This is a genomic window from Synechococcus sp. A15-60 (assembly GCF_014280095.1).
In the GTDB taxonomy this organism is placed as follows: domain Bacteria; phylum Cyanobacteriota; class Cyanobacteriia; order PCC-6307; family Cyanobiaceae; genus Synechococcus_C.
On record NZ_CP047933.1, the window covers coordinates 1,206,253 to 1,313,947 of the forward strand.

Below are 107,695 nucleotides of genomic sequence, written 5' to 3' on the forward strand. Positions count from 1 at the left end.
TTCGACCATCGTCTTGCGCAGGCCGATGGCCTGAAGGATCGAATAACAGACGGGGATCTCCTTCTCTGGTGCCTCTGTCAGCGACACGCGGATGGTGTCGCCCAACCCTTCGGCGAGCAGGGTGGCGATGCCTGCGGTGCTTTTGATGCGGCCATAGTCACCGTCGCCAGCTTCCGTCACGCCGAGGTGCAGCGGATAGTTGAATCCCTCCTTGTCGAGAGTGTCGGCCATGAGGCGATAGGCCGCCAGCATCACGGGTGCTCTGGAGGCTTTCATCGAGATCACGATGTTGTGGAAGTCGAGTTCATCGCAGATGCGCACGAACTCCATGGCCGATTCGACCATCCCCTCGGGCGTGTCGCCATAAGTGAACAGCATCCGCTCGGCCAGCGACCCGTGATTCACGCCGATGCGCAGGGCCTTGTTTTCCCGCTTGAGGGCTTCCACCAGCGGGGCGAACGTTTCCTTGATGCGTTCGCCGATGGCGTCGAACTCCTCCTTGCTGAAATCCTGGCGGTTGGGATCAGCGGTTTCGAAGACGAACAGGCCGGGATTGATCCGCACCTTGTCGACATGCTTGACCACCTCCAGCGCGATCTTGATGCCGTTGTGGTGCACGTCGGCCACGAGCGGCACGGTGCACCCCTGCTCGCGCAAGCTGGATCGGATCTTGCCCATGGCCTTGGCGTGGGCCATCGAAGGCGTCGTCACCCGCACGATCTCGCAGCCGGCGTCCACCAGCCTGCGAATCCCCGCAACCGACCCTTCGATGTCGAGGGTGTCCTCATTGATCATCGACTGCACCACCACCGGATGCTCGCTGCCGATCGGCACATCACCCACCATCACCGTGCGCGTCTGACGACGGTGAATCACCGTGTCGTAACGGGAGTTGCTGGCAACGTCACTGCCGGTCTCGGTCGTGCTGGCCAGGGTGCCGGTCATGGATCGCTTGGAATCTCAGCCAAACCCTCGCATAGCCGTCACCGCAGTGACGGACGTTCGCGGCATAGACGACGCCTGGCTTCCTTGAGGTCCTGCAGGGTGAGGTCCTGGGGACTGCCGGGCTCGCGGGAGCGGAAACGCAGTAAATAGGAGGGATGGAACACCGGCATGAAGGACCGTTGGTCCTGGTCATGCCATTGCCCACGACGTTGACTGATGCCGCTGCGGATCCCCAGCAACGCCCGAAGAGCCGTGGCACCGGCCAGCAGCACCAGCGGCGGTTTGATCAATGTCATTTGCTGCTCAAGCCAAGGCCGGCACTGGTCGATTTCCTGCGCCGTCGGTTTGCGATTTCCCGGCGGCCGGCACTTGATCACATTGCAGATGTAGAGGTCCTGTTCTTCATCCAGTCCGGCTTCAGCGATGAGGCCGCTGAGCAGTTGCCCTGACCGTCCCACGAAGGGCAGGCCGCGGGCGTCCTCCTCAGCCCCCGGGGCTTCACCGATCAGCATCAGGCGTGCCTCGGGATTACCGCGACCCACCACCACCTGTTGGCGTTTCTCCGCCAGCCCGCAGTGGCGGCACTCGGCGCAGCAAAGCTCCAAGGCCTGGAGTTCAGCGGAGATCGGCGATGTCATGGCTTGTCGTGTGTGCCGGGTCGACTGGGAAGCACCAGCAGCAGAAACCGCTGCCCCTCGGGATCCTCCATCCAGCACTCGGCGCCAAACGGCTCCCGCCGCGGAGATTCCGTGCTTCGTCCTCCCAGCGCCATCACCTGCTCCTGCCAGCGGGTCAAGGCCGCCAGCGGATCGGCATCCACTTGTCGCTGCAAACATGGCGCCAGCACGGAGCCTGACGTTGGCCAGGGGCGGCTGCGGGAAGGGGTATAGATCTGCAAAGTGCCGCTTGGCTTCAGCGGCACGATCCAGTGATGGTCGGCCAGTCCCGAGCGAACGCTGGTGTTCAGCAGCTCGGCATAAAACCCGGCCAGTTGGCGTGGCTGTCGGGACGCCAGGATCCAGCTCAGCGACGTCACCTCAGCAGCCATCACACTTCGTTCGTCGGGTTGCATTGTCTCGAAGCCCAAGGTCTCGCTGCGCTCTTGGTGGTCTGGGACACCACATCAGGCAGGATGTTGAAGCTCGTATTTGCGCACCCACCGGAGGGTTGCCGCGCCGATGTCCCGCCCGCCATCCCTGTCCAGCCGAGCAGAAGCCCTGCAGCCTTCGCTCACGCTGGCCATCAGTGCCCGGGCCAAGGCTCTGAAACTGGACGGTCGGGACATCTGCAGTCTGAGTGCCGGTGAGCCTGATTTCGGGACCCCTCACTTCATTGTTGAGGCTTCCATTCAGGCCTTGCGCGACGGCCTCACCCGTTACGGACCCGCTGCCGGAGACCCTGAACTGCGGGAGGCCATTGCCCGCAAGCTCAGCGCTGAGAACGGCATTCCCACCACGGCCGCCGAGGTGATGGTGACCAACGGTGGCAAGCAGGCCATCTACAACCTTTTCCAGATTCTCCTCAACCCCGGCGATGAGGTGATCATTCCTTCGCCCTACTGGCTGAGTTACCCCGAGATGGCACGGCTGGCGCAAGCCCGACCCGTGCCGGTGCCCTCTTCGGCTGAAAGCGGCTTCGCCTTGGATCTTGAAGCCCTTGAAGCGGCGATCACCCCGGCCAGCCGTCTTTTGGTGATCAATTCACCGGGCAACCCCACCGGCAGGGTGCTCACCCTCGAGGAACTGAAAGCCCTCGCCGAGCTGGTGCGTCGTCATCCGCGCCTGCTGGTGATGGCCGATGAGATCTACGAATACCTCTTGGATGATCGTGTGACCCACCACAGTTTTGCTGCGGTGGCACCTGATCTGAAGGATCGCTGTTTTCTGGTCAATGGTTTTGCCAAGGGCTGGGCCATGACGGGCTGGCGGCTTGGTTACCTCAGCGGCCATGCATCGGTGATCCAGGCGGCGTCGGCTCTGCAGAGTCAGAGCACCAGCAACGTTTGCAGCTTCGCCCAGCGCGGCGCCCTCGCGGCGATCGAGGGTTCACGGACCTGTGTGCAGGAGATGGCGGCGAGTTACAACGCCCGCCGGCGTCTGCTCACTGAGGGCCTGCAGGCCATGCCCGGGATCACGCTGACTCCGCCCAGTGGGGCGTTTTATGCCTTCCCCCAGCTGCCCGAAGGCTGCCCGGGTTCGATGACGTTCTGCCAAACCGCTTTGGAGCAGGAGGGTCTGGCCATTGTTCCGGGTGGAGCTTTCGGCGATGACCGCTGCGTTCGGCTGTCCTGTGCTGTCTCGCGTGAGACGATCACAGATGGATTGGCTCGACTCGCACGCCTATTACCTGCAGGCTGAGCGGGCGATCCGTGTTCATTCCTCTTGATTTGCTAATCGATGCCGACACGAGAACGTCGGGCCGTTGCCCTGCTGGCTGTTTTGCTTTGCCAAGGGGTAACGGTCCTTCCCGTGGTTGCTCAACCCACTCTCAAGGTGGGAGCCATCCCTGATCAAAACCCCGAGCGTCTGAATCGTCTGTATGGCCAGCTGGCCGATGAGCTGAGCGAACGCCTCGACGTCAAGGTGCGTTACGTGCCCGTCAGCAACTACCCGGCGGCCGTGAGTGCCTTCCGCAGCGGTGGTTTGGACCTGGCCTGGTTCGGAGGCCTTACCGGCGTGCAGGCGCGTCTGCAGACACCCGGCGCTCAGGTGCTGGCCCAGCGCGACATCGACGCCCGTTTCCGAAGTGTTTTCATCGCCAACACCAATTCTGGTCTGCAGCCCATCACCTCCATCAATGGCCTGACCAGCCTGCGCGGCAAGCGTTTCTCTTTTGGTTCGGAGAGTTCCACCTCAGGCCGGCTGATGCCGCAACATTTTTTGGCCAAAGTGGGGGTGACCCCTAGTCAGTTCAGTGGTGGCCGGGCTGGATTCAGCGGCAGTCACGACGCCACCATCGCCGTGGTGCAGAGCGGTGCTTATGAAGCTGGCGCCCTCAATGAGCAGGTGTGGACCTCGGCGGTGAACGACGGCCGGGTCAACACCGAGAAGGTGGAGGTGATCTGGCGCACCCCGGAATACGTCGATTACCACTGGGTGGTGCGTCCCAATCTGGACCAAAGTTTTGGGGCTGGCTTCACCGGTCGCCTGCGTCAGGCGATCCTGGCGATTCAACCCACCACGCCCCGCCAAACCACGATCTTGGAGCTCTTCGCCGCCAAGCGTTTCATCCCTGCGGAGGCCAGCCAGTACGAACCGATCGAACGGGTGGGCCGCGAACTGGGCAAGATCCGGTGACATCGCTTTTGGAGCTGGAGCAGGTTCAGCTCGCCGGACCCCACGGGGATCGGCTGAGGTCCCTGTCTCTCCAGCTCCAGGCTGGAGACCGGGTCGCCCTGCTCGGTCGCAGTGGTGCGGGCAAGAGTTCCCTGCTAGCCGTGATCAACGGCAGCCTGAGGCCTCAGACCGGTCAGGTGCGCTTCAGGGGAGTGCCGTTGCCAAGTCTGACCCGTCGCCAACGGGCTGAGATCGGCACGCTCTGGCAGGACCTGCGTCTGATCGATGAACTCAGCATTGGTCAGAACGTCAATGCCGGTGCCTTGGCACGTCATCGCCTGGGCTGGGCTCTGGCCAATCTGCTGTTTCGAATTGGCACCGATGCCAGCCGTCACTGCCTGCGGCAGGCCGGACTGGAGGAGGCTCTGCTGGGGGATCAGGCCCTGGATCGTCCTGTGCGGCAGCTCTCGGGTGGTCAACGTCAAAGGGTGGCGTTGGCACGTCTGTTCCGCCAACAGCCGGCGTTGATGCTCGCGGATGAACCATTGGCCAGCCTGGATCCGGCCATTGCCGCTGAAGTGCTTGAACGGTTGCTGGCGTGCGACCTGGATGGAGGGCTGTGCAGCGGCGCTGAGGCCGTCGTGGTGTCGTTGCATCGCCCTGAGCTGATCGACCGGTTTGATCGTGTGCTCGGACTCCGCGATGGAGCCCTTGTGATCGATGCATCGGCCGCGATGGTGTCGACCGAAGACCTCAAAGCCCTGTACGCCTCATGATCCGGGCGCTTCGGCCGACGGCCCCGGCCCTGGCCCTGTTGCCGGCTCTGGCGCTGGTTCCGGTGCTGATCGTTGTGCTTCAGGCCGTTCATGGCGGCGGTGGCGAGATCTGGGCAGCCTTCTTGATCGGTGCCGTCCGGCCCTCCCTGGATCCAGTCCTGATTGGGTCTTTGCTTAGGGCACTGCAGGTGACCTTGGCCACGGCGCTCACAGGCTGGGGCTGCAGTCTGCTGATCGGCGTGGTTCTGGGGTGCTTGAGTTCAGAGCGTCTCTGGCTCACGTTCCGCTGGCCGGGCTTGCCAGCAGTGCTGTTAAGGCGGCTCCTGGCATTGCCGCGTTCGGTGCATGAACTGATCTGGGGGTTGCTGCTGCTGCAGGTGTTTGGACTGCATCCCTGGGTGGCCGTCGCAGCGATCACCATTCCCTATGCCGCCCTCGTGGCGCGCGTCTGGCGCGATCAGTTGCAGAGCCTGGATTCTTCCAAACTGGAGGCTCTGCTTCAGGCTGGTGCGTCGCCACTCTCGGCCTGTTTCACCGCCTTTGCTCCGGCCATGGGTGGCGTGTTGATGAGCTACGGCGGCTACCGGTTGGAGTGTGCCCTGCGCAGCGCCACGCTGCTGGGGGTGTTTGGTCTTGGTGGACTCGGAACCGATCTTGAGCTCAGTCTCAAATCACTGCGTTTTCACGAGCTCTGGACGGGGCTCTGGCTGCTGGCCCTGGTGAGCATTGCCCTCGAGCAGGGATTGCGCCTGTGGCGACTGCACAGCGGTCAGGCGCGATTGGCGCAGCGGCAGGTGCTGGGTTTTGTTGCGCTGGTGTTGATGGCTGTGATGGTCGGTGGCCTCTGGTTGGCGCACCTGTTCCCTGAGGCCGGCCCTCTCCTCTGGATGCCGGTGATCTGGCCGGATGGCCGCGCTCTGCTGGAGGCCGCGCAGGAGCTGCCTTGGATGCCGATGATCTGGGAAACGCTGTTGCTCACCGTGCTGGCGGCCGGTATCGCCATCGGTTTGCCGCCGCTGGTGCTGCTGCTGTCGACCAGTCGGCTGTGGCGGTCTTGCCTGGGGGCGCTCTGGAGTCTTCTGCGCTTGATCCCACCGCCGCTCACTGTGCTGCTTCTGCTGCTGAGCAACCGCCCGACGCTGGCCATCGGTGCCCTGGCCCTGGGCCTGCACAACGCCGGGGTGATGGGGCGATTGCTGCAGGAGGGATTGGATCAGCAGGACGATGCCGCTCGCATCGCCATGCGCAGCAGCGGTGCATCAACACGGGTTAGTTGGCTGTATGGCGTGCTCAGTCCACGCAGTCCGTCCCACCTCGCCTACGGGGCCTATCGCAGTGATGTGATCCTGCGCGAAACCGTCGTGGTTGGTCTCATCGGTGGCAGTGGACTGGGATGGCAGCTGCTCGAGTCGCTCAGCTCCTTCCATTGGGCTGCCGTCTTACTGCTGCTGGTCAGTTACGCCCTGATCACCCTCTTCGGTGAAGTGCTCAGTGATGGTTCCCGGCAGCACTGGCTGCAAAGCTGAGCCCATCCCTTTAAAGCAGCGACACATCGATGCGGGCTCCCCGGCAACTTGTAGTGATCGGCGACAGCGGGGTTGTCGGCTGGGGGGATCGCGAAGGCGGCGGTTGGTGCGAACGGCTGCGTCGGCACTGGATGGAGCTTCCTGATGCTCCGCTGATCTATGGCCTCGGCGTGCGCGGTGATGGCCTCGAGGCGGTGTCAGCACGCTGGGAGCGGGAATGGACGTGTCGTGGTGAACTGCGGCGTCAACAACCGGAAGCGATCCTGCTGGCGGTGGGTCTCAACGACACCGCGCGAGTCGGTCGTCCCGATGGCCGTCAACCTTTGGATGCTGAGGCGTTTCGCTTCGGGTTTGAACAGCTCCTACGGGCGATTCAGCCGCGGGCTTCGGTGTTTGTGCTGGGACTGACGCCAGTGGATGAACAGGCCATGCCCTTTGCGGGTTGCCTCTGGTACGGCAACCAGGACGTGGCGGTGCACGAAGCCCAGATTGAGGACGCCTGCCTGGAGGTGGACGTGCCTTTCCTGGCTCTGCATGGTGCGATGCGGGCGGATCCCGACTGTCTGCAGTGGATAGAACCCGATGGCATTCATCTCAATGGTTTCGGCCACGCCTGGATTGAACAGCGTGTGCGTGCCTGGGATGCATTGCAACGCTGGGCTGGATTGGAAACACGCACGCAACCCACACCCTGGTGATGGTCGCCAGACTCTGGAGAACTGCTGCTGAACCATGCACCATCCGCTTCGGCTTGTGTTGGTTGCCCTTTTGCTGGCCTGGCTGCTGCCTGCTCGGGCTGAGCAGGGTCTGGTGAATTGCGAAGCCTTCTCCAGTGGATTCACCACGCCGGATGGTTGCATCGATGGATCGCAGCCCAGTTCTGGTCCGATTCCCACGGATCAGCCTGTGGTGGAGGGCATCGCCGATGACTGGCCTGATGGCGAGATCGGTCCTGAGGCCGGCATTGAATTCTGAGCGAAAGGCTTTGTCCTGCCTGCGATCAGCTGGGATTCGCTTAGTTGGCTGATCCTTCCGGGTTGCTGCGTGAGTTGTTGAGGGTGCTGGTCAACGTTCCTAAGGGCCAGCCCAGGTTGCGCAGGTGCCTCACCAGGCTGCGAGAGGCCTGATAGAAGCCCTCTCCGTAGTGATGGCCAAAGCCGATTTCTTTGAGGGTGAGCAGGAGCAGTCGATGCTCTCGCTTGGTGCCCTCGCGGGCTTCCATGAGCTGGAAACCACGCTCCCGAAGTTCCTTGCGGGCTTGGAGGGTGAGGTCGTCGTGGAAGCCCAGTTGCAGAACGTGGTCGACTTCCCTGTAAGCGGTGAAAACCCTGGCGCCGCGGTGGTTTTCCAGAAATTGATAACGCTCGGTGACGGCGATCACGGCATCCATGCAGGGCGCCAGTAAAGCTTGTTCGATGTTGGCGGGATCAAGCTGATCCAGCTGCGCGCTGTTGAGGGTCATGGTGCAACGTTGGCGGCGGCCAGGCGTTCTTCGCAGGCCCGTTCGTAACTGGTCACAGCGCTGGCAGGGATGGAACCGTTGCTCTTCAGCTGCCGGACGGACAGCTCCACGCATTGGAGAACAACGCTGGTGAGTTCGCGCCCCTCACATTGAGCCCAGCTGCGCAGCAGCACGTGCAGGCTCGGGGGGACCGAAACCGTCAGCTTCACCTGGTTTTCCCGCGCAGGGGCCATTCGGAGCGTTTGCTGTCGGATCGAATCTAGCTTGAAGTGTCTTTAAAGTCACTGTGCAGTATCTGTTGAGTTACTGCACGGTTGCTTCACGGTGATTGGGTTGGATTTGTGCTGCACTGTTCGCGGTGTCCGTCATCAGCGCCTCCAGGTGATCATGCGGTTGTTGGCGGGGAGCAGGGCGATCTCGCACAGCGTCAGACCCACGGTCGTTGCGTGCTCGATCACGGTCGTTTGGTCCCGTACGCCCCAACGGGAGTCGCGTTGCTGCAACGACGAGTCGAAACTGCGGTTGCTCTCGCTGACGTGGGCGCCATCCACGCAGAAGGGTCCGTACACGCTGAGGGTGTTGCCTGGTTGCAGCAGCTCTGCGGCGTTCTTCAGCAGCGCAAGGGTGCACTCCCAGGGAGCGATGTGCAGCAGGTTGATGCACACGATGGCCTGGGGTGCAGCGCTCAGGTGCTGCCGCCAGTGGTCGTCACGCACGTCGAGGGCCAGTGCAGCGGGCATCGTGTCGTTGAGCCCCTCATGGCGGATCCAGCTGTTAATGCTGCGGCAGTGCTCTGGATCGGGGTCACTGCATTGCCAGGTCAGCGCGGGAAAGCGCTGCTGAAAGGTCACGCCATGCTCCCCCGAGCCGCTGGCCAGTTCCAGCACTAACCCCTGGCTGGGCAAGTGGCGTTCCAGTGCGTCACCGATGGGAATGCGGTTGCGCTGCGTGGCGGGAAACAGCAAGCGTTGGTCGGCGGCTCCGCCTTTCATCGTTCAGTCGTCACAGCAGCTGCTGCGTCTTTGGCAGCTGTCGGTGAGTCCTTGCAGCCACTGCTGCAGCGCTTGCAGGGCTTCCGGACGGAGCCGGTAATAGACCCAGCGACCGCTTTGGCGATCACTGATCAGGCCAGCTTCTCTGAGCACCTTGAGGTGAAAGGAGAGTCGCGACTGGGACAGCTGCAGGTTGGTGGTGAGATCGCAGACGCAGCGCTCGCCGGCACCCAGCTGCTCAATCACGTTCAGCCGGATCGGGTCCGACAGCCCCTTGAGCATGCCTTGGGCCTGGTGGGCATCCAGTTGCGAAGCTGTTTCCACCGTCGTTGACATGGTCTGTGCTCTGTCAGGTTTCAGCCTAGAGGTGCTGGGCTGGGGCGATGCTCAATGCTCAGGAGGCTTGGTTTGCCCCAGAATCGCTCTCCAGGTAAACGGTCTGGCTTGGGAAGGCGAATTCGATTCCTTGCTGCGCGAACACTTCCATGATGGCCAGGTTGATCGCCTGCTGATTGTTCAAGGCGACGGTGTAATCACGCGTGTCGATGTAATAGGCCAGCTCGAAATTCAGGCTTGAGTCGGCGAATTCCGTGAAGTGACAACGGCCGAAGCTGCTGTGCTCCTGCCGGTCGATGATCTCCTGGATCATTGAGGGAATCGCTTTCATCTGCTCCACGGTGGTGTCGTAGGTGACGCCGATGGAATAGAGCATCCGCCGTTGGGTCATTTCGGCGAAGTTTTGAATTGTGTTTCCCGTGAGTGTGGTGTTGTTGACCACCACCAGCTCGCCGCGGGTGCTGCGCAGATGGGTGGAACGCACGCCGATTTTCTCCACCGTGGCCGACGTTGACCCCGTGCTGATGAACTGCCCGACGGTGAAGGGTTTGTCGAGCAGGATCATCAGGTAGGCGAACAGCTCCTGCGCCGGTTCTTTGAGAGCCAAGCCAATGCCGATGCCGCCGGCGCTAAGCAGGCCCCAGACCACCGTCATTTTCACCCCCAGGCTCTGAAGAAGCACCAGGATGCCCACACTCCACACCAGGGCTCTCAGCAGCGGCAGCAGGCTTTTCAGCAGTTGCTGAAGGTCTTCCCCGCCGGTGCGTCGCGCGGCGCTGGTCAGAAAGCGTGCACCCACCCGATTGGTGAAGCGCACCAGCACAATCGTGATCAGGGCGCGCAGGGCGATGGCATAGGCCGTCTTGATGTTGCCGGGAAGGTTGAGATCAATTTCTGTGAGCACCAGCACAGTGATCAGCCCGATCGGAATCACGGCATCCCCCAGGGCATTGATCAGGAAGTCATCAAAATCGCTGCTGGTTTTCTGCGTCAGCTTGGGAAGCACGCGCCGCAGTAGGTACGACAGCACCAGGGTGATTGCTGCGCCACCAAAGACCGTCCAGAGGAGATGACCCAGGTTCATTGGCGATGCTGCCTATCTGAAAAAAGTCTGCAGCGCTGTGCCGACGCTTGCAAGAGAACTTGCATCAAGTCTGGTTGATCAATCAAGATTGGTTGATCTATGGGGCCGTCGGCCCGACTGATCACCATGCGTATCGGCATCAATGGCTTTGGCCGCATCGGCCGCCTGGTGCTTCGGGCCCTCTGGGGGCGGCCTGGAATCGAGCTGGTGCACGTCAATGATCCCGCTGGCGATGCAGTGACAGCGGCCCACCTGCTCGAGTTCGATTCCGTGCATGGGCGCTGGAATCGAGCCATCACCAGCAGCGCTGATGGCTTCAACGTGGAGGGATCAGCGCTCACCTGGTCGAGCGAAAGCGATCCCACCGCTGTGCCCTGGATCGATCGTGGGGTGGAGATGGTGCTCGAGGCCAGCGGCGTGATCAAAACGCCGCAGACCCTAAACCTCTATTTCGAGCAGGTGGGTTTGAAGCGTGTGGTGGTGGCCTGTCCCGTGAAGGGTGTGGTCGCCGGTGAGGACGCGCTCAACATTGTCTACGGCATCAACCAAAACCTTTATGAACCAGCGCGGCACAAGTTGGTGACCGCTGCCTCCTGCACCACCAACTGCCTGGCGCCGGTGGTGAAGGTGGTGCATGAGAGCTTCGGCATCGACCACGGCCTGATCACAACCATTCACGACATCACCAACACCCAGGTGCCGATCGATGCCTTCAAAAGCGATCTGCGTCGGGCCCGTTCTGGCCTCAGCTCGTTGATCCCCACCACCACCGGCTCGGCCAAGGCGATCGCGATGATCTTCCCTGAGCTGAAGGGCAAGCTCAACGGTCATGCCGTGCGCGTTCCTCTGCTGAATGGATCGCTCACCGATGCGGTGTTCGAGCTCAAGCAGAGCGTCACGGCAGAGCAGGTGAACGCAGCGTTCAAGGCCGCGGCAGACGGTCCGCTCAAGGGAATCCTGGGCTATGAGGAGCGCCCGTTGGTGTCGTGTGACTACACCAACGACAACCGCAGCGCGGTCGTCGACGCCCTCTCGACAATGGTGGTGGACGGCACCCAGCTGAAGGTCTACGCCTGGTATGACAACGAGTGGGGCTACAGCAGCCGCATGGCCGATCTGGTGGCCCATGTGGTGGGGCTGGAGTCATGAAGCTCTCTCCCCTTCAGCAGTACGGCATCGTCACCGCCAACTACTGGGCCTTCACGCTGACCGATGGAGCGCTGCGAATGCTGGTGGTGTTCCATTTCCATCAACTCGGCTACTCCACCCTCGAGATTGCGTTTCTGTTCCTCTTCTACGAATTGTTCGGGGTGATCACCAACCTCTACGGGGGATGGATTGGGGCCCGCTACGGGCTTCGGCTCACCCTCTGGGTGGGCACGCTGCTGCAGGTCCTGGCATTGCTGATGCTGATCCCTGTCGCCGCCAGTTGGCCGAAACTGATCAGCGTGCTCTATGTGATGACCGCTCAGGCCATCAGCGGAATCGCCAAAGACCTCAACAAGATGAGTGCGAAGAGCGCCATCAAGACGGTGGTGCCGGAGACCCCGGACGATCAGCAGCAGGGGCAGAAGCAATTATTCAAGTGGGTGGCAATCCTCACGGGATCCAAGAACGCTCTCAAGGGAGTGGGTTTCTTCCTCGGAGGGGTGCTGCTGACAGCCTTTGGCTTCAATGCTGCCGTGGGCTGGATGGCAGCAGGTCTCGCTCTCGCCTTCCTGCTGACGCTGGTGCTCACGGGAGAGATCGGAAAGATGAAGTCCAAGCCGGCCTTCTCCTCGCTGTTCTCGAAATCCCGGGGCATCAACGTGCTGTCTCTGGCGCGCTTCTTTCTGTTTGGTGCCCGGGATGTGTGGTTTGTGGTGGCCTTGCCGGTGTTTCTCGAGGCTTCCTTGGGCTGGAGCTTCGGGGAGATCGGTGGCTTTCTCGGCCTCTGGGTGATCGGCTACGGCATTGTTCAAGGATCAGCGCCTGGTCTCAGACGTCTGTGGGGGCAGACCACCTCTCCGGGAGTGTCTGCCTTGCAGTTCTGGAGCGCACTGCTCACCGCGATTCCCGCTTTGATCGCTGTGGCGCTGTGGCGTCAGGTGGATGTGTCGCTGGCCATCACGGCTGGCCTTGCCGCCTTCGGAGTGGTGTTCGCCATGAATTCGTCGATTCACTCCTACATGGTGTTGGCCTACACCGATACGGAGAACGTCAGCCTCAATGTGGGCTTCTATTACATGGCCAATGCTGCCGGGCGCCTGGCGGGCACGTTGCTCTCGGGGGCGGTGTTCATGCTTGGTAGAACCGAAGTCGTGGGCATGCAGGCCTGTCTCTGGGCTTCATCCTTGCTGTTGTTGTTGTCGGCACTGACATGTCGGGAGTTGCCGAGGATTCACCCCATCGGCCTCAATTCGGCGTCAGCAACCTGATGCCTGCTTGATTCTTGTTGTGGCACCGTCTCCAACTGGCTTTGGAAGCCTTGTGAGCTGCTCGGCCATGCGCCACTGTGAAATGGCTGGTTGGGTTTGAATCTTGAGTCATGGTGGGCTCCGCAGCTGATGCTCTCAATTGGGTGGTCAGTTTTGACGCGATGCGGGTTCGCCGTGAAGTGGACCAGTTGCGTGCTCGCTTTCCAGCCGCCAGCAGCCATGAACTGGCTGAGCAGGCGTTTAGTGACGCAAGACTTCAAGTGATTGCTGCCGGTGCCGTCATGGGGTTGGCGGCCAACCCCGTACTGAGCCTTGCGGGTGCCGTGGCCGATCTCTCTGTGACCACCCGCACGCAGGTGTTTGCAGCCGCCTGCGCTGCGGAGTTGATCCTTCCCGGCTTCCTGGACCGTGACTCGGCTCGGCTCGAGTTGCTGGTGCCTGTGTTTGGCACCAGTGTGCTCAGTCAGCTTGGTGTGGAAGTCGGATTGCGGATGGCTCAAAGTGCCACCCGTCAGGTGGTTCGACAGTTGATCGACCAGGGAGGTCTTCAGTTGATCAATGCAGTGGTGACCAGGGTGTTTGGTCGGCGGGTCACCCAGAGAGCGCTACTCACCAAAACGGTCCCGCTGGTGGGTTGCGTGATCGGCGGTACCTGGAATGCCATCGAAGTGCGGATGATCCGCAACCGGACGCTTCGCTATCTCTCCGATCAGGCCATGGACAGCATTGAACTGGTGGACGTGCAGGTGGTTCAAGCTTGATGCCACTGCCAAAGCCAAAGCCAAAGCCAAAGCCAAAGCCAAAGCCAAGGCCACGTTCTGTTTGGACGCTTTGACGTCACTCTCGATCCCCAGACTGCTGCTGAGCGGGGCCATCCTCAGCGCAACCCTTAGTGCAACTCTCAGTTCAGCAGCCAGGGCTGAGCCCCATCCGCGTCAAGCCGTCATGGTTCTGGCAATCAACAATGGTCAGGAGGTGCTCGTCGACCTTGGTGATCAGGGGCGTGCGGTGCGTTTGGCGTGTGTTCAAGCGCCACTGGCTCAGCAGCAGCCGTGGTCTCGCTTGGCGATCCAGCAGTTGCAACGTCTGCTTCCTGTAGGCAGCGAGGTCGTCTTGGAATTGCGCGCCAGGGATGTGTACGGCCGTCTGGTGGCCCGTTTGCTCATGCAGGACAACGATGTTGCTCAGCCTTTGCTCCTTCAAGGAGTCGTCTTCGCCTAGGACGGCTATCTCGGCCGTTGTGATGACCTTCCCTATGTCGCTCTGGAAGCTCAGGCCCAGAACGCGTCCCTTGGAATCTGGGGAGTGCAGGGAGGTTTGGAACGTCCTTGGGATCTGATTGAAGCCGCGGGCGGCATGCTGACGCCCTGATGGATCCTCACAATGGTTGTGACGGGCACAACCAAGTGCATTGCGCTGCTTCTTAATTAGGTGAGAACGTTCACTGCGATGAGCTACGAACCCGGAAGCCTTGAATGCCGTCTGCTGATTGATGCCAAGCAGTACGTCGAAATGGCATTGGGGTCTCTCAACACCCTTCCCCAGAGCGACCATATTCAGCGTCAGTTGAAGTCTGTGCATCAACAGCTTGAAGGCATGCACGATCTCAAGCGCACGATGCCGATCACAACGCCTTGATGAGCGCCCGTCATGGTGCGTGACGGTTGTGTCGAAACACCTCTGGGGTGTCACACAATGAGCTTGGTCATCACAAGGCGATGTTCGAAAACAAGAACCGACCTGCTTGGCTCAATTGGGTGTTTCTAGCCATCTTTCTTTGGTCAAGCTGGCAGCTTGCTGTGGGTTGGTACGCCAAGTTGAACGGCTGATTCGCTTGAGCTTCAAACAACCACCGACTCCGACACATCCACTTGCGGTTGGGTCGTCGGTGGCGCAGCTGGAGAGGTGATTTCCGCTGCTGGTCGGGCCGCCGAGCGGTTGAGTTCCCGTTCCAGAGCTTCAATGCGACGTTCGCGCAGGCAGTGACGGCAGCCGCCCGTGGTTTGCAGATGCTTTTCAGGGGTAATGGTGATTTCCTGAACAGGATGCTTGCGGCACCGAATTTTCACAGGGCTTTTGTAGCTGCGCCACTGAATGCCTGAGTAGTCGAATTGGTCTCCGAAGCGCTGCTTGGCACGCTCCAAGAAAACCTGTTGTGTGATCCTTGCTCCCATCTGTTCAATCTATGAGCTGAATTTGAGGGCAATCCAGGTCTGTTATCCGTCTTCACTCACGCTTCTGCCCGCCACGCGCGAGAGTGCCCGGCGCGACGGGAGTGGTCGGCATGCTCAATGACGATGCTGCTGAGTCCATCAACTGGACGCATCAGCGCACCTGGCTGAATCCCGCCACCAGCCGTACGTGGATGGATCGTTGTGTGCAGCAAATCCCATGGGATCAGCCTCAAGTGCGTGTCTACGGGCGTTGGCACCGGGTGCCCCGGCTCACAGCGTTTCTGGCTGATCACAATGTGGCTTACCGTTACAGCGGAGCGCTGCATCGTGGTGAAGGCTGGCCGGCATGGTTCAAGCCCCTGCTTGAGCAAGTGAGTCAGCGCTGTTCAGCTCCCTTCAACGGCTGTCTGTTCAATCTCTACCGCAACGGTGAAGACCGCATGGGCTGGCATGCGGATGATGAGCCTGAAATTGATGATGACTTTCCGATTGCGTCCTTGTCGCTCGGCGCAACCCGTGATCTGCAATTTCGCCACCGCGTGAGTGGCTGTCGCCACGATCTCCCCCTGGCGAATGGCGATCTGCTGCTGATGGATAGCTGCTGTCAGCAGCAGTGGATGCATGGATTACCGATTCGCAAGCGGGTGTGCGAACCGCGTTTGAATCTCACATTCCGGGTGTTCCGCCAAGCGGACGAATCAGCAGGCTCCAGAGCGGCACGCTGATCAACGCCAACACAGTGCTGCGCAGGATCAGTTGCGCCGGTGCTGCCACGTTCACGTGCTCCGACTCCGCCATCAGCAACACCGAAATCGCCGTGGGAGCGGCTGCCTGAAGCACAAGTGCCTGGCGTGCAACGCCAGGAAGTGGAAGCGCCAGGCTGATCAACAGCATGAGCGCTGGAAACAGCAGAAGTTTGCAAATCAGCGGCGTGGTGAGGCTCACGTCGAGGCTCGGGGTGTTCTTTGAGGCAATGCTTCCTAGACGCATGCCTACCACGGCCAAGGCCAGCACGATCACGGCTCGTGAGGGCAGCCACAGTGCATCGCTGATCGCAAGGTGCCAAGGGGTGACCATCACGATCAACGCGCCGATCAGCCCGCGAGTGGCTGGGCTGGCACTGAGGTGTCCGAGCAGGTTTCGCCACCTGCGGTCTGGGCCGCTGGACGCTGGCTTGCGGGTCAGCCAGAGAGGGCCGAGCCCCCAGGCCAGCAGCGTGGCGCCGAAGTCGTAGCCAATGCTGATGGGTAAGGCGTCAGACGGCAGCAGTGCCAGTGCGGCTGGGATGCCGAAGTACGCCGTGTTGCCAATGCAGCTGCCGAGCTGTAACTCGGGATGGGTCAGGGCTACTGAGAAGGGTGTCGCCAACCGCAGCAGGGTGAGCATCACCGCGATCACTGTGACGGCCACCATCGCCATGCCCAGCAGTAAGCCGTTCAGGCCGCCATGCAGCAACAGGCCCATCAGACTGACTGGGACGCCGAAGCGCACCAGTGGTGTGGCTAGAGGTGCAATCCACTGGGGTCGCCAGCGGCCGATGAAGGCGCCGCCGATGAGGCAGGGACCCATCTCCCAGAGGAGGTTCAGCACCGCAGACCTTCCAGGAAATCCATTTTAGAAAAGCCTGGGTGATGTGCCAAAGTTATAATCGTCCTTGTTGGAGGAGATGGTTTGGGTGTCGCCGCTCCTAGCTGTCTGATTCCGCAGCATCAACTTCAACTCAGCAACGCCCTTTCGGAGCGTTGCCAGTTGCTTCAGTTCGAGCTGGCCGATCAGGTGGCCACCCTGCCGCTCGGCAATGAACGCTGGTTGCAAACGGAACGGGAACTGGCGGCCGCTGAGCAGGCGTTGGCCCGTCTACGTGGCAATTAGGTCGATTCGGCACCGTAATAGCTGAGCGGAACACCGAACGTCACAACAGCATGGGGATCGCCGGGCAGCAGCGCAACAATGGCCAGCTCGCGGTCGTCATAAGCCTCCTTGGATTTCACCACGAATGAGGCTGCGTCAGTGGCGCTCCACAAGGGAGCCCCACCGCGGCGTTCGTCGCGATACATCTCAAAAACAGTCGCGAACTCCTCGCCGATGTCCGGATCCTTGCGCATGGTGTCCACGGCAGCGTCATCGCTGCTGGATTCCACCAATTTGAAGAGTTGCCGCATCAAGGGGTGATCAATGGTCGTGGAGACCCGCACCACATTGCCGACGCTGCCGACCCCAGTGACATGAAAGGATCGCCGCTCGGTGCGAGCATCGATTACGGCGACGGGCAGATTCAAGTCCCACTGTGGGCGATTGGCCACGTCGCAAGCGAGTTGCTGGAGCGCTTCAGCGTGGTCTTCGCAAAGCTGCTGGACCTGTTGTCTCTGGTCCATGGCCTGTCACTGATGCGGATGGGCAGCGAGCTCAATCGCTCGGCTTTCAGGGAAGCAGAACTCCAAATAAAGGCCTGCAGCGTCTCGCTTGCGACCTTCCTTAATCAGGAACGACACACGGTCTCTCCACCAGGTCGACACCACAGGATCGATTTCATTCGATAGCGGTCCATTCCATGACTTCTTCATGGGGGCGTTGCGTGTTTCGAACGTTAGGAGCAGTGGAAAGGAGCGTCACGGCATCGTCGCGATGGATTGTTGAGGATTGAAGACGCGAGGCGCTCAATGGGCCATCTGATTGAGGAAGCGCCGGCTGCGTTCTTCCTTGGCTTGCGTGAAAAAGCTGTTGGCATCGCTGAGCTCGACTACACGGCCGGCATCCATGAACAACACCCGGTCGGCCACCTCACGGGCGAACCCCAATTCATGGGTCACGATCACCATCGTCATGCCATCGGATGCCAGCTGGCGCATCGCATCCAGCACTTCTTTGACGCGTTCCGGGTCGAGGGCGCTGGTCGGCTCATCAAACAGCATCAGCTCAGGGTCCATCGCTAGGGCTCTAGCGATCGCCACCCGTTGTTGTTGGCCACCACTGAGTTGCGCAGGGTATTTGTTCGCCTGATCTGCAATTCCCATCTGGGCCAGCAGGCCATGAGCGCGCTCTTCGGCAGCGATTCGGGGCACCTGGTTCACCCGTCTTGGCGCGAGGGTGATGTTGTCGAGGATCGTCAGATGTGGGAAGAGATTGAACTGCTGAAACACCATGCCAACGCGCCGCCGGATGCGCCGGATCTGGCGTTCATCGTGCTCCGCATCCAGGCTCAGCCCTACCACCTCCAACTGTCCACCATCGATCGCCTCCAGACCGTTGAAGGTGCGGATCAAGGTGCTTTTGCCGGAACCCGATGGCCCCATCACCACCAGCACTTCGCCGTGCTCCACCTCAAGGGTCACGGCATCCAGGGCGCGTTGCCCGTGCTGGAAGCTCTTGGTGATGGAATCGGCGCGAACGGCGACAGTCATGAATGCTCGGCTGGGGTGGAGGGTGAGGCGGTCTTGACTTCCAGTTGTCTGGCCAGCAAGGCCATCACGCTGCAGATCAACCAATAGAGGCCGCCCAGCCAGACGTAAGTCTCCAAATACCGGCCGATGTATTCAGGGTTGGCCATCAAGCTGCGGCTGATGCCCAGCAGCTCGACGAGGCCCAGAATCGCCATCAGGCTGGTGTTTTGCAGCAGGCCGATGGCCTGGTTGGTCAGTGCAGGCACAGCGATGCGCAAGGCCTGGGGTAGCACCACCAAGCGCTGGGTTTGCCATGGACTGAGGCCTAAGGCCTGTGCGGCTTCGGTCTGGGTGTGAGGAATGGCCTGGAGACCACCGCGCACGTCTTCTGCCACGTAGGCAGCTGCGAACAGGGCAAAAGCGATCACGGCACGCAGCACCCGGTTGATTTCGATCTCCACGGGTAAGAAGAGCGGCAACAGCAGCTGACCAAAGAACAGAACGGCAATCAATGGCACAGCCCGCAGGCCATCGATGTAAAGGCGGCTGAGTACACGGGGCAGTGCCAGATGACTGCGGCGTCCCAAGGCCAGAAGAATGCCCAGAGGAACTGCAACCAGACCGCTGGCACCGGTCAGCATCAGGGTGAGTGTGAGCCCTCCCCAGTCCCGAGAACTCACAGGCGGTAGGCCGAATCCACCTGAGAGCAGCAGCCAGCCGATCGGCAGCATCGCCAGCCATCCCAATGACAAGGTTTGGCCGCTGAACTTCCAGGGGGAATGAGCAACTGGTTGCAGCAGCGTGGCAACGGTGATCGCCCCAAGCAGCAGAAGCCAGAGCATGGGGCGCCAGCGCTGCTCAGCTGGGTAGCTGCCCACCGCAAAAAGGGGCAGGTTCTCGCTCACCACTGACCAGTCAGCGGCAGTGAACAGCCAGGCTCCTGTGGACCAGACCACCCAGGCAATCAGAACCAGGATCACCAAGCTGAGGGCTGTTTCCAGCGGATGACTCCTGGGTTGCCACAGGCGCCGGCGTCTGGCGTTTCGGCGTTGCGCCATCAGCTGCCGGATTGTTCAGCCGGAGCGCGGAACAAGTTCAGCGCAGATAGAAATAAGGCTGCACCAAAGAGGGTCCCGAGGGCCCACAGGCTGTCGGAAGGCCATTCCACGACCAGCAACACTCCGAAAAGTGCCGTGAGGATTCCATCTACCACGATCAGTCCGGAAGCAGGGCCGGACGCCGTGGCTCCGGAGGCTAGTTCCATCACGCCTTCCACCAGCAGCAGCACCCCTGCGAACAGTGTGAGGCTGATTTCGCTGTCGATCGGGTCGATCAGGATGAAGATCGAACCACCGATGTACAGCAGCGCAGACAGCACGCGGAACAGCTTTTCTTGAGCACCGTTGACGTCGCCGAGCCTCAGCAGCTGGCCCATGCCTGCTGCGAAAGCGATGCCGCCGATTCCGATCGTCAGCAGCGTGGCTGAGGCAAAGGGCAGCAGCAGTGCGGCCACTGCGGCGACGAGCAGCAGCACCGCTGCGATGCGTCGAGAGTTCATGGAGAGCGGGAAGGTGCGCGGATGTTACGTCCGTTGGCCTGGAACCATCACGATTCGGTTGAGGATCTGCATGCCTGCGTTGATCAGCAGGTTCAGCACCAGAAAACTGAGTAGGAGGATCAAAAAACCCTCGATGGCTCTCCCCGTCTGGGTGATGGCGGTGTCGCTGACGGCATACAGATCGGCATATCCCACCGCGATGGCCAGGGTGCTGTTCTTGGCGAGATTCAGATACTGACTGCCCAGGGCCGGAAGGATGGCCGGTAAGGCCTGGGGCAGCACCACCTTGCGCATGCCCACGCTCTCGCTCAGGCCCAGGCAGCGGAAGGCTTCCCATTGACCCGTCGGAACCGCATCCAGACCACCACGCACGATTTCGGCGATGGCCGACCCAGTGAATACGCTCAAACCAACGAGCACGGCGGCGAATTCCACGCTCAGGTTGAGCCCAAGGATGCCAATGCCCTGATTCGACAGACGGATCAGGGCTCCAAGGGGGGCCAGAGGTTCTGAGGGAAGGCCCAGGAAGGCCACGAAATACCAGAAGAGAAGCTGCAGCAACAGTGGGATCTGGCGGATCACACCCACATAGACCGCCGCGAGCCTGCGCAACAGTGGATGAAGGCTGCGCCGTGCTGCACCAGCGCTGACCCCTAGGACGGTGGCCAGCACCATGCTGCAGGCGATGACACGCAGGCTGTTCAGCCAGCCCATCACCAGAGCCCAGGCGGTGCTGTCGCCGGGTTGATAGGGCAGTGGGTGTTCGCCCAAAGCGAACCCTGCCGGGCGCCAAAGCCAGCGAAAACTGAGGCCGAGCCCTGTCCTAATCAGATTCACCGACAGGTTGTTCACCAGGATTCCCACCACGGTGAGCACCGCGATTGTCAGCAGAATCTGAAACCAGGTGGAGCGACGCAGCTTCATTGGAAGGGAGGGGCTGTCAACACACCGCCCTGGCTGGACAAATTGTTGAGACCGCGCGGAATCGGCACCACACTGTCGGGGCCGAGATGTCGGTTGTAGATCTCCCCGTAATTCCCTGTGCTGCGGATCACTTCCACCATGAAGTCGTCGGGGAGGCCGAGCTTGCTGCCCAGATTCCCTTCCACCCCGAGGAAACGCCTGACTCGGGTGAGATCAGGATTGTTGGTGGCCTCCTCCCGCTTCGCGTCCACATTGGCCTGAGTAATTTCCATCTCCTCCGCCGTGATCAGGCCAAACACCACCCAGCGCATGGCATCGGCAAGGCGTTGATCGCCTCCGGATGAGCAAGGAGCCAGGGGCTCCTTGCTCAGCACTTCGGGAAGAATCACATGATCGTCGGGACGTTCGAAGCCGGAGCGGGCCGAAGCCAGCTGGGATCGATCCGAGGTGAACGCGCGGCATCGACCCTGCAGGTAGCCCGCCACGACCTGATTCAGGTCTTGATATTTGATCGGGGTGTAAGGCAGTCCCCGCGCTTGAAAGGCATCGTTGAGGTTCTGCTCAGTGGTGGTGCCGGAGCCCACACAAATGGTCTGTCCACCCAGATCCTCAAGGCTGCGGATGCCGCTGTCGCGACGAACCAGGAGCCCCTGGCCGTCATGGAACACCACCGGAGCGAAGCTGACGCCATTGCCACCGGCCTCATCACGGCTGAGGTTGAAGGTGGTGTTGCGCGACAACAGATCGATTTCTCCGGTGCGCAGGGCGGTGAAGCGTTCCGGTGCCGTCAGCGGCCGGTACTGAACCTTGTCACCATCGCCGACGAACGCGGCAGCGAAGGCCTTGCACAGATCCACATCGAGCCCGGCGTAGCGTCCATCGCGTTGCAAAAAGCTGAATCCTGGGATCTTGCCGCTGACGCCGCAGCGCAGTTCTCCACGGTTGCGGATCTGGTCGAGACGTGAGGCGCCGCCTTCCCCGAGCGTCGCGCAACCACCGAGGGCGAGCACCGCGCTCAGCAGAGAGATCACCGGTCGTCGCGCTGTCATGACAGTGAACATCGAGCCGCAATCCTGTCAGAGCTTCGGACGGGTTGATGTCACTTTCTGCCGACGTTCTCGAAACTCTCTAAGTTCAGCTCATTGTTAATCAGTCGCACCGTAATGTTCCATCGCCTGCTGGGATCCATCCCCGCATTGGTGATGGCGATGGTGAGCATCTCAGCGCCTGTGTCTGCTTGGCAGGTGAGTGATCGCGAGGCTTACAACAACAAGATGGCGCTGCTCAGCGTGATCCTCGAAGGAGCCAAGCAACGAGCCGTTGAAACGGATGATCTGCAAACCCTGTGCCTGGTGATGAGCATCGGCAACGATGTCACCGAGCTGTATCTGCAGGAGCAGACGAGTGATCAGCAGATCCGCCAGCGCCTCAGTGGGATGCGTAACGATTTTTCCGCTTGTATCGGTTTGCTCGACAACAGCCGTTGAAGCCTCTGGAGAGACTTAGCCGTGAGCCCCCTCGGGCTGGCTGCCGATTCTTTCGAACAGATCTAGGCTCTCTTTGTTGAGACCAACTACCTCCACCTGCGATCCGCCCTGCTGAAGTTTGCGGATCAGTTGATTGAGGGCGCCGACGCCGCTTTGGTCCCAGATATGAGCACCGGACATGTCAATCGTGATCTGACCGGGGTGGTCATGCACGTCGAATCCCTGCATGAAATAGATCTTGCTGACGAAGAACAGCTGACCGGTCACCACGTAACGGCGCAGGTTGGGTGTGACATCCACCGCTTCCACGCGGATCACCTTGGCCACCTTGCGGCTGAACAGGATCCCTGCCAGGGCCACACCGGCGATCACGCCAAGGGCCAGGTTGTGGGGGGTGGTCAGCATGGTGACCGCGAAGGTCATCAGCATCACAGCCGTGTCGCTCTTGGGGATCGATCGAATCCGCTTCAGACCAGCGACATCGGCCGTGCTGACAGCGATGCTGATCATCACAGCCACCAGGGCCGCCATGGGAATTTGCTTCAGCAAGGGTTCAAACAGCAGGATCATCGCCAGCAGGCTGATGCCTGAAAACAGGGTCGAGAGGCGTGTGCGTCCACCGTTGTCGATGTTCATCACCGACTGACCCACCAAGGCACAGCCGGCCATGCCACCGAACAGTGACGACACGATGTTGGCGATGCCTTGACCCCGTGCCTCCACGTTTTTATTGGAATTGCTGTCGGTGCGGTCATCCAAGATGTCTTGGGTGAGGAAAGTTTCCATCAGTCCCACCAGTGAAATGGCCAAGGCTGTGGGCAACACGATGCCGAGGGTTTCCAGATTGAAGGGCACCTTCAGGTCTTCAGGTGAACCGAAGGGCCAGCTCGGTATCGGCAGTCCCCTGGGCAGATCACCGAGGCCACTGACGGTTGGGATTCCGTAGTTTTCCGCCAAATTGAAGACCATGGAGATTGTCGTCAGCACGACAATCGCCACCAGCTGAGACGGCACCACCCGCGTTAAACGGGGCAGGCCATAAATGATGACCAGACCCAGCAGAACCAGTCCCCAGATGATCGGGAGCTGCACTCCACTGAGGATCACCTCATGGGCATCACCAGCGGCTTTGGCTTCCCCGAAATGCAGATTGATCCCGAGTTCAGGCAATTGCGCTTGGAAAATCAGTAGGGCCAGCGCGTTCACGAATCCGCTCAACACACCCAGCGGCACAAAGCGCATCTGATAGGCCAGTCGCATCCAGCCCCAGAGGATCTGAAGGATGCCGGTCACGACGCCAGCCACCAGGAGATAGGTCAGTCCAAGGCCAGGACCGCGGGCCTCGCCGGTGGCCACCAGGCCCGTCATCAGAAGAGCCGTGGAGCCCGTGGCGGAGGTGATCATGGCCGACCGTCCACCCACAAAGGCGATGGTGATCGACAGCAGAAAGGCGCCGAACAGTCCAACCTCCGGTTCAACCCCGGCGATGCCAGAGAAGGCGATCGCCTCGGGAATCATGGCGAAGGCCACGACCAGGCCTGACAGCAGATCTTTGCTGGGATTGCCGAAACCGATGTTCAACTGTCTTGGCACGGATCCTGGGGCCATCAGGAATGCATTGATTGGTGGGACCGTACGTCAAAGCGGTGGCAGCTTCGCTTCGGGGTCCAGGTTCGATTTCAAATGACGCAGCTCCGGCAGCCAGCTGCCGAAGGCTTCGCTGAGCTCTTGTTGATGACCCCGTAGGTGGTCATGGAGCTGCGCGAGGTGCACTCCAGGACAGCTTGCGCGCAGATCATCATTGACGCGCTCCATCCAGGCGAGGCTGCGCCAGCGACCCTCCACATCACCCGGCGTCCAGCTCGCTGTGATCCACGGCTTCCACTGGGCATCCCGATGCACGAAGGCAGTGCGGTCCGGATCGATGCGTGCGGTGGCTCCTCCGAGTTGCTGGGCACTGATCCGGCAAGCCGGGTGTGGGCGTTGGCGCATGTGCCGCTCCAGCTGTTCAATCAGGGCTTCGGCTTGATCCGTCAAGACAGGCCCAAGACGCCCCAGAACCTCGCTATGAGAACGGGTGGCCCCGGAGGGTGCCGCATTGGTTGTTGTCTGCATTCCGTACTGGCCGAAGGCAGGCAGGTCCAACTGATCGCGGACTTGCTGCACCCCGCCGCCCGAGCAAGCTTTCAAAAAGGGATCCAGCGCTTGCAAACTTGGGCTAGGTGTTGATGGTGGACTGCAGTCCACGGCGTAGATCTCCAGCATCTCGCCCCAGGTCCATTGCAGGCTGCAGCTCTCGGGCCACTGTTCTGCCAAGGCGATGACGGCTGGCAATTCCGATGGGTTGATCCAACCCCTGCGCAGCCTCAGCTCGGAAACGGCATGGGTGCGCAGCCGCAGTTTGGTGACCACTGCGAGAAAGGGAGCTGCACCCAGTAGGCCCCGCCAAGCAGCTGCGTTTGAGGGTTCGAGCTGAGCTTGCTCGGCATTAAGCGTGAACGGCGCTCCTGATCCCCAAACCCCTTCCACCTTTGTGATGTGGTCGATCGCCAACCCTTGCGTTCGGCTGAGGGGACCCATGCCGCCAGTCAGCACAAAGCCGCTGCCGGGCAGGCCGGAGAGACCGATCGGGATGGCGCGATCGAAAGCCTGCAGCTGCCTCAGTAGTGCGGCCATGGAGAGGCCCGTACCGAATTCCACCTCCTGCGTTGCGTGGATGTAGCGGAACTGCTGATGGCGCCGCAGATCCAGCGTCCAGTGCTGATCAGCCGCGCAACGGCTTGATGTGCCTCCCGATCGCACCATTAGTGGAGTCCCACCCAGCGGTTGACGCATCAGTGGTGGCAATAGCTCTGGCCCGGGGCTCAGGCATCCGAGGGACTTGGCATCGCGGGCCTGCGGATTCATCGCTGCTGTTCCTTTCCAGCGCCGAATAAGTTCAAGGGAGAGGCATACCGGGTGTGGCGCTGCAGATCGATGGTCCTGATGCACCGAAGCATGGTGTTCTGATCTGTGGTCACGGCAGTCGCAATCGTCTGGCGGTCGAGGAGTTTGAGGGTCTGGCGGTTGGCCTCAAACAGCGGCTAACAGGGTTCCCGGTGGACTACGGATTCCTTGAATTCGCCCAGCCCATCCTGCGTGATGGTCTTGAGAACTTGCGAGCGCAGGGCGTGGAAAAAGTGCTGGCGATTCCCGCCATGCTTTTCGCGGCCGGGCATGCCAAGAACGACATTCCCTCGGTGCTCAACACCTACAGCGCTGAAACGGGTCTGAAGATTGAATACGGGCGCGAGCTGGGTGTCGATCGCTTGATGATCGCGGCTGCAGGGGCTCGCATCCGTGAGGCCTTGGCTCAGGCCCCGGAGGTGCCGCTGTCCGACACCTTGCTGGTGGTGGTTGGTCGGGGCTCCTCAGATCCTGATGCCAACTCCAACGTGTCCAAGGTGACGCGGATGTTGGTGGAGGGGTTCGGATTCGGCTGGGGTGAAACGGTCTATTCCGGTGTCACTTTCCCACTGGTGGAACCTGGGCTTCGCCACGTGGTGAAGCTGGGATTCAAGCGAATCGTGGTATTCCCTTATTTCCTCTTTTCAGGGGTGCTCGTGAGCCGCATTCGTCAGCACACCGAACGGGTTGCTGACGATCATCCCGAGTTGGAATTCCTTCATGCGTCGTACTTGGGGGATCACGACCATGTCCTCGACACCTTTGTTGAACGGGTGCAAGAGGTGCTGGGCGGGGAAGCGGCGATGAACTGTTCTCTGTGCAAGTACCGAGCCCAGGTGCTGGGGTTTGAGCAGGAAGTTGGTCTGGAGCAGTCCAGTCACCATCACCACGTGGAGGGACTCACCGAGTCCTGTGATCTCTGCGAGCGGGAATGCACTGGGGCCTGTTCACCTGATGGGGTGCCAATTCCGCTCGGCGGCGGCCATCACCATCCCCATGACCACAGCCATGGGACGGATCACAGCCCTACCCACGATCACAGCCACGGTCATCATCCATACCCGCACGCTGAGCACCCCCTTGGTCCAGCCACCCTGCGCAATGTTCAGTCACAAGACAACACAACTCAGCCTTAAACCTGAAGCAATTGGGTGGTGTTGACGTGCTCAGGTGTCTCTATCTTACTTGCGTCGCATGAGACTTTTTAAGATAAGCGTGACTAATCAAAAGTGCGTTTTGTGGAGAACCCAAGGCCTTTTCCACAGGTTTGCCAGGGTTTTCCACGGTTGATCGCCTGAATCCCTGTTCTCGCGTGTGCGCTTGTGGGTTTGCGATCTGGTGATATTTGCGACTTGACAGTGGGACGGACGTTTTCAATTTCGAGGTCATCGACCCATGTCACCCCACAAGCTTCCTGCGCTGAAGCGAGTCTCAAATGAGATGTGCATTTGGTCGCATCTGGAGCCTGCCTTTGACGAGCGCCATGGTTTTGTGGCTCCCTGTTGATGAACACGAGGCCCAACGCACTGGATGGATCGCAATCACCTCGAACGATGCATGGACTCCCAAGCGGTGCCTTCTACGGAGGTTGATGCGCCCTTTGTCAGCCTTGAAGCTGAAATTCCTGAGGTGCTGTATCGGGGCCTAAAAGACTTCATTGGGTCCAACCCCAACTGGGATCAATACCAGGTGATGAGCTCTGCGTTGGCGCAGTTCCTCTTCCAGAACGGCTGCTCGGACCGCGCTGTGACCGAGCGTTATCTCGACGACCTGTTCAGCCGCTAGCAGGCCTGACGGCGTCCTGACAGGCCCTTCGTGTGATCGCCATCATGGTCAGTGTCGGGCTCTGCCAGCCTGAGCTGGGCCAGCAGGCCCCATCCACCACCAGGACATTGGGACAGCGCCAGAGGCGATTCCAGCGGTCCACCACACTGGTGTCTTCGTGATTCCCCATCGCAGCTCCACCCACTTCGTGGATGTAGTACCCAGGGGGAGGCGCATCCTTCTGAACGGCCGCAGCACTCCGCACGATCGGCTCGACCAGGGGGAGATGCACCAGGTCGGGTAGCGACGCAGCTGTGCCCCCTGCTACAGCAATGCAGTCTTGGATCGTGCGCTGCATGTCGCGCACCATGGCGTGCTCGTTCTTGCCCCATCGGCAGCGAATCAAGGGCATGGGGATTCCGAGGGGATCGCATTGCTCTGAAAGGCGCACGTTGTTGCGCGCATCTGCCAGAACTTCCCCATGGCCGATGAGGAAACCCAGTCGGCGATCCGGATGGCGTTTGAGCCACCAGGGTGGGTCGAAGCGGTTGATCGCGCCCCACAGCCCATAGCCCCGCAGAAAGGATGCGTTGGCGCGTCGTTCGGGTGCGTTCCCGAAGGGCAGGAAGAAACTGCCTGCCCCCGACAGGGTGGTGGTGGGGTCGCGCTGTTGCATCGCCTGCCGCCCCGTCTGACTGGCGATTGAGAAGAAGCGGCAGCAGGACACGTGGTCCATCAGCCCCTTGCCCAGCTGTCCGGAGGGATCGATGAATCCCCCTGGCCCGTTGTTCTGTTCTTCCGACTGCAGCAGCAGGCGAAGGCTGGCGATGGTGGAAGCGCAGACCACCACCAGCTCGCAGTCCAGACGTTGTCGCTCATGCGTTGCACGGTTCACCACCACGACCGACCGTGCTCGCTGCCGGCCTGGATGCAGTTCCAGCCTCTCGGCCACACAATTGCTGAGGATTTCGACATTCCCTGTGTCCAGCGCGCGACGCAGGCTGGAGCCATTGCTGCTCGATCGCGGCCAGGGTGTTGTGATTGAAGGCTGATGGGCTTCAAAGCCCCGGGAGTGGATCAAGGTCAGACCGCGTTCCCGATGCAAGGCGTCGCGGAACTGCGACTCCTCTGGCATCAAGGGCAGCGCAGGCTCCAGTTGTCCATCGGGAAGATGACTGAGGCCGTCGCGGTTTCCACGCACTTTCAGAAGCCGTTCGAGGGCGGTGTAGTGAGGATCCAGATCGTTGTGGTTGATCGGCCAGTTCTGGCCATATCCATCGTCATTGGCTGCCTTGAATTCGTAGTCCGATAGCCGAAGCGTGATGCCTCCCCAGGTGAGGCTGCGTCCTCCAACCTGTCGGCCCTGGGTCCACAGGAAGGGTTGATCCTCCGGCGTCTCATAAGGAAAAGCACGCTCATCGGCGTAGAGCGCAGGATTCTGTTTCCAATACCCCGGATGTTGGGCCTGGACGCGATGGCGTCCGCTGAGTAACCCCTCCGCACGGCGAAGGCTGTTGGCGGGTTCACCTCCCAAGGCCTCCATCGCAGACATGTCTGGTCCTGCCTCCACCACCAGCACCCTCACGCCGGCTTCGGCCAAGGTCATCGCGGCAACACCACCGGTTGCTCCCGAGCCGATCACGATCGCTTCAAAGGGATGCAGAGGCACGGCAGCAGCAACAACCACCCGATAGTTTCCGATGTGACCGGAAGCACGTCCTTGGCGTGTCTGGATCAAAGGTCCGACAATGTTGCCGAGGGCCGTGAATGTCCTCCGAGTCGTGCAATCAATCCTCAGATCCTGTTGCCATCGCTTGACACGAAGATTTCAACAACCGTTAATCGCAGATGGTGGGTGATTGAGTGTGATTCAAGGACTCACGATTGCCATTTGATCCAATAGTGTCAGCGCAGATGCACCGAGCGATTTGATAAGAACCTGTCGTCAACGTTGCTGCACTGACAGCGAACTCTCGGTCTTGTTCTTGATCGCGATTGAGAAATTTGGCAACAAAAAAGCTCCACCAAAGTGGAGCCTTTTGATTTGGTGGCGGGGGGGAGATTTGAACTCCCGACCTTCGGGTTATGAGCCCGACGAGCTACCAGACTGCTCTACCCCGCGTCGGCTTTTAAATCATACAACTCTGCGGTCCGTCAGGCCACCAGCTCTGGGTCAAGAGCGCAGCTCACCCTCCACGTTGAGTTGGACGCCCGGATTGAGCATCAGCAACTCTTCTTCCAACTCCTCCAACCCGCCAGGGGTCATCCAATCGAGCTGGCGAAGCAGGTGCAAGGCCACGGCTTGCTTCGCGCGGCGCGCACCGTCTTCCACTTTGATGGCCACGCCCAGCCCTTCGCCCGTACGGCTTAGGCACTGAATGCCTTCTGCGCCGCCCTTGCTGATCACCTGTCGATGCGAACGACGCATCAACTCTGTGTCGAAGCGACCATCACCAGCCACCAGTTCGGGGTGGGTCAGCATCGCTCGACTGATTTGTTCCAGCTCGGCATGGGCTGATGATCCGAGATGAGCAAAGAGCAGCGCCATCTGAGCAAGTTCAAGACGCAGGGTTGGAGCGCCGCAGTCATCACGCTCTGCCACCAGTTCCTCCTGAGGGAGCCCCAAAAGCTCTGCCACACGACGGTTCACTTCCTGCTGAACGGGATGATCGCCCTGCAGGTAGCTGTCAAGAGGCCAGCCCATTTTGCGGGCGGTCACTAAAAAGCCGGCATGCTTCCCAGAGCAATTGTGTTCCAGCGGACTGGTGCGACCGGCTGGCACCGGACAGCGCAGCATTTCAGTTTCAAGCTCTGCATTCCAGAGCATCCGAAACGCTTCGCGGGCGTGGGTGGGGGTGCCCGCATGAGAGGCGCAGCTAATGGCGATTCCACGCTCTCCGCAACTAAAGGCTTCAGAGGCTCCACTGCTGATCAGTGGCAGTGCCTGGAACGGTTTCAGCGCGGATCGAATGAAGGTTTCAAAGTCGGGCTGCCCGGCTCGCATCAACACGCGGCCGCGGCTGTCGCACACCACGGCGTGCACACGGTGGGTCGATTCGATCGACGAACCACGCCTGAGATGCACCTCGAGAGGTGGTGAACTCACAGCCCGGGCCGAACCGCGGTAACCGGATGGGATCGACATGCCCGCTTGCTGTTCAGGTTCACAGAGCCTGACAGATGCTCGCCCCACCCAGCATGAGCCCCGTCACCAGCGCCATGGCACGGCCAAGACGCCCAAGAATGGGCCGAACCTCATGCTGGGCCAGCAACAGATCTCGTTCTCGCCACGCCAGGGGTTTTTCCCAAATTTGACCGTCGTACCAACCTGATTCTTCGTACTCCACTTGTTCGGAGAGAAGGCGCTTGTGCACATACGTCCATCCAAGCCACTGCCTGGTGAGCAGCAACATGGGCAACACGAGTGCGGCAACGCCGCCGGCAATTAGGAGGCGAACCGGGTCATGACGCAAGGTCCAGCTGCCGCTGGCGACGAGCACGGTGAGCGGTGAGATCAGCAGCCAACTGATCAGTAGAGCGCGGTCGAGGGACACCTGTGCTGTGCAAGGCCAGGCGAAAAACCAGGAACTGCAGAGCTGGGCGTATTCCTCTTGGGGTCGCTGCTCAGGTGGCACCGGGCAGGCGATGCTCGCTTCCATGCCGGGGTTCAAGCTTAAGCATCGGCTGTGCTTGAGGCTAAGTAGGGACGGCGTTCGCCGTGACTCCAGAAGGCTTCCAAGTCGTAAAAGCGGCGTTCTTCGGGCATCAGCACGTGAACAATCAGCTCGCCGTAATCGAGGAGTGCCCAGCGCCCTTCGTTGAGGCCTTCCTTGCGGAGAGGAAGGCGTTGTATCTCCTGCTCAATCCGATCTTCGACCGATCGGGCGATGGCCTTCACTTGCACATCACTCTGTCCGCCGGCGATCACCATCCAGTCAGCCAGGCTCGACACTTCATCCACGCGGATGAGCTGAATGTCGACGGCTTTGCGGTCATCGCAGGCATCAGCTGCGAGCTCCGCAAGCTGCTCACTATCCATAAACGTTTTCGCTGGTGACGGACTGTCGGGAACCCTGCTGCTGAGCCATTTCAGCTCGGGCCTTCCCAGCACTCTTGCGCAACGCCTCGAGTCGATCTTCGTAGTAACCACGTTTTTTCTTTTTACGAGTTTTCTCCACGAGGTCTTTGAGGGCGCCTCCGAGGCTCTTGTAAGCATTGGGGACGCTGTATCCGAATCGGCAGGCCAGGTCGATGGCGCGTTCGTCTGCTGCGATGGCATCGCGAAGACGCTTTTCCGAATTGTTTTTCAGGTAAAGCCGGTAGCCAGCGAAGCCCGAAAGCCCCAGAGCCATCATCAACAGCAGTCCGTCTTGAACCCACAGTTCACCGATCGCTCCGCCAAGGCCGATGGCCAGAGCAGCCATCTCCCAGCCATCCCGAGGAATGGTGTCGTTCTGGATTCGACCGACCTCGTGCCAGAAGAGAAGGTTGCGATGGTCCAGCGCAAGGCTGTCCCAAGAATCGAGATCCACCTGGATCTCCACTTCATCCCGCCCGATCTCCTCGAGTGTGATCAAAGAAGGATCCACAGCTGCGGCCGCCTCGACGAACACCCAGCTCTGCATTTCGGGGGGCAGCAACCCTTTCAGGCGCTGGAGTTCGCTCATGGCTGTCATCACGCTCCTCACCCTTAACGCTAGCGACTGACCGGCACTTGCTGTGCAAATAACGCTGTCTCTTACGGAGGCTGCGTGGGAGACTGAAATTGTTTGGCCGCAAAGAGAAGCCCATGCCACGGCGGAACGATCTTCGTCGCATCCTTCTGCTGGGTTCGGGGCCGATCGTGATCGGACAGGCCTGCGAGTTCGATTACTCGGGCACCCAGGCCTGTAAAGCACTTCGCGCCGAGGGCTACGAAGTGATCCTGGTGAATTCCAATCCGGCGTCGATCATGACCGATCCGGACATGGCGGATCGCACCTACGTGGAACCGCTCACGCCTGAAGTGGTGGCTCGGGTGATCGAGACGGAACGTCCGGATGCGCTGCTGCCCACCATGGGTGGTCAGACGGCACTGAATTTGGCGGTTGCCCTGGCTGAAAACGGCACCCTGGAGCGCTTTGGGGTTGAGCTGATCGGTGCGGATCTTCAGGCCATCCGCAAAGCCGAGGATCGACTGCTGTTCAAGCAGGCCATGGAGCGCATCGGCGTGAAAGTCTGCCCCTCAGGCATCGCTTCGTCCTTGGAGGAAGCCGAAGCGGTGGGCGCTGCCATTGCGTCCTTTCCGCGCATCATCCGACCGGCGTTCACGCTGGGCGGCAGCGGCGGTGGCATCGCGTACAACCCTGAGGAGTACGCCGCGATTTGCAAAAGCGGTCTTGATGCCAGTCCCGTCTCTCAGATTCTGATTGAAAAGTCTCTGCTGGGCTGGAAGGAATTTGAGCTGGAGGTGATGCGTGATCTGGCGGACAACGTTGTGATTGTCTGCAGCATCGAAAACCTGGACCCCATGGGGGTTCACACCGGGGATTCGATCACGGTGGCTCCGGCCCAGACCCTTACCGACCGTGAATATCAGCGCCTGAGGGATCAGTCGATCGCCATCATCCGCGAGATCGGTGTGGCCACCGGCGGCAGCAACATTCAGTTCGCCATCAACCCCGCCGATGGTGAGGTGGTGGTGATCGAGATGAATCCCCGGGTGAGTCGCTCGTCGGCCCTGGCCAGCAAAGCGACAGGCTTCCCCATTGCCAAGATCGCCGCCCGTTTGGCTGTCGGTTACACGCTCGACGAAATTCTCAACGACATCACCGGTAAGACCCCGGCCTGCTTCGAGCCCACGATCGACTACGTCGTCACCAAGATCCCCCGATTCGCCTTTGAGAAATTCCGTGGATCTCCCGCGGTGCTCACAACGGCGATGAAATCGGTGGGTGAAGCGATGGCCATTGGTCGCTGTTTCGAGGAGTCGTTTCAGAAAGCGCTTCGTTCTCTGGAAACGGGTCTTTCCGGTTGGGGCGGCGATCGCGATGAACCCGTTTTCACAGATGCTGAACTGGAGCGTTCGTTGCGGACGCCCTCTCCGGATCGGATCCTTTCCGTGCGCGCAGCGATGTTGGCCGGCCGCAGTGATCAGCAGATCCATGCCCTCAGCCGAATTGATCCCTGGTTCCTGGCGAAGTTACGGCTGTTAATCGATGCAGAAACTGAGCTGCTGAAGGGGCGTGCACTAGCTGACCTCAGCAGCGATGACTTCCTCCGTCTCAAGCAGCTGGGCTACTCCGATCGTCAGATCGCCTGGTTTACGGAGGCTGATGAGCTCGCGGTGCGCTCGGCACGCCAATCTTTGGACGTCCGCCCAGTGTTCAAAACCGTCGACACCTGTGCGGCTGAATTCGCATCAACAACGCCTTATCACTACTCCACTTACGAGCGGCCGGCAGCACGCCTGGATGCATCCGGTGCGCTGGTGTCCCTGCCCACGGCCACTGAGGTCTCGCTGGAATTAAAGCGCAAGCTGATGATCCTTGGTGGTGGTCCGAATCGGATTGGACAGGGCATTGAGTTCGACTACTGCTGCTGTCATGCGTCGTTCTCTGCGCAGGATCTTGGTTTTGCCACCGTGATGGTCAACAGCAACCCTGAGACCGTTTCCACCGATTACGACAGCAGCGACAGGCTGTATTTCGAGCCCCTCACGTTTGAGGATGTTCTGAATGTGATTGAGGCGGAACGCCCGGATGGCGTGATCGTGCAGTTCGGTGGCCAGACCCCGCTCAAGCTGGCCATGCCGCTGCTGCGTTGGCTGCAATCTGCGGAGGGGCAGGCCACAGGAACCCGCATTTGGGGAACATCACCGGAATCGATCGATCGCGCAGAAGACCGGGAACAGTTCGAAGCGATCCTGCGCGAGCTTGAGATCCGTCAGCCCCGCAATGGCCTGGCCCGCAGTGAGGCAGAAGCCTTGGCGGTGGCTGAATCCGTTGGGTATCCCGTTGTGGTGCGGCCGTCTTACGTGCTGGGTGGTCGCGCCATGGAAGTGGTCTACGACGAAGCGGAACTCAATCGCTACATGCGTGAAGCCGTGCAGGTGGAACCCGACCATCCTGTGCTGATTGATCAGTACCTGCAGAACGCCATTGAGGTGGATGTGGATGCACTCTGCGATCGCGATGGAGTGGTGGTCATTGGCGGCTTGATGGAGCACATCGAACCAGCGGGAATTCATTCCGGGGACTCCGCATGCTGTCTGCCGTCGATCTCCCTGGGCGATGAGGCTCTGGCCACCATCCGGTCCTGGGCGCGGGACTTGGCTCTGCGTCTGAAGGTTCAGGGCTTGATCAATCTTCAGTTCGCGGTTCAGCGCACCGAATCTGGTGAAGAACGCGTCTTCATCATCGAAGCAAATCCCCGTGCTTCTCGCACTGTTCCTTTCGTGGCCAAGGCCACCGGTGTGCCGCTGGCGCGGGTTGCCACCCGTCTGATGGCTGGTGAAACGCTGGCTGATGTGGGCGTCACGGAAGAGCCAAGGCCACCGCTGCAGGCTGTCAAAGAAGCTGTGCTTCCCTTCCGCCGTTTCCCGGGTGCCGATTCATTGCTGGGACCTGAAATGCGTTCCACTGGTGAGGTGATGGGATGGGCTCCTCAGTTCGGCATGGCTTACGCCAAGGCCGAGCAGGCTGCTGGTGATGCGCTCCCAACCCAGGGAACGGTGTTCTTGTCCACTCACAACCGTGATAAGCCCGCTCTGGTTCCTGTGGCGAAGCGACTGCTTGATCTGGGTTTTTCGCTGACAGCCACGTCAGGGACCGCTTCCACGTTGCATGAAGCCGGTCTGGCCGTCGAGCCTGTGTTGAAGGTGCATGAGGGGCGTCCAAACATTGAGGATCAGATCCGTTCAGGCGACGTGCAGCTGGTGATCAACACGCCCATAGGACGCCAGGCTGCCCACGACGACCGTTATCTGCGTCGCGCAGCGCTGGATTACTCCGTGCCCACCCTCACCACGCTGGCGGGAGCGCGTTCAGCGGTGCAGGCCATCGAGGCCCTTCAGTCCCAGACGTTTGGAATCCATGCTTTGCAAGATGTTCATGATCAGGTGCAGGCCCGGTAAGGTCGCGGAAGCTTGCGCGTCTTCCCGTGACCGTCTCCAGCCCTTCAACCATTGCCGCCGGCAGCGACTGCCGCGATGCCTTTCGTGCCGCCTATGAAAACCGCTACACCTGGGATCCCGGGTTTGGTGGCTACAAGGGTCGCTGCATCTGGCAGCAGGGCGAGCGGACTGTGGAAGGTCGATTCCAGGTTGGTGCTGATCTGAAGGCCAGTGTCGAGGGCATTGAAGATGCCGAGGTTGAAAAGGCCGTGGCCTCACAGCTTTGGGAAGTGGCCATCCACCGTGTGCGTCGTCCCTTTGAGCAAGTGCATGGCGAGAACACTTTCACGGCTGGCAACAGCACCGCCGAAGGCCTGGAAGTGTTGATCGGCGGCAAGGGGGAAGGCGACCGCTATCGCATTAAGGATGACGTGGTGACCATGGTTCACCGTCATATCCACGGCACGGTAGTGACGATTCACACCGGCAGCACCACGGATACCGGCGCTGGTTATTTGAGCCGCGACTACACCAGTCAGTATTCGGATCCCGCAACAGGTGAGGCCAAGGGACCTGCCAATTCCTTTGAAGACACCTTTGTTGCTCTGGGTGATCAGGGCCGCTGGGTGTTGGAGCGTCGTGCCATCCAGACCAAGGATGCCGATGGCAACGACAGTGTTCAGGTGTTCCAGTTCACCGATCTGGAGGCGTTGTGATGATTGTTTTTGCTCAATCCCCTTCGGGCCTGGATCGTCTGGTCACGTCCATCAATGGTCCCATCAACGCCTTCGCATGGGGTTGGCCCACGATCGGGTTGATTTCCTTTACCGGCGTTCTGCTGATGGTCGGTCTGGGATTCATGCCGATTCTGCGTCTGCCGTATGGCGTGCGCATGATGTTCTCCAGTCCTGAAAAGGCCGATGAGGGCGATATCACCCCCTTCCAGGCCCTTATGACGTCTTTGGCGGCAACCGTGGGCACCGGCAATATCGCCGGGGTGGCCTCAGCAATCGCCATCGGTGGACCCGGTGCTGTGTTCTGGATGTGGTTGATCGCATTCTTTGGCATCGCAACCAAGTACGCCGAGGCGGTGCTCGCCGTCCACTACCGCGAGGTGGATGAATTGGGCAACCACGTCGGCGGACCGATGTATTACATCCGCAATGGTCTTGGCCCTCGCTGGATGTGGCTCGCTGGCCTGTTTGCCCTTTTCGGCATGCTCGCCGGGTTCGGGATCGGCAATGGCGTCCAGTGTTTTGAAGTGTCGAGTGCTCTGCTGACCTTCGGCATTCCCCGTGCCTACACGGCTGTTGTTCTCGGCGTTCTGGTGTTTGCCGTGATCGTCGGTGGTGTGCGTCGAATTTCCGAGGTCGCCTCGGCAGTCGTGCCATTCATGGCCATTGCCTATGTTCTGGCTTGTCTGATCATCCTGTTGACCAATATCAGCGCTTTGCCCGAAGCCTTCGGCAGCATCTTCACCAATGCCTTCACGGGGAAAGCGGCAGCGACTGGCACCCTGACCCAAGTGATCCTGATGGGCTTTAAACGGGGAATTTTCTCCAATGAAGCTGGTCTAGGCAGTGCTCCCATCGCCCACGCTGCGGCCAGAACCAACGACCCTGTCCGTCAAGGCACGGTGGCCATGCTGGGCACGTTCATCGACACCTTGATCATTTGCACTCTCACCGCTTTGGTGATTTTGGTGAGCGGAGCCATGGATGGCGTTCTCTCCGGCTCTGACTTATCGATCGCCGCCTTCAACCAGGCCTTGAACGGATCCGGCTTGGTGGTGACGTTGGGACTGCTGATCTTTGCATTCACCACAGTGCTGGGCTGGAGTTTCTACGGCGAGCGCTGCACCGAATATCTGTTCGGTGTTCGCGCCATCCTTCCGTTCCGCATGGTTTGGGTGGTCGTGGTCGTGGTCGGTTGTCTTGTGGGCGACCGTGGTGTCGTCTGGGGTGTTGCTGACACACTGAACGGATTGATGGCGATTCCCAACTTGATTGCCTTATTGCTGCTGTCTGGAACGGTGTTCCAACTCAGCCGCAGTTATTTCAGCCGCTCGGTTGAAACCGCTGACTGAGACACACCGGATTGAGAAACCTCAGGCTGTGTGTTGGGGACTGCTCAACTCTCAACCACGAAAAAGCCCCCGCGTCAGCGGAGGCTTTTTTTGCGACACGCCGGTGCCGTTGAAGCGGATGACGATCAGCCGTTGTCGGGCAGGGGGGTGACGTTCTTGAGCCGTTCGTTTAGCTGCATGGCCAGTGATTGACGTCCTACGGCCAACACTTTGAGGGTGTCTTCGTGCATTCTCAATTGAGCGTCGGCAACCTGCATGCCACGAACCAGCTCTTTCAGTTCGTCAGGCAGGGCATTGAGGTCGTAGCGCTTGCCTTCGAAGGTGAGCACAGGGTTTTCCGTAGGAGTGGCAGTCATGAAAAGCGGCTGAAATTGCCTGATTCCAACGCAACTTAGCCGCGTCCATCGCGAATCATCTGACGTTCACACAGATCGCGATAGCGACCATTGCTCGCCATCAGCTGATCATGGGTTCCCTCTTCACTGATGCGGCCCTGATCCAAAACAACAATCTGGTCAGCCTCCTGAACCGTCGCCAGGCGATGAGCGATCACCAACACCGTGCGTCCATGCATGGCCTGGCGTAGCCCCAGCTGAACGGCCGCCTCAGCTTCGGCATCGAGGGCACTAGTGGCTTCATCAAGCAGCAGAACAGCAGGGTTGCCGAGCACAGCCCGTGCAATGGCAATCCGTTGCAGCTGGCCGCCGGACACGTTCGTGCCTCGCTCCTCAAGTTGGGTGTCATACCCCTTGGGCAACGCCATGATGAAGTCGTGGGCATTGGCCAGACGGGCGGCTTCGGTCAGCTGTTGGTGGCTGGCTTCGCGGCCAAAGAGGATTGCGTCGGCGATGCTGCCTGAAAACACGGTGGTGCGCTGAGGCACAAGCGCCACCTGCTTGCGCAATTCGCGTGCTTTCACTTGCGACAGGTTGGCACCATCCAGTTCAATCTCACCCGACTGTGCCGTGTTGAAGCGCAGCAGCAGCGAGAACAGGGTGCTCTTGCCGGCTCCCGAGGGGCCGACCAGGGCCACCACTTGCCCTGCGTGAATGCTGAGGTTGATGTCGTTCAGCACCGGCTCACCGTCGCCATAGGCAAAGTTGACCTCCCGCAGGTTCAGGTGACCTGCCGGGCGTCCGATCGGAATGGCAGGGTTTGGGTCGGCTGCTTCCTGGGGTTGGCGTTCGATCTGGCGGAGACGCCGTAACGACGCCTGGCCCTGCTGAAACTCGTTGAAGTTATTGGTGACGTGAGCGATGGGATCAATCAGCACCACCAACCCGGTGAGATAGCTGCTTAATCCGGCAATGCTTAGGTCATTGCTCTGAATTCTCCAGGCGGCTAGTCCCAGGACGGAGAAGAGGCCGACTACCTCGATCATTCCCACAACAGGGTGCTGCAGGGCGACCAGGCTGTACGTGCGGTGTCGCGCTTTCCTGTGCTGATCGATCTCCTCTTCGAAGCGGCCTTGCAGCCATGGCTCGGCAGCGAAGGCGCGCACCAGGGGGAGTCCTTCAATGGCTTCGCCCAGAAGGCCGGCCAGTTCACTCACCTTCTTCTGACTGCGTTCGGTGGCGGTCATCACCCGTGCGCCGAACATGCTGATCAGCCAGATGATCAGAGGGGCGAGCAACAGAATCGACGCCGTGAGTTTCCAGTCGAGCCAGAGCATGTAGCCCAGCACGGCGAACAGCTGCAGCACGCTGGGCAACGTGTCGTGCACCGACTTGTAGAGCACTTCACTCACCCGATCCGCATCCTCGGTCAGGCGGTAGGTGAGATCGCCTGCAGAGAGTTTCTCCAAAGCCCCCAGTTCCACGGTCTGGAGCTTGCTGAAGAGGTCACTGCGCAGGGTTTTGCTCACTTGCAGTGCAGGTCCGGCCAGCAGTGAGTCCTGGCCGAACTGAGCCAGTTTCTGCACAGCAAAGATCAGCACCCCCTGTCCGATCAGGCTGAGCACGCGTCCGAGATCCCGGGAACCGAGGGCTGGGAACAGGTCACCGGCGAGGTTGAGCAGCAGCAGGAAGCTGCTGACGTACACGAGCATGCAGATCAGCCCGACCACCAGTTGACGCAGGTGTGGACGGAGCAGGGGCAGAAGCCTGCGGAATCCTGCTTCGGACGGTTTCAGCATCGCGTCACACTATCAATGGTCTTCCTCGCTGTTCCCTCGATGCGCCTTGATCAGTTCCTGAAATGGAAAGGCTGGGTCGGGACGGGCGGTGAGGCCAAGATGCGCATCCAAGCAGGTGAAGTGGTGGTGAATGATTGCGTCATCACCCAGCGTGGTCGTCAGCTTCATGTGGGTGATCATGTGTCGATGGGCACCGATCAGGCCATCGTCACCGACATCTGAATCAGATTTCCCGCGCTGGAACGTAAGTTGGCTGCTGCTGAACTGCAGAGGACGCAAGAGTGCGCAAACCGGTGATCGCTGGAAACTGGAAGATGCACATGACTTGTGCCCAGACCCGAGATTGGTTGAGCACCTTTCTTCCACTGATCGCCAACACCTCTGACGATCGCCATGTGGTGGTGGCACCCCCGTTCACGGCGATAAGCACCATGGCGGAAGCGAGTTCAGGGTCGCGGGTCGAGATTGCTAGTCAGAACGTGCATTGGGAGGGCCAGGGGGCCTACACCGCTGAGATTTCACCATCGATGCTCGAAGAGCACGGGGTGCGTTACGCGATCGTCGGTCATAGCGAACCACGCAAGTACTTCAGCGAAAGCGACGAACAGATCAATCACCGGGCGCGTTCGGCTCAGGCCAACGGGCTGATCCCAATCGTTTGCGTCGGTGAAAGTGATGAACAGCGCAGCCGCGGCGAAGCCGAACGTGTGATCCGTCGTCAGGTGGAGCAGGGACTGGAAGGTCTTGATCCCAGCCATCTGGTCGTGGCCTACGAACCTATCTGGGCCATCGGAACAGGCAAGACCTGTGAATCCGCCGAGGCCAATCGCATCTGTGGCCTGATCCGCAGCTGGGTGGGGGCTCCTGACCTCGTCATCCAGTACGGCGGCTCCGTGAAGCCAGCCAACATCGATGAGCTCATGGGGATGAGCGACATCGATGGTGTGCTGGTGGGCGGCGCTTCGCTAGATCCAGAAAGCTTCGCTCGCATCGCGAACTACCAAGCCGCCTGATCCAGGATGCGACGTCCGGTTTGCTGGGACGAACGTTCGGCCGTGATGGGGGTGATCAATCTCACTCCGGATTCCTTTAGTGACGGCGGTCGTTTCAACCGGCTTGATCTCGCCCTCAGAGAGGCCTCAAAGCAGGTGTCCGCTGGGGCGGATGTGCTGGATCTCGGGGCTCAGAGCACCCGACCTGGAGCTGAGGAGGTGGGTGCTGAAGAAGAGCTCCGACGCCTGCTCCCTTCTCTGGGTGCGATTCGATCAGCCCATCCCGAGCTGATCATTTCCGTTGATACCTTTCTGGCTCCGGTGGCGGAGGCTGCTTTGGCAGCCGGTGCTGACTGGATCAATGATGTCAGTGGTGGCCGGCGGGACCCCGCGATGGTTGCACTGGTGGCGGACGCTGGATGCCCCTACGTGCTGATGCACAGCAGGGGAGACAGCAGCACGATGGATGCATGCACGGATTACGGCGATCGCGGAGTGGTGGCCGGTGTGCTCAGTGAGCTCCGCCGCAGCACGGATCGTGCTTTGGCTGCCGGTTTACGGCGGGAGCAACTGATCTGGGATCCAGGCCTTGGCTTCGCCAAGTCCAACGACCAGAATCTGGAGCTCCTTTGCCGGTTGGAAGAGCTGCAACAGGATGGCATTCCTCTTTTGCTCGGTCCTTCCCGAAAGCGATTCATCGGAGCTGTGCTTGATGAGCCTCGAGCTCGGGCCAGGATCTGGGGAACTGCGGCCGTCTGTGCCAGGGCTGTCGAGGCAGGTGTGCAGGTGTTGCGCGTGCACGATGTTGGGCCGATGAGCCAGGTGGTCAGGATGGCCGCAGCAGTCAAGCGGACCGCATGAGCGAACTGGCTAGAACTGACTCCGTTGCTGACCCTGCTGCATGAGCACGAGCCCGGAGCTCACTCTCCTCTACGACGGAGGTTGCCCTCTCTGCGTCCGTGAAGTGACGTTCTTGAGTCGCCGTGACCGTCAGGGAACCATCCATTTCGTGGATGTTGATGCACAGGATTACCGGCCTGAGGACTGGTCAGGCATTACGTATCGACAGGCTATGGCCAAGATCCATGCCATTCAGGCCGATGGCACTGTGCTCACCGATGTGGCGGTGTTTCGTGAGGCTTATCGCTTGATCGGCCTTGGCTGGATCTATGCACCAACGACTTGGCCCGTGCTGGGCGCGGTCGTGAACGCGGCCTATGCCGTCTGGGCGCGTTTTCGACTCAGGGTGACAGGGCGTCAGCCTCTGGATCAGCTCTGTGAACAGCGCTGTGAGCGTTCACTCTGAGTTGGACCAAGCCTCGATCGAAGCCGTACCGAAAAGGCCGGTGAGCCATCACCGGCCTTGAGATGGCGAACCGACGGTCGCTGTGATTCAGGCTGTGGTCACTCCCTCAATGCGATCTTCAACCTCTTGATAGAGCTCTTGGAGTTGCTCGATGTTCTCGTCGGAGGTCTCCCAGTAGCCACGACCATGGACCTCGAGAAGCGTGCCAACGATCTGACGGAAGCTGTTGGGGTTCAGTTCCAGCAGACGCTTGCGCATCTCAGGGTCATTGATGAAGGTCTCGTTGGCTTCCTCATAAACAAAGTTGTCGACGGCGCCGCTGGTGGCACTCCAACCGAGGGTGAAGTTGAGGCGCTTGGCCACTTCACGGACACCTTCGTAGCCGGAGTCGAGCATGCCTTCGTACCACTTGGGATTGAGCAGCTTGGTGCGTGAATCCAGGCGGATTGTTTCACTGAGCGACCGCACTTGGGCATTGGCGGTGGTGGTGTCCGCGATGTAGCTGGTGGGAGCTTTGCCGTCGTCACGCAGACCAGCAATCAGTTTGGTGGGGTCGGAGTCGAAGTAGTGGCTCACGTCCGTGAGGGAGATCTCTGCGGAGTCCAGATTTTGGAAGGTCACATCAGCGGTCTTCATCACGTTCTCAAAGACTTCGCGCTTCTGATTCATTTCACCGGGGTTGTCGGCGTTGAACGCGAAGGTCTTGCGCGAGAGATACATCTCTTGCAGTTCGCCCTCTTCTTCCCAGGTGCTGTTCTCCACCGCGAGATTCACGTTGGAGCTGTAGCTGCCGCTGGCATTGGAGAAGACTCGGCAGGCCGCATCGCGCAGTGAAGTTCCTTCCTTTTCAGCCTGTTCGAGCGCGTGCTTGCGAACGAAGTTCTGATCGAGTGGTTCGTCGGCTTCTGCGGCCATCTTCACGGCCTGATCGATCAGGGCCATTTGATTGATGAACAGATCGCGGAACACACCAGAACAATTCACCACCACGTCGATGCGGGGGCGCCCGAGTTCCTCCAGGGGGATCAGCTCAAGCTTGTTGACGCGACCCACGGAATCGGGCATCGGTTTGACACCCACAAACCAGAGAATCTGGGCGAGCGACTCGCCGTAGGTCTTGATGTTGTCGGTACCCCAGAGCACGCAGGCAATGGTTTCAGGCCAGGTGCCTTGCTCTTCGCGCTGACGTTCAATCAGCTTGTCGACGACGCCTTTGGCTGCAGCCACCGCAGCACGGGTAGGAATGGCCTGGGGATCGAGCGCGTGGATGTTCTTGCCACTGGGCAGCACACCGGGATTGCGGATCGGATCACCACCGGGTCCGGGCAGGATGTATTCGCCGTCGAGAGCCTTGAGCAAACTCTCCATTTCCATATCAGCGCACACCTGCTCAAGGCAGAAGCGCAAATAGGCGAAGAGCTTGTCAAGTTCGGTGGAATCGATCTGAACGAAGCCCGCACTGCAACAGGCCCTCAGCCAGGGGGAAGGGAGTTTGAAGCCGAATTTGGACAGTAAGTCGTAGAACCAGCCGAAGCTGTTGCGAAGACTCACCCGTCCGTCGCGGCCGGTGAGGCTGCGGACCATGGCTCCAATGGCTGCCCTGGAGGTCTCGGTGATAGTGCGATTGAGCTCTACATCCGCAAGGACGCCTTCGTCGTTGCCTTTGTAGATGTCTTCGATCGTGCGACCCATGGCCTCAGCGAGCAGGCCAGGCAGGGAACGCAAGTCGTCTTCCTCGCGTTCAAGGGCAGCGATGTTCACCAGCGTTGCGATGGCTTCCTCCGCGGTTGGAGGCTTGCCGATGGTGTGAAGACCGCAGGGAAGCAGCCGGCTTTCGATCTCCATTAATTGGCGATACACCGCACCGACAAGGGCGTCGCGCCCCTCGAGTTCGAGCGCCGAGGAATCGTCATCGGGCAGGTCGACGTCTTTGTCGAGATTGCACTGACGTGCCGTTTCGATGATGGTGTTGACGATTTGCACACCACGACCGCCTTCACGCAATTGCTGGTAGGAGCCCACCAGCTCTCCGAGTTCTTTTAGGCCCTTGTAAAGACCAGCATTTTCTGCTGGAGGAGTGAGGTAGCTAATCGTGGAGGCGTAGCCCCGACGCTTGGCAATCGTGGCCTCTGAAGGGTTGTTGGCTGCGTAGTAGTAGAGGTTCGGCAGCGCACCAATCAACGAGTCGGGGTAGCAGGTTTCGCTCATGCCCATCTGTTTGCCGGGCATGAACTCCAGAGAGCCGTGGGTGCCGAAGTGCAGCACCGCATCGGCTTTCCAGATTTTTTGGAGATAGGTGTAGTAAGCCGCGAAGCCATGGTGAGGGCTCGCACTCCGGGAGTAGAGCAAGCGCATGGGATCACCCTCGTAGCCGAAGGTGGGCTGCACGCCAACGAAGACGTTGCCGAAATGGCGACCGAAGACAAGCAGGTTCTGGCCGTCACTGTTGAGATTGCCAGGTGGCTTGCCCCAGTTCTCTTCCAGACGCTCGGAATAGGGCGTCAGGCGCTCGTATTCCTCCACACTCATCCGGTGGGCGATCGACAGCTCCGGTGATCCCTCCATGGCATCGGCGTCATTGATCACCGCTTCCAGCAGGGCACGGGGGTTTGGAGGCAGATCCTGCACGTCGTAGCCCTGAGCCTTCATTTCCTCCATCACGCGATGGATGGAGCCGAACACATCGAGGTAGGCCGCTGTTCCGACATTGCCCTTGTCGGGAGGGAAGCTGAAGACTGTGATGGCCAGCTTTTTCTCCGTGCGCGGCTTGATCCGCAGCGATGACCAGCGGATGGCGCGTTCCGCAATGGCATCAACTCGATCTTGCAGCGTGTGCGCTTTGCCGGTGGCGTCATCGCGACCGGAGAGGACGATCGGCTCAATGGCACCGTCGAGTTCCGGGATCGCGATCTGCAGGGCGACCTGCACCGGGTGGAGGCCTAGGTCACTGTCTTCCCATTCCTGAGTGGTCTGGAACACCAGCGGAAGAGCCACCATGTAGGGCCGATTCAACTTCTTGAGCGACTCGATGGCCTTGGGGTGATCCTGACGAGCGGGACCACCCACCAGTGCAAAACCGGTCAGCGAGACTGTGCCGTCAACCAGCGGTTGCTCTGGGTTCAGTGGGTCGTAAAAGAAGGCGTTAACTGGCTTGGAGAAGTCCAGGCCACCGCAAAAGATCGGGATCACGCGGGCACCGCGGAATTCCAGCTCCTGGATGGTGGCGACATAGTGAGCATCGTCACCGGTCACGATGTGGCTGCGCTGCAGCACCAGTCCGATCACGGGCCCTTTGCGGGCTTCTTCAGAGAGATCGGTGCGGCTCGCGGTCCAGTTGAGATATTCCTTGAGGTCCTCGAACATGGATGGTGCGAGGGGGTGCCAGATGCCCAAGTCGGGGAAGACTTCGGGTTCAGCCACCTGCATCTCGGGACGTTCCTCGCCCCCGGCAGCGGGGAACACGTATTTATCCGCAAGCATCAACAGAAAGTTGCGAAGATTGTCTGGCGTTCCGCCAAGCCAGTACTGGAAGCTGAGCATGAAGCTTCTAGCGTCCTGGGCCTTCTCAACCGGCAGATACTTCAGAACGGTCGGAAGCGTGTTCAGCAGCTTGAGCATCGCGTCCTGGAACCCGGCTCCACCGGCTTCCTTTCGCTTTTTCATGAAGCCGGCAATGGCGCTCTTGCTCTGACCGAGCTGCGCCATCGAGAAGCTACCCAGTTTGTTCAGACGCATCACCTCCGGCATGGAGGGGAAGACCACCGCAGCCTTGAGACGGTCGCGGTGGGGAGCTACGGCATCCACCACCTTCTGAGCCAGATCCTCAATGAAAATCAAGGAAGCGACGAAGACATCTGCTTCGGACACGTCGCGCTTGAAATTTTCGTAGTTTGTCTCATCGCGCAGCTCCTCGATCAGGTAGCCGCAAAGATCGATGCCGAGATCTCCATTGGCAGCGTTCAGAGCTGTTGCCGCCTGGGTGAGTGCATTTTGGTACTGGGGCTCAAGAACCACGTACACCGCCTTCATGACGGATTTGTGGTTTTGACCCTCCACAGGAGCAACGCGGCGATCGGCGGAGCGGACCTGTGTGAACATCAGCGCACTTTTAGCTATGTGAAGAACGATACGGCCGACAGGCCACCACTGCGTTATTCCACAACCTTGGTGTTACAACCCGGCTGCCCCATAGGCTCATTCGAGACCGATTTCCCGCATGAGCGCTTCTGCGAGTCCTTCAATCCCTGTGCTGGTGACCGGAGCGCTGGGGCGCATGGGAGCCGAAGTGATCCGCGCCGTGCAGGCATCGCCTGACTGCCATCTGGTGGGGGCAATCGACACGACACCTGGCAAAGAGGGTGCCGATGTCGGTGAGCTGCTGGGACTGGGGGAACTTGAGGTAGCGCTTACCGCCGACCTCGAAGGCTGTCTTTGCGCCAGCAGCCAGGCGGTGCGTGATGCGGGCCCGGGGAAGGGTGCGGTGATGGTGGATTTCACCCACCCATCAGTTGTTTACAACAACACAAGGGCTGCGATCGCTTACGGCGTGCATCCCGTGATTGGCACCACCGGCTTGTCACCTGAGCAGCTGCGGGATTTGCAGACGTTTTCTGAAAAGGCCTCGGTGGGAGGGGCTGTGATCCCCAATTTCTCGGTTGGCATGGTGCTGCTTCAGCAGGCAGCGGCCGCAGCGGCGCGCTTTTATGACCACGCTGAGCTAACGGAATTGCATCACAACCGCAAGGCGGATGCTCCCAGTGGCACTTGCATCAAGACTGCAGAGCTGATGGAAGAACTGGGAAAAACTTTCAACGCCGCGGAAGTGGATGAGCATGAGTCCCTCGAGGGCAGTCGCGGCGGTCAGCGCCCCAGCGGCCTTCGGCTCCACTCCCTTCGTCTTCCCGGGCTTGTGGCGCACCAGGAGGTGATGTTTGGGGCTCCCGGTGAGACCTATACCCTTCGCCACGACACGATCGACCGATCCGCTTATATGCCCGGGGTTCTCCTCTGTGTTCGGAAGGTTCGTCAGCTTTCGGGTCTTGTTTACGGCCTCGAACGCCTCCTTTGAGTCGTCATGCTCATTCCTCTAAGGCCCGGTGAATTGCAGCGGCTGATACCGGCGGTGGCCACGGGAACTCAGTTCCAGGCCATGGTCGGTGATCCCCGCAAAATCCTGCAGAGGCTGTTGATTTCAGGCATTGGTGGCGTGATCACGCTGTTGATCAGTCAGAGCTTGTCGTTCAACCGTTGGGGATCGGTGTGGCTCGTGGCGGGTGTAGTGCTTCTGCTCTACATCCTCTGGGGACCGATCCTTGAGGCGGGCCGCCGCAATGCCACCTTGCGGCGCTATCCCGCGGCTGCACTGTTCGAGGGAGAGGTGGTGGATGCCTACACCCGAGAGCGGGTTGAAAATCAGCGTGAGCAGGCGGACGCCAACGGCCGGTTGGAGCTCGTCGAGAATCGGCGAACCTGGATGATTCTCGAGCTGGCGGATGAAGACGGCTACCTGGGTCGCGTCAGTTTTCCAATGGCCAAAACCCATTCCGCCATTCGAGCCGGGGTGCTGATTCGTTGTCTGGTGCTGAGCGAACGCAAGGACTTTTCCCGCATCGGTGCTTTGAGTGATGCCTGGTTACCCGAGCTGAGACTTTGGGTCGGCGAGTATCCGTTTCTGTTGCGTCCGGCCTTTGAAGATCTATGCAGGCTGCGGTTGCGTAAAAGTTCTTAATAAGTAGGTTAAGCTGTGTAAAGAAGACAGGTTGAACATGTCCCAGGCTCCCTCCAATGCTCCCACCATCCGTGGTGCCAGCGTCACCACTGAAGACGGTGGCCGCCTTAATGCCTTCGCCACTGAGCCCCGCATGGAAGTCGTCGACACCGAAAGTGGCTGGGGATTCCACGACCGGGCCGAAAAGCTGAACGGTCGCATGGCCATGCTGGGCTTTATTGCGCTTCTCGCCACAGAGTTTGCCCTCGGAGGCGAAGCTTTCACGCGTGGTCTTCTTGGTATCGGCTGAACAAGTTGACTTCTGTGGTGACGATTGCTTCTCCAACGCGGGATTCAGTGGCCACCACAGATTTTCGTCGCTTTCGAATTGTCGGAGCTGGTCCTACGGGAGCACTACTGGCTCTTGGACTAGCGCGCCAAGGTCACTCAGTTGATTTGATCGACGCACTACCCCGGCAGGCATTGCTCGATCGCAGTCGTGCCTACGCCATGACGCACTCGTCTCGGCGGTTGCTTCAACGCCTCGAGCTCTGGTCCGATTTGTCCCCTGAGCTCACACCCTTCACAGCGCTACGTCTTGATGATCGAGCCACCCATCAGACCGCTTGGTTCACACTGAATGATCTGAACGATGCCAACCGCAAGGCCGAAGCCATTGGTTGGATCCTTGATCATCGACCGTTGATGCGCCTGTTGCTGGACCATCTTGAGCAATCACCGCGGGTAGCGTTGCGCTTTGGCGTTGCCGACAACGCCCCCTTTGCATCCCCTGCCTCCGTCTCGGGGGAGTGGATGATTGCGGCTGATGGCCCCCGCTCCTCGCTGCGCGAACGCTCGGGGGTTCTGTATTGGTCTCATCGTTATCAGCAGGGATGTCTGACTGCCAAGGTTCGTCTGCGGGGTGCTGAACCTTTCACGGCCTACGAGTTGTTCCGGCCTGAAGGTCCGATGGCCGTTCTTCCCCTCGGAGAGGATCGCTATCAGGTCGTCTGGAGTGCGCCGATCAGTCTGTGTCGCGATCGTGCCGGGTCCAACAGCATGGAACTCCTGTCGGCTCTCACGGCCATTCTCCCGGAAGAGCTCTCGGTCACAGAACTGTTGGACCGCCCAGGGGCTTTCCCTTTGGAGTTGAGCTTCGCGCCGCGACTCGATCGTCATCGTTTGCTGCTGGTGGGTGAATCGGGGCATCGTTGCCATCCGGTCGGAGGTCAGGGGTTGAACCTCTGCTGGCGTGACGTCAGTGATCTGTTGGATTTAACCCAGCAACTGCGCGATGGAGTCTTGACATCACGCGCTCTGCCACGCCGTTACACGCGCAGGCGGAGACTGGATCTGTTAAGTGTCCTGCTGGCGACCGATCTACTGATTCGGTTCTTCTCCAATCGTCACCTGCTGCTCTTGCCGCTCCGACGCTTGGCACTCGTCGCGCTTGCCCAGCTGGGTTGGCTCCGTCGTCTCAGTCTTTCCGCAATGACCGATGGTCCGGGCACACTGCTGAGATCACTGCCAGAGTGAGCCCAATACACTCTTCGTCATGGTCATCAGCAGTGATCCTCAACCGGCAGTGTCCAGGGCGCTGATTGACTTTCTCCACCAAAAACTCGGGTTGAGTGACAACGCCATCAATCTGGGACTCCGTCAGGCTGAGCTCGAACAGGCGCCGTTGCCTGTGGTGCTTTGGAGTTTCGGTTTGCTGAACCTGACGCAATATCAAGACGTTCTCGACTGGCAGCTGCAACAACAGTCCTGAAGGTCTCTGTGCGCTCTCCAGCGTGGATCAGCCATAGGTGATCAAGGAGTCGATCGCCACGCCTTCAGGCAGACGCTGACGACCCTCAAGATCAGCCAGTTCCACCACGAACGCGCAGCCGAGCAGTTGTCCTCCAGCACGTTCAATCAGCTGAACGCTGGCTGCCGCCGTGCCTCCGGTGGCGAGAAGGTCGTCCACCAGCAAAACGCTGGAACCGTCGGCAAGAGCGTCGGCATGAATTTCCAGCCGATCGGTGCCGTATTCAAGTGAATAGTCGATGCCAACTACCTCACCTGGCAGCTTTCCGGGCTTCCGAATGGGGACGAAGCCGAGGTTTCGTCGGGTCGCAATCGCAGTCCCCACGATGAATCCTCGCGATTCAATGCCCACGATCAAATCCGGTTGGAGGCGCTCACAGATGTCGTCAAACTGACGCATGACCTCAGCCCAGCCTTCAGGAGCGCGCAGCAGAGGCGTGATGTCGCGAAACAGGATTCCTGGCTTCGGAAAGTCGGGGACATCACGAATGAACTGACGAAGATCCACAGGGTGGTGACGCGAAGGCCTCAACCCTGCCATCATCGCAGCCATGACTGAAGTCACTGCTCAGGCGGCTCCTGATCCGTCCTTGCCAGATGCCGTCCTTGGCCGTCGTGCGCTCGAGCGCCTGGATCTGCTGTTGCTCACCGTTGAGTCTCTCGATCTCAATGGTGGTGAGGCCATGCTGTGGGCCACGCGCCAACTGGGCTTCGAGTCGATCTTTCCCAATCGCGTCGAGCTCTGGAAACGTCGCTGCCACAATCCCCTGCGACGTTCCACCCGTCGGGGGCAGCTCAGCGCTGTGGAAACCGAGGCTTTGATCAGAATTCTCTGCGTCATGGCTGACAGGCTCTATCCGATGCTTCATCAGCTCTTGTCGAGTCGTGAACCGGAACACCTCACCCGCGAACGCTGGGCGCTGGTTGATCAGCGTCTTCGCGATTTGATCGAAGAACGCATGAACCCACGCCGCGGGGCGATTCAACGGTTGCTGGGCGTTGAACCTGGAGCTGCCCTCCAGCGCCAACTGGTTCTCACTCTGGCTCTGGCGTCTGGTCCCGGAGGCGTCGATCGTCTACGCGCCAGCCTTCTTGACCCCACCCCCTGAACGTTGAACGGCGATGTTGAAACAGTCTTACCGCTATGACCAAACCTCAACCCGTTTGGAGGTGGAGGGACTCCCTGACCTCTCAGCCGGTCACGGTGATCAGGCCATCGGCATCCTGTCGTCCTGGCGGTTGATGATTGTCGGCGGCACAGAAGTCGAAGGCCGACGTGAACATCTGGAATCGCTCATGCGCGTGGTGATTCCCTACGTGCGATTGCGGCTCTCCAACGTGGTCCGTTCCGTGGGAGAGGAGGGGGATCCCGTCAGAATCGTGGCAGAGGGGGTTCAGCATCGACTGGATCTGACGAGCGGTCAGGCCGATGTTCCACCTTTATCGATTCGCCTAGACGACGCGGAGCTTGCTGATCTTGTGCGCTGTCTGGATGCCCTGCGGATGGACACCCGTGTTCGCCTCGACTGGCCGTCCATCCAGCATGAACCGCTGCATCGTCGCGATCTTGTCGAACGCATCCCCCTGACAAAACGGCTGGCAACTCCTTTGCTGGGAGGAGCGACGTTTGCTGTTCTTGGTCTTGTCGCCATGCTGCTTCCAGTGCCGCAGCTTGAACCAGGTCCTCAGGAGATCACTGAACCCTTGAGCACGGAGGCTCCGATCAGCGATCCTTCACAAGAGGACGAGAAGCGTTGACCTGACGAAGGGCCTCACCAGAATGTAACGATACGTTCAGGCCACTGATGCGTCCTCGCGGTGATTGTCGAACTGAGGCATCCAGTCAACCGTGGTTGCCGGTTGCTGTTCGGCAATGTCCATGAGGTCTCCGAACCTTCGTCCTCTGCGACCAATGTCGAAGACCCGTCGTGTGTTCACGGACCGTCAGCCTCGCCGTCAGCCATCGATTGGCAGGCAGTTTGTCGAGGGTGTGTTGTTGTTGGCCCTCGGCTCCGCAGCTCTGGCATTCCTGAGCTGGTTGCCGCAAAAGGATGAAGGCTTGCTGGTGGTCAGCGAAGCCATCGCTGACCTCATCGGCGGCATCGGTCAGCTCCTTGAAGGGCTGCTGGGACTGGCGGCAGTGATTGTTGTCGCGCTTTTGTTGGTTGGCGCTCTGTTGGCGTTGATTTCAGGCCTCATTCGCTTGTTTCGCTCGCTCAAGCGCACCTTCAGCCCGCGAGCTCCCAAGTCGGTTGCTTCCATGCCTCACCGTCGTCGCAATCGTCGCTAAGGCGTCATGCGTGGCGCCAGAGAACGCTGGACAGTCCAGAGCTCTGTCAGCGTGAGTCCCCCATCGCCATCGAGATCGAAGCTTGTGAAATTCCTGCTCAGCCAGGGCAGAGCCTGACATTCATAGCGATCGATGCGTCCATCACCATTGCGGTCAGCCTGGTGAAAACGTTGTTGCAAGCGTGCACCGCTCGGATGGGTGCTTCTGGCTTTGAGGTCGTCCAGCAGAAGAAATCCGCGTGAATCGCGACGCTGCAGCCGTCGTTCGAGGTACGGCTGGCCCTGAACCTCATCGGACTCCAGTCGTCCATCCCCGTTCACGTCGAGCCGTACGAACATCGCTTCCATCCGTTGCCCGTAGATCTCCACCGGCCGAGGATCTGCCAAAACAGCCACAGATGACATCAGGCCCCCGATTCCGATCAGCCCAATGGCGCTCCAGCAAGATCGGTTCAAGGGCTTCAGCATCCCTTGAGCTTATGGACGCTCGCCTTGAAGGACATGTCTGAGTCGTGACAGTCCTCCGATCAGCTGTGACAGGGTCCTTTCCTGCGAGACATCGAGTGGCGAGATCCATACCATCGAATCAGCATCAAGATGGATCGAAAGCCATGGCTGTGAACCCGACGAACTGGGTGCTCGAATGATGACCTCCACCGCCAATTCTTCAGCTAAGCCCGCGGCGAAGAAACCCTCGATGATCTGGGTCGTGGACGATGATCCCGATCTGCGCCAGATGGTTGGCACGTACTTAATCGATCAGGGTTATGACGTTCGCAGTCTCAGTGATGTGAAGCAGCTTGAGGCACGCCTGGAATTTCAGCGTCCAGATCTGATTGTGCTCGATCTGATGATGCCCGGAGATGACGGTCTCACCGCGCTGCGTCGTCTGCGGGATGCTGGCGATGATCTTCCTGTCGTGATGCTCACGGCGCGTGGTGATGGAGTGGATCGCATCATTGGACTGGAACAGGGCGCAGATGACTACCTGGCCAAGCCGTTCCTACCCCGTGAGCTGTCGGCCCGCATCGAAGCGGTGCTGAGGCGTCGCAGTGCGCTTCCCGCCGGGACGCCGTTGGCTGAGGGTGGTGATGTGGTGTTCGGTGAAAATGTGCTGGACCTTGCCGCACGGACGCTGATGCGCGAAGGACAGCCTGTGGTGATCACCAGTGGTGAATTCAGCTTGTTGGCCGCTTTTGTTCAGCATCCCCATCGTCCGCTGTCTCGCGAACGGCTGATTGAGCTGGCTAGGGGTCCCGGTTGCGACACCGATAGCCGCAGCATGGACGTGCAGGTCTCCAGGGTGCGCAAGTTGGTGGAACCTGACCCGACCAGGCCGCGTTATCTGCAGACCGTCTGGGGATACGGTTATGTGTTTGTTCCGGATGGTGAGCCTCGTACGAGGCATTGATCCACCAGGTTCAATCAGCGTGACGCGTCAGCATCATTGCGTTGCTTTGATTGTTGTCCGTGAATTGCGAACACAAAAAACGATTTCGATGACCTCAACATCCAGGGTTGTCAACACATCAAGCGCAATGAGTTGCGCTTGATGTGTTGCTTTGAGATCCCTCCCGATGATCATCACTTAGGTCTGATTAGAGGGCACTGGACGTTGCCACCGCCAGGACGCTAAACCCAAGCCTGCAAAGGCAATAGCAAGGAGGCCCAACGCTTCTCGAATGCCAAACAATTCACCTGTCACTCCCATCGCTAAGCCTCCAAAAACACCGGCGATCGTGTTTGAGCGACCGATGATGTCGAAGCGTCGTGCAGGATTCCCGTAGGGCTGAAGATGATCAACAAGTTCAAGCTGAATTCTCGCAATCGAAGCACCTAACGGCATGAAGAGAACAACGTCAAGCCATATCGGAGTGTTTGGATGTGCCGCCAGAAAAATCAGGATTGCGCACAAACCGTAGTAAGAGTCAGTCTTCATTTTTAGAAGAAGACGCTTCTGAAATACGCGACCGAGCATGAACGAACCGATGATCCAGGAGAGATCAACTGAATCTCCTCCTTTAATTTGGAGGACCCACAAGGGCAGCAGAGAAAAGAGAGCGCCGTCCACCAAACCGTTCAATAGGCTCCATCGTTCCAACGGTGGAACGCCCTTTTTGATCTCTGTTTGATTGGGTGATGCTTGTGACTGCTTTTTGTTCTCTCGATCGGCAAGCCAGGCAACGGGAAGCATCAGCAACAGTGTCGGTGGTAAGAGTTTGAAAGCTGGGTAAATAATCCCTCCCAGGAATGTTCCAGTAACCCCTCCTATATCCTTACCTTGAAGAACTTGTTGATTTGTGATTCCTTCGCTTGTTTGTGTAAATCCTATGATTACTGCGTCACTCTTGGTGATTCCTAGTGATGCGAGCTGAGCACTGAAAAAGGTCAAGAAAATCAAGGCTGCTTTGTTGCCGAAGTCGAAATACATACCAATGACAACAACTTCAAATAGGATTGCTGCTGTTGTAAAAAAGAACAGGCCTCGGCGGCTTCGCTGAAGCGGTAATATTGCAGAAATACTCCGAGGTAAGATTAACAGGCTATTGATCATTGGGGAGGGGCTGAGTTCTGCTAGAACCCATGCCGTACTCAAATTAAAAATACTCATCGACGCCCTCCAGCTGCTAAGACAGAGCATTGTCTGTAGGACCTTCGCTGTCATGAGTTAATTGCTAGGTATGGATGAATTCAATTCTCTGCAGATTCAAGGAGATGAATTTGGCTATCATTGTAGTGGCACAATTCATCGTTGTCTGAGAGTCGGATTGCCCGTTGAAGTTGAGATGTTAAGGATGTCGTGGATCTTGTGCCTCAAATTGAGGGTTCTCCTCTCAAATGGTCGTTGACTTCAACCCGCCTAACAGTGATCACTTTCCGAACAATTTCGCTGGTTTCCCACACCGTGCACGAAGCGGGACTACAGATCGAGAGTGTCGTCGTTTTTGATCGGTCAATCCGATCGCTCTGATTCCCGCAGGACTGTCACCCGATGCCCTCACGTCCATGGCAGAAACGTCTGAGAGCACTGGTTGTTTGGGGTGGCCTGGCGGTTGGCAGTTCAGCGTTCTGTTTGGTGATGCTGCAGGCCCTGTTTGGCCGGCAACTGGAGCAATTGCAGACCATTCAGCTCGGCCGAGAACTGGCGTTGAACGTGCGCCTCACTGAATTGGCCTTGGAGCGCTACCCACCCCATTTGGTGGCGGAGCTCACCGGTCTTGATCTCAAGGTGGCGGTTCGACCGAAACCCCCTGCAGTCCCTCCATCGGCAGGCTTCAAACGTCAAGCTGACGCCTTGCAACAGCAGTTGTGTCGGCGGTTATCCCACTGCCCGATGGTGTTGCCCGACCGAGCTGCTCGGGGCGAAAGGCGCGTGTGGATCGAACTGATTTCCCCACTGGAACCGATCTGGTTGCGGGTGGATGTGCCGTCGATGATGCGCTGGCCGCCTGAGCCGACGCTGCTCGGCCTGTCTTTGGTCGTCGCTGGGGTGATCTGCGGTGGTCTGTTCTTGCTCATCGAGGTGGAGGCGCCCCTGCGCGGTCTGGAGAAGGCACTGTCCAGAGTCGGTGAGGGCGAGGATCCGGATGCCGTTCCCTCCCGCGGAGCTCCCGAGGTGCAGCGCCTCACCCGGCGGTTCAATGCGATGGTGCAGAGGCTTGCTCAGAACCGCCGCGAGCGAGCCACCATGCTTGCTGGGATTGCTCACGATCTCCGCGCGCCAATCACCCGGCTGCAGTTCCGCCTGTCCATGCCACAGCTTTCAGCGGATGAACGCGAACGCTGCGCTGGTGACCTGCAATCTTTAGAGAGAATTACTGGTCAGTTCCTGCTGTTTGCCGGGGGAGGTGACAGCGAAACCTCCGTTGAGGTTCCCCTCGATCAGTTGTTGGCTGAAGTGGCCAGCAGTCATCCGGCCGATCAGTTGCAGTTGCAGTTGGCCTCGATCAGTCTCTTGGTGAAACCCGTCGCCCTCGGCCGTGCAGTCGCCAACTTGATCGACAACGCCTTTTCCTACGGCGCAGCTCCGGTGATTCTCAAGTTGCATGCGCTCGATGATCGCTGCTGCATCGAGGTTTGGGATCAGGGCGAAGGTATGCCCGCTCAGCAATGGGACGAGGCCCTCCAACCGTTCCATCGTCTGGATTCGTCCCGAGGTCAGCAAGGCCATTGCGGTCTTGGCCTGGCCATTGTTGCCCACGTCGCCCGTTTGCATGGCGGGCAACTGGAGTGTCTGTCCGCGCAAGCTGGTCAGAATCCTGGCACTTTTGCCATTCGCCTCAGTTTGCCCCTGCCGATGAGCCAGTCCGAGATCGGGCCGGTGGAAATCTGAGAAAAACCGGCGCACTCGGACGCTTCACGCGTCCAGGCCCTCCAATGGGGATAGGAATGATCTGCGGCCATGGGTCAGAAGCGCAAAGACAAAGCCAAAGCCAAAGCCAAGGACAAGAAACACAGCGAACCCAGCAAGGACAAGGCTGCGGCCAAGATTTCTCACCATGGTCTGGACAGCCTGGGTGGCAGTGAGCGCGAGATTGACCACCCAGCTGAGCTGTTGGATGACTTGCTGGAAGGTGGTCAACAAAAACGGCAGCGCTTGAATAAGAAGCTCTACGAGTCGGAACTGGTCCGCCTCCAGACGGAACTGGTGAAAATGCAGTACTGGATCCGAGACACCGGTTATCGGATGATTGTGTTGTTTGAGGGGCGTGATGCTGCCGGAAAAGGGGGCACGATCAAACGGCTGACGGAACCACTCAATCCACGTGGTTGCAGAGTTGTTGCTCTCGGAACGCCAACAGAACGCCAGAAAAGTCAGTGGTATTTCCAGCGTTATGTGGAACATTTCCCTGCAGCAGGAGAGATCGTTGTCTTTGATCGCAGTTGGTATAACCGGGCCGGTGTGGAACGGGTGATGGGGTTCTGTACGCCAGAACAAGTCGAGCAATTCCTGGAAGATGCGCCCAAGTTTGAACGCATGCTGGTGAGAAGCGGAATTCTGCTGTTGAAGTATTGGTTTTCGGTGAGTGACACCGAGCAGGAAATTCGCTTTCAATCCCGGATTGATGATCCCACCCGTCGATGGAAGCTGAGCCCCATGGACCTTGAAGCGCGCAATCGCTGGGTCGACTTTTCAAGGGCGAAAGACGAGATGTTCAACCGCACCAACATTCCTGAGGCCCCCTGGTTCACTGTGGAAGCAGACGACAAACGACGGGCACGCCTCAACTGTCTCCGTCATGTGCTCGGCAAAGTGCCTTGGGAAGACATGACCCCGCCAGCGATTGAATTGCCTCCACGACCGAAACAAGGTGATTACACCAGGCCACCCATCAATGAACAATTCTTCGTGCCGAATACGTATCCCTATTCATAAATAACTCCATGGATGACATGGTCGTCTGAATGATTGATTAAACGCAAACGCCTGCTGCTGGTGCGAAAACATCAACGCTTTTGAAGGTTGTGGTGCCAAGCCCGTATGCATGGTTTGAGACTTGGTGAATGCACAGCAATGTTTGGATTCAGTCCCGCATGCGTCGTGCATCAATGATGCGTGCCAACTCGAGCATGTAACCGGCCGTGCACCAGCGCCCATGATTTCGCGCACGGTTTTCCAGATCGGATCGGATCTCAGCTGTTTCAGCCATCAGCAGGTCCAGTTCGGACAGGCTGAGGTCGTAGAGCTCCTGCAGTTCCACTTCCCGCCCGAGCAGATGGCTGCGAAACCACTTTCTCGGTTCCTCCTGACCTGGAACATCGCGTCTCATGGTGGTGATGCTGCTCCTGTCGTCACTCCAGTAGAGCGCAGCATCACTCGAAGAATCGCGTGACTGGCCCGCCATGTTGATGCATTTGATTGCTGGCTTTGCATCAACCGCAGCCGCACGTCCACACGCTTTCTTGCAAACTGCGCGTATGAATCACTTCACGATGCAGCAACTTCTGGGTCTACGCCTAGAGGCTTTGGCTCGCGACCACCACGACGTGGCGGCGATGAGGGCCAGCATCCAGCGGACACCCGACTCACTGGTCAAGGAGCTGATGGACACGCACGGTTGGGCGGCCCATGAGGCGTTGTCAGCAGTAGAACAGCTTCAGGCCAAGGCGTTGCAATCCACCTCCGAACAGGCCGCTGCTTAGAGCACCTTCAGTTGCTTGGACGCAAAGTGGTGGATAGCGATTCGGAATCCCTCCAGACTGCAGAATCTGGATCCCACACCGATTTCGCGTAGGTGCCGCGCAGTTGTCGTTGCGGCCTCTGAATGTTCAGTTGTTGATGGCAAGCTTTCGCGACCTGGATGGAGACGCGGTGAAACGTTGTCCAGGCAACGAGCTGATGGCCATCCCAGACGGGCGGCAGGCCAGTTGTTTCAAACATTTCGTTGAACTGATCGAAATGCCTCTGCAGGTCTTCAGGCTGGAGTTGATGCTCTGGTTGTGCGGTTTTCAGTGACTGTTTGAACGGTGCTTGATCCATGCACTGTTCAAAACGGGCGGTCAACTGGGTTTGGCGACTCCAGGCTTGCTGCCCTGCGGCACCAGCCAAGAGCAGCACGATCAAGGCCACGCCAGCAGCAAGGACGAGGGGGGTTCGCTGACGGGAGGTGTTTGACATATCCCGTGCTTGGCTGCTCGACACAGTCAGTGTGACGCTCATCCGCGTTGCGTTTCGTTGTCCTTGATGCCTGTTTCTGATGAGTGAAAACGCCGAACAGACCCATCCTTTGTATGCATCGGATCGCGATCTTGTGGATGCTCTGCTGGGGCATCAGGGCGATCCAGGACCTGAGCAACTCACCGTTGCCGCTCGCTTGGTGATGCGTTATTGCGACTTCCCCGGGGCTGATGACATCAAAGCCGACATCCAGAAGGTGGTGTCCTCTTGGGGGTTCGATGCCCAGACCCTCAATCTCCGCTGCCGTGAGATCTGGGCCAGCGGCTGGAAGCCTGGTCAACAGCTCGATGGTGATCTCGGGTCTGGCGCCGATGTGTCTGATCAGGATGGTTAACGAACGCGGGCTCTCCAGGTCATCAAAAAAGGCTCTTCCAAGGAAGAGCCTTGCAGGGTTGTAATCAGCAGCCGAAGACTCAGACCAGCACAGGCTCGGGGCACTTGCTGTCGCGAATGCCTTGGATCGCGGCTGCGTAGTCGGATTGATTGAACACTCCGGAACCGCTCACAATCGCGTTGGCGCCAGCTTCGATCACCTTCCAGGCATTGGCGCCTTTGATGCCACCATCCACTTCGATCCAGGGATCGAGACCGCGCTCATCGCACATGCGGCGCAGATCACGGATTTTCTGCACTTGGTTCTCAATGAAGCTTTGACCGCCGAAGCCGGGGTTGACGCTCATGATCAGCACCAGATCGCACAGCTCGAGGCAGTACTCGAGAGTGTCGAGAGGGGTGCCGGGGTTCAACACCGCACCGGCCATTTTGCCGAGATCCTTGATCTGGGCCAGGTTGCGGTGCAGGTGAGGGCACGCTTCGACCTGCACCGAAATGATGTCCGCACCCGCTTTGGCGAAATCGGGGACGTACTTTTCGGGCTCCACGATCATCAGGTGCACATCCAGAGGCTTGGTCGTCACCGGACGGAGGGCCTCAACGATCAGGGGGCCGATGGTGATGTTGGGCACGAAGCGACCATCCATCACGTCGACATGAATCCAGTCGGCACCGGCCTGATCCACTGCCTTCACTTCCTCACCCAAGCGGGCGAAATCCGCTGAAAGAATGGATGGAGAGACCACCAGTGACTTGGTGCTCATGGCGAGTTCAGGCTGTGGAACGGGACGATTGTAAAGAGCGTTGTAGACGCTGATACAGTGAGCCGCGCTGACGAGTGAAAAGCCCTGTGGCACCAAGCCCTGTGAGCTGATCCTCACCGCATCAAGTTCCCCGCCGCACACCAGTGGATCGCACTCTCATCCAGGAAATTCTCGAGGTCGTTGAGCAGGCAGCTATCGCCTCCGCCCGCCTCACAGGTCTCGGTCAGAAGGATGAGGCAGATGCCGCTGCCGTGGAAGCCATGCGTCAGCGCATGGGCCAGATCCAGATGCAAGGCCGCATCGTGATTGGTGAAGGCGAGCGTGACGAAGCTCCCATGCTTTACATCGGCGAGGAAGTTGGAAGCGGCACGGGGCCTGGTGTTGATTTCGCAGTTGACCCCTGTGAGGGCACCAACCTCTGTGCGAACAACCAGCGTGGCTCCATGGCTGTTCTCGCTGCTTCCGACCGCGGCGGTCTCTTCAATGCCCCCGACTTCTACATGAAGAAGCTGGCTGCTCCTCCGGCCGCCAAAGGCAAGGTGGACATCCGCAAGTCGGCCACCGAGAACATCAAGATTCTCAGCGAATGCCTCGGACTGGCCGTTGAAGAGCTCACCATCGTGGTGATGGACCGTGCGCGTCACAAGGACTTGATTGCTGAGATTCGTGCCACCGGAGCCCGTGTTCAGCCCATCTCCGACGGTGATGTGCAAGCGGCGATTGCCTGCGGTTTCGCCGGCACCGGAACCCACTGCCTGATGGGCATCGGTGCGGCTCCTGAAGGCGTGATCTCCGCGGCTGCCATGCGCGCCCTCGGTGGTCACTTCCAGGGACAGCTGGTGTACGACCCGGCTGTGGCTCAAACCAAGGAATGGGCCGATCTCACCAAAGAGGGCAATCTTGCTCGCCTGGCCGAGATGGGCATTTCTGATCCCGACAAGATCTACGAAGCTGACGAGTTGGCTTCCGGTGAGCACGTGGTTTTCGCCGGCAGCGGCATTACCGATGGACTGCTGTTCCATGGCGTGAAATTCGAGCGGGATTGCACCCGTACCAGCAGCTTGGTGATCAGCAATCTCGACGACACCTGCCGTTTCACCAACACGGTTCATATCAAGGATGGCGCCCAGAGCATTGCTCTGAGCTGACCGTTCCTTTCAACTACCAGGGATTCCCCCATGCACATTGCCGTTGTCGGCCTCAGTCATCGAACGGCACCGGTTGAAGTGCGTGAGAAGCTCAGCATCCCTGAGCAGACCATGGAGGAATCCCTGCAGAATCTGCGGGGACATGACCAGGTGTTGGAGGCCTCGATCCTCAGCACCTGCAACCGCCTTGAGATTTACACCCTTGTTCGCAACCCCGAACTCGGTATTTCAGCTGTTAGGGAGTTCTTGAGTGGTCACTCCGGTCTGGAGACCGGAGATCTCAAACCTCATCTGTTCACTTACCACCATGAAGATGCGGTGGCGCACCTGCTCAGGGTGGCTGCCGGTCTTGACAGCCTTGTTCTTGGAGAAGGGCAGATCCTCTCCCAGGTCAAGAAGATGATGCGCTTGGGGCAGGAGCACAAGTCGCTCGGGCCCATCCTCAACCGACTGCTCACGCAGGCTGTCAGCACGGGCAAGCGCGTGCGCAGTGAGACCAACCTGGGCACCGGTGCGGTGTCGATCAGTTCGGCGGCCGTTGAACTGGCCCAGCTGAAGCTCGGCCAGAGCCGTGGTGTTGATGATCTCGTCTCCCTGGACGGCGAGCAGGTGGCTGTTGTCGGAGCAGGCCGGATGAGTCGCTTGCTTCTGCAACACCTCAAGGCGAAAGGCGCGTCCGGTGTGGTGGTGCTGAACCGCACCATGTCTCGGGCTGAAGCCCTTGCAGCTGATTTTCCAGATCTCCCAGTGCAATGTCGGCCTTTGGATGATCTGGATCACTGTTTGAGCACATGCTCCCTTGTGTTCACCAGCACAGCTGCTGATGATCCGATCATCGATGCCGCGCGCTTACAACGCTTGAATCGTCGCAGTTCCCTGCGTTTGATCGATATCGGCGTTCCCCGCAACATCGCTGCGGATGTGGAGGGACTCTCCGGTGTCGAGGCCTTCGACGTTGACGACCTCAAAGAGGTTGTTGAGCGCAACCAGGAAGCGCGTCAACAGGTCGCTCGAGAAGCTCAGGGACTTCTGGATCAGGAGAGTCGATTGTTCCTCGAATGGTGGGACAGCCTGGAAGCCGTACCCACCATCAACAGGCTTCGCTCTTCACTCGAGTCGATCCGTGCCGAAGAGTTGCAGAAGGCGTTGAGTCGCATGGGCCCCGATTTCTCGGCCCGTGAGCGCAAAGTTGTTGAAGCCCTCAGCAAAGGAATCATCAATAAGGTTCTGCACACCCCAGTGACCGCGCTTCGTGCTCCTCAACAACGCAGTGAACGGCAGAATTCACTTTTGGTTGTGGAGCGACTTTTTGATCTCGCACAGGATGAAGATCAAGATCGCTAACGCTTAGCAAGGCCTCTCCGTTGCTTGTCTAAATCTGATTCCCAGCAGTCTTGGTTGATCTGGTCCAAAGGTGTGCTGAGATCAGGAAAAGTCCGGTAGGTTTACCCCCGCAAAGCCGATCTTCGGGGGCGGCATGAAGCGCGTTCTGGCCATCATTCTCGGGGGAGGTGCGGGGACGCGTCTCTACCCACTCACCAAGATGCGTGCCAAGCCAGCTGTGCCGCTGGCAGGCAAATATCGTCTGATTGATATCCCGATCAGCAACTGCATCAATTCGGACATCAACAAGATGTACGTGATGACGCAGTTCAATAGTGCGTCACTCAATCGGCACCTCAGCCAAACCTTCAACCTCAGCAATTCTTTCGGCGGTGGTTTTGTCGAAGTCCTCGCTGCTCAGCAGACACCCGACAGTCCCTCTTGGTTTGAGGGCACGGCTGATGCGGTCCGCAAGTACCAGTGGTTGTTCCAGGAATGGGATGTCGATGAATACCTGATCCTTTCCGGTGACCAGCTGTATCGCATGGACTACAGCCTTTTCATTGAGCACCACCGCAGGACCGGCGCAGATCTCACCGTTGCGGCCTTGCCGGTTGACCCCGCTCAAGCCGAGGCTTTCGGGCTGATGCGCACGGATGGAGATGGCAACATCCTTGAATTCCGTGAAAAGCCGAAGGGTGACTCGTTGCGGGAGATGGCCGTTGACACCTCCCGGTTTGGCTTGAGTTCCGAGTCCGCCAAAGAGCGCCCTTATCTGGCGTCGATGGGGATTTATGTCTTCAGTCGCAAGACGCTGTTCGACCTGCTGGATACGAACACCGACCACAAGGATTTCGGCAAAGAAGTTATTCCTGCATCACTGGCACGCGGTGACAAGCTCCAGAGCTATGTCTTCGACGACTACTGGGAAGACATCGGCACGATTGGTGCGTTCTATGAAGCCAACCTTGCTCTGACGCTGCAGCCAAAGCCTCCTTTCAGCTTCTACGACGAGAAGTTCCCCATCTACACCCGTCCCCGTTACCTGCCGCCTAGCAAGTTGGTGGATGCACAGATCACCAACTCGATTGTGGGTGAGGGTTCGATTCTCAAATCTTGCAGTGTTCATCACTGCGTGCTTGGTGTGCGCAGTCGCCTCGAATCCGATGTGGTGCTTCAGGACACGCTGGTGATGGGTGCCGATTTCTTTGAATCCAGCGAAGAACGTGCTGTTCTTAGTGAGCGTGGGGGGATTCCTCTCGGTGTGGGGCAAGGCACCACCGTGAAGCGAGCCATCCTTGACAAAAATGCCCGGATCGGTCGAAACGTCACCATCGTCAACAAGGATCACGTTGAAGAAGCGGATCGAGCAGAGCTCGGTTTCTACATCCGCAACGGCATCGTCGTCGTGGTGAAAAACGCCTCGATTGCCGATGGAACCGTGATTTGATTTCTTGATCTGATTCCTCATTCCTGACACACATTGACCATGTTGCAGCCGACTTCGGTTGCCGTGGTCACACTGTGGTCACTGCAGTGTCCAGCTGACCATGTCCAAGGCCCATTTCGGTTTGATTGGTCTCGGCGTGATGGGGGAAAACCTAGTCCTCAATGCCGAGAGCAATGGCTTCTCCAGTGTTGTCTACAACCGCACCTACGCCAAAACTGAAGAATTTCTAGAGGGACGTGGTGCTGGTAAAAACATCCAGGGCGCAACGGATTTAGCGGACTTCGTTAACAAATTGGAACGGCCCCGCCGCATCTTGATGATGGTCAAGGCCGGCGGCCCAGTGGATGCCGTGATCGAGCAGATCTCTCCCCTGCTCGAGCAGGGTGATTTGCTCATCGATGGTGGTAACTCCGAATATCACGACACCGAACGTCGTGTCGCCGAGCTGGAAAGCAAGAGCTTCGGTTTCATCGGCATGGGTGTTTCCGGCGGCGCTAAGGGAGCGCTGGAGGGCCCGAGCATGATGCCGGGCGGAACAAAAGCCTCTTACGACGCCATCGAGAGCCTGGTGACCAAGATGGCGGCCCAGGTCGACGATGGTCCTTGTGTCACCTACATCGGCCCGGGTGGATCAGGCCATTTTGTGAAGACCGTCCATAACGGCATTGAATACGGCATTGAGCAGATCCTTGCGGAGGGGTACGACCTGATGAAACGGGTCGGTGGCATGACCGGGACGCAGATGGCCGATGTGTTTGCTCACTGGAATAACACTGAGGAACTTGCCTCTTACCTGGTGGAGATCACGGAGGTTTGTCTCCGCACTAAAGACCCCGAAGATGGTGCTGATCTCGTCGAAAAGATTCAAGACAAGGCTGGCCAGAAAGGTACGGGGCTCTGGACTGTGGTGAGCGCGCTTCAGATGGGTGCTTCCGTCCCAACGATTTATGCGTCACTCAATGGTCGGGTGATGAGCTCCATGAAGGATCAACGCGTCAAGGCGGAATCCATCCTTCAGGGCCCTGCCATTCAGCCCTTCGACATGGGCACTCCGGCCGATGGCATGGCTCCCCTGATGGATGCCATGGTTCTGGCCTGCATGGCTAGTTACGCCCAGGGCATGGAACTGCTCCGCATCGCGTCTGCCGAGCATGACTACAACCTGCACATGCCTTCGATCGCGCAGATCTGGAAGGGGGGGTGCATCATCCGTGCCCGTCTTTTGCAGCGCATCCAGGATGCTTTCAACGCCGATCCTCAGCTCGCCAATCTCCTCATCGACCCCTGGTTTGCCGATCAGGTGAATCGTCGTCTTCCCGGGTTGGCGACGATTGTGGCGGGCGCAGCAGCGGCCGGTGTCCCGGTGCCTTGTCTGAGCAGCACCCTCGATTACATCAATAGCTACCGCACCGCTCGTCTCCCCCAAAACCTCGTGCAGGCCATGCGGGATTGCTTCGGCTCCCACACCTACGAGCGGGTTGATAAAGACGGCAGCTTCCACACCGAGTGGTTGGACTGAGGTCGGGCCCATGAGCGCTTATCGCATTGAACGGGCCGAGTCCAAAGAGGCTCTCGCCCGGCGCGCTGCTGAGCACATCGGTGCTGCCATCGATCTTGCCCTTGATCAGCGGGACAGGGCGCAGGTTGCCTTGTCCGGTGGAACCACGCCAGCTCAGGCCTATGCCTTGCTTGCTCATGAGCACCTCCCATGGGATCGGGTGGATGTGCTGCTTGGCGATGAACGTTGGGTGGCAGCTGACGATGAATCCAGCAACGCCCGCATGCTTCGCCAAACCTTGCTGACATCGGGGCAGCCCGGAGCCAAAGCCTGCTTCCATCCAGTGCCGACCATTTCACTGCCGTCGGCAGAAGCAAGTGCTGACGCTTTCTCAGATCTTCTGGGCACCATCTGTGATGGTCAACCGCCTGTGTTCGATCTCATGCTTCTGGGCCTTGGCGATGACGGGCATACCGCGTCCCTGTTTCCCGGCACGGATGCACCAACGGTTTGCGATCGCTGGACCACCGTCGGTCGTGGCAAGGGCCTGGATCGGATCACCCTGACGGCGCCCGTGCTCAGTGCAGCTCGCCAGGTGGTGTTTCTGGTGAGTGGTGAAGGCAAACGTCAGGCGCTGTCGCGTCTGCTCGATCCCGATGAGTCGCCGGAACGCACACCTGCCAAGCTGGTGCAACCGGGATCCGAAATCCTGGTGCTTGCTGATCAGGCTGCTTCCGAAGGTCTTTGACGATTCCCCCCTCTCAGCCCGCGCCTGAAATCAGAACGGTGGTTGCTGGCCAAGGGTTCCGTGAGTGGGCCAGTCTCAACGACACCATCATGGGTGGGGCCAGCAGCGCTGGTTGCCGTGTCACGGACCAGGGGCTGAGGCTCGAAGGTGAGGTGGTGAGTGAAGGCGGTGGTTTCGTCAGTTGCCGATCACCGGTGTTTCGTCCGCCCTTGGATCTCAGCGGTTTCAACGGTCTGCGCTTGACGCTGGATGGCGAGGGCCGCAGTTTCAAGGTGGCCGTGGCCTGCCGTGATGGTGTGCTCGGCCTCACTGAGCTGATTCCCGGTGGTTTGCGCTGGGTGACCACGGTCGCGACGCAGCCATCGGCAACCACTGTGGTCGACATTCCTTTTGAACAGCTCAGGCCAGTGGTGAGAGCCAGTCCAGTCAGCCTGCCCGTGCGTTTCGATCCGTCCTGCGTTACTCGCTTGCAGCTGCTGCACTCCCGTTTTGGTGATGATGGACAGGCCAATCCTGGCTACCGATCTGGGCCGATTCAGATGTTGCTGCGTTCGATTGATGCCTTCTGAGCTCGGACCCTGCGCCGCACTCGAGACGCTCATCGCCGCGGCCGCGGACGTCTGTAGCAAGCCTTATCAGCATGCTGTGCTGTCAGCTGAAGAGGCCACTCCCGAGGACTACCAAGGTCGGATCGAGTGCCGCAATGGGGAGGGTGAGCGCCTGCGTGAGCTGGACCTGGAGTTGGAGATGTACCGGAGTGGTGTAGAGCTCAATCTCACCTTGGCTTGGGCTGACCAACCCGACAGGCCAATGCTGTGGCACGGCCAGCATCCGGTGTGGATGGATGGTGAAAGCGGCAAACGTTGCTCTTCACCTGCCGATGGTGCACCGCTGGAGGCCTTGGCTCGTCGACTCAGGGCCTTGCTGGCTTGAGGCCAGCGATCTGATCAATAAAAAACCACCGCTAGCACTGGTGCCTGCGGTGGCCGGGTGATGGGGATCCACATCATCCCAATCTGAGATCGGGAAGTCAACGCTAGATGTGGTGTGCTCGAGTCGTTCTCAGTCGCAGTGGTCCGTGGTGGCACCACGGCTGGCACAGGCGACAAGCCGCGCGTATTTGCCAAGAATGCCCGTCCGGTAGCGGGGTTCCGGTTTCGTCCAGGCGGCACGACGTCGTTCGAGTTCAGCCTCGTCCACATTTAGCTGCAGCAGCAGTTGATTGGCATCGACGGTGATGCTGTCGCCTTCCTGCACCAGGCCAATGGTGCCTCCGACGGCAGCTTCCGGAGCCACATGACCGACCACGAGGCCGTAGGAGCCTCCGCTGAAACGGCCGTCAGTGATCAGCGCCACCTTTTCACCGAGCCCCTGACCGACGATGGCGGAGGTGGGCGAGAGCATTTCGCGCATCCCCGGACCACCGACGGGTCCTTCATTGCGAACCACCACCACATCACCGGGCTTGATCTGGCGATCGAGAATCGCGGCCAGGCAGGTTTCCTCGCTTTCGAATACTCGAGCGGGGCCCGTCAGGACGGGTGTCTTCACACCACTGATCTTGGCCACGCTGCCCTCGATGGCCAGGTTGCCTTTGAGGACGGCCAGGTGACCCTTCTGATAGATGGGGTTTGAAATTGGGCGAATCACATCCTGGCCTGCGGGTGGTGTGGAGGGAACATCCGCCAGGACTTCTTTGAGGGTCTTGCCTTCGATCGTTCGGCAATCGCCGTGTAGCAAACCAGCATCCAGCAGTTGCTTCATCACCTGAGGAATCCCACCGGCTCGGTGCAGATCCACCGTGACGTATTGGCCGCTGGGCTTCAGGTCACAGAACACAGGCACGCGCTGGCGGATGCGTTCGAAGTCATCAATGCTCAGCTCAACACCAGCCGTGCGCGCGATGGCCAGGAGGTGCAGCACGGAGTTGGTGGATCCACCCACTGCCATGATCACGCTGATTGCATTTTCAAAGGCCTCTCGCGTCATCAGATCGAGGGGACGGATGTTGGCCTTCACCGCGTCAAGCAACACCTCGGCCGAGCGTGCAGCACTGTCGGCTTTTTCCTGGTCCTCCGCAGCCATGGTGGAGCTGTAGGGCAGGCTCAGGCCCATTGTTTCGATGGCCGCGCTCATGGTGTTGGCAGTGAACATGCCGCCGCAGCTGCCGGCTCCCGGGCAGGCGTTTTTCTCCACTTCAGTGAGCTGCTCTTCATCGATGTTGCCGTTGGTGAGCTGACCCACGGCCTCGAAGGCGCTCACCACGGTCAGATCACAGCCCCCCAGTTTTCCTGGTTTGATCGTGCCGCCATACACAAAGATGGACGGGATGTTCATGCGGGCCATCGCCAACATGGCGCCAGGCATGTTCTTGTCGCAGCCACCTACGGCCAGTACGCCATCCATGCTCTGGCCGTTGCAGGCGGTTTCGATGGCATCAGCGATCACTTCGCGGCTGACTAGGGAGTACTTCATCCCTTCCGTCCCCATCGAGATGCCATCACTGACGGTGATGGTCCCGAACATCTGAGGCATGCCTCCAGCGGCACGGGCGGCTTCAACAGCACGCTTGGACAGGTCGTCGAGTCCAACGTTGCAGGGTGTGATCGTGCTGTAGCCGTTGGCGATGCCCAGGATCGGCTTACCGAAGTCTTCGTCACCAAAACCGACAGCACGCAGCATGGCGCGGTTCGGGGAGCGTTGGATCCCCAGGGTGACGGCGTCGGATCGAAGCATGTTGAATTCCGCCCTTTGGTGAACCATTTCCAACAACCTACCGGCCGTCCTGATCAGTCCCTGGAGCCAAGATCTTCCAGTTGGCGTCGCACATCAGCGATGGCTGCATTCAATTGTTCGACGCGGGCCTCGAGGTGTCCTTCAGCTCCCACCGTCGGTTGATCACCAGCACTGATGGCTTCACTGCCGTCCTGCATCCGCGGGGCGTAAAGCATGGAGCGCTGGTTCCGAAGCCGTCTGCGTCGATCTGCTTCGGATAGCAGCCACCAACCCAATCCTGCGGCCCCCAGGACCGCACCGCTCACCAGCGTTGCCAGGGTTCCTGAGGCCGAGTCCTGCTGCCGCACCATGGGCTTTTGTTGAGTCTTCCCAGACTAGGTCGCCTGAGACGTTCTGATTCCCAGTCGTTGCAGGGGATCACCGATCCCAGGAAGGATGCGTTGCTGCTCATCCAGTTCAGCATCGATGCAGGCCGTGTGAATGGTGATTTCGGGGTAGGTCTCGCCGATGCGTTTCAGACCCGGGCTCGCAGTGAGCGTGGTGATCACGCGAAGGCGTGGTGCTTCAACACCGAGTCGCTCCAGCGATCTCAACAGGTCGATCAGGTCGTCTCCTTGGCTGATCTGATCGAGCAATAGCACCACACCTGCCTGGGTTTCGATCGCCTCAGGAAGCCCTCCAAGGCAGAGCTCAGCGTTGGGAAGCACCTGCCGCGCGCCTTCCCAAAGATGCAGTGCTCCAGGAAGAATCGGCACCGCGAGTAGAGGAACCCCCGCTTCGATCACCATGCCCTCTGTGCTGGCCAGAGGCGTCTGAACGGTGTCGCGGCGGTGCGGTAACCAGTCACGCAAGGCCTCATAGGTGAGCCAGCGGCCGAGCTCTTCCATCGCGGTGCGACATAACGGCGCTGGAGTGCCCTGATGCCTCAGCACCGTCAGCCAGTGAGCAATAAGGGGGTGGGGCGGTACCACCACCCTGAGAGTCTTGGCCATGGCACGTGGCTGGGCAGTTGTCTGCCATAACGTGACCGTTCAAGCTACGGCAATTGCTTCCAGCAACCGCCGATCGTTTCCATTCCACTGCCGTGCCAGCTACTCCTCGTTTATCGTTCCGCCGCGTGGTGGTGTCCATGGCCATCGCACTGTCTCTGATGGTGGGTTTCTTGAGCAATGGCACTGCGGCTGAGGCGATCACAGCTCCTGAGCTGAGAGGCCAGCGCGCCGTGCAGGACATCAGCCAAGACATGCATGGTCGCGACCTGAAGGAAAAGGAGTTCCTCAAAGCTGATTTGCGCGAGGTGGATCTCAGTGCTGCTGATCTGCGTGGAGCGGTGATCAACACCTCACAACTTCAGGAGGCTGATCTGCGTGAGGCCGATCTGCAAGACGTGGTTGCCTTCTCCAGCCGTTTCGATGGCGCAGATCTGCGCGGCGCCAATTTCACCAACGCCATGCTGATGCAAAGTCGCTTCAACGATGCTGAGATCGAAGGAACCGACTTCACCAATGCGGTGATCGATCTTCCGCAGCTGAAGGCGCTGTGTGCACGGGCGAGTGGGGTGAACAGCAAGAGTGGCGTCAGCACCCGTGAATCGCTGGGCTGCCGCTGATGGCCAGCCGACTGCCTGTCACCGTAATCACCGGATTTCTGGGTGCCGGGAAAACAACCCTTCTGCGCCATCTGCTCACCACCAGTGGTCAGCGACTGGCCGTGATGGTGAACGAGTTCGGCACGGTCGGGCTGGACGGCGATCTGATCCGCAGCTGTGGTTTCTGCCCCGAGGAGGAGGTGGACGCACGTCTGGTAGAGCTGAACAACGGCTGCCTCTGCTGCACCGTTCAAGACGACTTTCTGCCCACGATGGAGACGCTGCTGCAGCGTTCCGACCAGCTCGATGGCATCGTCGTCGAAACCAGTGGGCTTGCGCTTCCAAGACCTTTGCTGCAGGCCCTGGAATGGCCAGAGATTCGCAAACGCGTCCATGTCAATGGCGTGGTCACGGTGGTGGATGGTGAGGCGTTGAGTGCTGGAAGTCCGGTCGGTGACCCTGATGCTCTGGAGCGTCAGCGCCAGGACGACCCCAACCTGGATCACCTCACCGCCATCGACGAGTTGTTTGAGAACCAGCTCGCGTCAGCCGATTTGGTGCTGATCAGCCGTGGCGACCGCCTTGAGCCAAATCAGCTCAAGGCGGTGCAGCAGGACCTCGCGACGAGGTTGAGAGCCGGGGCTGAAACATTGGCCATCAGTCGCGGAGTTGTGGATCCCGCCCTCGTGCTCGGAATCGACGCCAAGAGCGAGGCGAAGGCCGAGGCTCATGATCATGAGCATGACCACGAGCATCACGGCCACAGCCACAGCCACGATCCCCGTGATGGTGATGGGCATGATCACCACGACCATTCGCATGTGGAGGCCCTCAGCGGTCAGGTTCGCTGTGAAGGCTCCGTGTCCCGTCAGCAGCTGGAACAGTTGCTTCCTGACTTTGTCCGCCGGCATGGGGTGATTCGGCTCAAGGGCCGCGTCTGGCTGGAGGGCAAGTCGTTGCCGCTCCAGATTCAGATGGTCGGTCCGCGTCTGGACAGCTGGTTCGAAGCAGCGCCGGATCAGGCATGGCAGCCTGCTGGAGGCAGAGGCCTCGAACTGGTTGTGATCGGTCTTCAGGCCGATGCGGCAGATCGCTTGCAAGACAGCCTTCAACCCCTGATGTCATGCGCTCCAGCATCCACCTGATCGCGCTGCTGGCGACGGGCCATCGGGGCACTTGATCCCCCGCTGAGGGGTTGTCTGACCCTGTTGTGGAGCGTTTGTCGCAATCCATCGGCTGGGCGAGGGCAGCCCTCCACTCCTGACGTCAGTCGATCACGTTCAGGTGGGTTGTGCCGTTGCTTTCGATCAGGCGGGCTAGCTCCAACATGTCTGCCTTGCGCACGAGGCCGATGCAGCCGAGCGTGCCGCTTTGGTTGTTGTGGATGCCGGCACTTGGATCTTGATGGATCCCTAAAACCCGGCGCCCGGTGATGAAGTTGGGCTCAATACTGATCCATACCGGACCGAGCTCTGGATAGGCACCCTCTGCGAGGGGCTCCACCACACCGACGCTGTAGGTCCCGGAGGGCAGAGGGGCTCGGCTGCCCATGCGGTCACGGTCCGCGTTCTGACGGTTGGCCCGTCCACTGACGGCTTCGAAGCGCCGGTGCGGCTCGCCTGGGATCTCCAGCAAAAGCTCCCAGATGGGGTCACCCGTGCTGGCAATCCGGCGATCCGTGCGCATGAGCAGAAGCTTGGACGCGGGTCCAGGCTCGGCTTCGATCGGTTCTGGCTCCAGCAAGGCCATCAAGGGTTGACGTTGCTTGGGTTCGGCTTCCGCTCTGGCTGGGGTCAGCACAGTTGCTGAGAGAACAAGCATCGCCATGCCCAGACCATTGATCACGTTCGTGAACGGTTGGCGCTGAGCGGTGAAAAGCATCCTGCTGGCGGAAAAACGAGCCAGTCTTAGAAGCAATGATTATCCCTTCAAGGATGGATAAACGGTTGTCGAGCTGGTCGATCAGTCGCGCCAATCCAGTCCAGGGCAGTGAGCAACGATGGCAGGCGTCTCCGTCCGGTAGGTCGCATAGGAAGGAAGGATGCACAGCAGAGCCTTCTCTTCGCGTCGTGCCTTGCCCACCAGCAGCACACACAGCAGCAGTAGGAGCAGCAGGTGCAAAACACTCCCCAGCGCGATTACCACCCCCAAAGAACACACCAGCACGGCGCGATACAGGGGGTGCCGGCATCGCCGGTAAACCCCTTCGGTGACCAGTGCTGCTCCCGGTTTTGGATCTGGCAGTGGCGAAAGGCTGGCTCCCAGAGTCAGAAATCCCTGCATTGCCAGTGCCAGACCCAGCAACAACACCATCACGCCCATCAGCCGAAGCGGAGTCGGCCATGGCCCACCGAAGTCGTCCGGTGCGGGCCAGGCTGGTGCCAAATGGGCTGCGATCAAGATCAGCTGCGCCAGCAACCACCACTCGCCTTGGCGGTTGTGAAGCCATCCATCCCAGCTCATCCCCCAGCCCGTGAAGGCTTGTTTCCAGTCAGACACGGCAACGTCAGCTCTTGCGCTTCGAGATCCCATCAGTGGGACCATGCTGCGATCCTGACGCAGACACCAGCATGCGAACCGCAGTGATCACTGGTGCGAATCGGGGGATCGGTGCCGCCGTGGCCCGCGCTCTGTTGGATGAAGGTCATCGCCTTTGCCTGGCCGTCCGAGATCCAGCGACGCTGGTGGGCAGCGACCTCGACCCTCAACGGCATAGCGCGCGATTGATCGCCTGCCGCTACGACGCCCGAGTTCGTGACGATGCCGAGCGGGTCATCGCAACCACCCAGGCCCATTTCAACGGTCTCGACACGGTGATCCATTGCGCTGGAATTCTGCGGCGGACCCCTCTGGTGTTCCGTGATGATCAGCGTGGGGAGCCCGACGAACTTTGGCGCGTCAATGTGATGGGGCCCTGGTTGTTGACCCGTGCCGCGTGGCCTGCGTTGGTGACGTCATCGCAGGGACGGATCCAGGTGTTGGTGTCGATGAGCGGTAAGCGCTGCAAAGGGACGTTGGCGGGTTACACCGCCAGCAAATTTGCGTTGATGGGGCTCTGTCAGGCCATGCGCAATGAGGGCTGGGAGCAGGGAATCCGCATCACGGCCATCTGTCCAGGCTGGGTCAACACCGACATGGCGTCGGCGGTTCAATCCATGGCACCTGAAGCCATGACCCAGCCGGAGGATCTTGGTCGCTTGTCAGCGCATCTGCTCACGCTTCCTGATTCCGCTGTGCCGTTTGAGTTGGCGGTGAATGCCTCGCTGGAGCACAGCTGATGTGACGGGGGATCACCGAAGACAAACCGTCGCTATGGCCGCGATGGATCCCAGAGGCGCTAGTCCTTTCATCAAGGCTCTCAACGAAGGTCATGCTGGCTTTGCTCGCTTCGGCGTTGGTGTCGCTCGGTGAACAAGACGCCTGGACCAACTGCCTTTACAACAACAAAAGCATTGCTTGCCGGCGTCAGTTTCTCTGCACAGAAGCGCCCTGTGGCGTGTTCAAGCTGGAATGGATCGATGGCCTGAGTGATGTGTTCACATTGCAAAGACCAGGGGTGGCCAAAAATGTTGGCTTCTACTCCGACTCTCGTGGTGGCGAGTGGATGCTGCGGGGGTATGCCAGCTCCTTTGCTCTAAAGAATCTTCAAAATCACAACACCATCATTTTTGCGATGACCCTGAGCCAATGCCGGACTTCAGGATTAAGTGACTTGTGTGAGTGACTGAAACAACCACGTGAAGTTCACAACGTTGTTGCTGGCGAACAAGTTCGTGAGCGTTGTGATGGGGGACGTTTAAGACCCGATGGGTGCGATGAGCGTCCTACGGGACAGGGTGTTGCTAACCAGTAGAGGTACGCACCGCATGTGATGTTCGTTTTCACCCGGTTGATGGCTGTTGCTGCGCTTCTCGGCCTAAGCGCATTCAGCGTCCAGGCAGGTCAGGTCACCGTTGAAGCTGTGGATCGCAATCTCGCGATCACGAGGGCCACGTCGCGCGTGCCTCAGGGAAAAACAGTCACAGACACCTCTTGCAAGGTCATCGATGTGGCCAACACTGACCACTACCGCTGCACCGTGTCGTGGGAGTGACTCGGACCTGCCTGATGGCTGGAACGCACGTTGATGAGAAGTCGAACTAGTCGAGGGGGATGTCGCCTCGAGCGCAGACGTCGTTCCAGCACAGCGTGCGTTCCGCGACCCATCGGGCCTGCACGGCAGACCATCCGGCCTGATCTCCCACCTGCATGTGCATCAGTCCCGTGCCGTCATGACGGAAGTGCACGGTGTGATTCTGAAACGCCAGCCGCCAGTGGGCACCTGGTTGCTCGCTCTCGTAGCGACACGGTTGCCAGGCCTGCTGTTGCTGGCGGCACTCCATCGGCAATGAGAGTTGCGACTGCGCGGAAGCACGGCAGGTCAGTCCCAGGCTCACCAGCACCAGCGTCGGCATCACACGAGCCAGGGTTGCAACCAGGGGTGCATGCACGGGCAGGACTCAAGGTGAACAGCTCTGCTTTCAACGTGCAAGCGGCAGCAGGAGAGCGGTCACCTGGCCTGGCAAGATTTAACAATCCCTGCTCGGTGCTCGTGCCGCGTTATCAAGCCCGTGTTCTGGTGCATCTGCGCCCATCGGTTCTCGATCCAGCTGGTGAAGCCGCACGGGCTGCCTCCGCCCGCTTGGGCGTTGATGGTGTCGAACGTTTGCGCATCGGTAAGGCTGTGGAACTGGAGCTGGAGGCTCCCGATGAAGCGGAGGCGCGCCGTCGCCTTGAACTGCTCAGCGACCGCTTGCTGGCCAACCCCGTGATCGAAAACTGGACGCTGGAGCTGACCCAGTCATGAGCATTGGGGTTGTTGTTTTTCCAGGGTCAAACTGTGATCGCGATGTGCGCTGGGCCACGGAAGGGTGCCTGGGCCTCTCGACGCGCTATCTCTGGCATGAAGAGCGTGATCTCAGCGGCTTGGATGCTGTGGTTCTCCCTGGGGGCTTCAGCTACGGCGACTATCTGCGTTGCGGTGCCATTGCACGGTTCGCGCCGGTGTTGGAGTCACTGCTTGATTTCGCCGCGTCCGGCGGTCGGGTGCTCGGCATCTGCAACGGCTTTCAAGTGCTGACGGAACTGGGTCTGTTGCCAGGAGCTCTCACCCGCAACCGCGACCTCCACTTCATCTGTGAAGACGCTCCCTTGGCCGTGGTTAGCGACCGGACTCCATGGCTGGCATCCAGCCATCGTGGCGCTCAGTTCAGCCTGCCGATCGCCCACGGAGAGGGTCGCTATCAGTGCAGTGAAGACACTCTGAAACAACTACAGGATGACGATGCCATTGCGCTTCGCTACTGCAGCAATCCCAATGGTTCGGTTTCAGACATTGCTGGGATCACCAATCCTGCCGGCACGGTTCTCGGTCTGATGCCTCACCCGGAGCGAGCTTGTGATGCGCAGACCGGCAGCACCGCAGGTCGCGCCATCTTGGAAGCCTTGCTCTCCTGAAGCTGATGCGGCGACGGTCCTTGCTGGAGCTGGCTGTTGCGGCTGGCTCCGGGTTGGTGGCCTCGACGTGGCATGTCGGGGCTCATGGGCGACCCACTCCTGCCGCTGCCAGTGGTCCCCAACCGCTGCGTCGCGGTTCACGTCTGCGAGCTCTGAATCCAGGCACCTGGATCGAACCAGACGTTGATTTCAATGTTCTTGTGCAGCGTTGTGAGCAGGAGGGTTGGGTGCTGGAGTTGCCCGATGCGGTGAGGGGCCAGTGGCAATGGTTTTCAGCGACGGATGCTCAGCGTCGTGATTCGATTGCATCGGCGTGGAGAGATCCAAGTTTGGATGGTGTGATTTATGTGGGTGGTGGCTGGGGAGCCGCTCGGGTGCTTGAGGCGGGCCTGAAATTTCCGGACCGTCCCCTATGGGCCCTTGGTTTTTCAGACAGCAGTGCGCTGCTTCTTGCGCAATGGCAAGCGGGACTCCAAGGGGCGGTGCATGGGGCGTACTGGGGACCGGATGATCAATGGCAACGCACAGTGGAACTGCTCAAGGGGCGCTCTGTTGAGCCGCTTCAGGGACGTGGTGTCTGCGGAGGACTAGCGCATGGTCCTCTGGTTGTGACCAACCTCACAGTGGCAACACACCTGATTGGTACGCCTTGGTTCCCGTCGTTAGCAGGAGCCATCGTGATTTTGGAAGATGTCGGTGAAGCTCCCTACCGGATCGACCGCATGCTCACTCAGTGGCGCGCTGCGGGACTGTTGGAGGGTGTGGCTGGTGTGGGCTGCGGTCGCTTCAGCTGGAAAGAGGATGACATTCTCCCTGGAGATTTTTCGATGGCGGAGATTCTTGAGGAACGTCTTTCTGATCTGGATGTTCCCCTTGTGGTGGATCTTCCCCTTGGTCACGGCCTGCCTAATTTCTCGCTTCCCCTGGGTAGGCCGTCATGGCTGAATGCTCAGACTGGGCAATTATCGTGATGATCAAGCAGAGCGATGACGGTTGCCTTGTTACTCAGAATGCTGAGTGGAATGATCGCAAAGCTGAGATATGGAATCCCCGGCGGAATCAGCTCGGCGGCGCAATCCATCAGGAAAAAAACAACAACAAAACTCAGTCTTCGGTAGTTGTTCGGTTTTTTCAATCACTGCTGATCGTCGATGATTGACTGTTCGAGCAGTTCAGGATGTGACCAGGCATGATGAGTGATCATCCAGCCAATCGCGGAGATTGCTGCGATGGTCCACCAATACAGCAATCCTGCTCCTGGGCTCGAAGCAGATGGTTGATTTGTGACTGATCCGTAAAGCGCTGTGGGCCAAGGAAGAAACAATCAAGGCCATCCAGATTGTGTTCAGCCAGAAAATTGGCCCATCAAAGGTCCTCATTACATTGAAGATCTGATTGTGTTTCAGCCAAAAAAAGACACGATCAAGGAGCTGCAGCAAAAAGAAAGAACTCGCGAGGCATTGTTCCCTAATAATTGCCAGATCGACTCTCCTTCAATCGCTTTGATGTTAACCAGCGGTAACAGCTGCAGTGTAACGGCAATTGCGCTCACAGCATCGGTGAAATTGATCAGTCGATTGAACGATCGCTTTTCGATTTCTGAGTTAATGTGCTGTTCTTGGTTGCTTATCAGACTCGATGGGCGATCTTGTGATCGGTCATAGGAAAGCCAGGGGAACGTCCCCTGGCATGCAACATATTCTGCTGGACAGCAGTTGTTATTATTGATGCGGTGGCTTCAAATCAATCCGGGCGGTTGTTCGGTCAGAGCATCGACCAGGGATTGATCAGCAAAGTGATTGAAATACTCAGTCCAGCCAGCACCATCGGCACCGCTGCTGGCTTGGGTTAAGTGAAGAGTTTTCAGATCGTCTCCTTGATTAGTGCCGGGTGTGAACACATAAAGTAAGGAGTTGTTATTCACGCTAACCGCAAGAGAGAGATTGGGATGAATCACTAACTCGTCTTCACCAAATGTGAAGTCGAACAGAGTGGTGCGTCCCAACGTGTCGTGCTCATCAATTACGAGTTTGTCACGGCCAAGTCCCAATTGGATGCTCCCACTGCCGCGACCCGGTGCTACAACATCAGCCCCAGCCCCTGCAATCGCATTCAAACTACCCGGCGTTACGTTCCCATGGTCATCGACAGTGGTGCCAACAATGACATCCGCATAACTGGATCCAGTGACGCGATCCACACCCCCGCTCAGTGAGATATAGCTTCTGAAGCTGTCAGGGAGCACACCATCTGAATTGACCAATCCTCCGAGATCTTTAATGCGTGTTCCGTCTTTCAGCTTTGTCTTGGGATTGATATTGAAACTGCTTTGATCCAGGTATTTTGCAGTAAGTGTATCGCTACTATTTGTGTCTCGATCGAACACTACAGCCTGGGAAGCTGGCGATGAGTTTGCATCGAAATAAAAGATGGTTTCATAGCCGTACTTCGTGTCACCATTGGTTCCCTCAGTGACTGCTTTGTACGTCTCTGCATTCAGAGAAAACCACCCATCTTCGGAGAGCGTATTATATAATTTTTTCTGAGCATCCTGTGCTTTCTTATCTTGATTCTGTGGTGCACTGATTTCGCCCGTTGTTAATGAATCCAATTTGAGGTTGTTCACCCACGCTTCGTTGCCTGAGAAGGTATCGAACCATGTGTCTCCAAAGGTGCTTTTCCAGCTGACGGGTGCTGTTGTTTGATCACCCCAGTCTTGTGAATTCAATTGCTCAAAACTGCCGATCAAAAATGGATTGGCCGCATTGGCATATGGCAGTGAATTTTGTGTATTGAGTGTAGATGCTTGATAATTAAATTGATAGTGAAATCTCAGCGTTGCCGCAAGAACGTCTTCAATTTTACCGAATCCACGATAGTTAGCTTTTGGATCATTTTTCTGGGTTTCTAGTAGGTCTTGAATCAGTTCGCTGAAGGTGTAGGGTTCATTGGTGGTTTTGTTGATGCCAATGCAGTCGCGAATGTCTTGGTCATTCTTCGGTGTTGTTTGGAAGAAATCTGTGGGTGGCCTGACCTGGTTGCCACTGAAAATCAGATCTCCATACGCTTTAGACAGGCATACCCACCATTCATAGAGTTTTTCGCCACCTTCAACAAAGGTGTCGTCTGGGTCGCCTGGGTTGATTAATTGTGCAAAGCTGTTTGCTTTTTCATTGTCAACAAAAAAGTCGGGGCTACCGATCCCACCGTCTCCTGTTACTGGGTTGCCTGCCACGGCGTTGGCAGTCTCATAGGTCAATGCAAGCTTTGGTTGGACGCCCAGGTATTCCAGATACATCGATAGCGTGTTTCCTCGGCGCCAGGAATCCGAAAAGACGTCATCTTGCATGGATGACCATATTGCATCAAGTTGTTGTTGATAGCTTGCAATTTCACTCGGAAGAAAACCTCCGTAGCGAATTAGGTCTCTTGAGAAGAATTGGTTAAATCCTTGGAGCGTTGGTAGTTGTATGTTGGCTGCGTAAGATAATTCGATCCCTTCGTTTGTTGTCGGGCTGCTATTTTTAGTGCTCTTTCGATCATAAACGTAAAAGGAGCCTTGAAAATCTACTGGATTCGCACCAGCGGAAAATCCGATATTCCTGAAGAGCCCGGCATAAGATTGGTCGGATATTTGAACCTTCCCTTTTGAGATGGTCTTGACATCATCTTGATAGCGCTGATTTAAGACTAGTAATTGATGTAAATTATGGCTGCTTCCGACCCATCCAAGCGGAAACGACTCAGGGTAGAGGTAAGGTGGTGTTGGAAAGTTGATGAAGAGGTTGTCTGAGACTTCATCAACCTCAAAAGTGCTTAATGCCTTTAGATAGCCTTCAACTGTGTTAAGGGGTGAGGGCATTGCTCGGGGAGCTGTAGCTTGTTGTCCTCGCAACATTGCTAGAGAGTTGTTAGGGCTTCTGTTTTGTAAGGGTGAATACAGATTCTTCTGTGTTGATTGAGGCGCCTAATAGTGCTGATTCCCGGTTCTGTTGTCTGTTGGGAAGCAACCGCCTGGATCCCCATAGAAGTCTCCGATTGCATCCTTCGTGGTTGTTGCTCACGATGAAAGCTGATGACGTGAAGGTGTCGTTCCATGCCGGATCTGACCATCGCCAACACCGTGACTGATCTGATCCAGGGTGATGTGCAAGAGCATTTCGCCTTCTCCCGCATTCCTCTACAGGGGGATGTTCTGGGTCTGGGAACCACCAGCAGCCTGGATAACGGTGAGTTGACCTTCCTGCCCTCTCTCGACGGTCAACGCACCACCATCTGGAAATGCGAAGCCTTCAATGGTGGTCTGCGTGCGGTCCGCGATGGGGATGGCAGTTCCAATTTCCCTTATGTCTGTTTCACTCGGGATGCCAGCTCACTGCAGCGTCCGGTGGACCTCAGCGCACTGACCTGCAGCAAGGATGCACCGCTCCAGGCGCTGGTCGCTGATGCGATTCGTGTTGGGCGTCAGTCCGGTGCGCTTGAAGAGGCTGCCATTTATGGCGCTCGCGCTCTCACAACCTGGGACGAACTGGTCATCACCGTGGCGTCCAAGCTCTGCATGGGTCAGCAGCGGCGCAACCGTCAATGGGCCAGCAGCGAGTCGGGCGATGGACTGGCATCCACCAGCATCTACGACTTGCTTCAGCACTATCGGCTGGCCCCAGAGGATCCTGGAAATCCTGGCGATCCCGTGCGTTTTCTCGGCCGCTCACTGCAGTGGGACTGTTGTGGATTCTTTGACTGCGAACCTGAGTTGGGCCGCGTGACGGTGCCACAGGCAGGAGCGTTTCTGCACATCCATGGTTGCAGCACAGATTTGCGCCACGGTGGGCATCTTCACCATGAACATCCTTCCAGTCATTTGCGCCGACTGGAGCGACTTGTGCTCTATCCCTTGACCTCAATCAGGTTGCTGAGCAGTGATCTCTGTGTGCGTGGTGTTGAGGTGGATGGCCAAACACTGCGGTTCAGCGTCTGCAACGAAGGCGAACTTGATGTCAGTGATATTGGGGTTGTGGTGGTGGTTGATGATCGCTACAGCGATCATCGCTTTCTGCGCGTTCCATGGTTAGACGCTGGAGGTGAGGAGCGTTTCACAATGCCGCTTGGCCTTGAGGCCGGTGAGCATGATCTTGTGGTGATCGTGGATCATTCGCAGCAGGTGATTGAGCCTGAATCGACGCGAGCGAACAATCGTGTGCACCGTCGCATCACGGTTTGACCAAGACGTGGTGTGACCAGAAACCACGCATCAAAAAGGGGCCCCTTAGGGCCCCCATATGAATCACTTGTTGGGTCCTGGTAATCAGGCAGCAACAGCAGCCTTGGGATCCAGTGCACCCTTGGCGTAGAGGCCGGCGTAGTAAGTGATGCTCTGCTGTTGAATCTTGCTGGCATTGCCAGCGGCCCAGAACTGCTGATAGCGGTCGAGGCAGACCTGCTTCATGTATTTCCGCGCCGGCTTGTTGAAGTGGCGAGGGTCGAAGTTGGCAGGATCAGCCATGGCTGCTTCGCGCACAGCGGCGGTAAAGGCCAGACGGTTGTCGGTGTCGATGTTCACTTTGCGCACTCCGTTGCGGATGCCTTCCTGAATCTCTTCGACGGGAACGCCGTAGGTTTCGGGGATGGCACCACCGTGCTTGTTGATCATCTCCAGCCATTCCTGGGGAACGGAGGAGGAGCCATGCATCACCAGGTGTGTGTTGGGGATGGCCTTGTGAATTTCAGCGATACGGCTGATGGCCAGCACTTCACCGGTGGGCTTGCGAGTGAACTTGTAAGCGCCATGGCTGGTGCCGATGGCGATGGCCAGGGCGTCGCACTTGGTCTTGGCGACGAAATCAGCAGCCTCAGCGGGGTCAGTCAGCAGCATGTCCTTGGACAGCTCACCTTCGAAACCGTGGCCGTCCTCAGCCTCACCCTTGCCGGTCTCCAGGGAACCCAGGCAACCCAGCTCACCTTCAACGCTCACACCCACGGAGTGAGCGAAGTCCACAACCTGCTTGGTGACGTTGACGTTGTACTCGTAGCTGGCGGGCGTCTTGGCGTCAGCTTCGAGGGAGCCATCCATCATCACGGAGGTGAAGCCGTTGATAGCAGCGGAATAGCAAGTGTCAGGAGCGTTGCCGTGGTCCTGGTGCATCACCACGGGGATGTGGGGATAGGTCTCGGTTGCGGCCAGGATCAGGTGACGCAGGAAGATTTCACCGGCGTAGCTGCGAGCACCGCGGGACGCCTGCAGGATCACGGGGCTGTCGGTCTCATCAGCCGCTTCCATGATCGCCTGCACCTGCTCGAGGTTGTTCACGTTGAACGCAGGGATGCCGTAGCCGTTTTCGGCGGCGTGATCAAGCAGAAGCCGAAGCGGAACGAGCGCCATAGAAAAAGTCCAAAAGAGGGCCCTAGCGGACTCAAGGTCCGTAGAGCTGGGACTTTACCTGTGAGTTGCTCAATATGTCACGTTAAACAACGCCTTAAAGCACGAGGCAGCTTTTGAAAGCTGGTTAATAGGTGTAGCCGCTTACAAAAAGCTGCTCGTCGGACGATGGTTGAGAGCCAGGGACGTATCGGCCCAGTGATGCCTCAGAGTTCGCTTGAGCGCGAGCAAGCAGCGCCTTTTGACCCGCTTCAATATTGGTACCTCCCCACCCCTTCAAGCATGAGTGCTGAAGGGCACGGCCATAGGAGAAGCCAAGATTCCACTTGGCTTTGCGCTCGATGGTGTTCATTTGGTTCAGATACACCGAAGCTGCTTCTTCGCTGAGTCCGCCAGAGAGGAAGACGATGCCTGGAACACTGGCGGGAACACTGCGTTCCAGTGTGCGTACCGTCATGGCAGCGACCTGGGCCGGATCGCTCTGTGTACTGCAGTCGGCTCCTGGAACCGTCATCGATGGCTTCAGCAGTGTTCCCTCCAGCAGAACCCCGTTGGCCTGACAGGCGTTGTACACCTCTTGAATCACATGTTCCTGAATGCATGCAGTGGTCTCGATGCTGTGGTTTCCGTCCATCAGGATCTCGGGCTCCACGATCGGAACCAGTCCTGATTCCTGAACTGATCGGGCGTAACGGGCTAGACCCCAGGCGTTTTCTCTCACCGCCAGGGCTGTCGGCCCTCCGTCAGAGGTGATCTGGAGTACCGCACGCCATTTGGCAAAACGCGCCCCCTGTGCGTAGTAGTCGGCAGCGCGCTCAATGAGCCCATCAAGTCCAGTGCAGAGTGTCTCTACAGCTCCAGCACCAGCGAGGGGTCTTAGTCCTTTATCAACTTTGATGCCGGGAATGATGCCGAGCCTGCCAAGTTTGCTGACCATCGAGTCGCCATCGAGATGGTTCTGGAAGAGTGTTTCCTCAAACAAAATGGCGCCACTGATGAACTCTCCTAGGCCGGGTGCGGTGAACAGCATCCCCCGATAGGCCTGTCGATTGGCTTCAGTGTTCTCAACACCAATAGAACCGAGTCGCTTGCCGATTGTTTTCGTGGATTCATCAACAGCAAGTATTCCTTTGCCAGGAGATGCGAGAGAATTGGCCGTGGAAATCAGCTCAGAGGTGTAATCGGACAGTGCCATTCAATTGACGCGTTAGGACAGAATTCTCCTTGCTTCTTTGGGTTCATTGGTTGGGCTGTTTACGGATCAATGTGCGATTTGTAGCGATGTAGATGCAACATTTTTTCGTTGGCTTGTCTCTTTGTCGGCTTCCCAAGAGACCTGTAGGACACTTCAGAGTTCATTCCATTCCTTGGGGAGCATGTTTGACACCAGTGTGAACGAACCTTTCCCATCGGGTTTTAAGACGTAAGCGATGCCTTGAGGTTCTGGGTAGATGCCTGTGGCAGCTTCAAAAAGATCATCGTGACCGACGATCACAGTGTTGAAGTCATCCGCTGGCAAGTCGCTGAGCAGCGGCATCACCCTTGTTTTCATTAACAACACTTGTTGATCGTTGTAGTTCTCAAAAGGAAGAAAATTCAATCGATCATCTTTTTTGTCAACGCGTCCAAAGGCCAAGTTCGCCGTTTTCCAGGCTCGGCAGTACTGGCTTGTAATGACAGTTCCAACTGGAATCTCTTTCTTGGCAAACGCTAGGCCAATGGTTTGTGCCTCTTCAATCCCCTCAATGCTGAGCTTGCGTTGTGTTGAGCAGTCGTTCAAGTCAAGGCTGGGATCTGCCTGGTCGGCATAATCCCTTTGAGTAGTGGCGTGGCGGAAGTAAATCACATAACCACCTCGTTTCAACTCGTTGAGTAGTTGATCGCTCGACAGTCGATCAAGGAATTCAGCATTTCGGCGCTCACCCTCAGACATCGCCACGCTGACTGACTCACCCGATGGGAGCTGGGTCTCATCCTCCGTTGCAGTTGAAGAGCAGGCCGTCGCAACAAACAGTGCAGTCAGTGAGGCGACAATCTTTCTCATGACACGAGTCCAGTCAGGATCGATTCAAGAGCTTTGTTTTGCTCCTCGCTGCTTGAATGGCACTTCAGCGCGTGGCTGTTGATACCTTCAGGGCTTGATCACAGGCCTGCTGGCTGCTAAGGCCTTCGGCCAGGCCCGGAACCATCGGCGTGCCGCCAGCGATGCTTTCCGCCCACCAGCCCTGCAGTCGGGAGACAGGAGCGATGCGTCCGTCGCTCCATGTCGTGGCAAAACGGAGATCTTCATCAGCCTGGATGCTGCGTGTCGATTCGCCGTCGCGATGCAGGGTGAGCGAGAAACCGTGGACGTAATCCTTCTGGTTGTCACTGCCGAGCACGAGAGTTCCCTCGGATCCATAGATCTCGAGCCAGCAACCACGACCATTGCGTGCCACGGATGCCAAGGCAATCTGGGCCGCCACCGTTCCGCCCTGATGGGTGGCCAGTTCGGCATTGATCAGTGCAATGTCATCGGCATCGACGGGTCGCAGGTGGCCTTGGGCATCCGGTCGCTCAGCGATGGCTGTGCGCGTGATGGTCTGTAGCTGTTGAACCGGTCCGACCAACCAAGCCAGGGTGTCGAAGGCATGGGTGCCCAGGGCTCCGATCACGCCACCACCCTGATCAGCCTGGGAGTACCAGCTCCAGGCGCGATTGGGATTGGCTCGGCTGCTCATCAGCCAATCCATCTTTACCAACCACGGTGTTCCCACCGCTCCGTTCTGAAGCAGGCGTGCCGCCTGTTGGAAAAGGGGGACCGCGCGATATTCGAAATCGACGGCAACGCTCAATCGGCGCTGGATTGCTTCCCGTTGAAGCTCCGCCACCTGTTGAGCATTCAGCGCCACAGGCTTCTCCAGCAGCAGGTGCTTTCCCGCTTGCAGGGCTTGCAGAGCCAGCGGATGACGTGGCTGCGGTGGTGTGGCGATGATCACCGCGTCAACGGCTGGATCCGCCAGTAGCGCATCCCAGTCGGTGTGACCCTTGAGTCCTGAACTGGCACAGGCTGCATCCAGGCGTTCCTGGCGTGGATGCCACAGGGCCACGGCTTCAAGAGCGGGATTGGCGGCCAGTGCGGGCAGGTGAACGGCTTCGCCGAAGCCAAGCCCGGCGATCGCCACCCCGATGGGAGCGCTGGATGACGGGCTGAGAGGCATGGTGAACGTGGGTGCTGTGTCGTGGACGTGCGGGTCAGGCCAGGCCGGAGCTGCAGACCGCCTGGATCACTTCGCTGATCAGATCATCATTGGCGGGTGCTTCCCACTCAGCGCGAAACCGGGGCAGACCATTTTTTTGGATGTCGCGATAGAGCGTTTGATCGCAGTCGATCTCCATCACCACGAGGGTGCCAAGAGCAGGTGAGTCGTCCTCGGTGCGGAGGCTGTAGCGACTCAGAACGCTGAGAGTGTCATCGCGGGTGCGTCGCACGCTTCCCGCATCCCACCATTGCTGTCCGTCGCTGGTGGAGGGAACTTCTCGCCAATCCACTGGGCCTGCCAGAGCCGGCGACGCCTGAATGGTGAGCAGCAGGGGAATCAGCGCCCAGAGCAACAGGCGACGGAGTGGATGGAGCACGGGATCGATCACGGCTGAGCGGTCACGGCAGGTCGACAACCGTGGAGCTTGAGCAACGAGGTCAGGGTGGTTTTCAGCTGTGTTCGCGGAACAATCGTGTCGACGAATCCATGCTCCTGGAGATACTCAGCTGTCTGAAAATTGTCAGGCAGCTTCTCCCGCAGCGTTTGCTCGATCACCCGGCGGCCTGCGAAACCAATCAAGGCCTTTGGTTCGGCCAAGATGAGATCGCCGAGCATGGCGAAACTGGCGGTCACGCCACCAGTGGTGGGATGAGTCAGCAGAGGCATGTAAAGAACGCCGGCTTCACGATGACGTTCAAGAGCTCCTGAAATCTTCGCCATCTGCATCAGGCTGAGCATGCCTTCCTGCATGCGGGCTCCACCGGAGGCACACACGATCATCAGCGGGAGACGTTTGGCAGTGGCGGCCTCGATCAAGCGTGTGATCTTCTCGCCCACGACCGACCCCATGGATCCGCCCATGAAGCGGAAATCCATTACCGCCAGAGCCATGGGAATGTCATTGACCCGGCACAAGCCAGTGATCACACCATCGCGCAACCCCGTTCCGGCTTGTGTTTCTCTGAGACGGTCGGCGTAGGCACGGCGGTCCTTGAAGCCCAGTGGGTCAGTGGGGGAGAGGCCTTCATCCAGGGGTTCGAAACTGCCTTCATCGGCAATCACCGCAATGCGTTCCGCACTGAAAATGCGGTGGTGGTGGCCGCAGTTGCTGCACACGCTGGCATTTGCCAACAGATCCTTGCGGTACACCACCTGACCGCATTCAGGACATTTGCTCCACAGCCCGTCGCCGTCTTCCGGTTCTTGGTTGACCTTGACCACGGACTGACCTTTGCGGCGGTCAGCGAACCAGTCGAACAGACTCAAGGCCTTTCACTCCTCACGCGTGGACTGCGAACTCAGTGATCGCAGGAGGTCTTGGCCAGCGTCCACCTGTTCATGGTCGGAAGATCGATCCAGCCCAGTGGAAGGCAAGAACCTCACTTCATCTTACGGGTCTTGCGGCAAGTGGTATCCAACAGCACAAAACCAAGGCTTGGTTCGGATGATTGGCAATCAGAACTGGAACGTCGTCAGACCGAAAGAAAGTTGAGCCAGTGTTGCCACCACCATTGAGGACCCGTCAGCCAGACCAACCAGATGCCTAAAGCGATGAACGGTCCAAAAGGAAAAGGCTGTTTCGGCTTCAAGCGACCGCTGATTCGCCCGATGCTGCCAAACAGCGCGCCCGTCATCACGGCAATGCCCATGGCCATGCCAAGCCCTGCAAGGCCAAGCCAAGCCCCAGCCATTGCGGCAAGCTTGGCGTCACCAAGCCCCAGGGCCGGTTGGCCAACCAGGCGCTCAGCCAGGGCACTCAGGGATTCAAGAATGACCAAGCCTGCCGCTGCTGCGATCAGGTGATGGAGCAGAGTGGATGTGGGCAGTGCAGTGGACGCCACCATCAACGCCGTGGCCAGCCAGCCGAGAATCACGCCAGTGCGGCAAAGCGGTTCCGGCAGCCAGAGGTGATCGATATCGATGAGCACCAGAGGCAACAGCAGGCTCGCCAGCACCACGCCGGTGCCCAGGCTCAAGATCGCTGAGAGTCCCCCTGCACTGGGTGCATCCAGGCCAATGGCCCAGCCGGCGCTCAGCCAGACGCCCGCAGTGAGTGCCTCGACTAGCGGGTAACGGACGGCAATGGGCTGATGGCAATCGCGGCAGCGTCCTCGCAGAATCATCCATCCCAGAACCGGCAGATTGTCGTGCCAGCGAACGTGATGGCCGCAGTGGGGGCAGTGACTGCCGGGCCACACCACCGATTCCTCTCGGGGCAAACGCCAGACGACCACATTGATGAAGCTCCCCACACAGGCACCGCCCAGAAGCAGGGTCAGCACAAGCGTTGCGTTCACATGCCAGCTCCCCGCAGCCGGTCCTTCAGTTGTCGGGGGCGCCTCAGGCGACGTCCGATCAGATCGGCACTGATGAACTGTTCATCGGGAAGCAGGGTGGGTGCCTCAAACACCACGCGGCCATCGCTGAGATGAATGTTAACCACGACGCCGCAGGGGTCGATGGAGTGGCCCGATTCACTGAGATGTTGAAAATAAATTTTTCGGGCCAGTGCAATCAGTTTGCGGCTATCCACCCGATCCCAGCGTGGGGTAAGGCTGGCGTTGCCGCCGGCTCCCGCAATCACGAAGGAGGGTGGTGACAAAGAAATAGGCCCACCTGAATGATCAGATGAGCCCACGATAGATCCGTTTTCCGTTTGTGATCAGGCCTGTTGATCAAGCCAACTTGTTTTTCTCTTCGATCATGCGGTGAATAATCGGAGTGAGGATCAGTTCCATGGCGAAGCCCATCTTTCCGCCATTCACAACGATGCTGGTGGGGCTAGACATAAAGGAGTCGTGAATCATGCTCAGCAGATAGTTGAAATCAATTCCCCACTTTTCGCGTGCTCCCTTGCGGAAGTGGATGATCACGAAGCTCTCGTCAGGAGATGGGATGTTCCTGCAGATGAAGGGATTGGAGGTGTCCACCGTGGGCACCCGCTGGAAGTTGATGTCGGTCTGACTGAACTGCGGGCAGATGTGGTTGATGTAATCCGGCATGCGACGCAGGATCGTGTCCACGATCGCTTCCGCTGAGTAGCCACGTTCAGCGTTGTCGCGATGGATCTTCTGAATCCATTCGAGGTTGGTGATGGGCACCACACCCACCAGCAAGTCGGCGAGGGCTGCCACGTCGTAGCCATCGCCCTTCACACCGCCATGCAGCCCTTCGTAGAACAGCACATCGGTGCCGCTGGGGATCTCTTCCCAAGGGGTGAATTGGCCGGGCTCGAGATTCACACCCAAACGTGCGTTGTGCTCAGCAGCCTCTTCAACGCTGTGCAGGTAATAACGTTTTTGCCCACCACCAGTCTCGCCATAGATGCGGAACAGCTCCTCGAGCTTGTCGAAGAGGTTCGCCTCGGGTCCGAAATGGGAGAAGTTTTCACCTTTGGCAAGAGCGTCAGCCATGGCTTCTTTCATGGCCATCCGCTCGAAGCGGTGGTAGCTGTCGCCTTCGACCACCGCGGGCGTGATGTTCTCGCGAGCGAAGATGTGCTCGAAAGCCCGTTTCACGGTGCTGGTACCGGCGCCGGAAGAACCAGTAACGGCGACAACTGGATGGCGTTTCGACATCGACGCAGAGAGACGGCACCAGGCGAGTTTGCCAGGTCGCCGGCCCGCTTCACCTGGCGTGGGGCCGGCGTCTGTAATGGCTGTTACGAGCCCAGAGCCTTGACCAGTGCTTCACCCATGGCTGCGCAGCCAAGCGCGGTGCATCCATCCGCCATCAGGTCTCCGGTCCGGAAGCCCGAGGCCAGCACTTGGTCGACGGCCTGTTCAAGGGCAGTGGCTGCCTCGGCCTCCTTCAGGCCGATGCGCAGCATCATGGCTGCAGACAGCACCATGGCCATTGGGTTGGCTTTGTCTTGACCCGCGATGTCTGGGGCAGAGCCGTGCACCGGTTCGAACAATCCAGGACCATCGGAGCCGAGGGACGCAGACGGCAACATGCCGATGGAGCCCGTGAGCATGGCCGCCTCGTCGCTCAGGATGTCGCCGAAGAGATTGCCTGTGAGCAGAACATCGAACTGACGTGGAGCGCGCACCAGCTGCATGGCCGCGTTGTCGACATACATATGGCTGACGTTCACATCGTTGTATTGCGGGGCCATCCTGTTGACTCGATCACGCCACAACTGGCTCACATCCAGCACATTGGCCTTGTCAACCGAACACAGCTGCCCCCGTCGTTCCTTGGCCAGGTCAAAGGCCACTTTGGCGATGCGATCCACTTCGGAGCTCGCGTAGGTCATCGTGTTGAAACCGCGCTCTTCCCCATCGGCTTCAACCCGACCTTTCGGCTGTCCGAAGTAGATCCCACCGGTCAATTCACGCACCACCATCAGATCCACGCCCTCGATCACCTCCGGGCGCAGCGTGCTGGCATCGATCAAGGCGGGAACGATTTTTACCGGCCGCAGATTGGCAAACAGTTCCATGCCCGCTCGCAGGGCCAGCAGTCCGCTTTCCGGACGTTTCTCTCTGGGGAGAGTGTCAAACCGTGGGCTGCCAATGGCCGCCAGGAGCACAGCGTCTGCCGCGCGGCAGGCGGCCAGTGTGCTGTCAGGAAGTGGCTCCCCGGTGGCATCAATCGCTGCACCCCCCATCGGATGCTCCACAAAGCTGAGGGTGAATCCGTGGCGCTGGCTCACCGCATCCAGAAGTCGGCGGGCCACCGCTGTGATTTCCGGTCCGATGCCGTCACCAGGCAGGAGGACGACGCGATGCTGACGCATGGAATCTCAGAAATGCAGGTGCAGCCTGCGAGGTTACTGAGGCGGTTGGGCCTCGCTCTTCAAGGCGCTGATCTCCCTCCTGAGTTCCCGCAGTTGTTTATTTAGATCGGGAAGTTTGGCGAACGCTGCTGAACAGCGCAGCCAAAGACGATTGGGAATGGCTGGATAGCCGCTGACCACTTCTCCTGCAGCCACTTCGCCATGGATGCCGCTCTTGGAGCTGGCGATGGCGCGGTCGCCAATGCGGGCGCGGTTGGCAACCCCCACCTGGCCGGCCAGGATCACGCCGTTCCCCAGCTGGGCACCACCGGCGATGCCCACCTGGGAGGCCAGGGCACAGCCGCGACCGGTTTCAACGCCATGTCCGATTTGCACCAGATTGTCGATCTTGGTGCCGGCACCGATGCGTGTCTCGCCGACCGAAGGACGGTCAATGGTGCTGCCACATCCCACTTCAACGCCGTCTTCCAGCACCACCAGCCCCGTTTGCGGCATCTTTCGCCATCCCTTGGCCGTTGGCACAAAGCCGAAGCCCTCAGACCCGACCACGGCATTGGAATGGACCACACAGTGATCGCCGACGCGGCTGCCGGGATGCAGAACAGCATTGGCGTGAAGTTCGCAACCGTGTCCAATCTCCACATCCCCGTAGATCACCACGCCCGGGTGAATGACGGTGCGGGATCCGATGCGCGTGTCGTCGCCGATGCAGACATGGGCGGCGATGCTCACTCCGGCGCCAAGCTGCACGCGATCGGCGATCACAGCGCTGGGGTGAATTCCAGAAGCTGGTGTCGGATGGGGATGCAGTTGTTCGAGAGATTCTGCGAAAGCCAGTCGGGGGTCACGGCAAACCACCCAGGCCAGACCGCGTTGTTCAGCTAACGACTTCAGATCCGCTTGGTCGGGAATCAGAACCGCTCCGACGGCACTGGTCTCCAGGCTGCTGATCAGGGCATTCCCCTGCTCCAGGAAGCTGAGCTGATCGGCTTGGGCGCGGTCGAGTGATGCGGCACCGCGCAGCTCCGGGTCATGACCGGTAGCGGCATCCAGAACCCCAGCTTCGCCCTGCTTGAGGGTGGCGACCAACTGGCTGAAGCGCATGGAATCAAGACGCTGACGGGCGGATCGTAGGCGTCATTAGCACCATCGCGTCGCGATGAACCACCACAGGGGCGCCGCCTTGGTGGCTGGCGTCGCTGGTTGCCTTGGCCAGCTGATCCCTGATCTTCGCGCTGTCCATGGAGCTGAGCCCCCGGGCTACCTCCTCGCCAGCGGCATTGACGAGACGCACGGCCTGGTTGGCATCGAACTCCCCTTCCAGGTCTGAGATGCCTACCAAGAGCAGCGATGCACCTTTCTCCGTTAGTGCACGGCATGCACCGTCATCAAGGGTCAGCACACCACTGGGTCGAAGGGCGTGGGCCAACCAACTTTTGCGGTTGCCAAGTGGCTGCGGATGTGGGTGAAACACGGTTCCTCCACGTCCACCCCGCAGCATCGCTTGCAGCGCATCGGGTTGCCGGCCATCACCCAGGCGAACAGTGATGCCACTGGCTGTGGCGATCCGGGCCGCAGCCAGTTTGGTGGTCATGCCACCGGTTCCCCACTGGCCGCCATCTCCGGCGCCCTTTTCAAGCGCATCGATCTGGGATGGGTGGATCACGTCGGTGATCGGTTGGGCATCCGCATCGTTGCGCGGATCAGCTGAATAGAGACTGGCCACATCGGTTAAGAGGATCAGATCATCGGCTCCAATCGCTGCTGCAACCAGCGCTGAGAGGGTGTCGTTGTCGCCGAACCGCAGTTCCACGGATGACACTGTGTCGTTCTCATTGACGATGGGGAGAACACCCCATTCGAGTAGCTGATGGAGCGTTGCCGAGGCACTTCGATAGCGGCGTCGGTCTGCCAAATCAGCCCGGGTCAGCAACACTTGGGCCACCGGAATCGAATGGCGGGCGAGAGCCTCCTCATAAAGACTCATCAGATAACCCTGGCCGATCGCAGCTGCAGCCTGAAGACCCGTCAAGTTCAAGGGGCGACGCTCCATGCCAAGCCGTTGGCACCCCAAACCGACGGCCCCGGATGAGACGAGCACAAGGCGGTCTCCCGCGGAGATGCATTCAGCCAGGCTGGCTGAAAGCGTGGAAATCGCTTCAGCCGTGGACGCGCCAGGGCGCTCTCGCAGCAAGCTGGTGCCAATTTTCACGACTCGGAGCGTCATCGGCCTCCTGCACCGAGCCAACGGGCGAGGCGACGCTCGAACTGCTGCACGCGGTCGTTGCTGCAGGGTGAGCCATCCAGTTGTGGTGGTCGCACCAGCACGGTGTAGAGACCAAGACGGTTGCCGACCAGAACGTCCGTCAGCACACGATCACCCACCATGGCGATCTGCGCCGGCGGATGAGACAGCTGGTTCATGACCTGAACAATCGCCCCGCGACGCGGTTTGGATGCCGCGCAGGTGAAGGACACCTTCATCTGTTGCGCAACGGCCTGAACCCTTGCTCGCGATGGGTTGTTGCTGATCAGGTGAAGGTGCAGGTGCCGTGAGGCGTCATTCACCCAGCGCTGCATGGCATCGGGAAGTTCCACATCACGACCGGGCAGCAAGGTGCGATCGACATCCAGCAGCATCACCCGGATCCCGCGGCCCAGCAGGGGTTCAAGGGGTAGGTGGGCCAGGGTGAGCCCTGGGTCCCAGTCAGGTCGCAGCCAGTGACGGTGCATCACTCAGACAGCTCACGATCGTCGAGTTCGGCTTCGATGCGGGGTTGGATCCGATCGAAATCTTCGCCTTCCACCAACACCGCGGAACCGTCGTCCATGCGAGCGACCACAAAGAACGGATCCAGAGGGATGTAAAGCCCGTACTCCTGCTCGTCGACGAGGAAGCTCACCAGCAGCTCATAGGTTTCCGATTCATCGTCACTATCCTCGTCTTCGAGATCTTCAGGATCCGGCTCATCCAGTTCGCCGCTCACAGTGAGGGTGACGGCGGATCGCACGAGGGTGAGATCGTGCTCCTGCAGCACCACATCGGCAACCGAGAGGATCGGTTCGCTGCTGGTGATGCTGTCGACCAGTTCCGGATCGTCCCCATCACGCAAGCGAAACAAGCAGACCGGTGTATCCACCGGAGTCAGCAATGCGTAGTCGGTGCCGTCAAGGGGAATCAGCTGCTCAAGGAAGCAGAGAAGATCGCGCCCTTCGCGGTCCTTGACGAGAACGGTGGGCACCTCGCCGCTGGAGGCAGGTCCGCTGGAGCTCATGGCGCTGGGGTGGTTTCAGACCAGGATCCTGCATCAGCATCCTTCTCGCCACGCTGGACAGGCGCAGCCTCGATTGGTTGTGGTTCTGGACCCTCCACCAACCACTGTTCCAGCAGCAAGGCTGCAGCAGCACTGTCGAGCCGCCCGCTGCGATCACCATGCAGCTGGTGGCGTTCCCCGGCAGCCCAGCTGCTGCTGTGTTCATTCACAAATGCCAGCGGTAAGGCGAGGGTTTGGGCCAGTCGCAGTCCATAGCGCCTGCAGTGTCGAGCTTGCACCGTTGGTTCGCCCCGGTCATCGAGTGGAAGCCCGACCACCAAGGCTGATACCCGACGCTGATTGCAAAGTCGGGTGATCTGTTCTCGATCGTCTTCGAACGCCCCACGGCGAAGCGCCGCGATTGGCGTCACCGTCAGTCCCAGGGCATCGCAACCGGCCAGGCCGATTCTTTTCCGGCCGACATCCAAGCTCAGAACGGATCGTGGTTCTGGGCTCACGCTCACCGCCGGGGCGCCAGGCTGGGCGTTGGTAGGGGTGGATGTTGGGGCTGAAGACGTCCAAGCATCGATTGCAGCGGGCGAATGCCCCCAAGATTGCGTTGGCTCACCCGTCGCCACACGCTGCGTCCCAACATGACCTCGAGGCTGCCAGGCCTCCAACCCAGGCCGTCGAGTACCCCGCCAAGCGTCTGATCGTCCTCCGCCACCAGCAACGACGGCGTCGGTCGCTGTTGTTGGAGATGCTCAAGAGCAGTGGGCATGGCTGCTCCAATGCGCTCATCCCATGCCAGGCCACGCATCAGTTCCAGTCGGGGAGCATCCATTCCCCAGGGCCGTTGAATCAGTCCTGCGATGACCTGGCGGCTCCCATCACGATCGGCCATTAGCAACTTGGAGCCTCCTCCGCGCAAATCCAGCAGGTCGTTCCAATGACGATCAAGAATCTGCCGGTGATGGGGGCTGATGCTGGCCTGTTCCAGGGCGAGAAGTTGCCGAACGTTGTTTCGGGTGAGGTCGCACCAGACGAGACTTGCAGGCAGCGGGGCCGCTGGGGTCGGATCCGCGACGTCCTCGGCCTCAGCGATCGGTGGGTTCCAGATCCGGGAACGGCGGAGTGGCTGGAAGCCCATCTCCCGCAGCACATCCAGTAGTGGCCTGTCCTGTGAATCGCATCGCACCAGCCAGCTGTGGTTGCGAGCGGTCTGGTCATTGAGGGCTTCTTGGATCAGCAGCCTCAAGCCCTGGTGGCGGCTGAAGTGACGCGGGGATGCTAACGCCAGCAGATCGAGATGCCAGCAGGTCTGACGACGGTTGCCTGATCGCATCAACGCCAGCGCTTCGACTCTGTCGACTGACTCAGCGCCGGATTCAATCAAGGCCAGAGCGCGTGTGAGACGGGCATTGAGAGGTTCAGGCAACCAATCATCAAAACGACTGAACCAGGATTGAACAATCAAACCCTGCAGACTGTTGGGGTTCAGTCCGTAAGGAGCTGGCTGCGCGTTGGGCAGTTGCGCCAGATGGCTGGTTTTGAGGGACTCGACCCGGAGTCGGTATCCCGCTGTCGGCACCACGGCAGCTCTCAACCACCCTTTCAATGTATCGCTGACTTTCGTTCGCTGAGATTCAGGCGGGTCGCACCAACACAAGCGGAGTGCGCTCATTGGCGTTGCCGGCTGGGTTCGGTCGCAAAGCCCGATCCAACAGCTCCTCATCACAGCCTGCGCTGGAGGCCAGCACCTTCACGCGGCCCAGGTCGTTCACATCAACGATGGCCACGGAGACACCAAGGGATGCCGCAGCCTCATCGCAGAGCTGCTTGGGAGCCTGCGGACCGAGCACGATCGTTTGGTCATAGGGAGGTGTGGTGCCAGTGATGTCGTCAATCAGGCGTGCCTGATCTCCCGCCAGGCGATAAAACCAGCCTTTGAGTCCGATCAGCTTGAGGGCCAGGCCGATCGACCAGGCCAGGATGACCCGAGTCGGTCCCACCTGATCGATCAGCGTTTGTAGGCCGCAGGCTGTCGCCAGACTGCTAGTGGGGTGAAATACCCGGCAGAGCAGCCTGGCAATCCAGCTGGGGTGCACCATGCATGGATGGGTGTAACGCCCTTGGATCACAGCAACTGGCGTTTCACCGATGGTGAGGATGTCTCCGGATTGCACAAGCTCGCCGGCGTAGTGACGCAACACATCGATGGTGTTGTCGAGCGGTCCGAGCAGATGGGTTTTTAGCGGGAGCACTGAACAGCCATCGCCGGAACGGAAGGTTGCGTTCTCCTGATGCAGCGCTGCAGGCCGACGCAGAGGAACCACCACACCTTCGCGGCGAGACAGACGGCCGAACGGGCCATAGTTCATCCAGTGCACGTCCATCCAGACGGTATCGACCCGGCTCGACACATCGCCGCCATCGCGGCAGCTGAGGCTGACGTTGACCTGAACGCTTGTGCGCTTGTGCCCCTTAACGATGTAAGCGGGCCAGTAACCGTCCGGTCGACTTTCTTCGTCCGGGTGATGGGGCGTGACCCTGGTACTGATCACGATGTCGCTGAGATCGTCGTTACCGATCAACACCGGTTTGACCTCCAATTCAGGGACAAAGATCTCCATCCGTTGATGCGGGTTGGCGATTTCCAACCAACCGGAGAGTTCAAGGTTGCCGCTGGCCTTGCTCACGCTCCAGTCCATCTGGTGCAGCGTGAGGGGAGAGGAGGGCCTCAGTCGGTGCCTCGCTTCGATCCACAGCACGCTGAGTCCTAAGAGCAGAAGGATCAGGGGCAGAACGCACATGGCAACGCTGTCTTGCAGCCGAACTTGATGGCGCGCAGCGTAAAGCGTCCCTGAGGTGGGATCAGCGGGAGATCACCTCTGTGTTGAGTTCGTTGAAACTCATGCTGATGCTTCCCTGTGTTGGAGCGGGAAGACCTGTGGCTTCACTCACCGCTGCATTGATCCTTTCCAGAGCAACCTGGCCATCGGCGTCGAGGTGCAGCTTGCCCGCACCATCGATCACAACCACCTGAGGAATGGTGCCCTTCCAGTAATGGGCAGGGTCGCTGGGATCGCTGGTCGACCGTCCCTGCAAAGCGTCGGTCGTCAAAGGCAAGAGGTCAACGCTGTTTCCCCACACCCGTTGCAGTTCTGAGACCGCGCCGGAGAATGCTTTGCTCGTGCTGCTGTCATCGAGGTAGTAAACGATGACGCTGGTGCGCCCTGCTGCCTGGGATTCGGCCAGCGTGATCGCGGGGGGGACCAGAGATCCATTGCCGGCATACAGCGCGAAGATGTTGCCGTCGTAGCTGTCCGTGTCGCGTGCGGCCTGCACCGGCAGCACCATCAGGCAAAAAGACAGCACCGCAACGGTGAAACGCAGCACGAACGTGATCATGGATCCGGAAACCAGCGCTGCATTCTGACGTGCAACGTCTCAGGACATTGAAAGTGTCTTAACTGCGCCCAAGGGTGCGTCCCATGCCCTGGGCAATCCCACGGCCGATCAGGCCAATGGCGCGGCCGACGACCTGGGTGAGAAGCACGACCATCAGATCGCCGATGCGACGGACCAAGGCCTGCACCTGTGGAGCAATGGCGTCGCGTGCTTCCACGAGCAATGCCACCTGCTGCTGCCACCAACGCAGCTGTCTGAGCTCTTGATCACGTGGTTCGGTGAGCAAGAGCGGTTCAATCCTTCCAAACTTGAGCTGAAACAGCAAGCGGCGGCTTTCATAAAGTCGGATCGGTCGCTCGATCCAGTCTTCCCAGCGCGACTGGCTGTTCAGCTGATTGCGCAACCGTTCGAGTTCCCTGGTGGAGAGCAGATCCTGCTGAAGCAGGTAACGACGGAGCTCCGGCCAATCGCCACAGACCCCAAGCAGTTCAGAGCCGATCATTTCAGCGGTGCGCACTAGCCAGTTGCTGATCAGAGTTTCCAGTTGCATCAATGCCCTGGGGTCATCGGAGGGCAGCAACTGGCCCTCCACCAAGACGGGTTGATCCAGGACCAACGACGCCAGCATCGACTGGGGGTCAGGGAGTTCGTCATCCATCTGCTCAAGATTCGTGCGCTTCAGCAGCTGATCGGCAACTGGGACCAGATCCTCACCAAGAGGAATCCTCACGTAACTCCCGGCCACGCTGCGCAGCGCTTGTTGCTTCACTTCGATTTGCAGGGACTGCCATCGCTCACTGAGAGCTTTGCAATCCCGGTTGCTGGCCAGATCATCGTGGCGTAGGCGAAGCAGCACTTCATGCAGCTGCTTCAACAGCGTCAACAGCAGGTCGCGACGACGTTCGGGGTTGAGTCCTTCAATGGCGAGCAGTTGGCCGGTGCTGTTGCTCAGCCCATTCCCGATGGCTGCTTCAATGCGCTGTTGGATGGCATTCCAAACGGCGCTCGGTTGGCGTTCGCTGAGGGTGAGGTCAAGGGTTTCGCTGTTGGCGCGCAAGGGGACGGCATCCGCTAAGCCCATTTGCAAGGGGCCCCAAAGCCACAACAACAGATTTCTGGCTGCACGCAGCTCCCGGCATCGCCCTTCCAGAAGGAGCTGCAGGACGACATCGTTAGGGGGCGGATCGAGAAGGGCTTCCATGACCTGCAGATCGTGTCCGATCTGCCGCAGTCCACTGAATAACAGTCCCTGCGCTAGACCGAGAGGCTGATCCTGTTTCGGTGCATCAGGTGAGCCGGCACGGAAGCGCAGCACACGTCCTCCTGAGAGCACCGTCTGCACGGCCTCCCTTAACGACTGCAGATCGGGGTCCTGAACAATTCCATCGCAGTTCAGAGCGAGGAGTTCTGCAGGGTCATGACGGAAGTCGGCCGGGAGAACCAGCAGCAGGGGTGCGGGAGCCCAGCGTTGCTGTAACTGCAGAATCTCCCGCTGAACGATCACCATCGTGGGATCACTGGTCAAACACCAAATCACGAGGGCTGGATGGCCTGAGAGTTCGTCGGCCGATCGTTTCAGCTGCCAGGGACAGTTTTCCGTGGGTAATTCAGCTGCCAGCGATTCACCGAGGAGCTCGGGAGCGAACAGAAGAATCTCCCGGACCTGGTCGTTCACGGTGACTTGGAACTGCGCCTATGCGCGCAAGGTAACGGCCTTAAGCCTGATCCTCCAGTGGCAAATTCGGACGTCCGTTGAGTTGAAGGGTGTAGGACTCGATCCGATAACCGGTCCGCCGTTCGATCTGCTTCAGCAGCGCCTCTGGAAGCTCAACATCAAGATCCTCAATCGCGCCACTCTCCAGGCAGGTGAGGTGGCTGTGGGGATCGCTGCGATAGCCGTATAGGCGCCCGTTGGCACGGTCGAGGCACTCGATCACACCAGCGGTCTGCAGTGCCTCGAGGTTCTGATACACGGACGTATGTCCGATTTTTCGCCCTTGTTGATTGAGTCGTTCGAAGATGTCGCGTGCACTGAGATGACTGGCTTCCGTCCAGAGGAGATCCAGCACCATTCGCCGCTGACGGCTAAGGCGCATGCCCAAGTGCCGACAGCGGTCGAACGCATCCTGCAAGGTGCCTTCGCCTCCGGCGCCCTGGATCAGGGGTGACTGGGCTGGCGACTCCACGGCAGTCGTCGTAACGACTTCAGGTTAAACCGACGTCAAGTGAAGACGACGTTCAGAGTTCAGGCCAGATCTGCCATGACACCGGCCGGCGGATCCTGAATGCGTCCGTTGCCTAGTGCCATTAACGCCTCCTTGAGATCCACACGGCCGTCGTAGAGCGCGCGGCCCACGATCACACCCTCCACGCCTAGCGGTTCCAGCGCCAGAAGAGCGAGCAGATCGGCCATGCAGCCAACGCCTCCCGAGGCAATTACCGGCACCGCGCTGGCCTTGGCCATGTCCCGCAACGATGTGAGGTTGGGGCCTGCCAGCGTTCCATCCGTGCTGATGTCGGTGCTGATGATGGCGGCAATTGCCGATTCGCTGAACCGTGCAGCCAAGGCAGTGGCTTCGGTGTCACTGTCTTCCAGCCAACCCCGGGTGGCGACCTTGCCGTGTCGGGCATCGATGCCCACGATCACCCGACCGGGATGGCGGTCCGCCAGCTCCACAACCAATTCGGGTTTTTCAAGGGCAACGGTGCCCAGGATGACGCGCTCCAATCCGCATTGGAGCAGGTCTTCAGCGCGTTCTGCCGAACGCACACCACCCCCAAGCTGCACCGGGATGGTGAGAGCTTCTGTGATCGCTCGAATCGCCGCATCATTGGTCGGCTCTCCACTGCGGGCCCCATCCAAGTCCACCAGATGAAGTCGCTCCGCCCCTTGAGCCTGCCAGCTCAGGGCCTGGGCAACGGGATCGTCACTGAAACGGGTGACCTGGTCGTAGTCCCCTTGATGCAATCGAACGCAGGAACCTCCCAGCAGGTCAATGGCGGGAATGATCTGCATGGTCGAGGGGTTGGACTGCTTCCCATCCTGCATGGGTGAGGAGAGCACGCTTCAATACCCCCCGTTCTGATTGGCTGACCGTGCAAATCCTGTTGATGGGAGGAACCCGTTTCGTTGGGAAGCCTCTGGTGAGCCGTTTGCTGCATCAAGGGCACCAGCTCACCGTGTTCACCCGAGGTCGGCAGCCTGTGCCTGAAGGGGTTGAGGCGGTGAACGGTGATCGCGGAGACGATCCAGCTCTCGATCAACTCAAGGGCCGTCATTTCGATGTGATCGTCGACAGTTCAGGACGCACGTTGCATGACAGCCAACGCGTGCTGGAACGCACCGGTGTGCCGGCCCATCGTTTTCTGTATGTCAGCTCAGCGGGTGTGTATTCGGGAAGTGATGTCTGGCCTCTGACTGAGGACAGCCCTCTCGATCCGGACAGCCGGCACGCCGGCAAGGGAGAAACCGAAACATGGCTGATGCGCGAGGGGGTTCCCTTCACGAGCTTCCGCCCTACTTACATCGTTGGTCCTGGCAACTACAACCCGGTGGAGCGATGGTTCTTTGATCGGATCGTTCACAAAAGGCCGATCCCTCTGCCTGGCGATGGAACCACGATCACCCAGATCGGTCATGTTGAGGATCTTGCTGAGGCGATGGCCCGCAGCCTCGAGGTGGATGCTGCCTGCAATCGCATCTACAACTGTTCCTCGAAACAGGGCATTACCTTCCGAGGCTTGATCCACGCGGCGGCTGTCGCCTGTGGCCGTGACGTGGACAGGTTGGATCTTCGCTGCTTTGACCCCAGTGGGCTGGATCCCAAAGCCCGCAAGGCTTTCCCTCTGAGATTGAGTCATTTCCTGACGGACATCACTCGGGTTGAACGCGAACTGGCCTGGACGCCCAGGTTTGATGCAGCAGCGTGCATGGCCGACAGCTACAGCAGGGACTACGCGTTGACCCCCAGTGCTGATCCTGATTTCAGCGCTGATGCTGCGTTGATTGGGGCTTGAGGTAAGCCAAAGCCGACCAAAGCGCGAGTCCCAGTCCGGGCCAGAACAACCACCAGCCCAGCGCATGGATGATCTCTGTGAACTGGGCCGAGCCCCAGCTCTTGGGCCACAGCATCAGGAACAGGCTGAGAAATTGAAGGGTGGTTTTCCATTTCCCAAGCCACGAGGCAGGAGCGCCGCTTGAGCTGCCCGCTCGCCATCCCGAGATCAGCAATTCGCGTGCCAACAGCAGCCAGACCGACCAAACCGGCAGCTGTTCAGTGGCCGCTAGCCAGATCAGCGGTGCGCTGATCATCAACTTGTCGGCCAGAGGGTCAAGGCGTGCTCCCCAGCTGCTGCCACCATCGGCACGACGCGCCATCCAGCCGTCCGCCCAGTCAGTGAAGGCACCAAACAGCAGCAAAAGCCATGCCAGGGCGAACTGCTCTGACGAGAGCAGCAACAGCAGGGGAGCACCGAGAACGGCGCGGATCAGGGTGAAGCTGTCGGCCCACCGTCGCCAGGGAGAGACCAAGGCTCAGAATGCATTCAGTTGTTCAGATCCCATGGTGCTTCAGCAGACGGTCGGGGAAGTGATGTCCGCTCCGGTGCTGACGGTGACTGCTGAGACGCCCCTTCAGGATGCGGTCACGCTGCTCAGTGACCATCACGTCAGCGGTTTGCCCGTGATCGACGGCACGGGCGCCCTGATCGGAGAGCTCACCGAACAGGATCTGATGGTGCGCGAGAGCGGTGTGGACGCCGGCCCTTATGTGATGTTGCTCGACAGCGTCATCTATCTGCGCAATCCCCTTAATTGGGATCGCCAAGTGCATCAGGTGCTGGGCAACACAGTTGGTGATCTGATGCGACGGGACAGTCACAGTTGTGCGATCAGCCTCCCGTTGCCGAAAGCGGCCTCAATGCTGCATGAGAAAGGCACCCAGCGTTTAATCGTGGTGGATGCGCAACGTTGCCCTGTCGGGGTGTTGACCCGTGGCGACGTTGTGCGGGCCCTCGCTTCAACGCAGGCTTGAGATTGAGCGCTAAGCCATCGGTTTAATGCTGATGGCGAACGTTGATCAGTCTGAAATCAACCAAGTCACCTTGGCCGTTCCCGAGGCGAGGGCAACGGGCATGGTTTGGTTGAGCCGTTTATCCATGGGCAGGATGAAGTCTCGGTTGAAGCTCAGCAGTTGCATTCACCGATTGGCTTTCACTGAACTCTCTGCACTGATTTCGCTGTGTCGGACTTGATGTCATTCCGCTCTGTGCTCCCCATGGCCTGTGCAACAGCCGTCACCCTTTGTTCGCTGCCTTTGGCAGCGGCTCCTCAAAAGGAAATGCCGGAGCAAGATTTTCTTGATCAAGTGGAGGTGCCTGGGCACGTGTTGGTAACGGCCAAGGGTGTTGCGGCGGTGGATGCTGAAGCACGACGCCAGGGACTTCGTTTCCCTGCCGTGGGGTACTGGTCGCCGGAGACGATCTGCTTTCAGACACCTCCAACCGACGATTGCAATGGATTGTTTCTGCGGTGAAGCTTGATCTGCCAGCAGATCGTGACTGATTGCGATTCATCAAGGCTTGGTCCCATTCGGGTGTTGGTTGCCTTGAAGGGCACTGCTTGGTGTCTGAATCAGTGAACGGTGCGTTGCTCCAGCTCTCGGAGCGCTTCATAGGCAGCCCAAAGCCCTGTCTTCACCGTGCATCCACAGCGTTCGTTGCAGACGCGGTACTGCCCCTGTCCAATGGCATCAATGGTGGAACCTTTGGAGGTTTGGCAGACACGACTAACAAAAGCCACGGTGATGATCTCGATCTTGAAAAGATCTACGGCTCTTGTTGTGCATCAATCAACCGCTTGTGATGGATCGAAATTCACTGCTAGAGAGGTATATTTTTTTACATTTTATAAAAGTAAATTGTGGCCAATGTTTCGCTTAGGCAACGCGTTTGGACATTCAAGGTTGTGGTAGTGGCAGCGGAGGCGGCGCGGGGGGATGCGGGTGCATTGTCCTGTCTATGGGGATGACGGCTGGCTCGAGATCACCGTCCATGGTTCGATCAGCAAGGTGAGCGTCTGGTTCCAGCAGGATCGGTGGCGGTAGATCCGGTTGCAGTCCCTGTTCCATTGGTGGCAGCAAAGGGTCAAGCCCATCACTCAGCACCTCATCAGGTCTCTCGTTTTGCTCGAGGAGCAGCCGTGGGTCTGCGGTGGTCGGTGGCTCGGGAATTGGGGTGCGCTCGGTGCGGCCCAGCGACTGCGGCGGGGTTGGGTCTGGATTCAGTGGTGTGCGTTTGGGAGACCAGAGCACCCGGGCTATCGGCTCCAGTCCCATTTCGATCACCCGGTTCAGTCCTGCCAGAGCGCGGTCCATCAGTTGGTGTCCGGCCCATCGGCTGCAGTTGAGTGGTCCATCACACCCGGCCTGGTTCTGCTCCTGCTGGGACAACGTGCTGATCAGGCTTCCTTGAAGAGGCTGGCGACGTTCACTGAGTCGCAGCAGATAGGGAACGTGCACGAAGCTGGTCGCTCCACCACTGATCCAGTTGGCATCCTCCTCGGTGAATCCCTTCACCCCTGGAATGATCAAACGGCTTTTGGAGGCATGGTCAGGCATGTAGGCCGCCACAAGGCCACGTCGTCGAGCGAGGGCTTTGGTTTGTTCGAGGGTGAGCCCATCCCGGCTCATCAGCATTTCCAGGCGCCCATCCCGGCGCAGTCCATAGACCATCCGGATCCTTGGCAGGTAGTACCGGATGCGCTGGCCCATGCTGATGCTGTAGGCCCCTTTGTAGTTGCTGGGCGGAGCCTCCAAGTCGTTGTAGATGCTGTGCAAACCACCCACGAAGGTGTCGTAGGTCGTCATGCGGTCTTGGTTCAACTCCCCGTAGCCGAAATCGACTGAGCCATTGCGCCGGATTCCGATGAACGCCCGCTGGCGTGATGCTGTGCGGTTCCTCCCGCGCCAGAGCCGGCGGCCAAACTTCAGATCACCCAAGGGGACGGTGATCTCCTGCCCTCTCGCATCGATGTGCCGCTCGTACATCGGACCGGAGACGAAAGCCAGTGCAGCGTCGTCGGCAAACGCCTCCTGCTCGCGATCCCATCCCTCCAGCAGCCCAAACCGCACGTTGCGCGGATCGAAATCCAAGGCGTACACCTCCTCATTCGGCTGGTAACGAAACGATCCAAGTGCAACGTCTTTGGCTTGATGCTGTCTCGAGTACTGGTCTGCAGGGTCTGGCTCTCGTGGGGCCAAAAACACCAAGGTTGCAAAGGCTGCGACAGGGACTCCCAAAATCAGCCAGTGTCGTTGCCAGCGCATCCAATGGCTACGCCTGGTCTTGCGGCGCTGCTGGCGCCTCTGCTTGCTTCTGGGGGCCACCGCCGTGGAGCGAGAGCGGTTCATTGGGCCCACCTGCGTCGACGCGATGGTGGCGAGGGGTCCTGCCAGGCCATCACCCGATCCTCCGCCACCAACCATTTGCGATCCACCTGACCGCAATCATGGCCTCCTGTTAAGGCGCCAAAGGCAGGCAGCAACAGCCGTTCATGGGATGCCTCATAGGCGAAGCAGGGCAATCGCAGGTAATCGGGGCCTTGGCGAACGATGGCGACGGGGTGAACGTGACCGCAGAGATTCAGCCCTGGCTCGCCGTCGCCTGGCGGTTCGGGTTCATGGCTCAGCCAAAGGGCTCCAACCCTGAAGGATCGCTGCTGGATGCGTTCTCTACTCGGCAAGCTCCGGTCATGGTTTCCACCCACCAGCACAACGTTGGTGTTCAAGCGTTGGTCGAGGGTCTGAAGATCCGTCCGCAGGCGTTCGGTCAACCCCAGGCGACCATGGATCAAATCGCCGAGGATGATAAGGCGCGTGGGCTGCCACGTCGCGCAGAGCGCTTCCAGTCGCCCAAAGGTTGCTTGATCACCGTCGCTGGGTAGCGGAATCCCGCAGGCCTGAAACACCTCGGCTTTGCCGAGATGCAAGTCAGCAACGAACAGCTCACCTCCTGCGGGCCTCCAGAGCGCTTTCTGGCCAAGAAGTATGAGTTCTTCGGCGTTCCAGCTCCAGTGGTAGCTCTCGCCAGGGGCGATGGCTTGTGGAACTTGCGTGTTCCGGCTCTGCTCAGCAGGGTCAGTGGCATGCCGGACGGACAATGCGGAGAGTGAAGTTCCAACCGCTTTTCATTCTGCAGCGATTTTTTCGGACTGCTTGGAAACCTTCACCGCTGTGAAGGGTTGGCATGGCTTCGCTGCACAAGAGATGGCAATGTCGGTGTTACATCCATCGTTTGTTGAACTGTCGATGACTCTCGCCTTGTTGCTGGCTCTGCTGGGTTCCCTGGTTGCGATGGGGGTGATCGTTAAGCGGCTTGAGCAAAACGGCTGAATCCGATGACGGTGATTTCAAGAGTGTCATGGCTTCTGGCTGCCCTGTTGGGATGGTCAGCTCCGTCCCTAGCGGCGCCTCAGGTGATCAGGGTGGGCGTGAGCGGGTCTGCTCCTTTTGTGATTTCAGACTCGGATGGTTTGGAGGGCATCAGCATTCAGATCTGGGAGGAAACAGCCAGCCGTCTTGATCGCCCCTTCGTCTACGTGCCTCAACCCAACTCCAAGGCCAATATCGAAGCGGTGGGCCAGGGCGATGTTGATCTGGCCATTGGGCCGATCAGTATCACTCCCGATCGTCTCGCCAATCCAAAAATCGATTTCACTCAACCGTATTTTCATGGGGAGGAGGGTCTGATGATCCCCATGCGGCCCCCCAGCTTGTGGTCGCGTTTCAGTCCTTTTTTTGGTTGGGCTGCGCTCTCCTCCCTGGGTGGATTGATGGTGCTGCTGTTCGTAGTAGGGAACCTGATCTGGTTGGCTGAACGACGGCGCAATTCGGAACATTTCCCTCGCCCTTATTTCAAAGGCGTCGGCAACGGCATGTGGTTCGCGTTGGTGACCTTGACCACCGTCGGCTATGGCGATCGTGCTCCCACCTCCAGAACCGGCAGAACGATTGCCGGCGTTTGGATGTTGATGTCGTTGCTGGCTCTGTCATCCATCACTGCTGGATTGGCGTCTGCCTTCACTGTTTCGCTCTCGAAACTGGAGCCATCAACCATTCGCGAGCGATCGGATCTGCGCGATAAGTCTGTCGCTGTGGTGGTTGGCACCACGAGTGAAACCTGGGCGAGGTTGTACGGAGCACAACCGAAGCAGGCCGACACGCTCCCCAAAGCCATCGCCTTGCTCGCCGCCGGTGACGTGGATGCGGTCTTGTTCGACGCGGCTCCGATGCGCTACTACCTCCAACAAAATCCAGAGGCACCCTTCAAAATGGCCCCCTTTGCGTTGGCCACGCAGACCTATGGATTTGTGCTGCCGGTCGATAATGCGCTAAGGACTCCGATCGATGTGGAGTTGCTGCAGCTTCAGCGCAGCGGCATGGTGAAGCAGATCACAAATCGCTTGCTGAACTGATGTGCCCTCCTGGGAGTGGTGCTAGCGCGCGTGGTGTTAGCGCAGCATCGCGTGCCGTCTTAAGCCGTCCTCGATCAAAAAGGTGGCCAGACTGCTGCAGCTGCGCCCTTCCGCAAGAGCCTGTTGTTTGAGGCGATTCATGACACCTCCCGGCAGGGTCACATTCAGCCGTTCTGAATCCGCCGCTTCCGCTACTTGAGCCGCTGTGAGTGGCAGGGGTTCTGCTTCCAGCTGGTCACGGAGCTCGTCCAGCAATGCTTGAAGGAATGACACGGGCACGTTACTGAACTGTAACGTGATCGTACCGCAGTACCGCTGCGGGGGGTAGCGGTAATCTGTCCCAGTTTGTTTGATCTGTCCGGATGGAGACCCTGCCCCTGCAGCTGGACCCCGGGCATGACCTTCACCACACGCTCAGCGCTCTTGCAGCCGAGCGCAATCTCAGTGGATTTGTGCTTGGCGTCGTCGGCAATCTTTCACAGGCGTCCTTCCAATGTCCTGGTCAGGAGCAGCCGACACGTCTGCAGGGAGAGCTGGAGATCATCACTCTCAATGGCACCTTCTCCCCTGAAGGCGTTCACCTACATCTCAGCCTTTCCGACGGAGCCTGTCAGGTTTGGGGTGGTCATTTGGAGCCTGGAACCCTCGTGCTGAAGGGTGCTCAGGTGTTGTTGGGATTGAGCGGTCTGCCAACAGCACACCCTGGCCCTGCGCAGAAACGTGTCGAGGTGGCGGTGCTTCCAGGCTGTCCATGGTGTCACCGGGCGATGCAGCTGCTCAACCGGCTTGCGATTCCTTATCAGCTCGACACTGTGGATAGCGACGAGAAGTTTGAAGCCTGGCGTCAGCGCAGTGGTCGGGGTGTGTTCCCTCAGATCTTCATTGATGGCGATCTGATTGGTGGCTATGACGATCTGGTTCGGCTTCACGACGCCGGTTCCCTTGAGCAGCTGCGGTGACGGACTCACAGGACCCTGATCTTTGGGCGCACAAACCCATGTGGTGTCAGCCCTGGTCGATCCTGCTGACAGGTTTGATCACCATGGTTTCGAGCTGGATGCTTCTCCATCGGCTTTGGATCACCGTGCCTGTTTCGGTCCTGGTGTTGAGCTGGTGGTATGTGTTCCTCGTGTTGGCACCCGCTGCTTACAAGAATCAGCCCCGTTGAGCGGCACGGAATTTCTGCTTCTCCTCGATCAGCTCGGCTTCGAGTTGCTCGATCAATTGAGTGACCAACGCCTGAAATTCCGGCTGACAACCGCGGAATGCCGCTTTGTGCCGGATTGGTTCGTTGCGCATGCGCAGATCGGTCAGCATGAGCTGGAGGGCATCGATTCTGGCGTTGGTGTTCAAGGCGTCACCCCGCAGGCGAGGCGAGGTTATGACATCGGCTTCCGTCCCGATGGCACCTCACCCAGATTTCTCGAGCGGTTCTGGTTTGCCCACTCCCCTTGAAGCATTGCCGAGGTCACTCACACAGGGATGATTCGCACATTCACACTCTCAGGATGATCAGGCGGGAAGCACCTGGCGGTAGCCATGGCTTTCCAAAACCGTAAGGGGAGTGTCAAACAATCTCGACAGGTGATCCGCCGTCAATGTGTCTCGAGGAGAGCCATCAAGGCTCACTTCGCCTTCCGTTAGCCCCACGACCCGTTGAATTTCTGGGATGACTGCATCCACCTGATGCGTCACCAACACCAAGGTGGTTCCGTTCCTGCAGAGATCGCGGAGCAGCGCCAACAGCTTGTGGCGTGTCCGCAGATCCAAGCCATTGATGGGTTCATCCAGAACGAGAACGTCGGGATCATGCACGAGAGATCGCGCAATCAACAGGCGACGTTTCTGCCCATCGGACAGCTGACCAAAACCAATGTCGCTCAGCGTTTGAAGGTCGAGTCTTTCGAGCAGTGAATTCGTTCGCTGGCACTGTTCGTCACTTGGATGGCGGTCCTGGCCAAGCCCGATGGCTCCG

The 107,695-nt window shown here is 59.1% G+C and carries 129 protein-coding genes and 1 tRNA gene (2 of these 130 running past the window's edge); 60 read left to right on the top strand and 70 right to left on the bottom strand.

The window, feature by feature from the left end:
* The 3 genes in view from ispG to SynA1560_RS06620 are tightly spaced (at most 38 nt apart) and all read right to left on the bottom strand, a layout consistent with a single transcriptional unit that may run on beyond the window.
* Positions 1 to 945: the 5' portion of a (E)-4-hydroxy-3-methylbut-2-enyl-diphosphate synthase gene (ispG, locus tag SynA1560_RS06610; protein WP_186470823.1), read on the bottom strand. Its footprint begins 291 nt before the window's first position; only the first 945 of its 1,236 coding nucleotides appear in the window; it begins with the start codon at positions 943 to 945; its stop codon lies off the left edge, out of view.
* A 38-nt stretch (positions 946 to 983) separates the two neighbouring features.
* Positions 984 to 1,583: a uracil-DNA glycosylase gene (locus tag SynA1560_RS06615; protein ID WP_186501483.1), complete on the bottom strand. Its 600-nt coding sequence runs from the start codon at positions 1,581 to 1,583 to the stop codon at positions 984 to 986.
* A complete protein-coding gene (locus SynA1560_RS06620; RefSeq protein WP_186470825.1) occupies positions 1,580 to 1,993 on the bottom strand; it encodes a VOC family protein in 414 nt (137 codons plus the stop codon). Before SynA1560_RS06620 ends, SynA1560_RS06615 begins: the two co-directional genes overlap by 4 nt.
* A 130-nt stretch (positions 1,994 to 2,123) precedes the next feature.
* On the opposite strand from SynA1560_RS06620, the gene SynA1560_RS06625 reads away from it, so the two are divergent.
* The 6 genes from SynA1560_RS06625 to SynA1560_RS06650 are packed head-to-tail and all read left to right on the top strand — an operon-like array spanning position 2,124 to position 7,497.
* Positions 2,124 to 3,302, top strand: a complete 1,179-nt coding sequence (locus SynA1560_RS06625; protein ID WP_186501484.1) for a pyridoxal phosphate-dependent aminotransferase — start codon at positions 2,124 to 2,126, stop codon at positions 3,300 to 3,302.
* Positions 3,303 to 3,341: 39 nt separating this feature from the next.
* Positions 3,342 to 4,241 (top strand): putative selenate ABC transporter substrate-binding protein, encoded by a 900-nt coding sequence (locus tag SynA1560_RS06630; RefSeq protein WP_186470827.1) that lies wholly within the window; start codon positions 3,342 to 3,344, stop codon positions 4,239 to 4,241.
* Entirely contained in the window at positions 4,238 to 4,996 is a 759-nt protein-coding gene (locus SynA1560_RS06635; RefSeq protein WP_186470828.1) for an ATP-binding cassette domain-containing protein, read from the top strand. Before SynA1560_RS06630 ends, SynA1560_RS06635 begins: the two co-directional genes overlap by 4 nt.
* Positions 4,993 to 6,522 (top strand): PhnE/PtxC family ABC transporter permease, encoded by a 1,530-nt coding sequence (locus tag SynA1560_RS06640; RefSeq protein ID WP_370523198.1) that lies wholly within the window; start codon positions 4,993 to 4,995, stop codon positions 6,520 to 6,522. Before SynA1560_RS06635 ends, SynA1560_RS06640 begins: the two co-directional genes overlap by 4 nt.
* Before the next feature lie 29 nt (positions 6,523 to 6,551).
* Positions 6,552 to 7,220 (top strand): GDSL-type esterase/lipase family protein, encoded by a 669-nt coding sequence (locus tag SynA1560_RS06645; RefSeq protein WP_186470829.1) that lies wholly within the window; start codon positions 6,552 to 6,554, stop codon positions 7,218 to 7,220.
* A gap of 34 nt (positions 7,221 to 7,254) precedes the next feature.
* Positions 7,255 to 7,497 (top strand): hypothetical protein, encoded by a 243-nt coding sequence (locus tag SynA1560_RS06650; RefSeq protein ID WP_255477105.1) that lies wholly within the window; start codon positions 7,255 to 7,257, stop codon positions 7,495 to 7,497.
* Positions 7,498 to 7,537: 40 nt separating this feature from the next.
* Here the strand turns inward: SynA1560_RS06650 and SynA1560_RS06655 are convergent, their stop codons facing one another.
* From SynA1560_RS06655 to SynA1560_RS06675, 5 genes are all read right to left on the bottom strand, one after another.
* Positions 7,538 to 7,984 carry a hypothetical protein gene (locus tag SynA1560_RS06655; RefSeq protein ID WP_186501485.1) on the bottom strand — a complete coding sequence of 149 codons (447 nt, stop codon included), beginning with the start codon at positions 7,982 to 7,984 and terminating at the stop codon, positions 7,538 to 7,540.
* Positions 7,981 to 8,217 carry a hypothetical protein gene (locus SynA1560_RS06660; protein WP_186470832.1) on the bottom strand — a complete coding sequence of 79 codons (237 nt, stop codon included), beginning with the start codon at positions 8,215 to 8,217 and terminating at the stop codon, positions 7,981 to 7,983. Before SynA1560_RS06660 ends, SynA1560_RS06655 begins: the two co-directional genes overlap by 4 nt.
* Positions 8,218 to 8,352: 135 nt before the next feature.
* Positions 8,353 to 8,976: a DUF938 domain-containing protein gene (locus SynA1560_RS06665; RefSeq protein WP_186470833.1), complete on the bottom strand. Its 624-nt coding sequence runs from the start codon at positions 8,974 to 8,976 to the stop codon at positions 8,353 to 8,355.
* A gap of 3 nt (positions 8,977 to 8,979) precedes the next feature.
* Positions 8,980 to 9,312, bottom strand: coding sequence for a helix-turn-helix transcriptional regulator (locus SynA1560_RS06670; protein ID WP_186501486.1), 333 nt, complete (start codon positions 9,310 to 9,312; stop codon positions 8,980 to 8,982).
* Positions 9,313 to 9,370: 58 nt separating this feature from the next.
* Positions 9,371 to 10,396 carry a mechanosensitive ion channel family protein gene (locus SynA1560_RS06675; RefSeq protein ID WP_186501487.1) on the bottom strand — a complete coding sequence of 342 codons (1,026 nt, stop codon included), beginning with the start codon at positions 10,394 to 10,396 and terminating at the stop codon, positions 9,371 to 9,373.
* Positions 10,397 to 10,522: 126 nt separating this feature from the next.
* Here SynA1560_RS06675 and SynA1560_RS06680 point away from each other — a divergent pair, with 126 nt between their 5' ends.
* The 5 genes from SynA1560_RS06680 to SynA1560_RS06700 all read left to right on the top strand — a co-directional run bounded on the left by SynA1560_RS06680 (position 10,523) and on the right by SynA1560_RS06700 (position 14,451).
* Entirely contained in the window at positions 10,523 to 11,545 is a 1,023-nt protein-coding gene (locus tag SynA1560_RS06680) for an ArsJ-associated glyceraldehyde-3-phosphate dehydrogenase (protein WP_186501600.1), read from the top strand.
* Complete coding sequence (gene arsJ, locus SynA1560_RS06685) at positions 11,542 to 12,813, top strand: organoarsenical effux MFS transporter ArsJ (protein ID WP_186501488.1); 1,272 nt, start codon at positions 11,542 to 11,544, stop codon at positions 12,811 to 12,813. Before SynA1560_RS06680 ends, arsJ begins: the two co-directional genes overlap by 4 nt.
* Before the next feature lie 110 nt (positions 12,814 to 12,923).
* A complete protein-coding gene (locus tag SynA1560_RS06690; protein WP_186501489.1) occupies positions 12,924 to 13,574 on the top strand; it encodes a hypothetical protein in 651 nt (216 codons plus the stop codon).
* Positions 13,575 to 13,644: 70 nt separating this feature from the next.
* Positions 13,645 to 14,034: a thermonuclease family protein gene (locus SynA1560_RS13785; RefSeq protein ID WP_255477106.1), complete on the top strand. Its 390-nt coding sequence runs from the start codon at positions 13,645 to 13,647 to the stop codon at positions 14,032 to 14,034.
* A 228-nt stretch (positions 14,035 to 14,262) separates the two neighbouring features.
* Positions 14,263 to 14,451: a hypothetical protein gene (locus tag SynA1560_RS06700; RefSeq protein WP_186470838.1), complete on the top strand. Its 189-nt coding sequence runs from the start codon at positions 14,263 to 14,265 to the stop codon at positions 14,449 to 14,451.
* Between the two features lie 203 nt (positions 14,452 to 14,654).
* Here the strand turns inward: SynA1560_RS06700 and SynA1560_RS06705 are convergent, their stop codons facing one another.
* A complete protein-coding gene (locus SynA1560_RS06705) occupies positions 14,655 to 14,987 on the bottom strand; it encodes a hypothetical protein (RefSeq protein ID WP_255477107.1) in 333 nt (110 codons plus the stop codon).
* A gap of 110 nt (positions 14,988 to 15,097) precedes the next feature.
* Here SynA1560_RS06705 and SynA1560_RS06710 point away from each other — a divergent pair, with 110 nt between their 5' ends.
* Positions 15,098 to 15,712 carry an alpha-ketoglutarate-dependent dioxygenase AlkB gene (locus SynA1560_RS06710; protein WP_186501601.1) on the top strand — a complete coding sequence of 205 codons (615 nt, stop codon included), beginning with the start codon at positions 15,098 to 15,100 and terminating at the stop codon, positions 15,710 to 15,712.
* Here the strand turns inward: SynA1560_RS06710 and SynA1560_RS06715 are convergent.
* Positions 15,654 to 16,556, bottom strand: a complete 903-nt coding sequence (locus SynA1560_RS06715; RefSeq protein ID WP_186501490.1) for an AEC family transporter — start codon at positions 16,554 to 16,556, stop codon at positions 15,654 to 15,656. The genes SynA1560_RS06710 and SynA1560_RS06715 overlap by 59 nt on opposite strands.
* A 180-nt stretch (positions 16,557 to 16,736) precedes the next feature.
* Between SynA1560_RS06715 and SynA1560_RS13790 the strand changes: the two genes are divergently transcribed.
* Positions 16,737 to 16,859, top strand: a complete 123-nt coding sequence (locus SynA1560_RS13790; protein ID WP_255477108.1) for a hypothetical protein — start codon at positions 16,737 to 16,739, stop codon at positions 16,857 to 16,859.
* Here SynA1560_RS13790 and SynA1560_RS06725 read toward each other — a convergent pair.
* The 7 genes from SynA1560_RS06725 to SynA1560_RS06755 form a co-directional block, all read right to left on the bottom strand.
* Positions 16,856 to 17,362: a hypothetical protein gene (locus SynA1560_RS06725; RefSeq protein ID WP_186470841.1), complete on the bottom strand. Its 507-nt coding sequence runs from the start codon at positions 17,360 to 17,362 to the stop codon at positions 16,856 to 16,858. The genes SynA1560_RS13790 and SynA1560_RS06725 overlap by 4 nt on opposite strands.
* Before the next feature lie 6 nt (positions 17,363 to 17,368).
* Complete coding sequence (locus tag SynA1560_RS06730) at positions 17,369 to 17,551, bottom strand: hypothetical protein (protein WP_186501491.1); 183 nt, start codon at positions 17,549 to 17,551, stop codon at positions 17,369 to 17,371.
* 93 nt (positions 17,552 to 17,644) lie between these two features.
* Positions 17,645 to 18,388: an amino acid ABC transporter ATP-binding protein gene (locus SynA1560_RS06735; RefSeq protein WP_186501492.1), complete on the bottom strand. Its 744-nt coding sequence runs from the start codon at positions 18,386 to 18,388 to the stop codon at positions 17,645 to 17,647.
* A complete protein-coding gene (locus SynA1560_RS06740; RefSeq protein ID WP_186470844.1) occupies positions 18,385 to 19,425 on the bottom strand; it encodes an amino acid ABC transporter permease in 1,041 nt (346 codons plus the stop codon). The genes SynA1560_RS06735 and SynA1560_RS06740 overlap by 4 nt, the downstream gene beginning before the upstream one ends.
* Positions 19,425 to 19,925, bottom strand: coding sequence for an HdeD family acid-resistance protein (locus tag SynA1560_RS06745; protein WP_186470845.1), 501 nt, complete (start codon positions 19,923 to 19,925; stop codon positions 19,425 to 19,427). The genes SynA1560_RS06740 and SynA1560_RS06745 overlap by 1 nt, the downstream gene beginning before the upstream one ends.
* Positions 19,926 to 19,949: 24 nt before the next feature.
* Entirely contained in the window at positions 19,950 to 20,849 is a 900-nt protein-coding gene (locus tag SynA1560_RS06750; protein ID WP_186501493.1) for an ABC transporter permease subunit, read from the bottom strand.
* A complete protein-coding gene (locus SynA1560_RS06755; protein WP_186501494.1) occupies positions 20,846 to 21,898 on the bottom strand; it encodes an amino acid ABC transporter substrate-binding protein in 1,053 nt (350 codons plus the stop codon). The genes SynA1560_RS06750 and SynA1560_RS06755 overlap by 4 nt, the downstream gene beginning before the upstream one ends.
* A 114-nt stretch (positions 21,899 to 22,012) precedes the next feature.
* Between SynA1560_RS06755 and SynA1560_RS06760 the strand changes: the two genes are divergently transcribed.
* Positions 22,013 to 22,336, top strand: coding sequence for a hypothetical protein (locus tag SynA1560_RS06760; protein WP_186470848.1), 324 nt, complete (start codon positions 22,013 to 22,015; stop codon positions 22,334 to 22,336).
* 15 nt (positions 22,337 to 22,351) lie between these two features.
* Here SynA1560_RS06760 and SynA1560_RS06765 read toward each other — a convergent pair whose 3' ends face one another.
* A complete protein-coding gene (locus SynA1560_RS06765; protein ID WP_186501495.1) occupies positions 22,352 to 23,944 on the bottom strand; it encodes a SulP family inorganic anion transporter in 1,593 nt (530 codons plus the stop codon).
* Positions 23,945 to 23,974: 30 nt separating this feature from the next.
* Complete coding sequence (locus SynA1560_RS06770; protein ID WP_186501496.1) at positions 23,975 to 25,243, bottom strand: FAD-binding protein; 1,269 nt, start codon at positions 25,241 to 25,243, stop codon at positions 23,975 to 23,977.
* 53 nt (positions 25,244 to 25,296) lie between these two features.
* Here SynA1560_RS06770 and SynA1560_RS06775 point away from each other — a divergent pair, with 53 nt between their 5' ends.
* Together SynA1560_RS06775 and SynA1560_RS06780 are read left to right on the top strand one after the other, a co-directional pair.
* Positions 25,297 to 26,418, top strand: coding sequence for a sirohydrochlorin chelatase (locus SynA1560_RS06775; protein ID WP_186470851.1), 1,122 nt, complete (start codon positions 25,297 to 25,299; stop codon positions 26,416 to 26,418).
* A 394-nt stretch (positions 26,419 to 26,812) separates the two neighbouring features.
* Entirely contained in the window at positions 26,813 to 27,067 is a 255-nt protein-coding gene (locus SynA1560_RS06780) for a DUF2811 domain-containing protein (protein WP_186501497.1), read from the top strand.
* Here SynA1560_RS06780 and SynA1560_RS06785 read toward each other — a convergent pair.
* The 6 genes from SynA1560_RS06785 to SynA1560_RS06810 all read right to left on the bottom strand — a co-directional run bounded on the left by SynA1560_RS06785 (position 27,057) and on the right by SynA1560_RS06810 (position 31,713).
* The gene (locus SynA1560_RS06785) at positions 27,057 to 28,715 is read right to left on the bottom strand and encodes a GMC oxidoreductase (RefSeq protein ID WP_186501602.1); all 1,659 of its coding nucleotides are present in this window, start codon (positions 28,713 to 28,715) and stop codon (positions 27,057 to 27,059) included. The genes SynA1560_RS06780 and SynA1560_RS06785 overlap by 11 nt on opposite strands.
* Before the next feature lie 376 nt (positions 28,716 to 29,091).
* Positions 29,092 to 29,168: transfer RNA gene (locus SynA1560_RS06790), tRNA-Met, on the bottom strand.
* A 51-nt stretch (positions 29,169 to 29,219) separates the two neighbouring features.
* Positions 29,220 to 30,191 (bottom strand): asparaginase, encoded by a 972-nt coding sequence (locus SynA1560_RS06795; protein WP_186470853.1) that lies wholly within the window; start codon positions 30,189 to 30,191, stop codon positions 29,220 to 29,222.
* A 19-nt stretch (positions 30,192 to 30,210) separates the two neighbouring features.
* Positions 30,211 to 30,705: a CGLD27 family protein gene (locus SynA1560_RS06800; protein WP_186471071.1), complete on the bottom strand. Its 495-nt coding sequence runs from the start codon at positions 30,703 to 30,705 to the stop codon at positions 30,211 to 30,213.
* A 14-nt stretch (positions 30,706 to 30,719) separates the two neighbouring features.
* Positions 30,720 to 31,085: a ribosome silencing factor gene (rsfS, locus tag SynA1560_RS06805; protein WP_186501498.1), complete on the bottom strand. Its 366-nt coding sequence runs from the start codon at positions 31,083 to 31,085 to the stop codon at positions 30,720 to 30,722.
* Positions 31,078 to 31,713 (bottom strand): DUF3318 domain-containing protein, encoded by a 636-nt coding sequence (locus SynA1560_RS06810; RefSeq protein ID WP_186470855.1) that lies wholly within the window; start codon positions 31,711 to 31,713, stop codon positions 31,078 to 31,080. Before SynA1560_RS06810 ends, rsfS begins: the two co-directional genes overlap by 8 nt.
* Positions 31,714 to 31,835: 122 nt before the next feature.
* On the opposite strand from SynA1560_RS06810, the gene carB reads away from it, so the two are divergent.
* Genes carB through SynA1560_RS06825 form a run of 3 tightly spaced genes read left to right on the top strand, consistent with a single transcriptional unit; the run spans position 31,836 to position 37,224 of the window.
* Complete coding sequence (gene carB / locus SynA1560_RS06815; RefSeq protein WP_186501499.1) at positions 31,836 to 35,159, top strand: carbamoyl-phosphate synthase large subunit; 3,324 nt, start codon at positions 31,836 to 31,838, stop codon at positions 35,157 to 35,159.
* 26 nt (positions 35,160 to 35,185) lie between these two features.
* Positions 35,186 to 35,854, top strand: coding sequence for a DUF3386 domain-containing protein (locus SynA1560_RS06820; RefSeq protein ID WP_186501500.1), 669 nt, complete (start codon positions 35,186 to 35,188; stop codon positions 35,852 to 35,854).
* Positions 35,854 to 37,224 carry a sodium:alanine symporter family protein gene (locus tag SynA1560_RS06825; protein WP_186470858.1) on the top strand — a complete coding sequence of 457 codons (1,371 nt, stop codon included), beginning with the start codon at positions 35,854 to 35,856 and terminating at the stop codon, positions 37,222 to 37,224. Before SynA1560_RS06820 ends, SynA1560_RS06825 begins: the two co-directional genes overlap by 1 nt.
* A 125-nt stretch (positions 37,225 to 37,349) precedes the next feature.
* Here SynA1560_RS06825 and SynA1560_RS06830 read toward each other — a convergent pair whose 3' ends face one another.
* A complete protein-coding gene (locus tag SynA1560_RS06830; protein ID WP_186470859.1) occupies positions 37,350 to 37,580 on the bottom strand; it encodes a DUF6447 family protein in 231 nt (76 codons plus the stop codon).
* 35 nt (positions 37,581 to 37,615) lie between these two features.
* The gene (locus SynA1560_RS06835; protein ID WP_186470860.1) at positions 37,616 to 39,358 is read right to left on the bottom strand and encodes an ABC transporter ATP-binding protein; all 1,743 of its coding nucleotides are present in this window, start codon (positions 39,356 to 39,358) and stop codon (positions 37,616 to 37,618) included.
* Between the two features lie 15 nt (positions 39,359 to 39,373).
* Between SynA1560_RS06835 and SynA1560_RS06840 the strand changes: the two genes are divergently transcribed.
* From SynA1560_RS06840 to SynA1560_RS06855, 4 genes are read left to right on the top strand one after another with little or no spacing between them, the layout of a single operon-like run.
* Complete coding sequence (locus tag SynA1560_RS06840; RefSeq protein WP_370523200.1) at positions 39,374 to 39,580, top strand: RNA-binding S4 domain-containing protein; 207 nt, start codon at positions 39,374 to 39,376, stop codon at positions 39,578 to 39,580.
* A gap of 59 nt (positions 39,581 to 39,639) precedes the next feature.
* On the top strand, positions 39,640 to 40,371 hold the full coding sequence (tpiA, locus tag SynA1560_RS06845) for a triose-phosphate isomerase (protein WP_186470861.1): 732 nt from the start codon (positions 39,640 to 39,642) through the stop codon (positions 40,369 to 40,371).
* A gap of 6 nt (positions 40,372 to 40,377) precedes the next feature.
* Positions 40,378 to 41,211, top strand: coding sequence for a dihydropteroate synthase (folP, locus tag SynA1560_RS06850; RefSeq protein ID WP_186470862.1), 834 nt, complete (start codon positions 40,378 to 40,380; stop codon positions 41,209 to 41,211).
* 40 nt (positions 41,212 to 41,251) lie between these two features.
* Positions 41,252 to 41,656, top strand: coding sequence for a thiol-disulfide oxidoreductase DCC family protein (locus SynA1560_RS06855; protein WP_186470863.1), 405 nt, complete (start codon positions 41,252 to 41,254; stop codon positions 41,654 to 41,656).
* A gap of 87 nt (positions 41,657 to 41,743) precedes the next feature.
* Here the strand turns inward: SynA1560_RS06855 and SynA1560_RS06860 are convergent, their stop codons facing one another.
* Positions 41,744 to 45,754 carry a magnesium chelatase subunit H gene (locus SynA1560_RS06860; protein WP_186501501.1) on the bottom strand — a complete coding sequence of 1,337 codons (4,011 nt, stop codon included), beginning with the start codon at positions 45,752 to 45,754 and terminating at the stop codon, positions 41,744 to 41,746.
* 118 nt (positions 45,755 to 45,872) lie between these two features.
* On the opposite strand from SynA1560_RS06860, the gene dapB reads away from it, so the two are divergent.
* The 5 genes from dapB to SynA1560_RS06885 are packed head-to-tail and all read left to right on the top strand — an operon-like array spanning position 45,873 to position 49,134.
* Entirely contained in the window at positions 45,873 to 46,724 is an 852-nt protein-coding gene (dapB, locus tag SynA1560_RS06865; protein ID WP_186501502.1) for a 4-hydroxy-tetrahydrodipicolinate reductase, read from the top strand.
* Between the two features lie 6 nt (positions 46,725 to 46,730).
* Positions 46,731 to 47,384, top strand: coding sequence for a hypothetical protein (locus SynA1560_RS06870; RefSeq protein ID WP_186470866.1), 654 nt, complete (start codon positions 46,731 to 46,733; stop codon positions 47,382 to 47,384).
* Positions 47,385 to 47,421: 37 nt separating this feature from the next.
* Positions 47,422 to 47,673 carry a high light inducible protein gene (locus SynA1560_RS06875; protein ID WP_186470867.1) on the top strand — a complete coding sequence of 84 codons (252 nt, stop codon included), beginning with the start codon at positions 47,422 to 47,424 and terminating at the stop codon, positions 47,671 to 47,673.
* 47 nt (positions 47,674 to 47,720) lie between these two features.
* Entirely contained in the window at positions 47,721 to 48,899 is a 1,179-nt protein-coding gene (locus tag SynA1560_RS06880; RefSeq protein WP_186501503.1) for an FAD-dependent monooxygenase, read from the top strand.
* 19 nt (positions 48,900 to 48,918) lie between these two features.
* Positions 48,919 to 49,134 carry a DUF2949 domain-containing protein gene (locus tag SynA1560_RS06885; protein ID WP_186470868.1) on the top strand — a complete coding sequence of 72 codons (216 nt, stop codon included), beginning with the start codon at positions 48,919 to 48,921 and terminating at the stop codon, positions 49,132 to 49,134.
* A 27-nt stretch (positions 49,135 to 49,161) separates the two neighbouring features.
* Here the strand turns inward: SynA1560_RS06885 and SynA1560_RS06890 are convergent, their stop codons facing one another.
* Complete coding sequence (locus SynA1560_RS06890) at positions 49,162 to 49,725, bottom strand: adenine phosphoribosyltransferase (RefSeq protein WP_186470869.1); 564 nt, start codon at positions 49,723 to 49,725, stop codon at positions 49,162 to 49,164.
* Here SynA1560_RS06890 and SynA1560_RS06895 point away from each other — a divergent pair.
* The 3 genes from SynA1560_RS06895 to SynA1560_RS06905 all read left to right on the top strand — a co-directional run bounded on the left by SynA1560_RS06895 (position 49,724) and on the right by SynA1560_RS06905 (position 51,462).
* Positions 49,724 to 50,281, top strand: coding sequence for a DUF3038 domain-containing protein (locus SynA1560_RS06895; protein WP_186470870.1), 558 nt, complete (start codon positions 49,724 to 49,726; stop codon positions 50,279 to 50,281). The two genes, SynA1560_RS06890 and SynA1560_RS06895, sit on opposite strands and share 2 nt — an antisense overlap.
* Positions 50,282 to 50,294: 13 nt before the next feature.
* A complete protein-coding gene (locus SynA1560_RS06900; protein ID WP_186470871.1) occupies positions 50,295 to 50,930 on the top strand; it encodes a DUF4335 domain-containing protein in 636 nt (211 codons plus the stop codon).
* A 154-nt stretch (positions 50,931 to 51,084) separates the two neighbouring features.
* Positions 51,085 to 51,462 carry a hypothetical protein gene (locus SynA1560_RS06905; RefSeq protein ID WP_186501504.1) on the top strand — a complete coding sequence of 126 codons (378 nt, stop codon included), beginning with the start codon at positions 51,085 to 51,087 and terminating at the stop codon, positions 51,460 to 51,462.
* Here SynA1560_RS06905 and SynA1560_RS06910 read toward each other — a convergent pair.
* Positions 51,459 to 51,917, bottom strand: coding sequence for an EF-hand domain-containing protein (locus tag SynA1560_RS06910; protein WP_370523202.1), 459 nt, complete (start codon positions 51,915 to 51,917; stop codon positions 51,459 to 51,461). The two genes, SynA1560_RS06905 and SynA1560_RS06910, sit on opposite strands and share 4 nt — an antisense overlap.
* A gap of 241 nt (positions 51,918 to 52,158) precedes the next feature.
* Here SynA1560_RS06910 and SynA1560_RS06915 point away from each other — a divergent pair, with 241 nt between their 5' ends.
* Positions 52,159 to 52,872 carry a response regulator gene (locus SynA1560_RS06915; protein ID WP_186471074.1) on the top strand — a complete coding sequence of 238 codons (714 nt, stop codon included), beginning with the start codon at positions 52,159 to 52,161 and terminating at the stop codon, positions 52,870 to 52,872.
* A 177-nt stretch (positions 52,873 to 53,049) separates the two neighbouring features.
* Here the strand turns inward: SynA1560_RS06915 and SynA1560_RS06920 are convergent, their stop codons facing one another.
* Complete coding sequence (locus tag SynA1560_RS06920) at positions 53,050 to 54,072, bottom strand: hypothetical protein (RefSeq protein WP_186501505.1); 1,023 nt, start codon at positions 54,070 to 54,072, stop codon at positions 53,050 to 53,052.
* Positions 54,073 to 54,453: 381 nt separating this feature from the next.
* Between SynA1560_RS06920 and SynA1560_RS06925 the strand changes: the two genes are divergently transcribed.
* Together SynA1560_RS06925 and ppk2 are read left to right on the top strand one after the other, a co-directional pair.
* Positions 54,454 to 55,794, top strand: coding sequence for an ATP-binding protein (locus SynA1560_RS06925; RefSeq protein ID WP_186470875.1), 1,341 nt, complete (start codon positions 54,454 to 54,456; stop codon positions 55,792 to 55,794).
* 69 nt (positions 55,795 to 55,863) lie between these two features.
* Positions 55,864 to 56,838, top strand: coding sequence for a polyphosphate kinase 2 (gene ppk2 / locus SynA1560_RS06930; RefSeq protein WP_186501506.1), 975 nt, complete (start codon positions 55,864 to 55,866; stop codon positions 56,836 to 56,838).
* Positions 56,839 to 56,986: 148 nt separating this feature from the next.
* On the opposite strand, the gene SynA1560_RS06935 is transcribed toward ppk2, so the two are convergent.
* Positions 56,987 to 57,232, bottom strand: a complete 246-nt coding sequence (locus SynA1560_RS06935) for a hypothetical protein (RefSeq protein WP_186471075.1) — start codon at positions 57,230 to 57,232, stop codon at positions 56,987 to 56,989.
* A gap of 148 nt (positions 57,233 to 57,380) precedes the next feature.
* Between SynA1560_RS06935 and SynA1560_RS06940 the strand changes: the two genes are divergently transcribed.
* Complete coding sequence (locus SynA1560_RS06940) at positions 57,381 to 57,605, top strand: hypothetical protein (RefSeq protein ID WP_255477109.1); 225 nt, start codon at positions 57,381 to 57,383, stop codon at positions 57,603 to 57,605.
* Positions 57,606 to 57,612: 7 nt separating this feature from the next.
* Here SynA1560_RS06940 and SynA1560_RS06945 read toward each other — a convergent pair whose 3' ends face one another.
* Entirely contained in the window at positions 57,613 to 58,080 is a 468-nt protein-coding gene (locus SynA1560_RS06945; protein WP_186501508.1) for a hypothetical protein, read from the bottom strand.
* A 79-nt stretch (positions 58,081 to 58,159) separates the two neighbouring features.
* Here SynA1560_RS06945 and SynA1560_RS06950 point away from each other — a divergent pair, with 79 nt between their 5' ends.
* Positions 58,160 to 58,474 carry a DUF3288 family protein gene (locus SynA1560_RS06950; protein WP_186501509.1) on the top strand — a complete coding sequence of 105 codons (315 nt, stop codon included), beginning with the start codon at positions 58,160 to 58,162 and terminating at the stop codon, positions 58,472 to 58,474.
* Positions 58,475 to 58,553: 79 nt separating this feature from the next.
* Here SynA1560_RS06950 and rpe read toward each other — a convergent pair whose 3' ends face one another.
* The gene (gene rpe / locus SynA1560_RS06955; protein ID WP_186501510.1) at positions 58,554 to 59,237 is read right to left on the bottom strand and encodes a ribulose-phosphate 3-epimerase; all 684 of its coding nucleotides are present in this window, start codon (positions 59,235 to 59,237) and stop codon (positions 58,554 to 58,556) included.
* A 143-nt stretch (positions 59,238 to 59,380) separates the two neighbouring features.
* Here rpe and glpX point away from each other — a divergent pair, with 143 nt between their 5' ends.
* The 7 genes from glpX (at position 59,381) to SynA1560_RS06990 (ending at position 66,337) form a co-directional block, all read left to right on the top strand.
* The gene (gene glpX / locus SynA1560_RS06960; RefSeq protein WP_186470881.1) at positions 59,381 to 60,385 is read left to right on the top strand and encodes a class II fructose-bisphosphatase; all 1,005 of its coding nucleotides are present in this window, start codon (positions 59,381 to 59,383) and stop codon (positions 60,383 to 60,385) included.
* A 30-nt stretch (positions 60,386 to 60,415) separates the two neighbouring features.
* On the top strand, positions 60,416 to 61,729 hold the full coding sequence (locus SynA1560_RS06965; protein WP_186501511.1) for a glutamyl-tRNA reductase: 1,314 nt from the start codon (positions 60,416 to 60,418) through the stop codon (positions 61,727 to 61,729).
* A gap of 133 nt (positions 61,730 to 61,862) precedes the next feature.
* Entirely contained in the window at positions 61,863 to 63,158 is a 1,296-nt protein-coding gene (locus SynA1560_RS06970; RefSeq protein ID WP_186470883.1) for a glucose-1-phosphate adenylyltransferase, read from the top strand.
* Between the two features lie 100 nt (positions 63,159 to 63,258).
* Entirely contained in the window at positions 63,259 to 64,677 is a 1,419-nt protein-coding gene (gene gndA / locus SynA1560_RS06975; protein WP_186470884.1) for an NADP-dependent phosphogluconate dehydrogenase, read from the top strand.
* Positions 64,678 to 64,687: 10 nt separating this feature from the next.
* Complete coding sequence (gene pgl, locus SynA1560_RS06980) at positions 64,688 to 65,404, top strand: 6-phosphogluconolactonase (RefSeq protein WP_186470885.1); 717 nt, start codon at positions 64,688 to 64,690, stop codon at positions 65,402 to 65,404.
* A gap of 38 nt (positions 65,405 to 65,442) precedes the next feature.
* Complete coding sequence (locus SynA1560_RS06985) at positions 65,443 to 65,973, top strand: CIA30 family protein (protein WP_370523203.1); 531 nt, start codon at positions 65,443 to 65,445, stop codon at positions 65,971 to 65,973.
* The gene (locus SynA1560_RS06990; protein ID WP_186499874.1) at positions 65,963 to 66,337 is read left to right on the top strand and encodes a hypothetical protein; all 375 of its coding nucleotides are present in this window, start codon (positions 65,963 to 65,965) and stop codon (positions 66,335 to 66,337) included. Before SynA1560_RS06985 ends, SynA1560_RS06990 begins: the two co-directional genes overlap by 11 nt.
* Positions 66,338 to 66,466: 129 nt before the next feature.
* Here the strand turns inward: SynA1560_RS06990 and ilvD are convergent, their stop codons facing one another.
* The 3 genes from ilvD to SynA1560_RS07005 are packed head-to-tail and all read right to left on the bottom strand — an operon-like array spanning position 66,467 to position 69,132.
* Positions 66,467 to 68,140 carry a dihydroxy-acid dehydratase gene (gene ilvD / locus SynA1560_RS06995; RefSeq protein WP_186499875.1) on the bottom strand — a complete coding sequence of 558 codons (1,674 nt, stop codon included), beginning with the start codon at positions 68,138 to 68,140 and terminating at the stop codon, positions 66,467 to 66,469.
* A gap of 53 nt (positions 68,141 to 68,193) precedes the next feature.
* A complete protein-coding gene (locus tag SynA1560_RS07000; RefSeq protein WP_186470889.1) occupies positions 68,194 to 68,490 on the bottom strand; it encodes a hypothetical protein in 297 nt (98 codons plus the stop codon).
* 24 nt (positions 68,491 to 68,514) lie between these two features.
* Positions 68,515 to 69,132, bottom strand: a complete 618-nt coding sequence (locus SynA1560_RS07005; RefSeq protein WP_186499876.1) for a uracil phosphoribosyltransferase — start codon at positions 69,130 to 69,132, stop codon at positions 68,515 to 68,517.
* Between the two features lie 137 nt (positions 69,133 to 69,269).
* Between SynA1560_RS07005 and SynA1560_RS07010 the strand changes: the two genes are divergently transcribed.
* Together SynA1560_RS07010 and cobW are read left to right on the top strand one after the other, a co-directional pair.
* Positions 69,270 to 69,749, top strand: a complete 480-nt coding sequence (locus tag SynA1560_RS07010) for a pentapeptide repeat-containing protein (protein ID WP_186471076.1) — start codon at positions 69,270 to 69,272, stop codon at positions 69,747 to 69,749.
* Positions 69,749 to 70,873, top strand: a complete 1,125-nt coding sequence (gene cobW, locus SynA1560_RS07015; protein ID WP_186470891.1) for a cobalamin biosynthesis protein CobW — start codon at positions 69,749 to 69,751, stop codon at positions 70,871 to 70,873. The genes SynA1560_RS07010 and cobW overlap by 1 nt, the downstream gene beginning before the upstream one ends.
* Before the next feature lie 121 nt (positions 70,874 to 70,994).
* Here cobW and SynA1560_RS07020 read toward each other — a convergent pair whose 3' ends face one another.
* Entirely contained in the window at positions 70,995 to 71,609 is a 615-nt protein-coding gene (locus SynA1560_RS07020) for a hypothetical protein (protein WP_186470892.1), read from the bottom strand.
* Positions 71,610 to 71,690: 81 nt separating this feature from the next.
* A complete protein-coding gene (locus SynA1560_RS07025; RefSeq protein ID WP_255476861.1) occupies positions 71,691 to 72,227 on the bottom strand; it encodes an isoprenylcysteine carboxylmethyltransferase family protein in 537 nt (178 codons plus the stop codon).
* A 71-nt stretch (positions 72,228 to 72,298) separates the two neighbouring features.
* On the opposite strand from SynA1560_RS07025, the gene SynA1560_RS07030 reads away from it, so the two are divergent.
* The 3 genes from SynA1560_RS07030 (at position 72,299) to SynA1560_RS07040 (ending at position 73,821) form a co-directional block, all read left to right on the top strand.
* Positions 72,299 to 73,006 (top strand): SDR family NAD(P)-dependent oxidoreductase, encoded by a 708-nt coding sequence (locus SynA1560_RS07030; RefSeq protein ID WP_186499884.1) that lies wholly within the window; start codon positions 72,299 to 72,301, stop codon positions 73,004 to 73,006.
* 92 nt (positions 73,007 to 73,098) lie between these two features.
* Positions 73,099 to 73,452 (top strand): hypothetical protein, encoded by a 354-nt coding sequence (locus SynA1560_RS07035; protein WP_186499886.1) that lies wholly within the window; start codon positions 73,099 to 73,101, stop codon positions 73,450 to 73,452.
* Between the two features lie 147 nt (positions 73,453 to 73,599).
* Positions 73,600 to 73,821, top strand: a complete 222-nt coding sequence (locus tag SynA1560_RS07040) for a hypothetical protein (protein ID WP_186470896.1) — start codon at positions 73,600 to 73,602, stop codon at positions 73,819 to 73,821.
* A 46-nt stretch (positions 73,822 to 73,867) separates the two neighbouring features.
* Here the strand turns inward: SynA1560_RS07040 and SynA1560_RS07045 are convergent, their stop codons facing one another.
* Positions 73,868 to 74,218 carry a hypothetical protein gene (locus SynA1560_RS07045; RefSeq protein ID WP_255476862.1) on the bottom strand — a complete coding sequence of 117 codons (351 nt, stop codon included), beginning with the start codon at positions 74,216 to 74,218 and terminating at the stop codon, positions 73,868 to 73,870.
* Positions 74,219 to 74,319: 101 nt separating this feature from the next.
* Between SynA1560_RS07045 and purS the strand changes: the two genes are divergently transcribed.
* The 4 genes from purS to SynA1560_RS07065 are packed head-to-tail and all read left to right on the top strand — an operon-like array spanning position 74,320 to position 76,383.
* Positions 74,320 to 74,574, top strand: a complete 255-nt coding sequence (purS, locus tag SynA1560_RS07050; RefSeq protein ID WP_186471078.1) for a phosphoribosylformylglycinamidine synthase subunit PurS — start codon at positions 74,320 to 74,322, stop codon at positions 74,572 to 74,574.
* Positions 74,571 to 75,224 (top strand): phosphoribosylformylglycinamidine synthase subunit PurQ, encoded by a 654-nt coding sequence (gene purQ / locus SynA1560_RS07055; RefSeq protein WP_186470897.1) that lies wholly within the window; start codon positions 74,571 to 74,573, stop codon positions 75,222 to 75,224. Before purS ends, purQ begins: the two co-directional genes overlap by 4 nt.
* Before the next feature lie 5 nt (positions 75,225 to 75,229).
* Positions 75,230 to 76,195 carry an LD-carboxypeptidase gene (locus SynA1560_RS07060; RefSeq protein WP_186470898.1) on the top strand — a complete coding sequence of 322 codons (966 nt, stop codon included), beginning with the start codon at positions 75,230 to 75,232 and terminating at the stop codon, positions 76,193 to 76,195.
* Positions 76,195 to 76,383: a hypothetical protein gene (locus tag SynA1560_RS07065; RefSeq protein WP_186499887.1), complete on the top strand. Its 189-nt coding sequence runs from the start codon at positions 76,195 to 76,197 to the stop codon at positions 76,381 to 76,383. Before SynA1560_RS07060 ends, SynA1560_RS07065 begins: the two co-directional genes overlap by 1 nt.
* 243 nt (positions 76,384 to 76,626) lie before the next feature.
* Here the strand turns inward: SynA1560_RS07065 and SynA1560_RS13950 are convergent, their stop codons facing one another.
* Together SynA1560_RS13950 and SynA1560_RS07075 are read right to left on the bottom strand one after the other, a co-directional pair.
* On the bottom strand, positions 76,627 to 76,953 hold the full coding sequence (locus SynA1560_RS13950; RefSeq protein ID WP_370523218.1) for a TMEM175 family protein: 327 nt from the start codon (positions 76,951 to 76,953) through the stop codon (positions 76,627 to 76,629).
* A gap of 9 nt (positions 76,954 to 76,962) precedes the next feature.
* Complete coding sequence (locus SynA1560_RS07075; RefSeq protein WP_186499891.1) at positions 76,963 to 79,086, bottom strand: hypothetical protein; 2,124 nt, start codon at positions 79,084 to 79,086, stop codon at positions 76,963 to 76,965.
* Between the two features lie 234 nt (positions 79,087 to 79,320).
* On the opposite strand from SynA1560_RS07075, the gene SynA1560_RS07080 reads away from it, so the two are divergent.
* Positions 79,321 to 80,445, top strand: coding sequence for a CARDB domain-containing protein (locus tag SynA1560_RS07080; protein ID WP_186499893.1), 1,125 nt, complete (start codon positions 79,321 to 79,323; stop codon positions 80,443 to 80,445).
* Between the two features lie 84 nt (positions 80,446 to 80,529).
* On the opposite strand, the gene fba is transcribed toward SynA1560_RS07080, so the two are convergent.
* The 21 genes from fba to hisA all read right to left on the bottom strand — a co-directional run bounded on the left by fba (position 80,530) and on the right by hisA (position 99,264).
* Positions 80,530 to 81,603 (bottom strand): class II fructose-bisphosphate aldolase, encoded by a 1,074-nt coding sequence (fba, locus tag SynA1560_RS07085; protein ID WP_186468670.1) that lies wholly within the window; start codon positions 81,601 to 81,603, stop codon positions 80,530 to 80,532.
* 124 nt (positions 81,604 to 81,727) lie between these two features.
* The gene (locus SynA1560_RS07090) at positions 81,728 to 82,795 is read right to left on the bottom strand and encodes a class I fructose-bisphosphate aldolase (protein ID WP_186499894.1); all 1,068 of its coding nucleotides are present in this window, start codon (positions 82,793 to 82,795) and stop codon (positions 81,728 to 81,730) included.
* Positions 82,796 to 82,948: 153 nt separating this feature from the next.
* Positions 82,949 to 83,644, bottom strand: a complete 696-nt coding sequence (locus SynA1560_RS07095) for a histidine phosphatase family protein (RefSeq protein ID WP_186499896.1) — start codon at positions 83,642 to 83,644, stop codon at positions 82,949 to 82,951.
* Between the two features lie 64 nt (positions 83,645 to 83,708).
* On the bottom strand, positions 83,709 to 84,800 hold the full coding sequence (locus SynA1560_RS07100) for a Gfo/Idh/MocA family protein (RefSeq protein WP_186499898.1): 1,092 nt from the start codon (positions 84,798 to 84,800) through the stop codon (positions 83,709 to 83,711).
* A 34-nt stretch (positions 84,801 to 84,834) separates the two neighbouring features.
* Entirely contained in the window at positions 84,835 to 85,227 is a 393-nt protein-coding gene (locus SynA1560_RS07105) for a hypothetical protein (RefSeq protein ID WP_370523219.1), read from the bottom strand.
* The gene (gene accD, locus SynA1560_RS07110) at positions 85,227 to 86,108 is read right to left on the bottom strand and encodes an acetyl-CoA carboxylase, carboxyltransferase subunit beta (RefSeq protein ID WP_186468674.1); all 882 of its coding nucleotides are present in this window, start codon (positions 86,106 to 86,108) and stop codon (positions 85,227 to 85,229) included. The genes SynA1560_RS07105 and accD overlap by 1 nt, the downstream gene beginning before the upstream one ends.
* A gap of 206 nt (positions 86,109 to 86,314) precedes the next feature.
* Positions 86,315 to 87,139 (bottom strand): A24 family peptidase, encoded by an 825-nt coding sequence (locus tag SynA1560_RS07115; protein ID WP_186499900.1) that lies wholly within the window; start codon positions 87,137 to 87,139, stop codon positions 86,315 to 86,317.
* The gene (locus SynA1560_RS07120) at positions 87,136 to 87,444 is read right to left on the bottom strand and encodes a hypothetical protein (RefSeq protein ID WP_186499901.1); all 309 of its coding nucleotides are present in this window, start codon (positions 87,442 to 87,444) and stop codon (positions 87,136 to 87,138) included. Before SynA1560_RS07120 ends, SynA1560_RS07115 begins: the two co-directional genes overlap by 4 nt.
* A 73-nt stretch (positions 87,445 to 87,517) precedes the next feature.
* Complete coding sequence (locus tag SynA1560_RS07125; RefSeq protein ID WP_186468677.1) at positions 87,518 to 88,420, bottom strand: phosphoribulokinase; 903 nt, start codon at positions 88,418 to 88,420, stop codon at positions 87,518 to 87,520.
* An 83-nt stretch (positions 88,421 to 88,503) separates the two neighbouring features.
* Positions 88,504 to 89,583 (bottom strand): 3-isopropylmalate dehydrogenase, encoded by a 1,080-nt coding sequence (gene leuB / locus SynA1560_RS07130; protein ID WP_186468678.1) that lies wholly within the window; start codon positions 89,581 to 89,583, stop codon positions 88,504 to 88,506.
* Positions 89,584 to 89,616: 33 nt separating this feature from the next.
* Positions 89,617 to 90,687 carry a UDP-3-O-(3-hydroxymyristoyl)glucosamine N-acyltransferase gene (gene lpxD / locus SynA1560_RS07135; protein ID WP_186499902.1) on the bottom strand — a complete coding sequence of 357 codons (1,071 nt, stop codon included), beginning with the start codon at positions 90,685 to 90,687 and terminating at the stop codon, positions 89,617 to 89,619.
* A gap of 4 nt (positions 90,688 to 90,691) precedes the next feature.
* Entirely contained in the window at positions 90,692 to 91,810 is a 1,119-nt protein-coding gene (gene proB / locus SynA1560_RS07140; RefSeq protein WP_186499903.1) for a glutamate 5-kinase, read from the bottom strand.
* Positions 91,807 to 92,316: a YqeG family HAD IIIA-type phosphatase gene (locus SynA1560_RS07145; protein ID WP_186468681.1), complete on the bottom strand. Its 510-nt coding sequence runs from the start codon at positions 92,314 to 92,316 to the stop codon at positions 91,807 to 91,809. Before SynA1560_RS07145 ends, proB begins: the two co-directional genes overlap by 4 nt.
* Complete coding sequence (locus SynA1560_RS07150; RefSeq protein ID WP_186468682.1) at positions 92,316 to 92,858, bottom strand: DUF3727 domain-containing protein; 543 nt, start codon at positions 92,856 to 92,858, stop codon at positions 92,316 to 92,318. The genes SynA1560_RS07145 and SynA1560_RS07150 overlap by 1 nt, the downstream gene beginning before the upstream one ends.
* A complete protein-coding gene (gene ruvX, locus SynA1560_RS07155) occupies positions 92,855 to 93,331 on the bottom strand; it encodes a Holliday junction resolvase RuvX (RefSeq protein WP_370523221.1) in 477 nt (158 codons plus the stop codon). The genes SynA1560_RS07150 and ruvX overlap by 4 nt, the downstream gene beginning before the upstream one ends.
* Positions 93,332 to 93,357: 26 nt before the next feature.
* The gene (locus SynA1560_RS07160; RefSeq protein ID WP_186499904.1) at positions 93,358 to 94,431 is read right to left on the bottom strand and encodes a hypothetical protein; all 1,074 of its coding nucleotides are present in this window, start codon (positions 94,429 to 94,431) and stop codon (positions 93,358 to 93,360) included.
* A gap of 52 nt (positions 94,432 to 94,483) precedes the next feature.
* The gene (locus SynA1560_RS07165) at positions 94,484 to 95,650 is read right to left on the bottom strand and encodes a F420-0:Gamma-glutamyl ligase (RefSeq protein WP_186499905.1); all 1,167 of its coding nucleotides are present in this window, start codon (positions 95,648 to 95,650) and stop codon (positions 94,484 to 94,486) included.
* 61 nt (positions 95,651 to 95,711) lie between these two features.
* Positions 95,712 to 96,248: a thylakoid membrane photosystem I accumulation factor gene (locus SynA1560_RS07170; protein WP_186468686.1), complete on the bottom strand. Its 537-nt coding sequence runs from the start codon at positions 96,246 to 96,248 to the stop codon at positions 95,712 to 95,714.
* Positions 96,249 to 96,306: 58 nt separating this feature from the next.
* The gene (locus SynA1560_RS07175; RefSeq protein WP_186499906.1) at positions 96,307 to 97,923 is read right to left on the bottom strand and encodes a DUF3685 domain-containing protein; all 1,617 of its coding nucleotides are present in this window, start codon (positions 97,921 to 97,923) and stop codon (positions 96,307 to 96,309) included.
* 40 nt (positions 97,924 to 97,963) lie between these two features.
* Positions 97,964 to 98,344 carry a Fur family transcriptional regulator gene (locus SynA1560_RS07180; protein WP_186471080.1) on the bottom strand — a complete coding sequence of 127 codons (381 nt, stop codon included), beginning with the start codon at positions 98,342 to 98,344 and terminating at the stop codon, positions 97,964 to 97,966.
* A gap of 149 nt (positions 98,345 to 98,493) precedes the next feature.
* Positions 98,494 to 99,264 carry a 1-(5-phosphoribosyl)-5-[(5-phosphoribosylamino)methylideneamino]imidazole-4-carboxamide isomerase gene (gene hisA, locus SynA1560_RS07185; protein WP_186471081.1) on the bottom strand — a complete coding sequence of 257 codons (771 nt, stop codon included), beginning with the start codon at positions 99,262 to 99,264 and terminating at the stop codon, positions 98,494 to 98,496.
* Positions 99,265 to 99,344: 80 nt separating this feature from the next.
* Between hisA and SynA1560_RS07190 the strand changes: the two genes are divergently transcribed.
* Entirely contained in the window at positions 99,345 to 100,265 is a 921-nt protein-coding gene (locus SynA1560_RS07190) for an NAD-dependent epimerase/dehydratase family protein (protein WP_255476864.1), read from the top strand.
* On the opposite strand, the gene pgsA is transcribed toward SynA1560_RS07190, so the two are convergent.
* The gene (gene pgsA, locus SynA1560_RS07195) at positions 100,234 to 100,779 is read right to left on the bottom strand and encodes a CDP-diacylglycerol--glycerol-3-phosphate 3-phosphatidyltransferase (RefSeq protein ID WP_186499907.1); all 546 of its coding nucleotides are present in this window, start codon (positions 100,777 to 100,779) and stop codon (positions 100,234 to 100,236) included. The genes SynA1560_RS07190 and pgsA overlap by 32 nt on opposite strands.
* A gap of 31 nt (positions 100,780 to 100,810) precedes the next feature.
* On the opposite strand from pgsA, the gene SynA1560_RS07200 reads away from it, so the two are divergent.
* Together SynA1560_RS07200 and SynA1560_RS07205 are read left to right on the top strand one after the other, a co-directional pair.
* Positions 100,811 to 101,281, top strand: a complete 471-nt coding sequence (locus tag SynA1560_RS07200) for a CBS domain-containing protein (protein ID WP_186468689.1) — start codon at positions 100,811 to 100,813, stop codon at positions 101,279 to 101,281.
* Positions 101,282 to 101,500: 219 nt separating this feature from the next.
* A complete protein-coding gene (locus SynA1560_RS07205; protein ID WP_186468690.1) occupies positions 101,501 to 101,782 on the top strand; it encodes a hypothetical protein in 282 nt (93 codons plus the stop codon).
* A 98-nt stretch (positions 101,783 to 101,880) separates the two neighbouring features.
* Here SynA1560_RS07205 and SynA1560_RS07210 read toward each other — a convergent pair whose 3' ends face one another.
* The 3 genes from SynA1560_RS07210 to pdeM form a co-directional block, all read right to left on the bottom strand.
* The gene (locus SynA1560_RS07210) at positions 101,881 to 102,048 is read right to left on the bottom strand and encodes a hypothetical protein (RefSeq protein ID WP_186468691.1); all 168 of its coding nucleotides are present in this window, start codon (positions 102,046 to 102,048) and stop codon (positions 101,881 to 101,883) included.
* 157 nt (positions 102,049 to 102,205) lie between these two features.
* Positions 102,206 to 103,657: a hypothetical protein gene (locus SynA1560_RS07215; protein ID WP_255476865.1), complete on the bottom strand. Its 1,452-nt coding sequence runs from the start codon at positions 103,655 to 103,657 to the stop codon at positions 102,206 to 102,208.
* Entirely contained in the window at positions 103,654 to 104,406 is a 753-nt protein-coding gene (gene pdeM / locus SynA1560_RS07220) for a ligase-associated DNA damage response endonuclease PdeM (protein ID WP_255476866.1), read from the bottom strand. The genes SynA1560_RS07215 and pdeM overlap by 4 nt, the downstream gene beginning before the upstream one ends.
* Before the next feature lie 55 nt (positions 104,407 to 104,461).
* Between pdeM and SynA1560_RS07225 the strand changes: the two genes are divergently transcribed.
* Positions 104,462 to 104,638: a hypothetical protein gene (locus SynA1560_RS07225; protein WP_186468692.1), complete on the top strand. Its 177-nt coding sequence runs from the start codon at positions 104,462 to 104,464 to the stop codon at positions 104,636 to 104,638.
* A gap of 5 nt (positions 104,639 to 104,643) precedes the next feature.
* Positions 104,644 to 105,720, top strand: a complete 1,077-nt coding sequence (locus SynA1560_RS07230; protein ID WP_186499909.1) for a transporter substrate-binding domain-containing protein — start codon at positions 104,644 to 104,646, stop codon at positions 105,718 to 105,720.
* Between the two features lie 36 nt (positions 105,721 to 105,756).
* On the opposite strand, the gene SynA1560_RS07235 is transcribed toward SynA1560_RS07230, so the two are convergent.
* The gene (locus SynA1560_RS07235; RefSeq protein ID WP_186468694.1) at positions 105,757 to 105,993 is read right to left on the bottom strand and encodes a CopG family transcriptional regulator; all 237 of its coding nucleotides are present in this window, start codon (positions 105,991 to 105,993) and stop codon (positions 105,757 to 105,759) included.
* An 89-nt stretch (positions 105,994 to 106,082) separates the two neighbouring features.
* Between SynA1560_RS07235 and SynA1560_RS07240 the strand changes: the two genes are divergently transcribed.
* Both SynA1560_RS07240 and SynA1560_RS07245 read left to right on the top strand, forming a co-directional pair.
* Positions 106,083 to 106,679 (top strand): PCC domain-containing protein, encoded by a 597-nt coding sequence (locus tag SynA1560_RS07240; RefSeq protein ID WP_186468695.1) that lies wholly within the window; start codon positions 106,083 to 106,085, stop codon positions 106,677 to 106,679.
* Positions 106,676 to 106,888 carry a DUF6737 family protein gene (locus SynA1560_RS07245; RefSeq protein WP_186499911.1) on the top strand — a complete coding sequence of 71 codons (213 nt, stop codon included), beginning with the start codon at positions 106,676 to 106,678 and terminating at the stop codon, positions 106,886 to 106,888. The genes SynA1560_RS07240 and SynA1560_RS07245 overlap by 4 nt, the downstream gene beginning before the upstream one ends.
* On the opposite strand, the gene SynA1560_RS13795 is transcribed toward SynA1560_RS07245, so the two are convergent.
* Positions 106,876 to 107,073, bottom strand: coding sequence for a hypothetical protein (locus tag SynA1560_RS13795; protein ID WP_255476867.1), 198 nt, complete (start codon positions 107,071 to 107,073; stop codon positions 106,876 to 106,878). The two genes, SynA1560_RS07245 and SynA1560_RS13795, sit on opposite strands and share 13 nt — an antisense overlap.
* Positions 107,074 to 107,232: 159 nt before the next feature.
* Positions 107,233 to 107,695, bottom strand: the 3' portion of a protein-coding gene (locus tag SynA1560_RS07255) for an ABC transporter ATP-binding protein (protein WP_255476868.1). The gene runs 281 nt beyond the window's last position; 463 of the gene's 744 nt are visible here — the last part of the coding sequence; the start codon falls outside the window, past its right edge; the stop codon is at positions 107,233 to 107,235.

Bases quoted from the DNA above. Each gene is read 5' to 3' on its own strand.
- SynA1560_RS06825 (WP_186470858.1), top strand. From the start codon at position 35,854: ATGATTGTTTTTGCTCAATCCCCTTCGGGCCTGGATCGTCTGGTCACG.
- SynA1560_RS07010 (WP_186471076.1), top strand. From the start codon at position 69,270: ATGGCCATCGCACTGTCTCTGATGGTGGGTTTCTTGAGCAATGGCACT.
- SynA1560_RS06860 (WP_186501501.1), bottom strand. From the start codon at position 45,754: ATGTTCACACAGGTCCGCTCCGCCGATCGCCGCGTTGCTCCTGTGGAG.
- SynA1560_RS06660 (WP_186470832.1), bottom strand. From the start codon at position 8,217: ATGGCCCCTGCGCGGGAAAACCAGGTGAAGCTGACGGTTTCGGTCCCC.
- SynA1560_RS07145 (WP_186468681.1), bottom strand. From the start codon at position 92,316: ATGCACCGTCACTGGCTGCGACCTGACTGGGACCCAGGGCTCACCCTG.
- SynA1560_RS06755 (WP_186501494.1), bottom strand. From the start codon at position 21,898: ATGACAGCGCGACGACCGGTGATCTCTCTGCTGAGCGCGGTGCTCGCC.
- SynA1560_RS07125 (WP_186468677.1), bottom strand. From the start codon at position 88,420: ATGTCGAAACGCCATCCAGTTGTCGCCGTTACTGGTTCTTCCGGCGCC.
- SynA1560_RS07080 (WP_186499893.1), top strand. From the start codon at position 79,321: ATGCCGGATCTGACCATCGCCAACACCGTGACTGATCTGATCCAGGGT.
- cobW (WP_186470891.1), top strand. From the start codon at position 69,749: ATGGCCAGCCGACTGCCTGTCACCGTAATCACCGGATTTCTGGGTGCC.
- SynA1560_RS06665 (WP_186470833.1), bottom strand. From the start codon at position 8,976: ATGAAAGGCGGAGCCGCCGACCAACGCTTGCTGTTTCCCGCCACGCAG.
- SynA1560_RS06640 (WP_370523198.1), top strand. From the start codon at position 4,993: ATGATCCGGGCGCTTCGGCCGACGGCCCCGGCCCTGGCCCTGTTGCCG.
- SynA1560_RS06745 (WP_186470845.1), bottom strand. From the start codon at position 19,925: ATGAACTCTCGACGCATCGCAGCGGTGCTGCTGCTCGTCGCCGCAGTG.
- fba (WP_186468670.1), bottom strand. From the start codon at position 81,603: ATGGCGCTCGTTCCGCTTCGGCTTCTGCTTGATCACGCCGCCGAAAAC.
- folP (WP_186470862.1), top strand. From the start codon at position 40,378: ATGCGACGTCCGGTTTGCTGGGACGAACGTTCGGCCGTGATGGGGGTG.
- SynA1560_RS07095 (WP_186499896.1), bottom strand. From the start codon at position 83,644: ATGAGAAAGATTGTCGCCTCACTGACTGCACTGTTTGTTGCGACGGCC.
- SynA1560_RS06835 (WP_186470860.1), bottom strand. From the start codon at position 39,358: ATGCTGAAACCGTCCGAAGCAGGATTCCGCAGGCTTCTGCCCCTGCTC.
- SynA1560_RS06620 (WP_186470825.1), bottom strand. From the start codon at position 1,993: ATGGCTGCTGAGGTGACGTCGCTGAGCTGGATCCTGGCGTCCCGACAG.
- SynA1560_RS06650 (WP_255477105.1), top strand. From the start codon at position 7,255: ATGCACCATCCGCTTCGGCTTGTGTTGGTTGCCCTTTTGCTGGCCTGG.
- SynA1560_RS06830 (WP_186470859.1), bottom strand. From the start codon at position 37,580: ATGACTGCCACTCCTACGGAAAACCCTGTGCTCACCTTCGAAGGCAAG.
- SynA1560_RS06900 (WP_186470871.1), top strand. From the start codon at position 50,295: ATGTTGAAACAGTCTTACCGCTATGACCAAACCTCAACCCGTTTGGAG.
- SynA1560_RS06935 (WP_186471075.1), bottom strand. From the start codon at position 57,232: ATGAGACGCGATGTTCCAGGTCAGGAGGAACCGAGAAAGTGGTTTCGC.
- SynA1560_RS06970 (WP_186470883.1), top strand. From the start codon at position 61,863: ATGAAGCGCGTTCTGGCCATCATTCTCGGGGGAGGTGCGGGGACGCGT.
- SynA1560_RS07040 (WP_186470896.1), top strand. From the start codon at position 73,600: ATGTTCGTTTTCACCCGGTTGATGGCTGTTGCTGCGCTTCTCGGCCTA.
- pgl (WP_186470885.1), top strand. From the start codon at position 64,688: ATGAGCGCTTATCGCATTGAACGGGCCGAGTCCAAAGAGGCTCTCGCC.
- SynA1560_RS06895 (WP_186470870.1), top strand. From the start codon at position 49,724: ATGACTGAAGTCACTGCTCAGGCGGCTCCTGATCCGTCCTTGCCAGAT.
- SynA1560_RS06945 (WP_186501508.1), bottom strand. From the start codon at position 58,080: ATGTCAAACACCTCCCGTCAGCGAACCCCCCTCGTCCTTGCTGCTGGC.
- SynA1560_RS06630 (WP_186470827.1), top strand. From the start codon at position 3,342: ATGCCGACACGAGAACGTCGGGCCGTTGCCCTGCTGGCTGTTTTGCTT.
- carB (WP_186501499.1), top strand. From the start codon at position 31,836: ATGCCACGGCGGAACGATCTTCGTCGCATCCTTCTGCTGGGTTCGGGG.
- SynA1560_RS07215 (WP_255476865.1), bottom strand. From the start codon at position 103,657: ATGAACCGCTCTCGCTCCACGGCGGTGGCCCCCAGAAGCAAGCAGAGG.
- SynA1560_RS06800 (WP_186471071.1), bottom strand. From the start codon at position 30,705: ATGGAAGCGAGCATCGCCTGCCCGGTGCCACCTGAGCAGCGACCCCAA.
- SynA1560_RS07100 (WP_186499898.1), bottom strand. From the start codon at position 84,800: ATGCCTCTCAGCCCGTCATCCAGCGCTCCCATCGGGGTGGCGATCGCC.
- SynA1560_RS06735 (WP_186501492.1), bottom strand. From the start codon at position 18,388: ATGACTGTCGCCGTTCGCGCCGATTCCATCACCAAGAGCTTCCAGCAC.
- purQ (WP_186470897.1), top strand. From the start codon at position 74,571: ATGAGCATTGGGGTTGTTGTTTTTCCAGGGTCAAACTGTGATCGCGAT.
- SynA1560_RS07150 (WP_186468682.1), bottom strand. From the start codon at position 92,858: ATGAGCTCCAGCGGACCTGCCTCCAGCGGCGAGGTGCCCACCGTTCTC.
- proB (WP_186499903.1), bottom strand. From the start codon at position 91,810: ATGACGCTCCGAGTCGTGAAAATTGGCACCAGCTTGCTGCGAGAGCGC.
- SynA1560_RS07030 (WP_186499884.1), top strand. From the start codon at position 72,299: ATGCGAACCGCAGTGATCACTGGTGCGAATCGGGGGATCGGTGCCGCC.
- SynA1560_RS06905 (WP_186501504.1), top strand. From the start codon at position 51,085: ATGTCGAAGACCCGTCGTGTGTTCACGGACCGTCAGCCTCGCCGTCAG.
- SynA1560_RS06810 (WP_186470855.1), bottom strand. From the start codon at position 31,713: ATGAGCGAACTCCAGCGCCTGAAAGGGTTGCTGCCCCCCGAAATGCAG.
- SynA1560_RS06725 (WP_186470841.1), bottom strand. From the start codon at position 17,362: ATGGACCAGAGACAACAGGTCCAGCAGCTTTGCGAAGACCACGCTGAA.
- rpe (WP_186501510.1), bottom strand. From the start codon at position 59,237: ATGAGCACCAAGTCACTGGTGGTCTCTCCATCCATTCTTTCAGCGGAT.
- SynA1560_RS06920 (WP_186501505.1), bottom strand. From the start codon at position 54,072: ATGAGTATTTTTAATTTGAGTACGGCATGGGTTCTAGCAGAACTCAGC.
- SynA1560_RS06925 (WP_186470875.1), top strand. From the start codon at position 54,454: ATGCCCTCACGTCCATGGCAGAAACGTCTGAGAGCACTGGTTGTTTGG.
- hisA (WP_186471081.1), bottom strand. From the start codon at position 99,264: ATGCAGATCATTCCCGCCATTGACCTGCTGGGAGGTTCCTGCGTTCGA.
- SynA1560_RS06760 (WP_186470848.1), top strand. From the start codon at position 22,013: ATGTTCCATCGCCTGCTGGGATCCATCCCCGCATTGGTGATGGCGATG.
- SynA1560_RS06700 (WP_186470838.1), top strand. From the start codon at position 14,263: ATGAGCTACGAACCCGGAAGCCTTGAATGCCGTCTGCTGATTGATGCC.
- leuB (WP_186468678.1), bottom strand. From the start codon at position 89,583: ATGCGTCAGCATCGCGTCGTCCTCCTGCCTGGTGACGGCATCGGACCG.
- SynA1560_RS06730 (WP_186501491.1), bottom strand. From the start codon at position 17,551: ATGAAGAAGTCATGGAATGGACCGCTATCGAATGAAATCGATCCTGTG.
- SynA1560_RS06680 (WP_186501600.1), top strand. From the start codon at position 10,523: ATGCGTATCGGCATCAATGGCTTTGGCCGCATCGGCCGCCTGGTGCTT.
- SynA1560_RS06715 (WP_186501490.1), bottom strand. From the start codon at position 16,556: ATGGGTCCCTGCCTCATCGGCGGCGCCTTCATCGGCCGCTGGCGACCC.
- SynA1560_RS06750 (WP_186501493.1), bottom strand. From the start codon at position 20,849: ATGAAGCTGCGTCGCTCCACCTGGTTTCAGATTCTGCTGACAATCGCG.
- SynA1560_RS06890 (WP_186470869.1), bottom strand. From the start codon at position 49,725: ATGGCTGCGATGATGGCAGGGTTGAGGCCTTCGCGTCACCACCCTGTG.
- SynA1560_RS07005 (WP_186499876.1), bottom strand. From the start codon at position 69,132: ATGGCCAAGACTCTCAGGGTGGTGGTACCGCCCCACCCCCTTATTGCT.
- SynA1560_RS07240 (WP_186468695.1), top strand. From the start codon at position 106,083: ATGGAGACCCTGCCCCTGCAGCTGGACCCCGGGCATGACCTTCACCAC.
- SynA1560_RS06780 (WP_186501497.1), top strand. From the start codon at position 26,813: ATGGATCGCAATCACCTCGAACGATGCATGGACTCCCAAGCGGTGCCT.
- lpxD (WP_186499902.1), bottom strand. From the start codon at position 90,687: ATGCGCTTCAGCCAGTTGGTCGCCACCCTCAAGCAGGGCGAAGCTGGG.
- SynA1560_RS06990 (WP_186499874.1), top strand. From the start codon at position 65,963: ATGCCTTCTGAGCTCGGACCCTGCGCCGCACTCGAGACGCTCATCGCC.
- SynA1560_RS06740 (WP_186470844.1), bottom strand. From the start codon at position 19,425: ATGGCGCAACGCCGAAACGCCAGACGCCGGCGCCTGTGGCAACCCAGG.
- SynA1560_RS06950 (WP_186501509.1), top strand. From the start codon at position 58,160: ATGAGTGAAAACGCCGAACAGACCCATCCTTTGTATGCATCGGATCGC.
- SynA1560_RS07200 (WP_186468689.1), top strand. From the start codon at position 100,811: ATGGTGCTTCAGCAGACGGTCGGGGAAGTGATGTCCGCTCCGGTGCTG.
- SynA1560_RS06670 (WP_186501486.1), bottom strand. From the start codon at position 9,312: ATGTCAACGACGGTGGAAACAGCTTCGCAACTGGATGCCCACCAGGCC.
- gndA (WP_186470884.1), top strand. From the start codon at position 63,259: ATGTCCAAGGCCCATTTCGGTTTGATTGGTCTCGGCGTGATGGGGGAA.
- SynA1560_RS07060 (WP_186470898.1), top strand. From the start codon at position 75,230: ATGCGGCGACGGTCCTTGCTGGAGCTGGCTGTTGCGGCTGGCTCCGGG.
- SynA1560_RS06915 (WP_186471074.1), top strand. From the start codon at position 52,159: ATGATCTGGGTCGTGGACGATGATCCCGATCTGCGCCAGATGGTTGGC.
- ilvD (WP_186499875.1), bottom strand. From the start codon at position 68,140: ATGCTTCGATCCGACGCCGTCACCCTGGGGATCCAACGCTCCCCGAAC.
- SynA1560_RS07180 (WP_186471080.1), bottom strand. From the start codon at position 98,344: ATGCGCCTTAGCCGTCAGCGGCGAATGGTGCTGGATCTCCTCTGGACG.
- SynA1560_RS07020 (WP_186470892.1), bottom strand. From the start codon at position 71,609: ATGCTTTTCACCGCTCAGCGCCAACCGTTCACGAACGTGATCAATGGT.
- SynA1560_RS06940 (WP_255477109.1), top strand. From the start codon at position 57,381: ATGAATCACTTCACGATGCAGCAACTTCTGGGTCTACGCCTAGAGGCT.
- ppk2 (WP_186501506.1), top strand. From the start codon at position 55,864: ATGGGTCAGAAGCGCAAAGACAAAGCCAAAGCCAAAGCCAAGGACAAG.
- SynA1560_RS06795 (WP_186470853.1), bottom strand. From the start codon at position 30,191: ATGTCGATCCCATCCGGTTACCGCGGTTCGGCCCGGGCTGTGAGTTCA.
- SynA1560_RS06625 (WP_186501484.1), top strand. From the start codon at position 2,124: ATGTCCCGCCCGCCATCCCTGTCCAGCCGAGCAGAAGCCCTGCAGCCT.
- SynA1560_RS06965 (WP_186501511.1), top strand. From the start codon at position 60,416: ATGCACATTGCCGTTGTCGGCCTCAGTCATCGAACGGCACCGGTTGAA.
- SynA1560_RS06655 (WP_186501485.1), bottom strand. From the start codon at position 7,984: ATGACCCTCAACAGCGCGCAGCTGGATCAGCTTGATCCCGCCAACATC.
- rsfS (WP_186501498.1), bottom strand. From the start codon at position 31,085: ATGGATAGTGAGCAGCTTGCGGAGCTCGCAGCTGATGCCTGCGATGAC.
- SynA1560_RS06705 (WP_255477107.1), bottom strand. From the start codon at position 14,987: ATGGGAGCAAGGATCACACAACAGGTTTTCTTGGAGCGTGCCAAGCAG.
- SynA1560_RS06615 (WP_186501483.1), bottom strand. From the start codon at position 1,583: ATGACATCGCCGATCTCCGCTGAACTCCAGGCCTTGGAGCTTTGCTGC.
- SynA1560_RS07165 (WP_186499905.1), bottom strand. From the start codon at position 95,650: ATGTGCGTTCTGCCCCTGATCCTTCTGCTCTTAGGACTCAGCGTGCTG.
- SynA1560_RS07000 (WP_186470889.1), bottom strand. From the start codon at position 68,490: ATGGTGCGGCAGCAGGACTCGGCCTCAGGAACCCTGGCAACGCTGGTG.
- arsJ (WP_186501488.1), top strand. From the start codon at position 11,542: ATGAAGCTCTCTCCCCTTCAGCAGTACGGCATCGTCACCGCCAACTAC.
- SynA1560_RS06645 (WP_186470829.1), top strand. From the start codon at position 6,552: ATGCGGGCTCCCCGGCAACTTGTAGTGATCGGCGACAGCGGGGTTGTC.
- SynA1560_RS06675 (WP_186501487.1), bottom strand. From the start codon at position 10,396: ATGAACCTGGGTCATCTCCTCTGGACGGTCTTTGGTGGCGCAGCAATC.
- SynA1560_RS07205 (WP_186468690.1), top strand. From the start codon at position 101,501: ATGTCATTCCGCTCTGTGCTCCCCATGGCCTGTGCAACAGCCGTCACC.
- SynA1560_RS07230 (WP_186499909.1), top strand. From the start codon at position 104,644: ATGACGGTGATTTCAAGAGTGTCATGGCTTCTGGCTGCCCTGTTGGGA.
- SynA1560_RS07090 (WP_186499894.1), bottom strand. From the start codon at position 82,795: ATGGCACTGTCCGATTACACCTCTGAGCTGATTTCCACGGCCAATTCT.
- SynA1560_RS06855 (WP_186470863.1), top strand. From the start codon at position 41,252: ATGAGCACGAGCCCGGAGCTCACTCTCCTCTACGACGGAGGTTGCCCT.
- SynA1560_RS06710 (WP_186501601.1), top strand. From the start codon at position 15,098: ATGCTCAATGACGATGCTGCTGAGTCCATCAACTGGACGCATCAGCGC.
- SynA1560_RS06885 (WP_186470868.1), top strand. From the start codon at position 48,919: ATGGTCATCAGCAGTGATCCTCAACCGGCAGTGTCCAGGGCGCTGATT.
- SynA1560_RS06765 (WP_186501495.1), bottom strand. From the start codon at position 23,944: ATGGCCCCAGGATCCGTGCCAAGACAGTTGAACATCGGTTTCGGCAAT.
- SynA1560_RS07035 (WP_186499886.1), top strand. From the start codon at position 73,099: ATGCTGGCTTTGCTCGCTTCGGCGTTGGTGTCGCTCGGTGAACAAGAC.
- SynA1560_RS07075 (WP_186499891.1), bottom strand. From the start codon at position 79,086: ATGCCCTCACCCCTTAACACAGTTGAAGGCTATCTAAAGGCATTAAGC.
- SynA1560_RS06690 (WP_186501489.1), top strand. From the start codon at position 12,924: ATGGTGGGCTCCGCAGCTGATGCTCTCAATTGGGTGGTCAGTTTTGAC.
- SynA1560_RS07170 (WP_186468686.1), bottom strand. From the start codon at position 96,248: ATGATCACGTTCGTGCTGCGTTTCACCGTTGCGGTGCTGTCTTTTTGC.
- SynA1560_RS07065 (WP_186499887.1), top strand. From the start codon at position 76,195: ATGATCAAGCAGAGCGATGACGGTTGCCTTGTTACTCAGAATGCTGAG.
- SynA1560_RS06840 (WP_370523200.1), top strand. From the start codon at position 39,374: ATGGTCTTCCTCGCTGTTCCCTCGATGCGCCTTGATCAGTTCCTGAAA.
- SynA1560_RS06875 (WP_186470867.1), top strand. From the start codon at position 47,422: ATGTCCCAGGCTCCCTCCAATGCTCCCACCATCCGTGGTGCCAGCGTC.
- SynA1560_RS06870 (WP_186470866.1), top strand. From the start codon at position 46,731: ATGCTCATTCCTCTAAGGCCCGGTGAATTGCAGCGGCTGATACCGGCG.
- SynA1560_RS06770 (WP_186501496.1), bottom strand. From the start codon at position 25,243: ATGAATCCGCAGGCCCGCGATGCCAAGTCCCTCGGATGCCTGAGCCCC.
- dapB (WP_186501502.1), top strand. From the start codon at position 45,873: ATGAGCGCTTCTGCGAGTCCTTCAATCCCTGTGCTGGTGACCGGAGCG.